The following is a 113,875-nucleotide window of genomic DNA, read 5'->3' as shown; positions in this document are numbered from 1 at the left end:
GGGCGAGCAGGAACACCTCGTCGGCCTGGCTGCCGAACGAGGCGAGCACCTCCCCCGGTGCGAACTCCCGCTGCTGGCAGCGCTGTGCGAGCTCGCCGAGCACCTCCTGATCCTCGTACGACCGCAGTACGGACAGCTCGCCGAGCTCCGCGGGGATGACCTGGACGCGGTCACCGGTCTTCACGAACGTCACGCGGCCGTCGCCCACGGAGTAGCTGAGCCGCCGGTTCACTCGGTACGTGCCACCCTGCACGTTCACCCATGGCAGCATGCGCAGCAGCCAGCGGGAGCTGATCTCCTGCATCTGGGGTGCGGACTTGGTGGTGGTGGCCAGGTTCCGCGCGGCGGATGTGCCGAGGCTCTGCTGCGGCCTGTTCTGCTGGGCGCGGACCTCTTCGCCTACCGACATGAAAATTGCCCTCCCAGTCGTGCACTGATCTGCGGGGACCACCCTTCCATCACGGAGCGTGCCGGTGCTATTACACGAATGAGGGGGAATGGATCAGCCGGGCGTGGGCACTTCGCGGGATTTTGTCGAGGCGTCACGTCGGGAACTCCAAGATCCGGCCAACCGTTTGGCTCTTCGACGGACAAGGACGGGAGACGGCAATGTCAGGCTTCCTGGACCGCGCCAAGGAACAGGCGCAGCGAGGGCTCACGCAGGGCAAGCAGAAGATCGACGAGGTGCAGGCACAGCGCGCCGGTGGTGACCTCCTCAAGAGACTGGGCGCCGCGTACTACGCGGAGCGGCGGGGCAGCGGCTCCCCCGAGGCCACCCAGCAGGCCCTTCAGGCCTTGGAGAGCCACATCGCCACGCACGGGGACGGGTTCCTCCGGTCCTGACTGTTTCCTCCGCTCCTGTCCGGATCGGCTCGCACGCTGTGCGAACGAGTAGGCCGGGCCGCTTCGTTGCGGGTACAAGCAGCGGTACGAGACGGCCTCGACGGGTGGCCGGCGCGCAGCGCGAAGGAGGCGGTCATGGCCCCACCCATGTCCGCGGGCACTTTCCTGGACCGGCTCAGGGAGGAAGGCGTCACCGTCGTCGAGGTCGGCGACTGGGAGCATCACAACCGCAATCACAAGGGTCCCTGGGGGCCGGTGCACGGCATGATGATCCATCACACGGTGACCTCGGGCAGCGAGCACACCGTCGAGATCTGTCGCAACGGTCGCACGAAGCTGCCCGGGCCGCTGTGCCACGGCGTCATCACCAAGGACGGCGTCCTCCACCTCGTGGGCTACGGCCGGGCCAACCACGCGGGCCTGGGCGACGACGACGTCCTGCGCGCCGTGATCGCCGAGAAGGCCCTGCCCCTGGACAACGAGGCGAACACCGACGGCAACCGCCATTTCTACGGCTTCGAGTGCGAGAACCTCGGCAACGGCAAGGACCCCTGGCCCGAGGCCCAGCTGGAAACCATCGAGAAGGTCTCCGCCGCGGTCTGCCGCCACCACGGCTGGTCGGAGCGCTCGGTCATCGGCCACCTGGAGTGGCAGCCGGGCAAGGTCGACCCGAGAGGATTCACGATGAACTCCCTGCGGGAGCGCATCCGCGACCGCCTGAAGTGACCATCGGCCACCGGTAGCCGCCCACCCCCCGGACACATGTCCGACAATGGTGGGGTGACCAGCCCTGACGTCCCTGACGTCCCTGAAGCGCTCGACCTGACCGGCCTGCGGCCGCGACTGCCGTCGCCGTTGCGTCCGGCCGTGGACGAGCGCTTCGCGCGTCACGGCGTCCGGCTGGTGCTCAAGCGGGACGATCTGATCCACCCGGAGCTGATCGGCAACAAGTGGCGCAAGCTGGCCCCGAACCTACGGGCGGCGGCGGGCCGCACGGTCCTCACCTTCGGCGGCGCCTACTCGAACCATCTGCGCGCCACCGCCGCCGCGGGCCGCCTCCTCGGCCTGCCCACCGTCGGCGTGGTCCGCGGCCAGGAACTGGCCGACCGTCCCCTCAACCCCTCCCTCGCCCGGTGCGCGGCCGACGGCATGCGGCTGCACTTCGTCGACAGATCGACGTACCGCCACAAGGCGGAGCCGGAGACACTGGCCGAAATCCTGCGCGCGGTGGGCGCGGAGGACGCGTACGTCGTCCCGGAAGGCGGCAGCAACTCCCTTGCCGTACGCGGCTGCCAAGGCCTCGGCGAGGAGCTGCGCGGCCACGGCGGTGTCGACGTAGCCGCCCTCGCCTGCGGCACCGGCGGCACCCTCGCGGGCCTGGCCGCCGGCCTCGCCCCCGACCAGCGCGCCCTGGGCATCCCCGTCCTCAAGGGCGGCTTCCTCAGCGCCGACATACGGGACCTCCAGCAAGCCGCCTTCGGCTCCCGCCGCGGCACCTGGTCCCTCGACGACCGCTTCCACTTCGGCGGCTACGCCCGCACCACCCCCGAACTCGACGCCTTCGCCGAGGACTTCGAAAACCGCCACGACCTGCCCGTCGAACGTCTCTATGTCGCCAAGATGCTGTACGGACTTGTCGCTCTGGCGGAGGAAGGCGCGTTCCCGCGGGGGACGACGGTGGCGGCGGTGATCACTGGAGCGCCGCTCTCCTGACCGTGCTCACGGCAGCGCTCACGCCGCCTCCCTGAACGCCGCCGCCTCCTCCAGGTCCAGCCGCCGCAGCAGCGTCCGCAGCATCTCGTCGTCGATGTAGCGGTGGTCGCGGAGCTTCACGAAGACCTCACGCTCGGTGCCGATCATTTCGCGGGACAGGCGTCGGTAGGTGTCGTCGGCAGTCTCGCCGGTCACCGGGTTGACCGAGCCGAGCCGCTCCCAGACGGCGTTGCGGCGCCGTTCCATGACCGTGCGCAGGCGGTCGGAGAGCGGCGGGGGCAGGGCGTTGCGCTCGTCGGCGAGGAGGTCGTCGAGGCGTTGTTCGGCGGCCCGGGAGGCCTGCGCCTGGGCGTTGGCCTCGGCGAGCGTCGCGGTCTGCTGGTCGCGCCCGGGCAGCTTCAGGAGGCGGATCAGCGGCGGCAGCGTCAGCCCCTGCACGACCAGGGTCCCGATGACCGTCGTGAAGGTCAGGAAGAGGATCAGGTTGCGATCGGGAAAGGCGCCGCCGCCGTGCACGGTGAGCGGGATGGAGAAGGCGATGGCGAGCGAGACCACGCCCCGCATCCCGGCCCAGCTGGTGACGAACGCCCCCTTCCAGGTGGGGTTCTCCTCACGCTCCCGGATCCGCGCCGAAAGAATGCGCGGCAGGAAGGCCGCCGGATACACCCACACGAACCGGGTCACGACCACGACGAGGAAGACGGCCACCGCGTACCAGGCGGCGCGGCCGCCCGCGTACTCCCCCAGCCCCTCGATGACGACCGGCAGTTGCAGTCCGATCAGGGCGAACACCGCCGACTCCAGGACGAACGCGACCATCTTCCACACCGCCTCCTCCTGGAGCCGGGTCGCGAAGTCCACCTCCCAGGAGCGGTGTCCGAGGTAGAGCGCGACGACGACCACCGCGAGCACCCCGGAGGCCTTGACCTGCTCGGCGATCCCGTAGGCGACGAACGGGATCAACAAGGAGAGGGTGTTCTGGAGAAGCGCCTCCTTCAGGTGCGTGCGCAGCCAGTGGATCGGGAGCATCAGGACCAGCCCGACGAGCACACCGCCGACCGCCGCGAGCAGGAACTCGCCGACGCCGCCCGCCCAGGTCGCGCCCTCGCCGACCGCGGCGGCGAGGGCCACCTTGTAGGCGGTGATCGCGGTCGCGTCGTTCACCAGGGACTCGCCCTGCAGGATGGTGGTGATCCGCGAGGGCAGCCCCACCCGGCGCGCGACGGCGGTCGCCGCGACCGCGTCAGGCGGCGCCACCACCGCCCCGAGCACCAGCGCTGCGGGCAGCGGCAGACTCGGCACGATCAGATAGGCGGCCCAGCCGACGACCAGCGTCGCGAAAAGGACGTAACCGACCGACAACAGCGCGACGGGCCGCAGTTGCGCCCGCAGATCGAGGTACGAGCTGTCGGTGGCCGCCGTGTACAGCAGCGGGGGCAGCACCAGTGGGAGCACGACCTCGGGGTTGAGTTCGTATGCGGGCACCCCGGGGACGTACGAGACCATCAGGCTGACCGCGACGATCAGCAGTGGCGCCGGGACCGGAGTACGGCGGGCGACCCCGGCGACCGCGGCGCTGCCCGCGACCAGCAACAGCAGTGGCAAAACGTGCATTGTCTTCCGCCCGCCCTCGTTTTCGCGCGGCTTCCCGCGTCCCCGACGTAACCTGGCAATCATGAAACAGTGCACGCACGCCGACGCGCTGCCGCACCCCGGACCCGATCCTCTGAGCGAGACCTGCCTGGAGTGCCTGGAGACCGGCACGCACCCGGTGCAGCTGCGGCTGTGTCTGGAGTGCGGGCACCTCGGCTGTTGCGACTCCTCCCCGCTTCGGCACGCGACGGAGCACTTCAAGGAGACCGGACATCCGGTGATGCAGACCTTCGAGCCGGGGGAGAGCTGGCGCTGGTGCTTCGTCGACCACGTTCTCGTATGACTCGTGGATCACGTACGGGTGTGGCCCGCGATCCGGACGGTTCGACCGTCTGACGCCTGGGTACGTCAACCCGGCGCGCGCTCTTCCTATTTGGGGCCGCAGACCCCTAGCCACTGTCCGTACTCATGGGCTTACTATGAGTGACAGCAAGGGGCGGGGTCCCCAGGACAGGAAACTTGGGAGCGCGGTAGCGTCACCGCTGAACCACGTAGCGCGTTACCCCGGGGGGCGACCCTCGGCCCCGAAAGAGCTTGAAAGAGCTTGTACCACCATGGAGGTGAGGGTGTCCCAGATCGCAGGCGAGCCCGCGACGAAGGACTTCGTAGAAGTCCGGCTGCCGGCCGCGGGTGCCTACCTGTCGGTGCTGCGCACGGCCACGGCCGGGCTCGCGGCCCGTTTGGACTTCACCCTCGACGAGATCGAGGACCTGCGCATCGCGGTGGACGAGGCCTGCGCGATCCTGCTGCAGCAGGCCGTCCCCGGCTCGGTGCTCAGCTGTGTCTTCCGGCTCATCGACGACTCGCTCGAGGTCACAGTCTCGGCCCCGACCACGGACGGTCACGCCCCCGCGCGCGACACGTTCGCCTGGACCGTCCTCTCGGCCCTCGCGGGCAAGGTCGACTCCACCGTCGCCGAGGACAAGACCGTTTCGATCAGCCTCTACAAACAGCGCGGCGCGGGACCCGGGCCGGCGTGAGGAACGGGGACGGGCCGGTGCGGGACGAAGAGCGCGGCACACGGGAGCTTCCCGCCGAGCGTGTCGACGGCCTCGGCGGGCCGCGGCGCACGGCGGAGGGCGTCGACGGCATCCCCGAGCAGGCCCGGCCGCACCCGGAGGACGGCGCGGCGTCCGCAGAGACACCGCAGACAGCGCCGGTCGACGAGGACGAACGGGAGAGGCTCTTCAGCCAGGGCGACGGGCAACGGGATCCGGAGGGTGCCGCGCGGAGCACGTCCTCGGAAGGGCGGCGGCTGGTGACGGGCGGGACTATGAGCGAGCACGAGCGAAACGCGGAGCAGAGCGTGCAGGGCACGCAGCACGGGCCGAGCGCCCAGCACACGCAGCACGACCCCCAGGACCGCAGTGGGGCACGGGCGATGTTCATCGAGCTGCGCAAGCTGAAGGACGGCAGCGCCGAGTACGCGGAGCTGCGCAACCAGCTGGTCCGCATGCATCTGCCGCTTGTCGAGCACCTCGCGCGCCGCTTCCGCAACCGCGGAGAGCCGCTGGACGACCTGACCCAGGTCGCCACCATCGGCCTGATCAAGTCGGTCGACCGCTTCGACCCGGAGCGCGGCGTCGAGTTCTCGACGTACGCGACCCCGACGGTCGTCGGCGAGATCAAGCGGCACTTCCGCGACAAGGGCTGGGCGGTGCGCGTACCGCGCCGTCTTCAGGAACTGCGGCTGGCGCTCACCACGGCCACGGCCGAGCTCTCACAGCAGCATGGCCGCTCCCCCACGGTCCACGAGCTGGCCGAGAAGCTGGCCATCTCGGAGGAGGAGGTCCTGGAGGGCCTGGAGTCCGCGAACGCGTACTCCACGCTGTCCCTGGACGTCCCCGACACGGACGACGAGTCCCCGGCCGTCGCGGACACCCTGGGCGCCGAGGACGAGGCCCTGGAGGGCGTCGAATACCGCGAGTCCCTCAAGCCGCTCCTCGAGGACCTCCCGCCCCGCGAGAAGCGCATCCTGCTCCTGCGCTTCTTCGGCAACATGACGCAGTCGCAGATCGCGCAGGAGGTCGGCATCTCGCAGATGCATGTCTCCCGGCTGCTGGCCAGGACCCTGGCACAGCTCCGCGAGAAGCTGCTGGTGGAGGAGTAACAGCGCGCCTCGCCCCGCGGCGCGGTGGCCACGGAGACCCGGGGACACGGCGCCGAACTCTCCGGGCAGACGGCGTCGACGGACGCGGCACGGACCGACGCGGCAGGGACGCACACGGCACGGACCGAGAGCCCGGGGCGGCAGGCCCGCCCCGGCTCTACTTCGGTTCCTGCGCGCCGCCCGGCCCGCGGATGCCCAGCGCACGCGTCGTCGCCGGGTTCACGAGCAGCACCAGCGCCGCGACCGCGACGACCGCGAGGGCGATGCCGCCGGGGATCGCGATGCTGTCGGCCTGGAGCAGGTTGTAGGCCACGGGCAGCGCCATGATCTGGGTGATGACGGCCGGGCCCCGGCTCCAGCTGCGCCGGAGCAGCAGTCCGCGGGCGGCCAGCAGGGGCAGCAGCGCGAGCACGATCAGCGTGACGCCCCCGGTGACGGCCTGCTGCCGGTCGTCGGGGTCGCCCGTGACGCCCAGTACGAGCATGTAGACGCCCCCCGCGGCCAGGGCGAGCCCCTCCAGCGCGGCCAGCGCCGCCGCGGCGGTCAGCCGCCCGGGGCGGGGTTCTGCGGTGGGGGCTTCGGCGGTGGGGTTCTGCTCAGGGCTCACCCCAGAAGAGTAGCCCTCGGCCACCGAGCGCCGACCGCACCGGGTGTGCGGACTCACACCTGGCTCACGCCTGACTCACACCCCGATCTCTTACCTGATCCCTACCTCGGTCTGGGCCGAGTACCACCCAGTAGGTACGCTGCTTCGCATGCGTGCACTTCTCGTGGTCAATCCGGCAGCAACCACCACAAGTGCGCGTACGCGTGACGTCTTGATCCACGCACTGGCGAGCGAGATGAAGCTCGAGGCGGTCACCACCGAGTACCGCGGGCACGCCCGGGACCTCGGCCGGCACGCCGCGGAGAGCAAGGACATCGAGCTGGTGGTCGCGCTCGGCGGCGACGGAACCGTCAACGAGGTCGTGAACGGGCTGCTGCACCACGGCCCCGATCCGGAGCGCCTCCCCCGCCTCGCCGTGGTCCCCGGCGGCTCCACCAACGTCTTCGCCCGCGCCCTGGGTCTGCCCAACGACGCCGTGGAAGCCACCGGCGCCCTGCTGGACGCACTGCGCGAGGAGCGGGAGCGGACGATCGGCCTCGGCCTCGCCGCGGGCACCCCCGGCACCGAGGACGAAGCGGTGCCCTCCCGCTGGTTCACCTTCTGCGCGGGCCTCGGCTTCGACGCGGGGGTCATAGGCCGGGTCGAACAGCAGCGCGAGCGCGGCAAGCGCTCCACGCACGCCCTCTATTTGCGCCAAGTGGTACGCCAATTTTTGGACGAACCTCACCGCCGGCACGGAACGATCACCCTGGAGCGGCCCGGCCAGGACCCGGTCACCGATCTGGTTCTGTCCATAATCTGCAACACCTCGCCCTGGACGTTTCTCGGCAATCGTCCGGTGTACGCGTCGCCTAAGGCATCGTTCGATACCGGGCTCGACGTACTCGCCCTCAGCCGCATGTCGACGGCCGCGGTTGCCCGGTATGCCACCCAGTTGCTCACTTCGTCCCCCGAGCGTGGACCCCATGGCAAGCACGCCGTGTCCCTGCACGACCTGACGGACTTCACCTTGCATTCGAAGGTGCCGCTGCCCCTTCAGATGGACGGCGACCACCTCGGACTGCGCACCAGCGTGACGTTCACAGGCGTACGCCGTGCACTGCGTGTGATTGTGTGAGCGGAAGGGCCCAAAGTCCTTTCACTCGAACGTTTAGACCAGGGTCCACCCCATAGAAGTACGGCTGTGACCTAGTCGACACCGAGGAATCAAAAAAAACTTTCCTGAAGGGGTTGTATCCGCCGCTGAGGTTTGCGAGTCTCTACGTGGCGCTCGGGACGGCCCGCAACATCGGCCCCACAGAGAGCCAGAACCCCTCCTCAAATCACAGGACCACGTCAGGTCACCTGACAGTCGGCCCTTCACTTGTTGAGGGATTCGTGAAAGCGTTCACATTCACAAGCAACTTGCATGTAATACCAAGGAGAGGTAGCAGCCATGGACTGGCGTCACAACGCCGTTTGCCGCGAGGAAGACCCCGAGCTCTTCTTCCCTATCGGCAACACCGGTCCTGCGCTGCTGCAGATCGAGGAAGCCAAGGCCGTCTGCCGTCGCTGCCCCGTCATGGAGCAGTGCCTGCAGTGGGCGCTCGAGTCCGGCCAGGACTCCGGCGTCTGGGGTGGCCTCAGCGAGGACGAGCGCCGTGCGATGAAGCGCCGCGCCGCCCGCAACCGGGCCCGTCAGGCCACCGCCTGATACCCCACCCCGCACGAGCCTGAGCTTGGCGGCGCGTACAGCGAGTACGCATCTCCCGCCCCCGAGCCGCAGCGCGCAGTACCCCCGATGCGCATAGCACGAGCTTTCAGCCCCGGACCACGAAGTGGCCCGGGGCTCATTGCTGTTTGCGGCTGTGCTGTTTGCGGCCGTTCTCGTTGCGGCTGCGCTGTTCGCGCCCGTTCGTTTCGCGGCTGTTCCTTTCGCGACCGCGCCGACTACTTGTGAGCGCGTACCGGGATGTCGAGGATCACCTGGGTGCCCCGCTCCGGAGCCGCGACCATGTCGAAGGAGCCGCCCAACTCGCCCTCCACCAGCGTCCGTACGATCTGCAGCCCGAGGTTGCCCGAGCGGTGCGGGTCGAAGCCCTCGGGCAGCCCGACCCCGTCGTCCTGGACGGTGACCAGGAGGCGGGACTCCTTGGTGGTGCCACCGCGGACCGCGGAGACCTCGACCGTGCCCCGGTCGCCCTCACGGAAGCCGTGCTCCAGGGCGTTCTGCAGAATTTCCGTGAGGACCATGGAGAGCGGGGTCGCGACCTCCGCGTCCAGAATGCCGAAGCGGCCGGTGCGCCGCCCGGTGACCTTGCCGGGCGAGATCTCGGCGACCATGGCGAGCACCCGGTCGGCGATCTCGTCGAACTCCACGCGCTCGTCCAGGTTCTGGGAGAGCGTCTCGTGCACGATCGCGATCGAACCGACCCGGCGTACGGCTTCCTCCAGGGCCTCGCGGCCCTTGTCCGAGTCGATGCGCCGGGCCTGCAGCCGGAGCAGCGCCGCCACCGTCTGAAGGTTGTTCTTCACCCGGTGATGGATCTCCCGGATGGTCGCGTCCTTGGTGATCAACTCGCGCTCGCGGCGCCGCAGTTCGGTGACGTCGCGCAGCAGGACGAGTGAACCGACTCGGGTGCCCTTGGGCTTGAGCGGGATCGCGCGCAGCTGGATCACTCCGTCGCCGCTCTCGATCTCGAACTCACGGGGCGCCCAGCCGCTGGCGACCTTGGCCAGCGCCTCGTCCACCGGGCCGCGGGACGGGGCGAGTTCGGCGGTGGTCACGCCGAGGTTGTGGCCCACCAGGTCGGCGGCCAGGCCGAGGCGGTGGTACGCCGACAGCGCGTTCGGAGAGGCGTACTGGACGATGCCGTCCGCGTCGAGCCGGATCAGACCGTCGCCCACCCGCGGGGAGGCGTCCATGTCGACCTGCTGATCGGGGAACGGGAAGGTGCCCGCGGCGATCATCTGGGCGAGGTCGGAGGCGCTCTGGAGGTACGTCAGCTCGAGGCGGCTCGGGGTGCGCACGGTGAGCAGGTTGGTGTTGCGCGCGATGACACCGAGGACGCGCCCCTCACGTCGTACGGGAATGGACTCGACCCGTACCGGAACCTCTTCCCGCCACTCCGGGTCGCCCTCGCGCACGATCCGGCCCTCGTCGAGCGCGGCGTCCAGCATGGGGCGGCGGCCGCGCGGCACGAGGTGGCCGACCATGTCGTCCTGATACGAGGTCGGGCCGGTGTTGGGCCGCATCTGGGCGACGGAGACATAGCGGGTGCCGTCGCGCGTGGGGACCCACAGCACGAGGTCGGCGAAGGAGAGGTCGGAGAGCAGCTGCCACTCCGAGACCAGCAGATGCAGCCACTCGAGATCGGAGTCACCGAGTGCGGTGTGCTGGCGTACGAGGTCGTTCATGGAGGGCACGTGTGCGAGCGTACCCGGCGCATGCGACAGGCCTCGAAATCAGCCACTCGCGCGGGCTCCGGGGGGCTTCGCACGGGCCCGGAAACACCCGCGGGCCGCGGCGCCTGGGAGGGACCCTCGACCCTCCCGGCACCGCAGCCCGGAGCAGCAACGGCCGCGGGGTGTGCGGTCCCGATCGGCCGAAGGAGAGGAGCCGGAGCAGTCAGGGCAGAGAGCGCCGGTTCCTCGATCCGCCTTCCTGTGCGGGGAAGACGGAGGCTTGTTCAGTTACCAAGCATTGTGGACTAGACCATGCTCCTGCTCCATGTGCCTTCTGTCCATGCGTCGGCGGATGTTTGCTGTTGTCTGTTTATCCAACATCCAACGGCATCCATCACGCAGACTAACCCGCTCAGCTCCGCGTCAGGGGCCGTATTCGCGTCATGACCGGGGCCAGTTTCGGGCCTGGGGCCCTGCTTTTTCGGCGCCAGTGACTTTGAGTGACTACGTGCGCAGCTGTCCGTCAGACATCACGGCCGCGCGTGGCACGTTCTTCGCGCTGGAGAACTGCGGGCACCTGCCGCTGGACACAGCCCGCCGCGCGCCTCGCGATGCGCGCGGCGGGCTACGCGCGGGGCCAGAGCACCATGGCGAGTTCGGCGAGGGCCTCCAGTTCCTCCTTGGTGGCGCCGTCGCGGGCCTGCTGGGACATGCCCTGGACCATCGCTCCGGTGTGCCGGGCGAGGGCCGCGGCGTCGGTGTCCGCGGGCAGCTCGCCCGCGGCGACATCCGCCTTGATACGGCTCTCGATGGCGGCGATGTTGGCGTTGCGCCGCTCGCGCAGGGACTCCTCGACCTCAGGTGACGTGCAGTTGGTTGCCGCGTGGATGACCAGGCAGCCGTGCGGGTGGCCCGGGGCGGTGTATTCGACTGCGGCCTCCCGCAGCGTCCGCTCGACCGCGGCGCGGGCCGTGGGTTCCTCGGCGAGTGCGCGCGCACCGAACGAGCCGTACTTCGTGCCGTATTCACGGACGACCTCGTCGAACAGTGACCGTTTGTCGCCGAACGCCGCGTACAGACTCGGTGCGCCGATGCCCATGACGCGGGTGAGGTCGGAGACGGAGGTCGCCTCGTACCCGTGCTCCCAGAAGGCGAGGATCGCCTTCTCCAGGGCGGTCTCGCGGTCGAAGGAGCGGGGGCGGCCGCGCGGCTTGGCCACCACCGCCTTGGTGTTCTTCGTCCTCGGCGTCACTGACGCCGTCGGCATCCCCGGCGTCGTCGGCGTCTCCGGCTCGGTCTGCTGCCTGCTCACCATGGGGTGGATTTTATAGCGGGTGCTAGAGAAATGTCGGTGGGCTGTTGTACGGTTTTTTCTGTAGCGACCACTAGCGAAATACGGAGGGGGCGTCGGGCATGGGCGTGTTCATGGGCAGGACGGCACTCGTCACGGGCGGCGGCAGGGGCATTGGGCGGGGCATCGCCGAGCGGCTGGGGCGGGACGGCGCACGGGTGGCCGTGCACTACGGCAGTAATGAGGCGGCGGCGAAGGAGACGGTCGCCGCGATCGAGGCGGCGGGGGGCTCGGCGTTCACGATCGGGGTGGAGCTGGGGCTGCCGGGCGACGCCGAAGCGCTGTGGGAGGAGTTCGACCGGCACGCGGACGGGCTGGACATCCTGGTGAACAACGCCGGGATCGGCACGTCCCGGAGCCTCGACGAGATCGACGAGGCGGAGTACGACAAGGTCTTCGCGGTGAATGTGAAGGCACCCCACTTCATCGTGAAGTACGGCCTCGACCGGCTGCGGGACGGCGGGCGCGTCATCAACATCTCCTCGGGGCTCGCACGCAACGCGGTGATGCCGGACAAGATGGCGTACGCGATGACGAAGGCCGCCCTGGACGTCTTCACCCGGGACCTGTCCAAGGTGCTGGGCCCCCGGGGCATCACGGTGAACTCGGTGGCGCCGGGGATCATCGATACCGACAACACCGCCGGGTTTCTGCGCGCGAGCGACGAGGCGTGGGCGCAGGCCGCGGCGATATCGGCGCTGGGCCGGGTGGGGATGCCGGCGGACGTGGCCGACGTGGTGGCCTTCCTGGCGTCGGACGGCGGGCGGTGGATCACGGGGAGCTGGGTGGACGCGACGGGGGGGTCTCTGACCTAGGCGGCTCAGTGGGTCACCCTGGAGTGCGCCCTGGGGGTCCGGAGGCGTGGCGGTCATGGGTACCTCCTCGTGAGCCGGACGGCGTGCGGCTTCCATTGCACTCCCTGGGCGGGGGCTCGCGCGTCCGGGGCGGGGCTCTCGCGGGTTCGGGTGTGCGTTTGGGGCGGGCTCCGCGGTGCGGTGTGCGTCCGGGGCGGGCTCGCGGGTGCGGTGCGCGCCTGGGTCGGGGCGCACGATGCGCGCGTGAGTACGGTCGGGCTCGCGGGGGCGGTGCGCACCCGGATCGGGGCGCGCGATGCGCGTGTATGTCCGGTGGGCTCGCGGTGCGCACGCGCGTCAGGTCGGGCTCGCGGTGCGCGTGTGCCCCGGGTCGGGGCGCACGGTGCGGGTACGTGTCCATGGCCGCCCCTCGGACGTCCAGGTGTGCGCCCCGGGCGGAGCTCGCGCACCCCTGCGCCCATGGCGTCGGAGGTCCCGAGCAGGTGGGGCGTTCGGGGCGACGGTAGGGTGGGGCTCTGCTAGATTGGTCTATACCACATGTGTCCCCCTTCGGGTTCCAGTTGAGTCCCCTCTCCAGATCGGCAGGCCCAGCGTGGAAGTTGTCATCGTCCCGGACGCCAAGGCGGGCGGCGAGCTGATCGCCGAGGCCATGGCGGAGCTGCTCCGACGCAAGCCCGACGCCCTGCTCGGCGTGGCCACCGGCTCGACCCCGCTGCCCATTTACCAGGCGCTGGCGGCCAAGGTGAGCTCCGGTGCCGTGGACGCCTCGGGTGCGCGGATCGCGCAGCTCGACGAGTACGTGGGGCTGCCGGCCGAGCATCCCGAGTCCTACCGGTCGGTGCTGCGGCGCGAGGTGCTCGAGCCGCTGGGGCTGGGCATGGACGCGTTCATGGGGCCGGACGGCACCGCCGAGGACGTGCAGGCCGCGTGCGAGACGTACGACAGGGCGCTGGCGGAGGCCGGCGGGGTCGATCTCCAGCTGCTCGGGATCGGGACGGACGGGCACATCGGGTTCAACGAGCCGTGCTCCTCGCTCGCCTCGCGGACCCGGATCAAGACGCTGACGCAGCAGACCCGGGTCGACAACGCGCGGTTCTTCGAGGGCGAGATCGAGCAGGTGCCCCATCACGTGATCACGCAGGGCATCGGGACGATTCTGGAAGCCCGGCATCTGGTGCTGCTCGCGACGGGCGAGGGCAAGGCGGACGCGGTGGCCGCCACCGTCGAGGGGCCGGTGGCAGCGGTCTGCCCGGCGTCCGCGTTGCAGCTCCACCCGCATGCCACGGTGGTCGTGGACGAGGCTGCGGCGTCCAAGCTGAAGCTTGCGGACTACTTCCGGCACACGTTCGCCAACAAGCCGGACTGGCAGGGGATTTAGCGTCACGGACGCGGATGCGTGCAGGACGCGGATGCGTGAAGGTGCCGGGTCTCCCATGGGAGGCCCGGCACCTGCGCGTTCACGCGACTACTTCCCCGCGATGACCTCCGCCGCCGCCCGCCCGCACACCCTCGCCGCGCCGTGCGTCGCGATGTGGAGGGCGCCCCGGGGCGGAGCCTGCGGTACGCCCATCTCGACCACGATCGTGTCGGGGCGGGCGGTGAGGAGGGTGTCGAGGGCCGTGGCCATCCAGGGGTGGCGGTGTTCGTCGCGGACGACGGCGACGATGCGGCGGGGGCCCGCGGCGGCGAGGGCCACGGCGCCCGCGTCCTCACCGGTGAAGCCCGCGGTCTCCGTGCCGGGGAGCAGACGGGCCAGTTCCGCGGCCACGCCCCAGGGGGTTTCGTCACCGACGGCGATGTTCGCGGCCGGGGTGAGGGCGACGACGTACGGGGGCTCGGTGATCGGAGTGTAGGTCTCGGCGTGCGTCACCGTGAGCGCTCGGCGGGCGGCGACAAGGCCGACCTCGGCGTCACCGTTCGGAGCCGCGGCATCAGCGGCTGCCGCCGCAGCCGCTGATGTCGCCAGTGCCGCCGATGCCGTCCACGCGGCCAGCGCCCGTACCCGGGAAGCCGCGTCCGCGAGGCGTTCCTCGGGGAGTTCGCCCGTGCGGACCGCCGAGACGAGGGCGTCGCGCAGGCGCCGTACCGTCTCGTCGTCCGCCAGTCCCCCGCCCACGCAGATCGCGTCGGCGCCGGCCGCGATGGCCAGCACGCTGCCCCGCTCGATGCCGTACGTCGCGGCGATGGCCTGCATCTCCATGCCGTCGGTGACGATGAGGCCGTCGTAGCCGAGTTCCTCGCGGAGCAGGCCCGTGAGGATGCGGCGGGAGAGGGTGGCCGGGCGGTCCGGGTCCAGGGCCGGGACGAGGATGTGCGCGCTCATCACCGCCCGGGTGCCCGCGGCGATCGCGGCCCGGAACGGGACGAGTTCGCGGGCCTCGATGACCGGGAGCTCCGCGTCGATGCGCGGCAGCGCGTGGTGCGAGTCGACCGCCGTGTCGCCGTGCCCGGGGAAGTGCTTGGTGCAGGCGGCGACGCCCGCCGCCTGGAGCCCGGTGACATAGGCGGCCGTGTGCCGGGCCACCAGGCCGGTGTCGGCGCCGAAGGAACGTACGCCGATCACGGGGTTGTCCGGATTCGAGTTCACGTCCGCCGACGGCGCCCAGTTGAGGTTCACCCCGCACGCGGCCAGGCGGCGGCCGAGCTCGAAGGCCACGTCCCGGGTGAGCGAGACGTCGTCCACCGCGCCCAGTGCGTGGTTGCCGGGGAAGGAGGAGCCGGTGCGGACCTCCAGGCGGGTGACGTCGCCGCCCTCCTCGTCGATGGCGACGAGCACGTCGTCACGTTCGGCGCGCAACTGGGCGGTCAGGGACGCCAGTTGCTCGGGGGAGGCGATGTTGCGGCCGAAGAGGCCGACGGAGGCCAGGCCTTCCCCGAGGCGGCGGAGCAGCCAGTCGGGGGCCGTGGTCCCGGTGAAGCCGGGCTGGAGAACGGTCAGGGCGTCTCGGGTCAGGGTGTCGGTACCACTGGCGAGTGTCGTCATCGGGTGGCGTTATCCCTTCACGGCGCCTGAGGTGAGGCCACTGACGGCCTTGCGCTGGAGGAAGACGAAGAGGATCAGGATCGGTACGGCGAAGAGCGAGGCCGCTGCCATGGTGGCGCCCCAGTCGTCGCCGAAGGTCGTCTGGAAGCTGGACAGCCACAGCGGGAGGGTCTGGGCCTCGGCGTTCTTGTTGAGGATGAGGACCATGGGGAACTCGTTCCAGGCGGTGATGAACCCGAAGAGCGAGGTGGCCATCAGGCCGGGCGCGAGCAGCGGGAAGATCACCTTGATGAAGGCCTGGGTACGGGTGCAGCCGTCGACCATGGCCGACTCCTCCAGCTCCTTCGGCACGGCGGCGACGTATCCGCGCAGCGTCAGGATGGTGAAGGGCAGCACCATGACCATGTAGAAGAAGGTCAGCGGGACCAGGCTGTTGAGCATCTCGGAGTCGCGCACGAGCATGTAGATCGCGATGACCATGACCTCCCAGGGGGCCATCTGCGCGATCATGAACGTGACGATGAAGCCGCGCCGCCCCTTGAACCGCATCCGCGCGAGCGCGAAGGACGCGAGCAGCGCGATGACGAGCGACAGGAGCACCGACAGCACGGTGACGGTCACGGAGTTGCCGACCAGCGGCCAGAAGTGGTCCGCGTCCACGGCCTTCTTGAAGTGCTCCAGCGTGACGTCGGTCGGGAAGAAGACGGGGGCCTCGGAGATGATGTCGCCGGTCGGCTTGAAGGCCGTGGCGAACATCCAGTAGACGGGGAACGCGAAGACCACGAAGAGGGCGATCGCTGTCGCGTTGGGCCACAGACGGCCGACAAGGGAGCGCTTCACAGCTCGTCCTCCTCCTGCTTGAGCACGGTGCGCAGGTAGTACGCGGTCAGGGCCAGCAGGATCAGGATGGTGAGGAACGAGATCGCCGCGCCCATGCCGAAGTGCTGGTTGCCGACGCCCTCGACGAAGGCGTAGATGGGCAGGGTCTCGGTGAGCCGGTCGGGGCCGCCCGCGTTCATCGCGAAGAGCTGTGTGAACGACTTGAAGACCCAGATGACCTCGAGGAACGTCGTGGCCCACAGGAACGGCCGCAGGAACGGGAAGGTCACCGAGGTGAAGGACTTCCAGGCGCCGGCGCCGTCCAGCGAGGCGGCCTCGTACAGCTCCTTGGGGATCGTGGTCGTCGCGGCGTAGAGGTTGATCGCCACGAAGGGGACGGACTGCCAGACGATCAACAGGGTGACCACGGAGAAGGTGGAGAACTGGGTGCCGAACCAGTTGTAGTCGGCCATGGAGTGCCAACCGAGCTTGTCCAGCATCCAGTTGACGACGCCGAAGCGCTGGGCGAACAGCCACTGGTAGACAGTGGTGGCCGCGATCATGGGCATCGCCCAGGCCAGCACCAGACCGAGCAGCAGCGTCAGCCGCATGCGTTTGCCGAGCCGGGCCAGGAGCAGGCCGACGAGGGTGCCGAGCACCATGATGAGGACGACGTTGGCGGCGGTGAAGACGACCGTCCGCGCGGCGACGTTCCAGAATTCGGAGCCGGACAGGACCTCTTGGTAGTTGTCGATCCCGTTCCACTCGGTGAGGTGGAGGATCAGCTGCCGCGGGTTGAGGTTCTGGAACGACAGCATGCCGTTCTTCACCAGCGGCCAGCCGAGGAGCACCGCGGTGGCCGCCAACGCGGGCAGCAGGAGCAGATAGGGGGCGGACGCGCCGCCTCGTCTCCTCGCCCGGTTCTCCCCGCCTCCCGGAGGGGATGCGTCACTCTTGCGGATCCCGGCCGCCGCGGCCGTGTCCGCGGGTTCGGTCTGCACTGACATGCTCGCCATCTCTCTGTGGCCCTACTGGTCGATGCACCACTGCTCGATGCACCACTGCGCCGGGGCACCCTCTTCGGGGGCGCCCCGGCGCGGGTGATCAGCTCGTCTGCGAGAGACGCTTGTTGATCTCGGCCTCGACCTGCTTGGCGGCGTCGGCGGGCGACTTACCGTTCAGCACCGCGGTCATGTAGGTCTTGATCGGGTTCGGGGCGTTCTCGACGGCGGCCCACTCGGGGATCAGCGGCGTGGTGCCACCGCCGGCCGCGGCCGGGGCGGCAGCCACCGCGGCGGGGTTGGCCGAGAGGTTGGACTGCAGCGACTCCTTGTTCGGGATGACGCCGTTCTCCTTGGCGAGCGCGCCCTCGAACTTGTCGGACAGGGCCAGCTTCAGGAACTCCTTGGCGAGGTCCTGCTTCTTGCTGCCCGCGGCCACGGCGAAGTTGGAGCCGCCCAGGAAGACACCCTCGGGCTTGTCGGCGGTCTCACCCGGGATGGTGAAGTAGCCGATGTTCTTCTCGATGCTCTTGTTGGCGGCGATGGCCGTGCCGGCCTCCCAGCCCATGCCGATGAAGGCGCCGGTCTTGCCCTTGGCGAAGACCTCGGCCTGCTGCGGGGTCGCCTCGTCCTTGTCCTTGGGGGCCTTGGAGTAGGACTGGTACTCCTTGTAGATCTCCATGGCCTTGGCGACCTTCGGGTCGGCGAGGTTGGAGACGTACTTGTCGCCGTCCTTCTTCACCAGGTCGGCACCCTGGCCGATGGTCAGGCCGTCGAAGAAGTACCAGTTCTGGCCGGGCAGGTAGATCGGCTCGGCGTCGGTCTTCTTGTCGATGGCCTGGAGGTCCTTGAAGAACTCGTCCCGGGTCTTCGGGGTGTCCTTGATGCCGGCGTCCGCCCAGACCTTCTTGTTGTAGATGACGACGCGGTTGGCGAAGTACCACGGGGCCGCGTACTGCTTGCCGTCATAGACGGAGGACCCGTTGAGGGCCTCGGTCCAGTCGGCGCCGATCTCCGCCTTGAGATCCGTCAGGTCGGCGAGGCCGCCGGTGGCCGCGTAGGCGGGCGTCTGAGTGTTGCCGACCTCGATGACGTCCGGCGGGGTGTCCTCGGAGAGCGCGGTGGTGATCTTCTGCTGGATGCCGTTCCACTGCTGGGTCTCGAACTTCAGCTTGGCGCCGGTCTTCTTCTCGAAGGCCGCCGTCAGGTCCTTGGTCCAGCCGGGAGGCGTCGAGCCGTCCATGGCCCAGACGGTCAGGGTCTGCCCCTTGTAACCGTCGGCCCCGGTCTTCTTGCTGCTGTCGCCGTTGTCGCCCCCGCACGCCGCGATGGAGACCATCATGCCCGCGATACCGATCGCGGCTATCAGCTTGCGCTTCACGCCACCCTCCTCAGGGATGCCACAAACCCCCCTGCCCACCGCGTGACATACGCCGAGTACTGCCCTTGGGGCCGGGACTGGACCAATGGTGTAGACCAGTACGGGGAGCTTGGCCTAGACCTAGAGGGGTGTCAAGGGTGTGTAAGCCCGTCCAGTCGTCCGTTATGGGACCTACATATGCAAGGACCTTTAAGTAGGTAAGTGACATAAAAGACAGGGCCGTTTGCGAAGCTCACGCGACCCGACTCCGCGCGGTGGACTAGACCAACAGGAACGCCGACGGTATATAGAGGGGATCACGGAGCGTGCGGGGACCACTCGCACATGAAGCCGTGCCACGATGTGAGCCGTGACCGATGGGGATGTCGGTCGCTTCGGCACCCGGAGCCGGGAAGGCAGAGCATGAGCACCGACGTCAGCAGTGCGGAGAACGAGGGTGGGGCCCCCATCCGTACCGCGCGCGTGCCCAAGTACTACCGCCTGAAGAAGCACCTGCTCGACATGACGGAGACGCAGTCGCCCGGCACGCCGGTACCCCCCGAGCGCACCCTCGCCGCCGAGTTCGACACCTCGCGCACCACCGTGCGCCAGGCCCTTCAGGAGCTGGTCGTCGAGGGCCGCCTCGAACGCATCCAGGGCAAGGGCACCTTCGTCGCCAAGCCCAAGGTCTCCCAGGCGCTCCAACTCACCTCGTACACCGAGGACATGCGCGCCCAGGGCCTGGAGCCCACCTCGCAGCTCCTGGACATCGGCTACATCACCGCCGACGAGACCCTCGCCGGGCTGCTCGACATCTCGGCCGGGGGGCGGGTGCTGCGGATCGAGCGCCTGCGCCTGGCGAGCGGTGAGCCGATGGCCATCGAGACCACCCACCTGTCCGCGAAGCGTTTCCCCGCCCTGCGCAGGTCACTCGTCAAGTACACGTCCCTCTACACCGCGCTCGCCGAGGTGTACGACGTCCATCTCGCCGAGGCCGAGGAGACCATCGAGACCTCGCTGGCCACCCCGCGCGAGGCCGGACTGCTCGGCACCGACGTCGGCCTGCCCATGCTGATGCTCTCCCGGCACTCGCTGGACAAGCAGGGCGAGCCGGTGGAGTGGGTGCGGTCGGTGTACCGGGGCGACCGGTACAAGTTCGTCGCACGGCTCAAGCGCCCGCAGGACTAGCGGTACTCAAGCGCCCGCAGGGCCGGCCGTACTCAAGCGCCCACAGGACGAGCCGTGCTCGAACGCCCGCAGGACCAGCCACCCTCGAACGCCTGCCGAAACAAGCCACTTGAGGTAGTGCACGTGGTGTAGCGCAGCTCCTCTTCCTGCTCTACGGTCCTCCCGTCACCCACGGACGGGAGGACGGCCCATGCGCACCGAAAGCCCTCGTACGGGATCACCCCGCAAGGCAACTCCCCGCACCATCGTCATCTGGACCCTCGTCGCGCTGGTCGGCGCCGCGGGCTGGTCCGTGCTCGCGCTCGCGCGGGGCGAGAACGTGTCGGCCGCCTGGATGGTCGCCGCCGCCCTCGGCTCGTACGCCCTCGCCTATCGCTTCTACGCGAAGTTCATCGCGTACAAGGTGCTCAAGGTCGACAAGACCCGGGCGACCCCGGCGGAGCGGCTGAACAACGGCATCGACTTCCACCCGACCGACCGGCGGGTGCTGCTCGGCCATCACTTCGCGGCGATCGCGGGCGCGGGCCCGCTGGTCGGGCCGGTACTGGCCGCGCAGATGGGCTACCTGCCCGGCACCATCTGGATCATCGTCGGCGTGATCTTCGCGGGCGCGGTCCAGGACATGGTGGTCCTGTTCTTCTCGACCCGGCGGGACGGGCGCTCCCTCGGGCAGATGGCCCGCGAGGAGATCGGCCCGTTCGGCGGGGCCGCCGCGCTGCTCGCCGCCTTCGCCATCATGATCATCCTGCTCGGGGTGCTCGCGCTGGTGATCGTGAACGCGCTCGCCGCCTCGCCCTGGGGCACCTTCTCCATCGGGATGACCATCCCCATCGCCCTGCTGATGGGCTTCTACCTGCGTGTACTGCGCCCTGGACGGGTCAGCGAGGTGTCATTGATCGGTGTCGCCCTCCTCCTGCTCGCACTCGTCGCGGGCCGCTGGGTCGCCGAGTCGTCCTGGGCCGACACCTTCACCCTCGCCCCCTCCACCCTGGTCATCTGGCTGGTGGCGTACGGCTTCATCGCCTCGATCCTGCCCGTGTGGATGCTCCTGGCGCCCCGCGACTACCTCTCCACCTTCATGAAGATCGGCACGATCGCGCTGCTCGCGCTCGGCGTCGTCATCGCGCTGCCGACGCTGAAGATGGACGCGGTCACGGACTTCGCCAAGCGGGGCGACGGCCCGGTCTTCGCGGGCTCGCTCTTCCCGTTCGTCTTCATCACCATCGCCTGCGGAGCGCTGTCCGGCTTCCACTCGCTCATATCGAGCGGTACGACGCCCAAGATGATCCAGAAGGAGACGCAGGTCCGGATGATCGGGTACGGCTCCATGCTGATGGAGTCGTCGGTCGCGATCATGGCGCTGGTGGCGGCATGCATCATCGACCCGGGGCTGTACTTCGCGATGAACGCGCCGGCCGGGGTCATCGGCACCACCGTGGAGTCGGCCTCCCACGCGGTCGCGAACTTCGGGTACACCATCTCGCCCGCGGACCTGGCGAAAGCGGCCCACCAGGTCGAGGAACAGACCCTGCTCTCCCGCACGGGCGGCGCCCCCACCCTCGCCATCGGCGTCTCGGAGATCTTCTCCAAGGTGACCGGCGGGAGCCTGCGGGCGTTCTGGTACCACTTCGCGATCATGTTTGAGGCGCTGTTCATCCTGACCGCGCTGGACGCGGGCACGCGCGTGGGCCGGTTCATGCTCCAGGACATGCTGGGCAACGTCTACCGGCCCTTCAAGAACGTGAGCTGGAAGCCGGGCCTGGTCATCACGAGCGCCGTCGTGACCGGCCTGTGGGGCTACTTCCTCTGGGTCGGTGTCCACGAACCGCTCGGTGGCATCAACCAGCTGTTCCCGATCTTCGGCATCTCCAACCAGCTGCTCGCCGCGGTCGCCCTCGCCGTCTGCACGACCCTGCTGGTCAAGTCCGGGCGCCTCAAGTGGGCCTGGATCACCGGGATTCCGCTCGTCTGGGACGCCACGGTGACGCTCACGGCCAGCTATCAGAAGGTCTTCTCCAGCGATCCGCGCGTGGGCTTCTTCAAGCAGCGCTCGGTCTACCAGGACGGCATCGACGCCGGAAAGGTCCTGCCGCCCGCCAAGAGCATGGACGACATGCACACCGTGGTCACCAACTCCACGGTGGACGGCGTCCTTTCGGCGGTGCTCGCTGTCCTCATCGTCGTCGTGATCGCGGACGCGGCCCGGGTCTGCGTCCGGCACGTACGCCGCCCCGCGCTCTCCACGCTCAGCGAGGCGCCGTACGTGGAGTCGAAGATCGTCGCCCCGGCCGGGCTGATCCCGACCCAGGAGGAGAAGGCGGAGGAGCTCGATGCGGTCGGCGCTGCGCAGCGCGATTAGCGGACTGCGGTGGTACGTCCGGGAGTTGACCGACGAATCCGGGTACGACCGCTTTGTCGCCCACGTCCGCAAGGACCATCCGGACGCGTCCGTGCCGTCACGCCGTGAGTTCGAGCGGGCGCGCACGGACCGCCAGGAGAAGGATCCCCGACAAGGATTCCGCTGCTGTTGAGAGCGGATATGCGGATATGCGCAGGTCGTTGCGGACCGATATACGGACGGGGGGTTCCGCTTGCGCGACGCCGTCCCCTAGATTGCCTGCGCGTTACACAGGTGATCAGTGATCACGTAAGTGATCAGCGAGGGGACGGAGCCGCCGTATGTCAGATGTGCCTGAAGTGAAGCCACCGGTGGTGACACCGGTCCGCGTCGTGATCGCCCTCTGCCTGCTCGCCCCGTTCGTGGCGATGCTGTGGGTCGGCTCGTACGCGAAGACCGATCCGGCCTTCATCGGTATCCCGTTCTTCTACTGGTACCAGATGCTGTGGGTGCTCATCTCCACGGCGCTCACGATGACCGCGTACAAGCTGTGGCAGCGTGACCAGCGCGCCCGCGTTTCCGCGAGGGGCGGTGCCGCATCATGAAGGACGGCGTGAACGGCGTCGCGCTCGCCGTCTTCATCTTCTTCTTCCTGGCCGTCACGGTCATGGGCTTCCTGGCCGCGCGCTGGCGCAGGGCCGACGACGAGCAGAGCCTCGACGAATGGGGCCTGGGCGGACGGTCGTTCGGCACCTGGATCACCTGGTTCCTGCTCGGCGGCGACCTCTACACGGCGTACACCTTCGTCGCCGTGCCGGCCGCCGTCTACGCGGCGGGCGCGGCGGGCTTCTTCGCGGTGCCGTACACGATCCTGGTCTACCCGCTGATCTTCACGTTCCTCCCCCGCCTGTGGTCGGTCTCGCACAAGCACGGGTACGTGACGACGTCGGACTTCGTGCGCGGCCGCTTCGGCTCCAAGGGCCTGTCCCTCGCCGTGGCCGTCACCGGCATCCTGGCCACCATGCCCTACATCGCGCTCCAACTGGTCGGCATCCAGGCCGTCCTGGACGTGATGGGCGTCGGCGGCGGCGAGAACACCAACTGGTTCGTCAAGGACCTCCCCCTCCTCATCGCCTTCGGCGTACTGGCCGCGTACACCTACTCCTCGGGTCTCCGCGCCCCCGCCCTGATCGCGTTCGTGAAGGACACCCTGATCTACATCGTGATCGCGGTGGCCATCATCTACATCCCGATCAAGCTGGGCGGCTTCGACGAGATCTTCAAGGCGGCGAGCGACAAGTACACGGCGGCCGGCGTGGGCGGAGTCGTCCCCCCCGAGGCGGGCCAATGGACGTACGCCACCCTCGCACTCGGCTCGGCGCTCGCACTGTTCATGTACCCGCACTCGATCACGGCGACGCTGTCCAGCCGCAGCCGTGACGTCATCCGCCGCAACACCACGATTCTCCCCCTGTACTCGCTCATGCTGGGCCTGCTCGCCCTGCTCGGGTTCATGGCGATCGCGGCCGGAGTGAAGGTCACCAACGGCCAGCTCGCCATCCCCCAGCTCTTCGAGACCATGTTCCCGGACTGGTTCGCGGGCGTGGCCTTCGCCGCCATCGGTATCGGCGCACTCGTCCCCGCGGCCATCATGTCCATCGCAGCCGCGAACCTCTTCACCCGCAACATCTACAAGGACTTCATCAAGCCGGACGCCACGCCCGCCCAGGAGACCAAGGTCTCCAAGCTGGTCTCGCTCCTGGTGAAGGTCGGCGCGCTGATCTTCGTCCTCACCATGGACAAGACGGTCGCCATCAACTTCCAGCTCCTGGGCGGCATCTGGATCCTGCAGACCTTCCCGGCCCTGGTCGGCGGCCTGTTCACCCGCTGGTTCCACCGCTGGGCCCTCCTCGCCGGCTGGGCCGTCGGCATGCTCTACGGCACGCTCGCCGCGTACGGGGTCGCCTCCCCGACCCAGAAGCACTTCGGCGGCAGCTCGAAGGAGATCCCCGGCATCGGGGAGATCGGCTACATCGGCCTCACGGCGTTCGTCCTGAACGTGGTCGTGACCGTCGTCCTCACCTTCGCCTTCCGCGCGTTCAAGGCCCCGGAGGGCGTCGACGAGACGTCTCCGGAGGACTACACGGCGGACGCGGGCGACCCTGGCGTCGAGGTGGAGCTCCCGCCGGCCACGGCCGGGGCGACCCACTAGGCGGGCACCACCGCCCCGCCCCGCCCCCTCAAACGCCGGAGGAGCTGATTTTCAGCCCCTCCGGCGTTTGAGGAGCGGGGTCTGGGGCGGAGCCCCAGGACGGGACGGGCAGGGGCGGAGGGGGCGAAAATCCGGCGGCCCGCCACCGCTCCCCTGATGCACACTCCCCGGATGGACATCCTCATCCGACGGGCGCAGCCCGAGGAATACCCCACCCTCGGTGAGATCACCGCCCAGGCCTACCTCGATGACGGCCTGCTCGACTTCGGGGAGAGCGACGAGTACCTGGGCGAACTGCGGGACGTTGCGAAGCGGGCCGCCGCGGCCGACGTACTCGTCGCCGTCGACGGGAACCGCGTACTCGGCGGCGTCACCTTCGTACCCCAAGGCGGCCCCATGGCCGACATAGCCCGCCCCGGCGAAGCCGAGATCCGCATGCTCGCGGTAGCGCGCGAGGCCCGCGGCAGAGGCACCGGCGAGGCCCTCGTCCGCGCCTGCGTGGACCGCGCACGGGCCACGGACGGCTGCGTACGCGTCGTGCTGTCCACCCAGCGCACCATGCACACCGCCCACCGCATCTACGAGCGCCTCGGCTTCACCCGCGCCCCCGAGCGCGACTGGAACCCGATCCCGCACCTGGACGACATCCTGCTGCTCACCTATGGGTTGACACTCTGACACCCTCCGAAGCCGACACGACACAACATGTGGGGGTGCCACCGCAGCCCGGCACAAGATGTATGCTCATGCTCGCTGTCGCCGCAGGGGAATCCGGTGCGAATCCGGAACTGTCCCGCAACGGTGTACTTGTGCGTATCCGCCCCCAGGGCGAGCCGCGTACGAGAGTCAGTCCGAGGACCTGCCGACAGCGCGCCCCGGCCATCCGGCCCGGGTGACATGACGTCCGGGCCTCGCGGAATGGGCCGGTGGACGCGGCGCACCGCTGCCAAAAGCGTGCGCTCGTGTGCCCCGCCGCCCCCGCAAGGCCCCGTGCCGAGCGAGGGAGAGCCCCACGTGACCATCGCGCCAGCCGATCCGGCCTCAGCTTCAGCGACGCAGGCCCCGGTGGAGACGGACGGTCCCGGTACCGCGCTGCTGCGGACCCTGACCGACCTCACCGCCGACCTCCCCGACGCCGACCCCGGCCGGGTCGCCGCCGCCGCGCTGCGCGGCCGGTCCGCGCGCGCGGACGAGACGGAGCTGCGCGAGCTGGCCACCGAGGCGGCCGCGGGCCTGATCTCCGAGGACCCCGCCTACTCCCGGCTGGCAGCCAGGCTGCTGACGATCAGCATCGCGGCGGAGGCCGCCTCACAGGGCGTCACGTCCTTCTCCGAGTCGGTCGCCGTCGGCCACCGCGAGGGCCTCATCGCGGACCGCACGGCCGAGTTCGTACGCCTGCACACGGCCCGCCTGGACGCGCTCATCGCCGCCTCCTTCGCTGAGGGTGCCGACGACCGCTTCGGCTACTTCGGTCTGCGCACTCTGCACAGCCGCTATCTGCTGCGGCACCCGATCACCCGGCACGTGATCGAGACGCCCCAGCACTTCATACTGCGGGTGGCGTCCGGTCTCGCCGAGGACGACACGGCCCATTCCGTGGACGAAGTCGCGGCCCTCTACGGGCTCATGAGCCGCCTCGACTACCTCCCCTCCTCCCCCACACTCTTCAACTCCGGTACGCGGCACCCCCAGATGTCGTCCTGCTACCTCCTCGACTCCCCGCTGGACGAGCTGGACTCCATCTACGACCGCTACCACCAGGTCGCGCGCCTCTCGAAGCACGCGGGCGGCATCGGACTCTCGTACTCCCGGATCCGGTCGCGCGGTTCGCTGATCCGCGGCACCAACGGGCACTCCAACGGCATCGTCCCGTTCCTGAAGACCCTCGACGCCTCGGTCGCCGCGGTGAACCAGGGTGGCCGGCGCAAGGGCGCGGCCGCGGTCTACCTGGAGACCTGGCACTCCGACATCGAGGAGTTCCTGGAGCTGCGCGACAACACCGGCGAGGACGCCCGGCGTACGCACAACCTGAACCTCGCGCACTGGATCCCGGACGAGTTCATGCGCCGGGTGAACGAGAACGGCGTCTGGTCCCTCTTCTCCCCGGCCGATGTGCCCGAGCTGGTCGACCTGTGGGGCGACGAGTTCGACGCGGCGTACCGCAAGGCGGAAGAGGCGGGCCTCGCCAAGAAGACCATCCCGGCCCGCGACCTGTACGGCCGCATGATGCGCACCCTCGCGCAGACCGGCAACGGCTGGATGACCTTCAAGGACGCCGCCAACCGCACCGCCAATCAGACGGCGGAGCCCGGCCACACCGTCCACTCCTCGAACCTGTGCACCGAGATCCTGGAGGTCACGGACGACGGGGAGACGGCGGTCTGCAACCTGGGCTCGGTGAACCTGGGCGCGTTCGTCGACACGACGACCGGGGACATCGACTGGGAGCGGCTGGACGAGACGGTCCGCACCGCCGTCACCTTCCTCGACCGCGTCGTCGACATCAACTTCTACCCGACCGAGCAGGCGGGCCGCTCCAACGCCAAGTGGCGCCCGGTGGGCCTCGGCGCGATGGGTCTCCAGGACGTCTTCTTCAAGCTGCGTCTGCCCTTCGACTCACCGCAGGCCAGGGCGCTCTCCACCCGCATCGCCGAGCGCATCATGCTCGCCGCGTACGAGGCCTCCACCGACCTCGCCGAACGCAACGGCCCGCTCCCGGCCTGGGAGAAGACCCGTACGGCCCGCGGCGTGCTGCACCCCGACCACTTCGACGTCGAGCTCACCTGGCCGGAGCGCTGGACGGCCCTGCGGGCACGTATCGCCGCGGTGGGCATGCGCAACTCGCTGCTCCTGGCGATCGCCCCCACCGCCACCATCGCCTCGATCGCGGGCGTGTACGAGTGCATCGAGCCGCAGGTGTCGAACCTGTTCAAGCGCGAGACGCTCTCCGGCGAGTTCCTCCAGGTCAACTCCTACCTGGTGGCCGAGCTGAAGAAGCTCGGCGTCTGGGACACGCAGACCCGGGAGGCGCTGCGCGAGTCCAACGGATCGGTGCAGGGCTTCACTTGGGTGCCGCAGGACGTCCGTGACCTGTACCGCACGGCGTGGGAGATCCCGCAGCGCGGCCTCATCGACATGGCCGCCGCGCGCACCCCGTACCTCGACCAGGCGCAGTCCCTGAACCTGTTCCTGGAGACGCCGACCATCGGCAAGCTCTCCTCGATGTACGCGTACGCCTGGAAGTCGGGCCTGAAGACGACGTACTACCTGCGCTCCCGCCCGGCGACGCGCATCGCCCGCGCGGCCCAGGCCCAGGCGCAGCCCGAGAAGACCATCCCCGTCCAGCAGGTCGCCGACCCCGACGCCGTCGCCTGCTCCCTTGAGAACCCCGAGTCCTGCGAGGCCTGCCAGTAATGACCAGCGAGAACAAGAACCTGCTCGACCCGGGCTTCGAACTCACCCTCCGCCCCATGCGCTACCCCGACTTCTACGAGCGCTACCGGGACGCCATCAAGAACACCTGGACCGTCGAGGAGGTCGACCTCCACTCGGACGTCGCCGACCTCGCGAAGCTGTCGCCGGGCGAGCAGCACATGATCGGCCGCCTGGTCGCGTTCTTCGCGACGGGCGACTCGATCGTGTCGAACAACCTGGTCCTGACGCTGTACAAGCACATCAACTCCCCCGAGGCGCGGCTGTATCTCTCCCGCCAGCTCTTCGAGGAGGCCGTGCACGTCCAGTTCTACCTGACGCTGCTGGACACCTATCTCCCCGACCCGGACGACCGCGCGGCCGCCTTCGACGCCGTCGAGAACATCCCCTCCATCCGCGAGAAGGCCGAGTTCTGCTTCAAGTGGATGGACTCGGTCGAGAAGCTGGACCGACTGGAGACCAAGGCGGACCGCCGCCGTTTCCTGCTCAACCTGATCTGCTTCGCCGCGTGCATCGAGGGCCTGTTCTTCTACGGCGCCTTCGCGTACGTCTACTGGTTCCGCAGCCGGGGTCTGCTGCACGGTCTCGCCACCGGCACCAACTGGGTGTTCCGCGACGAGACGATGCACATGTCTTTCGCCTTCGAGGTGGTCGACACCGTCCGCAAGGAGGAGCCGGAGCTCTTCGACGACCTGCTCCAGCAGCAGGTCACCGACATGATCCGCGAGGCCGTCGAAGCCGAGCTGCAGTTCGGCCGCGACCTGTGCGGTGACGGCCTGCCGGGCATGAACACCGACTCGATGCGCCAATATCTGGAGTGCGTCGCCGACCAGCGCCTCCAGCGACTGGGCTTCGCCCCTGTGTACGGCTCCGAGAACCCCTTCTCCTTCATGGAGCTCCAGGGCGTCCAGGAGCTGACCAACTTCTTCGAGCGCCGCCCGTCGGCGTACCAGGTCGCGGTGGAGGGCACGGTCGACCTCGACGAGGACTTCTGACGAAGCCGTCCGAGGAAGACTTCTGACGGTTCATCACCGATGACGCCGGGCCGCCTGTGCGGCCCGGCGTCGTCGCGTCTCGCCCATGGAGCGGCTATGCGCCGTCCATGGAGCAGCCATGGAGCGGCAAAGTTCTTCGGGCGCGGCTATCCGCGCGTCCTCGGCCCCGGTTACGTTCTGCCCGTCCCGACATGTCCCGCACAAGGACATGACAGGACGACTGATTTGGCATGCCCATGACGCGACCTCCCTTTGTTCACGCTACGCGCGTCACTGGCCCGCCACTCAGCGCCGAGAACCCCCACTTCCGGCTGTGGAGCCGCGTACTGCCCTACCCCGGTCCGCGCGGCACCCGCCTCGAACCGATGGAGGCAGCACCCCCATGCGTGAGACACGCTCCGGCAGACCCGCCGGGAACCTGCGAAGACTTCTGACCGCCGCCATACCCGCCCTCGCCCTCACCGTCGCCGGTCTGATGGCGGCCCCGAGCGCCGGCGCCCAGACCGCGCCGACCACCGGGCACACCTCCCGCGTCACCCAGAACGCGAAGGCCCTGACGGCCCCCGACGCACAGGCCGTCCACTCCACCGGCAAGGCCGGACAGAAGGTGCCGACCACGCACCTGTGCGGCGCCCCGACCCCCGGTCACGCGTCCTGCTTCGCCCAGCGGCGTACCGACATCAGGCAGAAGCTGGCCGCCGCGATCTCCCCGAACGCCGCCGCCGCGGTGTCCGGCCTCAGCCCGGCCAACCTGCACAGCGCCTACAACCTGCCCTCGACGGGCGGCTCCGGCCTGACTGTCGCGGTGGTCGACGCGTACAACGACCCCAACGCGGCCTCCGACCTGGCCACTTACCGTTCGCAGTTCGGCCTGTCGGCCTGCACGGTCGCCAACGGCTGCTTCAAGCAGGTCAGCCAGACCGGCTCGACCACCTCGCTGCCGACGAACGACACCGGCTGGGCGGGCGAGGAAGCGCTCGACATCGACATGGTCAGCGCGGTCTGCCCGAACTGCAACATCATCCTCGTCGAGGCCAACTCGGCCACGGACTCCGACCTCGGCACCGCCGAGAACGAGGCCGTGACCCTGGGCGCGAAGTTCGTCTCCAACAGCTGGGGCGGCGACGAGTCCTCCTCCCAGACCAGCGAGGACACCCAGTACTTCAAGCACCCGGGCGTCGCCATCACCGTCTCCGCGGGTGACTCCGGCTACGGCGCCGAGTACCCGGCCACGTCCCAGTACGTGACCGCCGTCGGCGGCACCGCGCTGTCCACCAGCTCCAACACCCGCGGCTGGACCGAGTCCGTGTGGAAGACCAGCAGCACCGAGGGCACCGGCTCCGGCTGCTCCGCGTACGACGCCAAGCCGAGCTGGCAGACCGACACCGGCTGCACCAAGCGCATGGAGTCCGACGTCTCCGCGGTCGCCGACCCCGCCACCGGCGTGGCCGTCTACGACACCTACGGCGGCTCCGGCTGGGCGGTCTACGGCGGTACGAGCGCCTCGGCGCCGATCATCGCGGGTGTGTACGCCCTCGCGGGCACCCCGGGCTCCAGCGACTACCCGGCGAAGTATCCGTACTCCCACACCTCGAACCTGTACGACGTCACCAGCGGCAACAACGGCTCCTGCTCGACCTCGTACTTCTGCACCGCGGCCACCGGCTTCGACGGCCCGACCGGTTGGGGCACCCCCAACGGCACCACCGCCTTCGCGTCCGGCACCAGCACCGGCAACACGGTGACCGTCACCAACCCGGGCAGCCAGTCCACCGCCACCGGCCGCTCGGTCAGCCTCCAGATCTCGGCCAGTGACAGCGCGGGCGCCGCTCTCACGTACAGCGCGAGCGGCCTGCCCACCGGGCTGTCCATCAGCAGCTCGACCGGCCTGATCTCGGGCACCGCGAGCACCGCGGGGACCTACAGCACCACCGTCACCGCGACCGACAGCACCGGCGCCTCCGGCTCGGCCTCCTTCACCTGGACCGTCAGCACCTCCGGCGGCGGCACCTGCACCTCGGCGCAGCTGCTCGGCAACCCGGGCTTCGAGTCGGGCAACACCACGTGGACCGCCAGCAGTGGCGTCATCACCAACTCCAGCAGTGAGGCGGCACACGCCGGCTCGTACAAGGCCTGGATGGACGGCTACGGGTCGACCCACACCGACACGCTCTCCCAGTCGGTGACGATCCCGTCCGGCTGCAAGGCCTCGTTCACCTTCTACCTCCACATCGACACGGCGGAGACGACCACCAGCAGCCAGTACGACAAGCTGACGGTCACCGCCGGATCGACCACCCTGGCGACGTACTCGAACCTCAACGCCGCCTCCGGCTACGCCCAGAAGACCTTCGACCTGTCCTCCCTCGCCGGTACCACCGTCACGCTGAAGTTCAGCGGCGTCGAGGACTCCTCGCTCCAGACCAGCTTCGTCGTCGACGACACCGCCGTGACGACCAGCTGATGTGCCGGGGCCCCGGCCGGCATCGCGGCCGGGGCCCCGTCCCGTCCCGGTGTGGATCCTGATGCGCGGGTGGCACGTCCAAGCTGCAAGGAGGCCATCCCATGCACCGAACGATCCACCACCGCCGGACCCTCGCCCTCGCGGCGCTGACGCTTCTCCTCGCGGGCTGCGGCACGCAGGGCGGAAGCGACGCGGGCGGCAGCGGCACCGTGTCACCGTCCCCCACCACGACCAGGACGGGCTGTACGGCGCAAGCCACGCTCGGCGCCGCCGACAGCGGCCGCACGTTCTGCCTGACGACGGGTGAGGTGATCCGCATCAGCCTGGACGGCACCACCAGCCGGCCGTGGGCGCCGGTCACCGTCAGCGGCAGCGGCCTGGAGGCCACCAACAGCGGCATCGTCCTGCAGGCGGGCGACGCCTCCTCCGCCTTCAAGGCGGTCTCGGCCGGGACGGCGAAACTCACCTCGTCCCGCCCGCTGTGCCCCAGCGATCCGGCCCGGATCTCGTGCAAGGGCCTTCAGGACTGGACGGTCACGGTGGTGGTGACGAAGCCGTGAGCCCGAACCCGGCTGTCGGGTTGCGGGCGGGAGCGGTCGGCCGCCCTGAGCTGGCGGTCGATGCGCCGCTCGTGGGCGAGCCCGATCAGTGAGGGGAGGGCCACGACCGCGAAGACCCCAAGGACGGTCAGGATTCCGATGAGGTTGTCCATGAGTGTGTTCATGAACACCACTGTCGCGCCGATGGCTCCGCACCGTCAGTGGCAGGACTGCCGTAGACCCTCGAATTACTGCCACTGACGAGGCACACTGGACAGCATGCTGAAGAACGTGGCCGCCGTCCTGCTCGACGGCGTGCATCCCTTCGAACTCGGCGTCGCCTGCGAGGTGTTCGGCCTCGACCGCAGCGACGAGGGACTGCCCGTGTACGACTTCGCGATCGCCTCGGCCGAGGGCCCGACGCTCGGCACCCACATCCCCGGGTTCACGGTCTCCACTCCGTACGGCCTCGACCGGCTGGACGAGGCCGACCTGGTCGTCGTACCCGCCGGGACCACCTATGCCGTACGCGGCTATCCGCCCGAGCTGCTCGACGCGCTGCGCCGGGCGGCGGGCCGCGGCGCCCGGGTACTCAGCGTCTGCTCCGGTGTCTTCGTGCTGGGTGCGGCCGGGCTGCTGGACGGGCGGCGCTGTGCGGTGCACTGGCGCCACGCCCAGGCGCTCGCCCGGCAGTATCCGGGCGCGATCGTCGAGCCGGACGTGCTGTACGTCGACGAGGACCCGGTGATCACCTCGGCGGGCACCGCCGCCGGTATCGACGCCTGCCTCCACCTCGTGCGCAAGGAGCACGGCCCGGAGGTCGCCAACGCCATCGCCCGGCGCATGGTCGTCCCGCCGCACCGCGACGGCGGGCAGGCCCAGTACATCGAGCGCCCGCTGCCCCGCTCGCAGTGCGACACGGTCGGCGAGGTGCTCGCCTGGATGGAGCGGCACCTCGACGAGGAGGTGACCGTCGAGCAGCTCGCGGCCCGCGCCCACATGTCCCCGCGCACCTTCGCGCGCCGCTTCCAGCAGGAGACGGGCACCACGCCCTATCGCTGGATCCTGCGGCAACGGGTGCTGCTGGCCCAGGAGTTGCTGGAGGCGTCCGACGAGACGATGGACGCGATCGCGGGCCGCACCGGGTTCGGGAACGCGGCCGCGCTGCGCCACCAGTTCGTACGGAGCCTGGGGACGACCCCGCAGGCGTACCGGCGCACGTTCAGGGGCCCGCAGGCTGCCTGAACGCGCGCCGGTAGGCACGCGGGGTCAGGGCCTCTCCGGCGAGATCCGCCGGACAGCCCCTAGCGCGGCCGGGCCTTCAGCAGCAGCTTGTGCGGCCGCAGTGTGATGCCGACGCGGGTCGCGTCGTTGGACCCGGGCACCTGCTCGAAGCGCCACCTGGACGCGACGGTCGCCGTGATCAGGCTGAGCTGGGCCATCGAGAAGTGGTCACTGGGGCACTTCCGGTTGCCCACGCTGAACGGGCGCATCGCGTACTTCGGTATGTCCTTGGACCGTTCCGGAAGCCAGCGGTCGGGGTCGAAATCCAGATGCCGCTCGTACGACCTCGGGTCCCGCTGGATCGCGTACGGGCTGTACACGATGTCGGCACCGGCCGGAATGCGATAGCCGCCCAGCTCGGTTTCGGTCACCACCCGCCGTGTCAAAATCCATACGGCGGGGCGCAAACGCATCGTCTCGACGACGACATTCTTCGTGTGCGACAGCTTCCGGACGTCCTCGAATGCGACGGGCCGGTCCCCCGCGACGGATTTGGCCTCCTCGCTCACCTTGGCCGCCTGTTCCGGGTGTTCGGTGAGGACCTGCAGGAGCGACATGATCGAGGACGCGATGGTTTCGCTGCCGGGGGTGAGTATCGCGACGACTTGGTCGTGGATCTCCTGTTCGTCGATGGGGTCGCCGTTGTCGTCCTTCGCTTCCAGCAATGCCGTCAGCAGATCGTCCGGCTTTTGACCGGATGACCGCCGCTCGTCGATGATCTCGTCGACGAGGTCGTGCAAATCGGCCAATGCGCGGTTGAATTTGCGCATGGCCGGAAGCGGCAGCCGATAGAGCGGCCCCGCCGGGATCACCATGCGCTGGTACATACCGCGGAACACCGTGGCGAGCGCGATACTCAGCCGCTCTGCCCGCTCGTCCATGAACTGGCCGCGCAGCAGACAGCGGGCCGCGATGCGGACGGCGACGCGGAACGACTCCGACGTGCAGTCGACCGCGGTCCCCGGCTCCCAGCGGGCCGCGAACGCGCGCGCCTCCTCCTCCATCACGGAGGCGTACTCGGCGATGATGTCGGCCCGGAACGCGGGCTGGATCGTGCGTCGCTGACGCCGGTGCTGCGGCCCGTTGGCGGTGGCGACCCCCTTGTTGCCGAGGAGCCCTTCGAGGGACTCCCACAGCGGGCCGCCGATCTCGTAGTCGGGGGTCAGAGCGAGTGCCCCGGTGAGTTCCGGCGTAGTGACCGCGTACACCGTCTTGGGGCCCAGCTTGAGCCGGACGACGTCGCCGTGGTCGCGCAGCTGGGCGAGGAAGCCCAGCGGATCGCGGACCAGTTTCCAGCCATGGCCCAGACCCGGTACACCACCTCCGGCGAGGGGCGGGGTGGACAGCGGCTCCAGCGCCTGAGCAACCTCAGGCCGCACGGACTCGACGGTCATTTCTCACCTGCCGCTTCATTGTTGACGTACGGGGGTGTGGAGCGGTCGTCCCAGCTGTCGACCATGTACCGGCCCGACTCGTGATGGAACCAGTACACGGAACTGAACCAGTTCCGCATATTGCTCAGGCACGCCTTCACGGCGACGCTGGATTCCTTGCCGCGCACCGTCCCGTCCGCGAGGGTGTCGGCGAGTCGTAATACGCCTTGTTCGGCGATCAGGAATTCACTGATGCATTCCTCGACCCGCCGCCGGACTTCCGTTACCGCATCTTCGAGAGTCAGCCCCTCGTGGTGAATGAGACTGATTCCGAGATTGTGTACTTCGTCGCCCGCGATTTCCTTGGGGAGCGAACACAGATCGTTGTACCAGGCGGCGAATTCCTGGCTGAGCAGCGCCGCCCGGTGATACGCGGGGTGTTTCCGTACCGCGGTGGGGAGTTCGTACCCCGCGCTGGGCTCCAGAAGGTCGGTCCAGATCCAGTGCGCAAAGGTCAGTCGACGGAGTTCAAGATATTCGTCGACCGTGGGGACGGTGCCCGACGTACGGTTCCGGAACTCCCGGTCGTACGCTTCGATCACCGCGTGGAAGTGGAGTGCGAACCGCTCGTTCCACTTCTTGCTGAGGAACGAGTAAAGGCGCACCATGCTGTCCGCGAACGCCGCTACCAGGGGATCCGGGTGGTGCAGGTGATCCCTGGGGGAGTCGAGGGCCGCGTGCAGCTGGAACCTGAGCCTCCGCCAGGCGTCCGCCCGGCCGTGGATGACATCGCGGTCATGGCGGTCGTCCCAGACGAAGAACCACGCGCTGTAGTCCGCTATCGCCTGCATGACCTCGTCGGGGGCGCCAATGTAGTAGCCCGCCATGAGGTCCGTGTAGCACAGGCCGTCGGCATATTCCTCGACCTTGTCCGCGGGCATGAGCCGTTTTTCGAGGAGCCAGGTCCTGGTCTTCTCCTGGAGCCTGGGCCAATACGGGTGCAGTTGACGGGGAAACACGGCCTCGATCACCGGGAGAGAGAGCGCCGGTGGAACCGCGACCACTGTCGGTGTCGATGAAGTGCTCTGTGAGAAAGCATGCACGAACAAACCCCTCTCAGCCGCCTGTTGGCGCTACACCCCTCCCGCTGTGCCGGGCGTGCGCCGTTGCGTATCCCCGCACTTCCCATTCAGCACCACAACTGACCGTTCTGGGAACGGATTTGCTCCACTCATTACCCCACGATGCCGAGAATCTCCCCTTGTGTGACTGAATCTGGATCGCTAGAGGAGCACATGGGATCGAACGTGCGACGCACATACGAACGGCGCCTGGTCGGGAGGGTTCCCCGACCAGGCGCCGTTCGAGCGGACTCACAAGAGATGGCGAGTCCCACCTGTCATTTTCTGTCTCAGTCGTTCGCCACGACGTGTCGGTCGTTCGCCACGACGACTCAGTCGTTCGCCAACACGTCTCAGTCGTTCACGACGAGGTCTCAGCCGTTCGCCACGATCGGGTAGCGGGGCTCGTTCTCGGCCATCTGCCGCAGCGCGTCCTTGCGCTCGCGCTTGGAGAGCCGGTCGATGTACAGGTACCCGTAGAGGTGGTCCGTCTCGTGCTGGAGGCAGCGCGCGAAGTAACCGGTGCCGCGCACCTTCACCGGGTTGCCCTTCTCGTCCTGCCCGGTGACCTCGGCGTAGTCGGGGCGGGCGAGCGGCGCGTAGGCGGTCGGCACCGAGAGGCAGCCCTCGTTGCTGTCGTCCAGGCGGCGCAGCTCGGCGGGCAGCTCGACGAGGACGGGGTTGCAGACGACACCTACGTGCCGCTTGCCCTCGTCGTCCATGCAGTCGTAGACGAAGACCTTCAGATCGACACCGATCTGGTTGGCGGCCAGGCCTACGCCCTCGGCGGTGCGCTGGCTGGCGAACATGTCGGCGACCAGCTGGTCGAGCTCGTCCCCGAACTCGGTGACGTCCTTGCACTCCTTGTGCAGCACCGGGTTCCCGACGACCGTGATCGGCCGCGAGGTGCCGCGCTCGCGGTAGGCCGCCTCGCGCTCCTCCGTCTCCTCGGTGTCGATGACGAAGCCCTCGTCGTCCACGGGGAGCACGCCCGCGTGCTGCTGATCGGTGTCCTGCTGCGCCATGACCGACGTACGCCTTCCTCGAAACCAGGGGTGTGGTGCTCATACAGGGTACGGGGGTCGGCGCCCCGACAGAGGCCGGGACTGTGTCGATATGCGGCTCCGCCGCGTGGGCGCGACCAGCCACGACGAACCCGCAGCGCAGCACGACCTACGCGGCCCCTAGCAAACCTCTTCCAGATCCCGCCAGTCCCTGGAATCCGGGCTGTCCGCAACCCACCCGTCCAACAACCCCCGTACCAGCCCAGCCGGCGCAGCCACCCCGCACTCCCGCTCGGGCACCCACAGCTGCCCGTCGGTGCGGTGGCCGAGCGGCCCCGGGTGGCCCGGCTCGCTGTGGTCGTGCGGGTCGAGGTGCTCGCCGTCGCCCTCGTCGGAAGGCATCCGGGACTCGGAGCACATCCTGCACAGCAGCCGTACGGACGACGACCAGTCCTCGGCGGCGAAGCCGGCGTCGGCGGCCAGCTGCTCCAGGGCGTCCCGGTCGTCCTCGGTGGCCGCTTCCAGCAGCACCACCCAGGTGGGAACGGGCGAGGGCGCCCACAGCTCGATCTCGTCGAAGACGGGGTAGGCGTGCCCGGCGGCGGTGGTCCGCTCACCGTGCGGCACACCGTCGTGCAGCACGACCTCGCCCCAGCGCCGCCCGGAGGACGGCAGCGGAATGGACAGCACCTCGATGCGGGCGGGGTCGAGCCTGCGCCCCCACACCACCTCGGCCTCGCCCTCCGGCGACAGCCGTACGGCCGCACTGCCCAGGTCCATGCCCACCGGTTCCCCGGAGACGGCGGCGCCGCCGGGCACCCGCAGCCCGTACGCCTGCCAGGCACGCCGGGCGAGTGGCCAGTCCTGCAGGGCGGTGGCCGCGATGCCCACGTTCCACCAGTCGGGCGCCCCGGTCTCGCGGTCGAGGAGCGCGACGGCCCGCAGCCCGGCCGCCCGTGCCTGCTCCCAGTCGTGCCGGAACTTGTGCAGCAGGGCCAGGTTGAACCAGGACTCGGACAGCCACGGCTCCAGGTCCGCGGCGCGTGTCAACAGCGCTCCCGCGTCCTCGTACCGGCCGTCGCCGATCAGCGTGAACGCACGGTCGGTGGCCTGCCGCCATGAGGCGGAGGGCCGGTGTCGTCCCTTGCCGAAGATCCTCACGATTCCCGCCTGCCAGTTCCTTGCGATTCCCGCCTGCCGGTCCCTTGAAGAGTCCCTTGAAGACAGCGCAGCCCCGGGCTGGCCCGTGCCCCCGAACACCCTCTTCCTCGCATCCAACCACGTACCGTCGGACGGGCGCTCATTACCCATGGGTTACCCAGCCTGGGGCAGGGTCAGACTGCCCCTCGAAAGTACCCTGGCCAGGGACTCCACGACTTCCGGCTGATAGTCGCGGGCGGTGCCCAGGCGCAGCTTCTCCAGGGCGGTCAGCGGCCCTCCCGGCCCTGCTTCCCTGGCCATCTCCTCGTATGCGTTCACGGCCCGTACGATCCGCGCGGTGAGCGGCTGCTCCCGGTACGGATCGGCCTGCCGCTCGACCACCACCGCGACCTCGGCGTCCACCCCGGTCTGGCGGACGACGGCGCCGCCGAGCAGCGCGATACGCCGCTGTTCGTCCGCGGAGAGCACCGCGGTGGCCCCGGCGGGCACGGGATCGACCAGACTCAGCTGCCCGATGTCGTGCATCAGCGCCGCGTACTCCAGCACGGTCAGATCGGACTCGGAGAGCCCCAGCTCCCGCCCCACCGCCCGGCTGAGCGCCGCCACCCGCCGGGCGTGCCCGGCAGGCGTGTACCCCGCGATCTCGGTCGCCCGGGCAAGTGAGGCGATGGTCTGCCGGTAGGTGATCCGCACGGCCGAGTACCGCCGGAAGGACAGCTGGGTCAGCAGCAGGGGAAGCGAGAAGACGGGCAGGGCCCAGAGCCCGGCCACCGCGACGGCCAGCGACATCACGGCCCCCGTCGCGCACACGGCCGACCCGATACCGAGCATCGCCCGCAGCTCGTCCCGCAGCAGCGGCCCGAACGGCCACCGGGTGCGCGAGTGTGCCATCGCCGCGGTGAGTACGGCGTCGCACAGCGCGGTGAGCACCAGCAGCGCGACCAGAAGCAGCGCGTAGGACGGGCCGCCCCACTCGTCCAGCCTCCCGTGGTTGTAGAGGGGTTGACAGCACACGGCGGCGAACCCGACGGTCAGCACCCGCCGGGTGAGGTGATCGAGGGTCGGCCCCCGCCCCCTGGCCACATGCGGCACGCACCCCAGCAGCGCGGCGGCTACGACCACGGCGACGACCTGGAGAACACCGTGGTACGTGGGGTGCCCGGCCTGCTCCCCGAGCAGCGCGTACGACAACGCCCCCGCGGCCCCGAGCGGAGCCGACTCCCGCTCCCCTGCGCCGCTCCAACGAGTGAGCTCACCGACGGCTATGAGAATCCCGAAGGCCAGGGCGGTACCGCGTTCGTCGAGACCTACCCAGAGGGTGCAGGCCAGAGCGAGAACACCGAGGACCGCGGCACTCCCGTGCGCCAGCACAGTGAACGAACCGGCGGTTCTGCGCGCACGGGGGACACCGAGCGGGGCGTGGGGCGGGCTCATGGGGCGACCCTCCGGTGGACGGGGGTCGAGAAGCGTTTCTGGCTGAGGGTGCTCGAGGAGCGATTCTGCCTGGGGGAGCTCGGGGAGCGTTTCCGGCTGGGGGAGCTCGGGGAGCGTTTCCGGCTGGGGGAGCTCGGGGAGCGTTTCCGGCAGGGGGTGCTCGGCGAGCGTTCCGGCCTGAGGACGCCCGAGAAGCGTTTCCGCCCCAGCGCGCTCAGGGAGCGTTTCTGCCCGAGGGCGCCCATGTCCCCTTCCGGTCGGTGGTGCCCGGGGAGCCCCGTGCGGGCGGGGCTCATGTCCCCCTCCGGCCGGTGATGTCGGTCGGGTGACTTTCCAACTGACTGGAAACGGGTGGCGGAGCGGGTGGATAAACACCGCCGCGGAGCGGCGTGCTGTCCGCCGTGACAGCCGGATGCCACCCGTGCCGGGACAGCGCCCGCACCAGCGCCCGCACCATCCCGGGGTCGAACTGAGCCCCGGCACACCGCTCGAGCTCCTCCAGCGCGGCCGCCACCGGCCGAGCCCGCCGATAGGACCGCGTGGACGTCATCGCGTCGAACGCATCGGCGACGGCCACCACCCGAGCGAACTCCGGAATCTGCGACCCCATCAGCCCGTACGGATACCCGCTCCCGTCAAGCCGCTCATGGTGATGCAGAATCGCCGACCGGGCCTCCCCGAGGAACCCGATCCCCCTGACCATCTCGTGCCCGTACTCGGGATGCAGCTCGATGACCCGCCGCTCCTCCGGCGTCAGCGGGCCGTCCTTGCGCAACAACCGCGTGGGAACACCGAGTTTGCCCACGTCGTGCAGGATCCCGGCGAACCGCAGCACCTCGACGCGTTCATCGTCCATGCCCAGTTCACGCGCGATCATCATGGACGCCTGCCCGACCCGCTCACTGTGCCCCCGCGTGTACCCGTCCTTGATGTCGACGGCCTGCACGAGCGCCCGGATGGTGGCCTGGTGGGCGGCCCGTTCCCGGTGGTACTGGGCGAACACCCAGCAGGACACGTACATCGGCAACAGCACGAGCAGCGCGGCGACAGGACCGTACGGACTGCGCCACAGCACCGCCATCATCAGCCCGGCGAGCCCGTGCACGGCGACGGGCGCGAGGGAGCGCGGAAACAGCCCGCGCCAGGCACCGCGCACGGGCACCCGCTCGGCGAGCGCGAGGATCCCCCCGTCGAGGACGGTCAGGACGAGGCAGAACGTCAGCACCGCGCCCCCGGCGGGCAGGAGCGCGTACGGAAAGTGGGGCGCGACCACCGCGTCCCGGCCGCCCAGCGCCCAGTGCACCCGGGAGGCCGCCCAGATCGCGACGGCGAGCTGGGCCGCGCGCCAGACCCGGCGCAGCCACCGCGGCCGCTGCTCGACCCGGGCGAGCAACGCCCCCGGCAGCGCGACGAGCGCGGCGGCCGGGGGCGGCAGCAGAAAAGCCCCGGCCAGCAGCACGGGGAGGAAGGTGCCCATCCCTTGGGGAGCGTCCCGGCCTGAGCCACCCGCGGCCCTGGGTCCGCGCGGGAGTGTGATCCGCTCGCACCCTGCGTACAGCACGGCGAGCAGCGCGACGACCCACCACGGAGCGTGGACGTTCGGCAGGGGAGCCAGACAGGCCAGGGCGGCGAGGACGACACAGGCCACGTACACACGGGCCCACGCCGGAACCGACCCCATACTCGTCCCCTCCCCGTCCTCAGGTCCCGGAGCCTAGAACGGCGGGGGCGGTACGGGGACACCAACGGCCGAATCCGCGGGTTCAGAGCCCGCGGATTAGCACGTTCGGGTGATAAGCGGACGATCCGCTTCGGGGCTCAGGACTCCTGCGGAGTCACGGTCACGTCATGCTCGGGCACGACCTGCCCGGAGCGGATGAGGTCGATGCGCCCCATGACCTTGGCACGCAGATCGGTCGGCACGTCGTCATGGCCGCAGCACCGCTTGACCAGCTTCTTCACGGCCTGCTCGAGCCCGTACTTCTCGAGGCACGGAGAGCACTCCTCGAAGTGCACTTCGAATTTGGTGCAGTCCGAGTCCGGCATCTCATGATCGAGGAACTCGTACAGGTGGTCGAGTACCTCACTGCAATCCGTCTCGTGCGGCTCTCCGCAGCTCATGAGCCCGAGCCTTTCGCTTCGTTCGACTCTCCGGCGCCGGCCGGAACCAGCCCGCGGTCACGGGCGTAGTCCTCGAGCATGCCGCGCAGTTGGCGACGGCCCCGGTGCAGCCGGGACATCACCGTTCCGATGGGTGTCCCCATGATGTCCGCGATCTCCTTGTACGCAAAGCCCTCTACGTCCGCGAGATAGACAGCGATCCGGAATTCCTCGGGGATGGCCTGCAGCGCCGACTTGACGTCCGAGTCGGGCAGGTGGTCGAGCGCCTGCGACTCCGCGGAGCGCAGTCCGGTCGACATGTGCGACTCGGCGCGCGCCAGCTGCCAGTCCTCGATCTCCTCGGCCGCGCTGCGCTGGGGTTCGCGCTGCTTCTTGCGGTACGAGTTGATGAAGGTGTTGGTGAGAATGCGGTACAGCCACGCCTTGAGGTTGGTGCCCTCGCGGAACTGGTGGAAGGACGCGTACGCCTTCGCGTACGTCTCCTGCACCAGGTCCTCGGCGTCGGCCGGGTTGCGCGTCATGCGCAGGGCGGCCGAGTACATCTGGTCGAGGAATTCGAGCGCGTCCCGCTCGAAGCGCGCGGTGCGCTCGGCGGACGACTCCGTGCCCGTGCCCTGGCCCTCGGGCTGCTCCGCCTGGCCGTGATCGGTCCCTGCGTCGGTCCCAGTGACCGGACCCACCTCCTCCAGAGTGTTGGCAGGACCGAAACCGGTCCCACTGGAATCGGAGGATAGACGACGATCCGTACCCGCCGCCGCCCGAATAGGCGCGATCTTCCCCGCGTGCAGCACCGTCCAGTCCAGGTCAGCGCTGCTGCTGCGGCTCGGGCAGATGGTCGAACCCATGCGGCGGACTTCCTCTCGTACGAACGGTTCAGCACGGCTGTGCTGTCTGCTTCCCACAACAGAGGTACGCCGCTCAACATTCCCGGGCGTTACCCGAGTGACCCGGTCCACTTCGCCACGGCATCGGTGATGATCGTCACTGCCTCGTCCTGCCCGAGGGGCGCCCGTTTCGGGACCGCGAAGCCATGATCGCCGTACGGCACCTCGACGATCTCGTACGAACCCTCCGGGAACTCCTCCGGCTTCCCGAACGGATCGTTGCCGCCCTGTACGACGAGGGTGGGCACCCCGGAGCCGAGCAGCTCGTCGGCGCGGGACTTCTCGGGCTTGCCCGGCGGGTGCAGGGGGAAGCTGAGCGCGAGGACGGCGCGGGCGCCCAGTTCGGTGGCCGTCCGGCAGGCGACCCGTGCCCCGGCGCTCCGCCCGCCCGCGACCACGGGAACCCCGGACCCGGCGAGCGCGGGCCACACGCCCCGCCATCCCACGTCCAGCGTCTTCGGCGCGGGCGCCACCTTCTTCCCGGCCACCCGCCAGGGCTGCTCGACGAGCGCGACGCTCACTCCGTGGCCGGGGAGCGCGGCCGCCAGGGCCCGGAGGTCGCGGGCTTCGATGCCGCCGCCGGCGCCATGGCTGACGGCGAGCAGCAACCTGGGCTTCCTCGCCTTGAGCCAGGTGATGCGGGCGGCGCCCGCGTCCGTCTCAATGATCTCTGTCACGCCGGAAGTCACATCAGAAGTCACGTCAGAAGAGTGTGCCCTCTTCGGGCCCCTCCAGCTCCTTCAGCAGCTCCGGCCCGTTGTTGCGGACGTTGCTGACCGCCGTGGAGACGGGGTACGCACGCATCAGCCCGGCGGGCGGCGGCGCGAGCAGCTCGCGGAGTTCGTCGGGGTCGGTGCGGGACGGGTCGAGCCAGCTGTCCCAGCGGTCCGGGGTGAGCATCAGGGGCATGCGGGGGTGGATGTCGGCGAGGGCGTGCGGGCCCTCTGCGGGGGCCACGGCGAGCGGCGTCGTCTCCGCCTCCGTCGTGATCACCGAGCACGTCACCCACCAGGCGAGCGGGTGCTCGTCCGGGAGCGTCCTGTCGCGCCAGAACTCGTACAGCCCGGCCATCGCGAAGACCGAACCGTCGGCGGGGAGCACGAAGTACGGCTGCTTGCGGGGCCGCTTCTTCTTGCCCTCGACCTCCAGATCGCGCTCGGCGGACGCGGTGACCCACTCGTAGTAGCCGTCGGCGGGGATGATGCAGCGCCGGGCGGCGAAGGCGCGGCGGTACGAGGGCTTCTCGTGGACGGTCTCGGCGCGGGCGTTGATCATCCGGGCGCCGCCCTCGGGCGTCTTGGCCCAGGACGGGACGAGCCCCCACTTGAGTTTGCGCAGCTGGCGAACCGGCTTCGGGCTGTCGGCGTCCTTAACGGGACGGTCCAGGACGGCGTAGACCTCTTTGGTCGGGGCCACGTTGAAATCGGGGGCCAGAGTTTCCTCGGGCTCCCACTTCTCGATTTCAAAGATTCCTGCGAGATCCTCGGGCCTGCGACTCGCTGCATACCGTCCGCACATACGTGCCACACTGCCAGGCCCACCCGTCGCCCGGCCACCACCCCCGCAACGACGGCGCTCCGCGCCGAGCCCTGTTTCCGACACCAGAGGGAGCCCCAGCAGACATATGGACAGCACCGCATCCACCTCGCTGGCCTCGCTCTGGGACCAGGTGTTCGGCAGCCAGCCGGACCCCGACCTGTGGGTGGTGATAGCCACCATGGTCGCGGCCCTCGCCGTGATCGTCCCGCACAACGTCTGGCGGCTCGCCCGCAACGCCATCACCATCGCCCACGAGGGCGGCCACGGCCTGATCGCGCTGCTGACCGGGCGCAGCCTCAGCGGCATCCGGCTGCACTCCGACACCAGCGGCCTCACCGTCAGCCGCGGCAAGCCCACCGGGCTCGGCATGATCCTCACCGCCGCCGCGGGCTACACCGCTCCCCCGCTGCTGGGCCTCGGCGGCGCCGCGCTGCTCGCCGCGGGCCACATCACCGCACTGCTGTGGCTGGCCACGGCCCTGCTGGTGGCGATGCTGGTGATGATCCGCAACGCGTACGGCGCGCTCACGGTGGTCCTGACCGGCGGCACGTTCCTCGTCGTGTCCTGGCTGGCAGGACCTCAGGTCCAGGCGGCGTTCGCGTACGCCGTGGTGTGGTTCCTGCTGCTCGGCGGCGTCCGCCCGGCCTTCGAACTGCAGGCCAAGCGCAGCCGCGGCGGAGCGGGCGACTCGGACGCGGACCAGCTGTCGCGGCTCACGCACGTCCCGGCGGGCATGTGGCTCTTCCTGTTCCACACGGTGTCCCTGTGCTCATTGATGGGCGGGGGCAGGTGGCTGCTGGAGGTCTGAAGCGCCCCAAAGGGGCGCGGGGAACTGCGCGACCAGCCCCAACGGACCCGCAGCTGAGAGACGACCCCATTCCCCGGCCAAACCAGCGGAGCGAGCCGCGGAGCGAACCCCCACTAAAGTGGGGCCCATGACCGCGAACCCCGCCCACACCGCTCTCTGGCCCGCCCCGCACGCGAGCGGAGCCGTCGATGCGACGGTCCACGTGCCGGGGTCGAAGTCGGTCACCAACCGTGCCCTGGTCCTCGCGGCCCTCGCCTCGGAGCCCGGCTGGCTGCGCCGCCCGCTGCGCTCCCGCGACACGCTGCTGATGGCAGGTGCCCTGCGCGCGATGGGCGTCGGTATCGAGGAGACCGTGTCGTCCAGCTCCACGGTCGCCGCGGGGCCGGACGCCTCCGGCGAGGCCTGGCGGGTCATCCCCTCGGGCCTGCACGGCCCGACCACCGTCGATGTCGGCAACGCCGGCACCGTGATGCGCTTCCTGCCCCCGGTCGCCGCGCTGGCCGACGGCCCCATCCGCTTCGACGGCGACCCGCGTTCCTACGAGCGCCCGCTGCACGGTGTGATCGACGGGCTGCGCCTGCTCGGCGCGCGTATCGACGACGACGGGCGCGGCGCGCTGCCGCTGACCGTGCACGGCTCGGGCGCCCTGGACGGTGGCCCGGTGGAGATCGACGCGTCGTCGTCCTCCCAGTTCGTGAGCGCCCTCCTGCTCTCCGGCCCGCGCTTCAACCAGGGGGTGGAGGTCCGGCACATCGGCTCCACCCTCCCCTCCATGCCCCACATCCGGATGACCGTCGACATGCTGCGCGCGATCGGCGCCCAGGTGGACACCCCGGAGTCGGGCGGCGAGCCGAACGTCTGGCGGGTCACGCCGGGCGCCCTGCTCGGCCGCGACCTGACCGTCGAGCCGGACCTCTCGAACGCACAGCCGTTCCTGGCGGCGGCCCTGGTGACCGGCGGCACGGTCTTCATCCCCGACTGGCCCACGCGCACCACCCAGCCCGGTGACAAGCTGCGGGAGATCTTCACCGAGATGGGCGGTTCCTGCGAACTGACCGACAGCGGCCTGGAGTTCACCGGTTCCGGCGCGATCCACGGCATCGACGTGGACCTGAGCGAGGTCGGCGAGCTGACCCCGGGCATCGCGGCGGTCGCGGCCCTCGCGGACTCCCCGTCCACCCTGCGCGGCGTGGCCCACCTGCGCCTGCACGAGACGGACCGGCTGGCCGCGCTCACCAAGGAGATCAACGAGCTCGGCGGCGACGTCACCGAGACCGCCGACGGCCTGCACATCCGCCCGCGCCGACTGCACGGCGGCATCTTCCACACCTACGACGACCACCGCATGGCCACCGCCGGCGCGATCATCGGCCTGGCGGTGGAGGGCGTACAGATCGAGAACGTGGCGACGACGGCGAAGACCCTGCCGGACTTCCCCGAATTGTGGACCGGAATGCTCGGGAACTGACGGGCGGACCGGGATCATGCGCCGCTACGGCAAGCACACCGACGAGGACGACATTCGCCAGCGCCCCAACCGCAAGGGCAACCGGCCTCGTACGAACATCCGCCCCAAGCACGAGGAGGCGGTCGAGGGCATGGTCCTCACCGTCGACCGGGGCCGCCTGACCTGCCTGGTCGAGGACCGCGTCGTGATGGCGATGAAGGCCCGCGAACTGGGCCGCAAGGCCGCGATCGTCGGCGACCGTGTCGCCATCGTCGGCGACCTGTCCGGCGAGAAGGACACCCTCGCCCGCATCGTCCGCATCGAGCCGCGCACCTCCGTGCTGCGCCGCACGGCCGACGACGACGATCCCTACGAGCGCGTGGTCGTCGCCAACGCCGACCAGCTCGCCATCGTCACCGCTCTCGCCGACCCCGAGCCCCGCCCACGTCTGATCGACCGCTGTCTGGTCGCGGCGTACGACGGCGGCCTCACCCCACTCCTGGTCCTCACCAAGTCCGATCTGGCCTCGCCCGACGAACTCCTGGAGCTGTACGGGGCGTTGGGCGTCCCCTACGTCGTGACCAGCCGCGAGGAGCTGGAGAGCGGCGAAGCGGTGGAGCGCGTCCGCAAGCAGCTGGACGGCAAGATCACGGCGTTCGTCGGCCACTCGGGCGTCGGCAAGACGACCCTGGTCAACGCGCTGGTCTCGCTGGAGCGGCGGCGCAGTACCGGCCATGTCAACGTCGTGACGGGCCGCGGCCGGCACACCACGACATCGGCGCGCGCGATCCCGCTGCCGGAAGCGGCCGGCTGGGTCATCGACACCCCGGGCGTCCGCTCCTTCGGCCTGCACCACGTGGACCCGTCCCGTGTCATCAAGGCCTTCCCCGACCTCGAACCCGGCACCGAGGGCTGTCCGCGCGCGTGCAGCCACGACGAGCCGGACTGCGCCCTCGACCAGTGGGTGGCCGACGGCCACGCGGACCCGGCCCGCCTCTACTCCCTGCGCAGGCTGCTGTCGACGCGTGAGCGCACGGAAGGCGACTGATCCCGCGCGCAGGGGGCGAGTGTCCGCGGCGCGCAGGGGGCGAGTGTCCGCGGCGCGCAGGGGGCGAGTGTCCGCCGCGCGCAGGGGGCGAGTGTCCGCCGCGCAAAGGGGAGCGACGGTTCACCGCGTGACCTCCGCGTTGTTTGCGTCCACGGTCCACCGGTAAATGCATAATCGCACCAAGCCGGACCCAAGCCAGACGAAGCAGTCGACGAGCGGACGCGGGAGGACAAGACATGGCGTGGCTGCTGGTCGTTGTGGCGGGGCTGCTCGAGACCGGCTTCGCCGTCTGCCTGAAACTCTCGCACGGCTTCACCAGATTCTGGCCGACGGTCGCCTTCTGCGTCTTCGCGCTCGGCAGCTTCGGTCTGCTGACGCTCTCCCTGAAGAAGCTCGACGTCGGTCCCGCGTACGCGGTGTGGACCGGCATCGGCGCGGCGGGCACCGCGATCTACGGCATGATCTTCCTCGGCGACCTGGTGTCGACGCTCAAAATCGTCTCGATCAGCTTCGTGATCATGGGGGTCATCGGGCTGCAGCTGTCGGGGTCCGCCCACTGACCCCGCTTCAGATCACCTCCCGCACGCGCGGCGACTCGACGGTATGGCCGAGGTAGACCACGCTCACCCGGTCCGCGAATGCCGGACGACGGAAAGATCGTGCGAGACGAAGAGATAGGCGAGTCCCAGTTCGGCCTTGAGCCGGTCCAGCAGTTCGAGCACCCCCGCCTGGACGGAGACGTCGAGCGCCGACACCGGCTCGTCGAGCACGAGCAGCTCCGGCTCGACCCTCAGCGCCCGCGCGATGCCGATGCTCCCCCAGTGCCTCAAGGGCCTGGGGGTACCCCCAGCCGCTGGCCGCCGGAGAACTCGTGCGGGAACGCCCGCGCCCGGGAGGCGGGAACGCCGTCGAGGTCGAGCAGTTCGGCCGCGCGGTGCAGGGCGCGCTCCCGGGACACGTCCTGATGCGCCCGTACGGCCTCCGCGATCTGGTCGCCGATCCGGTAGACCGGCGTGAACGCGGAGAGCGGGTCCTGGAAGACCATGGCGACGCGGCTCCCCGGACCCGGTTCAGCTCCCTTTCCGTGGCCCCGGCCAGCTCCTGCCCGTCGAGCCGTACGAACCCGCTTACTCTCGCGTTGTCGGGAAGCAGCCCGAGCACGGCGAGCGCGGTGGCGGACTTCCCCGACCCCGACTCGCCCACCAGGCCGAGGACTTCACCTCGGGCCGGCGAGAAGCTCACGTCGCGGACGGCGGGCCGCCCGTCGAAGTCGACGTCCAGATGGGCCACTTCGAGCACAGGGATCACCGGGACGCTCCTCTCCGGGAGGTCGGATCCAGCGCGTCCCGCAACCCGTCCCCCACCAGATTCACCGCCAGCACGAACACGACAAGAAGCCCGGCCGCGTAGAAGAACATCCAGGGGTACGTCACCGCCGCACCGGTGCCCGAGGCGATGAGCGTGCCGAGCGACGCGTCGGGCGCCTGCACCCCGATCCCGAAGTACGACAGCGCGGTCTCGCTCATCACGGCCCCACCGACGGCGATGGTCGCGTCGATGATGGTGGGCTCGCCGACGACGACTTCACGAAAGCCGGCTGGCTCAAGAAGTAGCCCCGAGCGCCCGGTGCGGCGGGGTCAGCACGGCCTTCACCAGGTCGGTGACCCCGCCCTCACCAGGCGGCGCCGTCACACAGGACAGGGAAAGGCGCACCACGAGCTCGCACGAGCGGGCCAGCTCGGACGCTTCCGACGTGGCGGCGCCGAGCCCGGACAGCGCGGCGACGGCCCGATCCCGCACCAGCGCCACGAAGTCGGCGGGCGAGGGCAACGGCCCGTCGGCCCGCCGCTGCGCGGGCACCGCGGTCGACGAGGGCACCGCCGAGAGCGTCGGCGACGGCAGCCGCTCGCTCCAGCACCCGGTCAGCATCGCCCGTACCAGCGCATTGCTCCGCGCGGCCGACGCGGTCCACTCGGCGGTCGCGACCAGCCGCTCCCGCGCGTCCGTGTGAGCGGCCAGCGCCCGCTCGACCCCCGCGAGATAGGCATCCGCCTCCCGCCGCACAAGGGCACGCGCAAGCCCCTCTTTACTCCCGAACTCGTTGTAGAGCGTCTGGCGTGACACTCCGGCCACGGCGGCCACATCGACCATCCGCACCGCAGACCACGCACGACGCGCCAACGCCGTATAGGCGGCGTCCAAGAGGGATTCCCGCGCTGCAGGCATCATCGCCTCCCTGGGGCGAGCGACTCTGCAGCTCAGATTTGACGCGCGCAGGGGCACTGTCAAGGGTTCGCGGCGGTGCCGGGGGGCGTGCGCCGGTGATTGTGCGCGGTGTCCGACCCGTCGTCAGCCCGTCCGGCGTTTGAGGACGAGCGCGCGGCGCGACACGGGGGTCTGGGGGCGGAGCCCCCAGGAACGGGACGGGTAGGGGCGGAGGGGGCGAAAACACCCCCGGCCGACACCCGCACCGGCTGCCGCGGCCTCCAGGCCCGCCGAGCCCCAGACCCGCCGAGCCCAAGAGCCGCCGAGCCCAAGATCCGCCAAGGAGGTCCGACAGTGCTGCCCGGGGCCGTGTGGCCCTTCCCCCACGGGGGCAGATACGGTTCGGTCATGCCCGACTATCGCGATGACCTGCGCCTCGCCCATGTCCTGGCGGATGCCGCCGACGCCGCGACGATGGACCGGTTCAAGGCGCTCGACCTGAAGGTCGAGACCAAGCCGGACATGACACCGGTGAGCGAGGCGGACAAGGCCGCCGAGGAGCTCATCCGCGGCCAGCTCCAGCGGGCGCGCCCGCGCGACGCGATCCTCGGTGAGGAGTACGGCATCGAGGGCACGGGCCCGCGCCGCTGGGTCATCGACCCGATCGACGGCACCAAGAACTACGTACGCGGCGTGCCCGTCTGGGCCACGCTGATCTCCCTGACGGAGGCGGGCGAGGGCGGCTACCAGCCCGTCGTCGGCGTGGTCTCCGCGCCCGCACTGGGCCGCCGCTGGTGGGCCGCGAAGGGCCACGGCGCGTTCACCGGCCGCAGCCTCTCCTCGGCGTCCCGGCTCCAGGTCTCCCGCGTCTCACGGATGGCCGACGCCTCCTTCGCGTACTCCTCGCTGAGCGGCTGGGAGGACCAGGGCCGCCTCGACGGCTTCCTCGACCTCACCAAGGCCGTCTGGCGCACCCGCGGATACGGCGACTTCTGGCCTTACATGATGGTCGCCGAGGGCTCCGTCGACATCTGCGCCGAACCCGAGCTGTCGCTGTGGGACATGGCGGCGACGGCGATCGTCGTGACCGAGGCGGGCGGCTCCTTCACCGGCCTCGACGGCCGCCCGGGCCCGCACAGCGGCAACGCGGCCGCGTCGAACGGCATCCTCCACGACGAGATGCTGGGGTATCTGAACCAGCGGTACTGAGGAGCCGTGGGGCGCTTGTGTGATCCATGGGCGCCCCCGAACTCACCGCACGCGCCCTCTTGTTGACCCTCCCTTTAACTGCGACCCTGAGAGTCCCCCCACTTGTGAACTTGTGAATCGCTTCTCTTGGCGCTTTCGCCGGACGGCGCTTCACCAAGGAGGTGGCTCCAGCCCATGCTCGTACGCGACGCCATGAGCACGGTGGTCCTCACCATCGGCCCGGCACACACCCTCCGTCAGGCGGCCCGCCTGATGTCCGCCCGCCGCGTCGGCGCGGCTGTCGTCCTCGACGAGGACGCCAGCGGACTCGGGATCCTCACCGAGCGCGACATCCTCAACTCCCTGGCCCTCGACCAGAACCCGGACACCGAGACCGCAAGCGCCCACACCACCACCGACGTCGTCTTCGCCGCCCCCGCCTGGACCCTGGAGGAGGCCGCGACGGCGATGTCGCACGGCGGCTTCCGCCATCTGGTCGTGCTCGACGGAACCGGCCCGGTCGGCATCGTCTCGGTCCGCGACATCATCCGCTGCTGGGCACCGGCACGGCAGCAGGTACCGGCCTGAGCACCGCCGCCGCGTACGCCGGCGGGCCGGACCCCCTTGAGAGGAGATCCGGCCCGCTGCCCACGACAAGCGTTCCAGCTGCTGTCAGCCGCGCAGGGCCTGGACCGCGGCCTCCAGCCGCTTGCCGAAGTCACCGTCCGCCTGGCGGAAGTTGTCGATCGCGCGCTCGGCGATGTCGTCACGGGACACCTTGGCGATGAAGCCCGCCAGGTTCTCGATCAGACGGACCTTCTCGTCCTCGGAGAACAGCCGGTAGAGGTTGCCTGCCTGCACGAAGTCGCTGTCCTGGGAGTGGACCGGGGCTTCGTGGTTGCCGGTGCCCGCAGTGAAGTCGGCGGTCGACTGCCACAGCGGCCGGTCCGTCTGGAACGGCCCGCCGAAACTGTTCGGCTCGTAGTTCTTCTTCGCACCCTTGTGGCGGCCGTCGTACAGGGAGCCGTCACGGGAGTGGGTGCGCGCCTCGGTGGCGTGCGGACGGTTCACCGGCAGGTGGTCGGCGTTGATGCCGACGCGGTAGCGGTGCGCGTCTCCGTACGCGAAGAGGCGGCCCTGGAGCATTTTGTCGGGCGCGGGTCCGATACCCGGCACGAAGTGAGCCGGGGAGAAAGTGCTCTGCTCGACCTCGGCGAAGATGTTCTCCGGGTTGCGGTTGAGCTCCAGCTTGCCGATCTCGATCGGCGGGTAGTCCTCGTGCGGCCACACCTTGGTGAGGTCGAACGGGTTGAAGCGGTAGGTGGCTGCCTCGGCCGCCGGCATGATCTGCACCTGCACGGTCCAGGACGGGAACTCGCCGCGCTCGATGGCCTCGCGCAGGTCGCGCTGGTGGGAGTCGGGGTCCTCACCGGCGAGCTTCGCGGCCTCTTGCGATGTCAGGTTCTTGATGCCCTGGTCGGTCTTGAAGTGGTACTTGACCCAGAAGACCTCGCCGGCCTCGTTGTTCCACTGGTACGTGTGCGAGCCGTACCCGTTGAGGTGCCGGTAGGAGGCCGGGATGCCGCGGTCACCGAAGAGCCAGGTCACCTGGTGGGTGGACTCGGGGGACAGCCCCCAGAAGTCCCACACGTTGTCGGCTTCCTGCGAGCCCGTGTACGGGTCGCGCTTCTGCGTGTGGATGAAGTCGGGGAACTTGATGGCGTCCTTGATGAAGAACACCGGGGTGTTGTTGCCGACGAGGTCATAGTTGCCCTCTTCGGTGTAGAACTTCAGCGCGAAGCCGCGCGGGTCGCGCACGGCGTCGGCGGAGCCGAGGTTGCCGGCGACCGTGGAGAAGCGCAGGAAGGTCTCGGTCTGCTTGCCGACCTCGGAGAGGAACTTCGCGCGCGTCCACCGCGAGACGTCACGGGTCAGCGTGAAGGTGCCGTAGGCGGCGGCACCGCGGGCGTGCACGATGCGCTCCGGGATGCGCTCACGGTTGAAGTGCGCGAGCTTCTCGAGCAGCAGCTGGTCCTGAACGAGGACGGGCCCGCCGACGCCCGCGGTCTCGCTGTTCTGGTTGTCGGCCACCGGCGCGCCGGCCTCCGTCGTAAGCGGTCCCTGCGTCACGTGCGCCTCCTGCGTCATTCCAGGCCAGTCCTGCCCCTTGGCCAATACCGAAATCGATCCTACAATAGACATTGTCTAAATCAAGTCTACTTCCAAAGTCACACCTGTTCGGGATCTGGTCTCCCTGCTGTTAGGCTGGTCTGTATGAGTGACCTGCTAGAACGACTGCGCGGACGCGGCTGGCGAATGACCGCGCAGCGGCGTGTCGTGGCCGAGGTCCTCGACGGCGATCACGTCCATCTGACGGCCGACGAGGTACATGCGCGCGCTGTCGCCAAGCTGCCCGAGATCTCCCGGGCGACCGTCTACAACACGCTGGGTGAGCTCGTCTCACTCGGCGAGGTGCTGGAAGTCGCCACGGACAAGCGCGCCAAGCGCTACGACCCGAACGCGCACCGTCCGCATCAGCACCTGGTCTGCGCCCAGTGCGGCGCGATCCGCGACGTCCACCCGAGCGGCAACCCGCTCGCCGACCTCCCCGACTCGGAGCGCTTCGGCTTCACGGTCTCGGACGTAGAGGTCACCTACCGCGGCGTCTGCCCGAACTGCGCGGCGGCGTAAGAACTCCTACGAAAGGCCCCGGCACCTTCAGGTGCCGGGGCCTTTCGCCGCCGTCCGAACGCCGACAAGCCGAAGGCCCGGATCCATGATCTGGATCCGGGCCTTCGGTTTCAGTAGCGGGGACAGGATTTGAACCTGCGACCTCTGGGTTATGAGCCCAGCGAGCTACCGAGCTGCTCCACCCCGCGTCGTTGAACTGAACATTACGTCAACCATGTGGAGCAGTGCAAATCGCTTTGTTTGTGGCCCGTCCGGCGCTCTTCTGGCCCGGCCGGCACCCCCCGGCCCGTCCGGCGTTTGAGGACGAGGCCGTCCAGGCCCGATAGCGGGGCCTGGGGCGGCAGCCGCCAGGGACGGGAAGGGTAGGGGCGGAGGGGGCGAAAGCCCCTGCCGGCCCACACCGACCCCGCCCCACCGTCAAGCAGTCAGCTCCTGCCGCAAGGCATCCCGCAGCCGAGCGGCCCGCTCGGAGACCTCAGCCGGCCCAAGAGTGACCGCCCGGTCGGCCCACCGCTGCCCTTCCGCCAGCTCCCCCTGACGCGCGTAGACGAGGGCAAGCCGCAACGCCGCCCGCCCATGCCCCGCATCCGCCGCCCGGGCCCACCACAGCGCGGCCTCCGGCTCGCTCCCCTCCCGGGCGAGCAGCAGCCCGAGATTGAAGGCGCCGTTCCGGGACCCGGCCTCCGCGGCCTCGCGGTACCACCGGGCCGCCTGCACCACATCGCCCCGCGCGGCGGCCAGCATCCCGACCCGCACCTGCGCCCGCCGATGCCCCTGCGACGCCGCCCGCTCGTACCACTCCTCGCACTCACTCTTCTCGTGCGCGGGCTCCCCCAGCTCATGGGCGGGCGCCGGCGGCCGCCGCGCGTCGAGCACGGCGGCAAGCCGGTACGCGGCCTCGGCACTGCCACCCCCCGCGGCGCACCGCAGATGCCGCTCGGCGGCCCGCTCGTCCCCCTCCCGCAGCCGCGCGATGGCAACCTGCAGCGCCGCTTCGGTGTGCCCGGCGGCAGCCGCACGCTCGTACCACCGCAGCGCGGCCACGTCATCGTCCTCGCTGCCCCGCCCGGCATGCAGGATGCCGAGGTTGAAGGCGGCGTCCACACTCCCCGCCTCCGCGGCCTTGGAGAACCACGGCTCGGCCCCGGCCGCGTCGCCGACCTGCAGCAGCAGGATGGCGAGCGCGTTCGCCGCCTCGCGGTGACCGGCGTACGCGGCACGCCGGTACCACTGCTCGGCCTGTGCGGTCCGCCCCTGCTCGGCGCAGAGCAGCCCGAGGTTGTACGCGCCGTTGATGTCACCCGCGTCCATCGCGGCGCGGTACCACCGCTCGGCGGTCTGCGTCTCACCGCGCTCGGCGTGCAGCGCGCCCAGCGCGTTCGCGGCGTTGCCGTCCCCGTCCTGCGCGGCCCGCAGCCACCACACGGCGGCGCTCTCGGTGTCGCCGGCGTCCCGCAGCAGGAACCCGAGCGCACAGGCGGCCCGCGCCTCCCCGTCCTTGGCGGACGTGAGATACCAGCGCCCGGCCTCCTTCAGCTCGCCCCGCTTCTCCAGGATCGCCCCGAGATGCAGCGCGGCCCGCCGGTGTCCGCGCGCGGACGCCTGCCGGTACCACTGTTCGGCCTCTTCACCGGCGGCACCGATGACCCCGATGACACCGTTGTCAGCACCGGCCTCGCTCGAGTCCGCGGCCTTGCGATCAAGCGTGCGCGCCAGCCGGTACGCGGCCTCGCGGTGCCCGCGCTCGGCGGCGACCCGCATCCACTGCTCCGCGCCGACGTCACTGCGGTGCTCCAGCAGATCCGCGAGCGCGTACGCCCCGAGGACGTGCCCCTGCTCGGCGGACTGGCGCAGCCAGTACTCGGCGGCGGGTTCGTCGCCGCGCTCGCGGTGGTACCGCCCGAGCGCATGCGCGGCGGCCACGGAGCCCGCGACGGCGGCGATCCGCCACCATCCGGCGGCCTCGTCGGCGTACCCGCGCTGGTGCAGGAGGACACCCAGGTTGTTGGCGGCGGCGCGGTCACCTTCGGCGGTGGCAGCGCGCAGTTGAGGCTCGGCTCCGTCGAGATCACCGCGGCGCAGCAGCATGGCTCCGAGGACGCTCATCGCCTCGACGTCGCCTTCTTCGGCGGCGAGCCGCTGGCGCGCTTCCTCGACAGCCTCGCCGGTTTCGTCCCGGTCGGAAGGCTGCGTGAGATCCGCAGGCCGCACAAAGTCGGCAGGCTGCGCAAACCGCCCTGTATCCAACAGAGTTGCCTTGTCCCCCATAACGTCCATCGTCGCACCACCTGCAACCTGGGTACACCTGGTATACCGCAGCCAGTGAGGTCACTTCAGCGTTTTGTCGACATGCCCACAGAGAGACAAGTCAAACACAGATTTCCCAACTCCCCCCGCATGGAGCAGTACTTCACACGAGTCGCCAGGTCACCGCGGGCGGCTCGGCGCGTCGCCGCCCACGTCCTCGGCGTATCCCCGCGTATGTCATCGGCACATCGCCGCACACGCCCTCGGCGCGTCGCCACACACGTCGAAGGCCCGGATCCTTGATCAGGATCCGGGCCTTCGCCTTGAGTAGCGGGGACAGGATTTGAACCTGCGACCTCTGGGTTATGAGCCCAGCGAGCTACCGAGCTGCTCCACCCCGCGCCGTTGTGTTGCAACCGTACCACGGCGCGGGGCGGCCCCTGACTCAGCCGCTGCCGGAGCTCTTGTCGCTGCTCGGACTGCTGCTGGCACTGCTGCTCGGGCTGCTGCTCGGGCTGCTGTTCTTGCTGCTACCGCTGCCACTGGTCTTGTCGGCCTTGGCCTGCGCCGCCTCGGCCCGCTTCAGCGCGTCCTCAAGATCCTTCTGTGCCACGCCGTAGGCCTTCCAGTCGCCCTTCTTGAGAGCTTCCTGACCTTGGTCGAAGGCCTTCTGGGCGTCGCTGAGTGCCTCTTGGACCGTTGGATTGCTCGATGTGGGTGGACTGGTCCCCTCGTCGGACGGCGGACTGACCGAACCGTCCGCTCCGAAGACCTTGTTGAGCGCCGCGTCGAGCGTGTCCTCGAAGGCGGTGCTGCCTCCGTAGGTCACCAATACCTTGCGCAGCAGTGGGTACTTGATTCCACCACCGCGTACGTAGACGGGCTCCACATAGAGCAGTCCTCCGTCGAGCGGAACCGTCAGCAGGTTGCCGTACTCGACTTGTGAATCACCGCCGCTCAGGAGTCTGATCGACTCCGCGATGGCCGGCTCGGAGTTGAACTGGCTCTGCACCCGTTTAGGTCCGTCGATGGTTTTGCCCGTCGGCAGTTTCAGGATGTTGATCTTGCCGTAGTCGGGCGTGCCCGCGTCGGCGTTGACCGACATGAAGGCGCTCAGGTTGTCGCGGCCGTTCGGCGTCAGTGTCGTCGTCAGCGAGAACTCCTGCGACGTGTCGCCGGGCAGCTTCATGCTCAGGTAGTACGGCGGCACGGCGCTGCCCGACTTGTTCGTCGGGTCGTCCGGGACCTGCCACACCTCGCTGCCGCTCAGGAACGTCTGGGCGTCCTTCACGTGGTAGCGGGTCAGCAGCTCGCGCTGGACCTTGAACAGGTCCTGCGGGTACCGCAGATGGTCCATGAGCGACTGCGAGATCTCGCTCTTCTTCTTGACCGTGTTCGGGAACGCCTTCATCCAGGTCTTCAGGACCGGGTCCTCGGTGTCCCACTGGTAGAGCTTGACCTCACCGGTGTACGCGTCGACGGTCGCCTTCACCGAGTTGCGGATGTAGTTGACCTGGTTCTGCTGGGCCACCACCGCGCGCTGGTTGTTGCTCGCGGTCAGCGAGTCGGCCGTCGTGTCGCCGAGGGTGGTGCGGGAGGCGTACGGATAGCCGTTGGTGGTGGTGTACGCGTCGACGATCCACTGGATCTTCCCGCCGACGACGGCCGGGTAGGCGTCACCGTCGATGGTCAGCCAGGGGGCCACCGCTTCGACGCGCTCCTTGGGGGTGCGGTTGTAGAGGATCCGGGAACCGTCCCCGATCGCGCCCGAGTAGAGAATCTGCGGCTCGCTGAACGCCACCGCGTACGCTGCCCGGTTGATCGGGCTGGAGAGGCTGACCCCGCTCTTGCCCTTGTAACTGGTGGTCTTCTCGCCGCTGTCGTCGGAGTAGTCGATCTCCTTCTGGGGACCGCCGACGATGGAGTACTGGGTGGTCTTCTCGCCGTAGTAGATCTGCTGCTGATACTCGCCCAGGTTGCCCTTGGACGGCAGGTCGTATTCGGTGAAGACCGGGCGGCCCTCGCTGTCGGCCGTGGTGCCCTTGGCCGCGACCACGCCGTACCCGTGCGTGTAACGGAAGTGGTCGTTGATCCAGTTGTTCTTCGGAATGCCCTGGAGGTTCAGCTCGCGCAGACCGATGACCGTGTCCTGGTCCTTGCCGTCCTTGCTGTACCGGTCGACGTCCAGGTTCGACGGGAAGCCGTAGTAGTTCCGCACCTGCTGGAGCTGCTGGAACGTCGGCGACACGATGTTCGGGTCCATCAGGCGGATGCTGGCGGCGGTGTTGGCGTCATCGCGCAGCTTGGTCTTGTCACTGGTGTTGCTCTTGCCCGCGTAGTCGGTGACCTTGGCGCCGTCGATGCCGTACGCCTCGCGGGTCGCCTTGAGGTTCTTCTCTACGTACGGGGCTTCCTTGGCCTGCTCGTTCGGCTGGACCTGGAACTTCTGGACGATCGCGGGGTACAGGCCGCCGATCAGGATCGCCGAGAGCACCATCAGGCCGAAGCCGATGACGGGCAGCTGCCAGGTGCGCCGCCACAGGGTGGCGAAGAACAGCAGGGCGCAGATGACGGCGATGCAGAACAGGATCGTCTTGGCGGGCAGATACGCGTTGGCGTCGACGTACCTGAGGCCCGTCCAGTTTCCGGTCGCCTTGAAGTCGCTGGACTTCACCGCGAGTCCGTACCGGTCGAGCCAGTAGGCGACCGCCTTCAGCGCGACGAAGATGCCGAGGAGCACGGAGAGATGACCGGTGGCCGCGCCCGTGGCGCGCGCCCCCGGGCTGGTGATCCGCAGCCCGCCGTACAGGTAGTGGGTGAGCGCGGCGGCGATCAGCGAGAGCACGGCGGCCGCGAAGCCGAAGCCGAGCAGGAAGCGGTACCAGGGCAGGTCGAAGGCGTAGAAGGAGACGTCGAGGTGGAACTGGGGGTCCTTCTGGTGGAAGGGCACCCCGTTCACCCACATCAGCCACGTACGCCACTGGCCGGAGGCGGACGCGCCGGCGATCAGCCCGACCAGGGAGGTGATGGCGAGCAGCAGCCACCTCTTGTAGGGCGCGATGCCCATCCGGTACCGGTCGAGGCTCTGCTGCTCCATCGACATGGCGCTGAGCGGCGGGCGCAGCCGGTGCGCCAGCCAGATGTTCACGCCGACCGCGGCCGCCATCAGCAGACCGAAGACGAAGAAGAGCCCGATCTTGGTCCACAGGGTGGTGGTGAAGACGGACGAGTAGTGAACCGACCGGTACCAGAGCCAGTCCGTCCAGAACCCCGCGAACATGACGAAGGCCATGGCCAGCACGGCCAGCACGCCCAGCGTCATGAGCAGGGTCCGGACACGCCGGGAGGGTCGGCCCACTCTGATCCGTGGCCCCGTCGGGCCTCCGCCGCGGTCCGGCATCTGGAAAGCCAAGGTGCGCACCTCGAAGTCGCTGTTGATCCGTCAGGTCCCCGTGATGGTGGACCGTCCGTAAGGCTCCGTGATCGTGGAGCCTCATCTATGCAACTTACTCACGCTTTACTCGGTTCCCGGTTCCGGGTATTAACGAGGCAGGATTGTGACCATGTCCAACACTCCCATGGCAGCGAGCCCGCTCACCCGGGCCGTACTCGAGATCGACGAGTACGCCTCCGGCCTCGGCTGGGACCAGCCCGCTCGCCTCTTCGCCCTCGTAGACACCGCGCGACTGCGGGCCCAGGAACCCGGCCTCGCGGCCCAGCTCGGCCTGCAGGACGAGCCGGAGACCACCGGTCTCACCCCCATCGAGCAGGACGAGATCCCTGCCGGCAAGCCGCTGGACGAGTTCCTCGGCACCATCGCCTGGCCGGACGCCGTGGTCGGCTGCGCCCTCACCGTGGAGCGGCTGATGCTGCCGCCGTCCGCGGAGGCGTCCGTCCCGGAGGGCCTCAGCCAGAAGAAGCTCACGAAGTGGGTCGCCGAGCACCCGGACCGTCAGGAGGTACGCATGACGGTCGGCGTGCTGCGCGACGGCACCCGCGACTCCGCGCTGCGGCTGCGCGAGAAGGACGCGCCGACGGAGGTGCTCACGGGCTCGGAGCTGGTGCCGGGCCTGGCGGAGGCCCTGTCGGCGACGTTCGCGGACTGATTTCTCGTACGAGGCTTGCGGCCTCGCACGAGGCTTCAGGCCTCTTCTCAGGCTTTCAGTTACGTCGATGGGGGCGCACCCGGTGTCGGGTGCGCCCCCATCGACGTACGAGCTCTGAGCCGGTGCGGTCAGCCCTTGGCGGTGCACTTCGGCAGGTCGGCGGTCTTGCCGGAGCTGATGTCCTTGAGGGCGCCCATCGCGTCGTCGATGGTGTTCACCTTGACGAGGGTGAGCCCCTTGGGGGTGTCCTTGGCGGCGGCCGCGCAGTTGTCCTTGGGCGTCAGGAAGTACTGGGCGCCCTTCTCCCGCGCGCCGACCGTCTTCATTTCGATGCCGCCGATCGGACCGACCTTGCCGTCGTCGTCGATGGTGCCGGTGCCGGCCACGAACTTGCCGCCGGTGAGGTTCCCCGGGGTGATCTTGTCCACGATGCCGAGCGCGAACATCAGGCCCGCGCTCGGTCCGCCGACGTCGGCGAGCTTGATGTCGATGGTGAACGGGAACGTGTGGTCGGTGCCTGCCGAGATGCCGACGATGGCCCGGGAGGCGCCGTCGTCCGCGGACTTCGCGGTGGTGATCGTGATGTCCTTGGTCTCGGTCGCCGTCTTGTTCGCCTTCTCGGCGGCGGCCTGCTCCTTGGCGGGCACGATCGTGAAGACGACCTTCTCGCCCGGCTTGTGCTTGGTGACCAGCTTCGCGACGTCCTCGGGCGCCTTCACCGTCGTACCGTCGACAGCCTTGATCACGTCTCCGGCGTGCAGCTTGCCCTCGGCCGGTGTGGCCTTGACGACCGTCGAGACGATCACCCAGGACTTCACCGGGATGTTCAGCTCCTTGAGGGCGGCGACCTTGGCGCTCTCCTGGGACTGGCTGAACTCCTCGGCGTTCTCCTGCGTCGACTGCTCCTCCGTCTTGCCGTCGGGGTAGAGCGTGTCGTGCGGGACCACCTTGCTGTCGTGCGCGAGCCACCCGTAGACGGCCTCGACAAGGTTCATCTTGTAGTTGGCGCTGGTGACCCGGACGGTGGTCATGTTCAGATGCCCGGTCGTCGGATAGGTCTTGCGCCCGGAGATCCGCAGCACCGGCTCGCCGTCGTGCTCGCCCAGCGTGTTCACCGTCGGTCCCGGTGACATCTCCGCGTACGGGACTTTGATGAACACTCCCGCGCACAGGAGCGCGATCAGGATCAGGGTGGAGGCGAGCATCGTCGCGGTGCGGCGTGGCATGGAACGACAGTACGGGACGGTGCTGTCAGCGCACCGTCCGGGCCGTCCGTACGGGGTCGGAGCGCGGGGGTCTCAGACGGCGTCGGAGTGGGACTTCTCCCTGGTCTCGGACCTCTCCATGGCCTCACGAAAGCGCGTGTATCCCGCGAGCTCGTTGCCGTCTCCCGCCGTCTTGCGATTCCGGCCGGCCCAACTACCCCACAGTCCGGCACCGATCGCAGCCACAAGCGGAATCAGCAACCAGGCGAGCGACGCCATGCCGACCTCCCAACCCCATGAGCGACCGCAACTGACTGATCAGCAGATTAACCATCCACAGTGTTAACGCTCACGGCAGGGTGAGGGTTACGCAACCGGAGGGCGGGCGAGAGGTTGGTGAGGCCTGTCTGTGGCATCGGGCCGGCTCTCTCAGCAGGCGCCGACCCATTCCTCCGAACCGTCGGAGAACTTCTGGTGCTTCCAGATCGGCACTTCGTGCTTCAGGTCGTCGATGAGCTTGCGGCACGCTTCGAAGGCCTCGCCCCGATGCGGACACGAGACGGCGACGACGACCGCGAGATCCCCGACGGCCAGATCACCGACGCGGTGCACGGCGGCCAGCGCCCGCACCGGATACTCGGCGATCACCTTCTCGGCGATCCGCCGCATCTCCGCCTCGGCACTGGGATGACACGAATACCCCAGCTCATCGACGTCGGCACCCCCGTCATGATTGCGCACGGTCCCCACGAACAGCGCGGTCCCTCCGGCGGCGTCGTCCCCGACGGCCTGGAACACCTCGTCCAGCGAGAGCGGCTCGTCACGAATCGCCAGCAGCCGGATCGGATCCTGCGCGCCCTGCTCACCGGGATGGTCATAGGTAGGTGCCATACGTCCATCGTGCCGCACCCCACTGACACCGCGAAATACCGTTTTCACCCGGCACACGCGGGTGGAGCTTTGGAGCCTCCTACAGACCAACCAGCCCGTCCGGCGTTTGAGGACGAGGCCGGTCCAGGCCGAAGCGGGGATCTGGGGGCGGCAGCCCCCAGGTACGGGACGGTAGGGGCGGAGGGGGCGAAACAACCCGACGCCGACGCCAACGCCGGGTACCCCGGAACCGCAGGGCGCGGCCTGATACTCAGATCCGCCGCCGAGCCTTGCGAGCCCGCCGGACCACGGCAGCCGCACCCAACAGAGCCACCGTCGCCCCCGCGGCCCCCGCCGCGGTCGCGTCCTTCCGCCCGAGCCGCCGCCCAGCCACCGTATGCCGCCCGGCAACCTCCTCCAGCAGCTCCGCGAGAACCTCCTCATTGGTCCACTGCGGCCGCCACCCGGCGTCATGCAGCCGGCTCCCGCTCACCACCCAGGGATACATCGTGTACGCCAGATCCCCGGCAGGCGAAGGAGTGAGCCCGATCCGGTGAAGCCGAGCGGCGGCCCCGAGGGCGACGGCGGACGGCAGCTCCATCCGCCGGATCCCGCTCAGCTCCTCGACCTCCTCCTGCTCCAGCCACCCGTCGCACCCGACGGCCAGCTCCCCCTCCACCTTCTCCACGACGGCGTACTCCAGGGCGCTGCACAGATCCTCGACATGGCAGAACTGCCACGCGGGCCGGGACCCCGCCACCACCAGCAGCCGCGGCGACTCGAAGTACCTGGTCAGAGCGGTGTCGGTACCGCCGACGAGCACGGCGGGCCGCACAACGGTGACATTAAGTCCCGGATGCGCCCGCGGCGCCCGCCGCGCGAGCCGCTCGATCTCCAGCAGGTCACCGACCCCGGTGGCCTCGGCCGTCGCCCGCAATTCGGCGTCTTCGGAGAGGGGCAGTTCGTTGTCGGGCAGCGCCCCGTAGACCATCGCGGAGGTGCACAGCACCACCCGGTGGACCCCGGCCGCCGCGGCGGCCGTGAGCACGGTCTGCGTCCCCCGGACGTTGTACGCCGTCCGGGCCGCCGCGTCCGTCTCCAGATCGAGGTCGAGCGCGAGGTGCACGACGACGTCGGCGCCGCGCAGCTTCTCGGCGATCGCCGGGTCCCGGACGTCCAGGATGTGCCACTGGGCGGCCGCGCACTCGCCGCGCCGCTCGTCGATGGCGATGACCTGCTTGATCGCCTCGGATGCGGCAAGCCGCTCGGTGAGCAGCGCGCCCACGCCGGACGCGGCGCCGGTGACCGCGACGACGGGCCCGCGCAGGGGCGGGCTGGTTGAGTGGTTTCGCGCTGCGCGAACCTGCGGATCTGGGGAACTCACCGGGCGTCTCCAGCGGTTGTCTTCAGTAACGGACGCGCGTGACGCGTCCGTACCAGGTGGCATCCATCCTGCCGCAGGCCGACAGTCGGCGAAGCACCGAGGCCCGATCGGGTTCGGGTGTCTACGCTGGGTGGTGTTGTGGGCAGCCGCCGTCGGAACGAACCGGCGGCCTTACCAGCCGAGGAATCCCGTGAGTGACACCCCATTCGGATTCGGCCTTCCGCCGGAGGAGCCGGAGAACGGCGACGAGGGCAAGAAGAAGGACCAGGAGAGCGGCGGTGGTCAGGGACCGTTCGGTTTCGGGCTGCCCGGAGCCGGCGGCCCCGGCGCCGACAATCCGCTCGCAGCGATGTTCGGTTCCATGAACCCCAATGACCTGGGTGCCGCGTTCCAGCAGCTGGGCCAGATGCTCTCGTACGAGGGCGGCCCGGTGAATTGGGACATGGCCAAGCAGATCGCCCGCCAGACGGTCTCCCAGGGCACTCCTGACGGCACCAAGGACGCGAGCGTCGGCCCCACCGAGCGCTCCGCGGTCGAGGAGGCCGTACGCCTGGCCGATCTGTGGCTGGACGACGCGACGTCCCTGCCGTCCGGCGCGGGCTCCGCGGTGGCGTGGAGCCGCGCGGAGTGGGTCGAGGCGACCCTTCCCGTGTGGAAGGAGCTCGTCGACCCGGTAGCCGAGCGTGTCGGCGCGGCCATGGGCGACGTCCTGCCGGAGGAGATGCAGGCCATGGCGGGCCCGCTCATCGGAATGATGCGCTCGATGGGCGGCGCCATGTTCGGTACGCAGATCGGGCAGGCCGTGGGCGTGCTCGCGGGCGAGGTCGTCGGCTCGACCGACATCGGCCTGCCGCTCGGCCCGGCCGGCAAGGCCGCGCTGCTGCCGCTGAACATCGAGTCGTTCGGCAAGGACCTGGGCATCCCCCAGGAGGAGGTGCGGCTCTACCTCGCCCTGCGCGAGGCCGCCCACCAGCGTCTCTTCGCGCACGTGCCGTGGCTGCGCTCGCACCTGTTCGGCGCGGTCGAGGGCTACGCGCGCGGGATCAAGGTCGACACGGCCAAGCTGGAGGACGTGGTCGGCCAGTTCGACCCGCAGAACCCGGAGGAGCTGCAGCAGGCACTCCAGCAGGGCATGTTCCAGCCGGAGGACACGCCGGAGCAGAAGGCCGCGCTGGCCCGCCTGGAGACGGCGCTCGCGCTCGTCGAGGGCTGGGTGGACGCGGTCGTGCACTCGGCCGCCAAGCCGCGTCTTGCGTCCGCGGACGCGCTGCGCGAGACGCTGCGCCGCCGCCGTGCCACGGGCGGCCCCGCCGAGCAGACGTTCGCCACGCTGATCGGCCTGGAGCTGCGTCCGCGCCGGCTGCGGGACGCCTCGCGCCTGTGGGCCTCGCTCACCGACGCGCGCGGTGTCGACGGCCGTGACGGCCTGTGGGCCCACCCGGACATGCTGCCGACCGCGTCCGACCTGGACGACCCGGACGGCTTCGTGCACCGCGAGCAGCTGGACTTCTCCGAGATCGACAAGATGCTCGGCGAGGCGGCGAGCGGTTCGGGCTCCGGCGAGAAGCCGAACCTGAAGAAGGACGACGGCCCCAAGGACGCCCCCAGGAACGACGACAAGGGCGACGACACCGAGTGAGCCTTCACGACGACGCGGTCCTCGTACTGAAGAGCTACGAGGACCAGGAAGAGCTGCGCCAGGCGTATCTGGACCACCTCTCCGAGCACCCCGACGGGACCTGGAAGTCCTGCTCGTCCGGGCATGTCACGGCGAGCGCGCTGGTGATCGACCCGACGCGCGGCCGCGTTCTGCTGACGCTGCACCGCAAACTCCAGATGTGGCTGCAGATGGGCGGCCACTGCGAGCCGGGTGACGCGACGCTGTCGGCGGCCGCGCTGCGCGAGGCGACCGAGGAGTCGGGCATCGCGGGGCTGACCCTGCTGCCGGGCGGCCCTGTGACCCTGGACCGGCACGCCATCCCGGCTCCGTGCAACTGGCACCTGGACGTCCAGTACGCCGCGCTCGCCCCGGCCGACGCCGTGGAGGCCATCAGCGACGAGTCCCTCGACCTGCGCTGGTTCGGCTACGACGAGGTCGCGGCGGTGGCGGACGCGTCGGTCGTACGGCTGCTGGAGGCCACCCGCGCCAGGCTCTGAACGCGTGTAAGGGGTGACCGCAATGGCGGTCACCCCTTACCTGTCACAGCCGGCCCGCAGCCTTGTACGGCGGCGCTTCCCGCGGCGGGGTCAGCTCCAGACGTTGCCCTGGTTCTGTGCGTGCGCACCGTGCTGGCCCATGCCGTACTGGGCGCGCAGCCCCTGGCCGATCACCGCGTTCTGCGGCGGCAGCATTTCACTGGGCTGGACGAGCGCGTAGCCGTTGCCCATGAAGCTCAGCTCCCAGCCCTCACCGGTGTTGCCCCGGCGCCGCCACACCCCGGAGGAGTGCGTCTGGGCCTGCATCTGCACGCGCAGGCTGGTGGACCATGCGACGATCGCGTCGGCGTCGCAGTTGACGTACCGGTCCGGCGTGACCTGCATCATCAGCGGCATTCCGGAGGTCATCAGCGCGACCTTGCCGCGCCCGGTGATGTTGAGCTGGTACTTGCCTGAGCCGGCGATACCGTACTGGCTGTCCACGGCGATGACCTCGTAGTGCAGCGCGGAGTCCATCGCCAGGACGTAGCTGCTGTCGACGGTGAGGCCGTCCTGGTCCACGTCGACCACGTGCACGTGCTGGCCCAGGTTCGCGAGGTAGACCGTGCCCTGCCCATGGCAGCGCATCAGGTCGAGGCCCTCGCCGGTGTACGCACGCGCCCGGTGCTGGCTGTTGTTCTGGTACTCGGCGTCGAACTCGACGAGCCCCTGGTACGCGACCATGGTGCCCTTGCGGGCGAGCATGTCGTCGTGGCCCTCCAGGACGACGCGCAGCATCTGCGAGTTCTGCAGGCTGTAGCGCTCCTGGGTCTGCTGTTCGTTGTAGCCGAAAAGCGGGCTCTGCATGGTGTGTCGCTCCCCCTCAGCCCCGGACTCGGAGGCGGTCGGTGCTGTCCTCGCTGGGCTGGACGACGACGATGCCCTGCCCGGAGAACGCCATCTGGTACGCCTCGCCGCTGCCGCGCCCGATCAGCGACTGCGCCTTGAAGCTGCGCTTGCCCTTCACCTTGAGGTTCGGGGACCAGGCGACGAGCGCGTCCGGGTCGACGTACGTCTCGTCCTCACCGCCACCGCAGTCGACGACGATCGGCTTGCCCCGGGAGGTCAGCGCGACCCACCCCTGGCCGGAGATCTTGGTGTTCCACAGGCCCTGCCCGGCGAACTTGGCGAGCCCCTTCACCCGCTCGACGCCCCAGGTGAGGTGCGCGTCGAAGGCGAGCAGGTTGGTGGCGTTGACGGAGATCGCGTCCCCGTTGAGGTTGATGACGACGACGTTCGCCCCGTAGTCGGCGAGGTAGAGCAGGCCGTCGCCGGAGCACTTCATGAGGGGCGCGCCCTCACCGGTGATCCAGTCGCGCGCGATCTGCCGTACGGCCGGCGGGTTGGGCTCGTACTGGACGAAACCTTCGTAGGCGACCATCGATCCCACGCGCGCGAGGAGGTCGTTTCCGGTCTGCATGGCGACCTTCAGCATGTGATTGCCGTGGTTCTCCATGCGGGCGGTGACGGGTGCCGGGGCGAAGCCCGCGAGTGGCTGGTTCATGACGGGCTCCCTCAGACCTCGTACGGCTGGACGACGATGAAATTGCCGGGCGCGCCGCGGAACTGGAGGTTCACGCTCTCTCCGGTGTCGCCGGGGTAGGCGTTCCGGCGCATCCGCACCTGGCTGGAGACGATCACCTGGGAGGCTGCGGACCACGCGACGACGGCGTTGCAGTCGGCGAACGTCGTGGGTGTGACAGGCAGCACGACTGGCGCGCCATGGGTCTTCACGACGATCGTGCCGGTCCCCTGGAACTGCATCGTGAACAGGGCCCCGCCGGGGATCCCGTGTCCCTCGATGCGGCGGACCTCGTACTGGAGGGACTCGTCGAAGGCGAGGACGCTCTCCGCGGAGACACAGATCGCGTCGCCCTGGAGCTCGATGGGGTGCACCTGGGTGGAGTTCTCCGCGAGGAACACCTGGCCCTGGCCCGTACAGCGCATCAGCTGCATCTCCTGGCCGGTCGCGTTGCCCACGATCCGCCCGGCGAAGCCCGCACCCTTGTAGCTGAAGTCGACCTTGCCCTGGTAGAGCACCATGCTGCCCTGGCGGGCCAGCACGGGCTGACCGCCGATGCCGAGGTCGACGCGGATCAGCTTCTTGTTCTGCTGCGTCCACCGCTGGCCGGTGGGCGTCTCCTTGAAGGCCCCCAGCGCAGCAGCGACACCGGCACCGCCCTGCGGGGCGCCCTGGGGAGCGCCGTACGGGGAAGGTGCGCCGGCCTGGCCGGGCAGCTGGCCCGGGACCTGACCGTACGGCGGCTGCTGACCGTAGCCAGGGGGTGCGGTCGGGGCCTGCTGGCCATAACCGGGAGGCGCGGGCGGAGCCTGCTGACCGTAACCGGGAGGCGCGGCCGGAGCCTGCTGGCCGTAACCGGGCGGCATCGGAGCCGTCTGGCCGGGCGGCTGCTGACCGTAGCCGGGGGGCGGGCCGGGCTGCCCGGGAGGCTGTGCGTAAGGCGCGGGGCCCGGCGGCGCCACGGTGCCACCCGGCGGAGTGTGCAGGGGCGCGATGATGGTCGGCGCGGCGTGCACCGAGGGCGCGGGCGCCGGCGCGGGAGGCGCTGCGCCCCCCGGGGGCGGCGCGAAACCCTGCGCGGCGGGCTGGGGCGCCGGGGCTGGAGCCGGTGCGGGCGCCGGTGCGGCCGGGGCGCCGAACGCGGGCGGAGCGAAGGACGGTGCGGCGCCGGCCTGCTGCTGCGGCGCGGCGGGCTGCTCGTCGGCGACCTCGCCGCCGAAGTTCTTCAGCAGCGCATCGAGGCCGCCGTCGAAGCCCTGTCCCACGGCCGCGAACCGCCAGACGTCCTTCAAGTAGAAGTCGCCCAGCATCACGGCGCGTTCCGTGGAGAACTCCGCGCCGCTGAACGAATACCGGGCCACCTCCTCGCCACCCGCGACGATACGGAGATACCCGGGGGCGATCTGCGACATCTGCCCGGCACCGTCGATCGTCGCCGTGAACGACAACTTCTGGATCTGCGCCGGGATCCGGCCGAGCGTGACGCGGAAGGACTCCGAGTCACCCGACTGGGCACCCAGAAGCTGAATGGACTCCTCAGGGGTCTTCGGCTGGTTGAAGAAGATGAAGTACCGGTCGTCCGAAAGCCGTTCACCGGCGTCCAGACCGAAGCAACTGATGTCGAAGGTCAGTCCGGGGCCGGTGATCTGCACACCTACGTACAGATCGGTGCCCGCGGTGAGGTCACTGATCCTGGCCTTGTGGCCGCGTTGGAATTCCCTGGCCATGCGTAACGACCGTCCCCCATCCGGAATGCGAGTGCGTCGCGCCAGGCTAACGGCAAACACTGGGAGTGGACGAAGCCGGTACAGACCCGGTACACAATCACCCCTCGCGACGCGCGCGGACCACCCCTACTCGTCGCGCGCGGCGGGCAGATGGGGCAGCCGGTCCGCCGCGACCACCCCTTCGAGGTAGCCGCGAGCACGCTCGGTACGCGGATACGCCTCCAGGAGCCGCCAGAAGCGGGGCCCGTGTCCGGGCACGAGCAGATGCGCGAGTTCGTGGACGAGGACGTAGTCGACGACGTACTCGGGCATGCCCTGCAACCGGTGCGACAGACGGATACTGCCCTCGGACGGCGTGCACGAGCCCCAGCGCGTGTTCTGGTTGGTGACCCAGCGAACCGACGCGGGCCGGGCACGGCCGTCGAAGTACTGGTCCGACAGACGCGCCGCCCGCTCGGCCAGCTCGGTGTCGCCGAGCACCCTTTTGTTCTCCTGGGCGGCCAGCTTGTCGAGCATGACGGTCACCCAGCGCTGTTCCTCCGCCTCGGACATCCGGGCGGGGATGAGCACAACGGTGCGATCGCCCTCGCGGTACGCGGAGACCGTTCTGCGCCGTCGCGCGCTCCTGCGGACCTCGATCGCGCTCGCCCCCGAGCCGCTTGGCGGCGGGCTCGTCGTACTGCGCTGTGGTTTTCCGGCGCGGTGCAGTGGGTCGGCGGGCACGCCCTGACGTTACCCGCTGCACACGGGGGAAGTCCCGCCCCCGGGACGGTTCGATGCCGATCCGCACTCCGAGCGCTTGATTTGTACGACGAACGCCCCCACCTGTGGACAACTTTCGGCACCGTTCGGCCGCGACGGGCATGCTGGCATTCGATCGGCGGCGCGCAACTCGCACCCGCCGACACACGGGGACGCTCTACGGACCACGGGGGTCGGTCATGCATCCGATGGTGAAACCCGCGCTGCGGCGCGGCTGGCGGGATCTCAACACCGTGCAGTTCGGGATGGCACCCGCGCACGCGATGGTGCTGGGCCCGATGGACACGGCGACGGGCAGCTTCCTCGACCTGCTCGACGGAACACGCGGGCTGCCACTCCTGCGCGACGAGGGACGCAAGATGGGTCTGCCCGACGGCCATGTCGACGGGCTGGTGGAGCGGCTGGCCCACTCCGGTCTGCTCGACGACGCGACGGGAGGCGGCCCGGCCGCGGACACCTTGCGCCAGAAGAAGCCGGTCCTGGACCGGCTGCGCCCCGACCTCGCGTCCCTCTCCCTCGTCGCCCCCGAGCCGGGCGACGCCATCAAACGCCTTGCCGCCCGCCGCTCTTTGCGCGTACAGGTACGGGGCGCCGGCCGGGTCGGAGTGGTCATGGCCTCGCTGATCGCCGGTGCGGGCGTGGGCGAGGTCGATGTCTGCGACGTCGGCTGCGTCGAACCGTGGGACGTGGCGCCGGGCGGGCTGCCCGCGGACTCCATCGGCGAGCGCCGGGGGGAAGCCGCCCGCCGGGCGGTGCGCCGAGCGGCACCGGACCGCCCACCGCGAACACCCTCCGATGAGGAGGAGGAGCGTGGACTGTCGCTGGTGATCCTCACCCCCCGTGACGGCCTCGCCGTCCACGCGCCCGACCCGGTCGCCGCCGAGCCCCTGATCACTTCAGGGACACCACATCTCTACGCCGGAGTTGTGGAGGGCACAGGTGTCGTCGGCCCGCTGGTCCTGCCCGGCGACACGGGCTGCGCGGGCTGCCTGGACCAGGGGCGCGTCGACCGGGATCCGACCTGGCCGCGCCTGGTCGCACAGTGGCGCTCCGGGCAGCGGCGCCAGGTCCCGGCGTGCGACCTCGCGCTGGCGGCCGGCGTCGCCGGACTCGCGGCGGGTCACGCACTGGCCTTCCTGGACGGGGAGTTGCCGTCGAGCGCGGGAGCCCGCTGGGAGACGTCCGTACCGGGCTTCGACTGGCACGCGAGACCGGTCTGGTCGCATCCGGCATGCCCCTGCGGCGCGGCGGAGAAAGGTAAGGGGGAGCGCGCCTCCGAGGACGGCGAGCCGCACGACACAATGGCCGAGTAACAGCCGTACGCGGCACGGCTGTCTGGGACTTGGAGGGCGCATGTCTGATCTTCCCCGGAAGGCGGTCACCCGTACTGCCAAACTCGCCGCGCTACCGCTCGGCTTCGCCGGGCGGGCGACCTGGGGACTCGGCAAACGGATCGGCGGGAAGTCGGCGGAGATCGTGGGCCGCGAGCTGCAGCAGCGCACGGCGGAGCAGCTGTTCAAGGTGCTCGGTGAGCTGAAGGGCGGCGCGATGAAGTTCGGGCAGGCGCTGTCCGTCTTCGAGTCGGCCCTGCCCGAGGAGGTCGCGGGGCCGTATCGCGCGGCGCTGACGAAGCTCCAGGAAGCGGCACCTCCCATGCCGACGCGCACGGTGCACTCCGTGCTGGAGGAGCAGCTCGGCGAGGACTGGTCCGAGCTGTTCCTGGCGTTCGAGGACAAACCGTCCGCGGCGGCCTCGATCGGCCAGGTGCACCACGCGGTATGGCACGACGGGCGCGAGGTCGCGGTCAAGGTGCAGTACCCCGGGGCGGGCGAGGCCCTGCTGTCCGATCTGACCCAGCTCAGCCGATTCGCCAGACTCCTGGGCCCCCTGATCCCCGGCATGGACATCAAGCCGCTCATCGCGGAGTTGCGCGACCGGGTGTCCGAGGAACTCGACTACGGACTGGAGGCGCAGGCCCAGGAGGCACACGCGCAGGAGTTCGCGGGCGACCCGGATGTCCTCGTACCGGCGGTGGTCCACCAGTGCGACCAGATCCTGGTGACCGAATGGGTCGACGGGATACCCCTGTCGGAGGTGATCGCCGACGGCACCCAGGAGCAGCGGGACCGCGCCGGCCAGCTGCTGGCCCGCTTCCTCTTCTCGGGCCCCGCCCGCACCGGACTGCTGCACGCCGATCCGCACCCCGGCAACTTCCGTCTGCTGCCCGATGAGAAGAGCGGCTGGCGTCTGGGCGTCCTGGACTTCGGCACGGTCGATCGTCTCCCCGGCGGCCTGCCCTCGCCGATCGGCGACTCCCTGCGCATGACCCTCGACGGCGAGGCGGAGGCGGTCTACGAACTGCTCTGCGAGGAGGGCTTCGTCAAGGAGTCCATAGAGCTCGAACCCGACGCGGTCGTGGACTACCTCCTGCCGATCATCGAACCGGCCCAGGCCGACGAGTTCACCTTCACCCGGGGCTGGATGCGCAGCCAGGCCGCCCGGGTGGCCGACCCCCGCTCCCCCGCCTACCAGCTCGGCAAGCGACTCAACCTGCCCCCGTCCTACCTCCTGATACACCGCGTGACCCTGAGCACCATCGGCGTCCTGTGCCAACTGGGCGCCACGGTCCGCCTCCGCGACGAACTGGAGGAGTGGCTGCCGGGGTTCATGCCGGACGAGGAAATGACGGACGAGCTGCTGGACGGGGAGGAGTCGGCGGCGGAGGCGTGAGTTTGGGCTGCCTTTGAGCGGCTGAGGGGAGGGCGGGGGGAGGGGTGGGGCGGGGCGGGAGGGAGGCCCCCCGGAGGAGAGCGTGACTTACCACCACGCCGAGTCGAGCCGCCCCTCGATCGCCCTGAGGTTGGTGCGAGCGCAGCTGTCGCAGAAGTAGTGGCGGGTCCCGTTCTCCACGGAGCAGGTCCAGGTCGGCTGGGGGCCCTCTGCCGGCGTGCCACAACGGGCGCACGCGATGCGCTGGGCCTCGGCCGTGTCGGGCCGCTGCGCGGTGCCGCGGTTGTCACTGTCCCCGGGAAGACTCGTCACTCGGCGACGATATCGCCGTGGTCGGCGGTTCGCCTGGCACAACGCACCGCGGGGGCCGGTCCCTTCGGACCGACCCCCGCGAGGAGTTACTGCCTGCGACTGCCGTCGGCTACTGCATGACCGCCATGGCCAGCGCGCGCCGGGCTCGCATCGAGGCGCGCTCGGCCCGACGCTGCATCCGGCGGGCGGTCGCCAGGCGCACGGCCCGGCGTTCCCGCTCGGCGTCGTGCAGTCGCTCGTGCATATGCGCACGAGCCAGGGCTTCTGGGATGAGTTGCATCTCTCGGGTCCTGTTCTGACGCGAGTCGTTCGCGCCGGTGGTGGTGAAGTCTGGGATGGCGGAGCCGGCGGGCTCGCTGGTGGACGGCTTCATCGGGGCCTGCTTCTTGGGGTCGTGCGTCAGGGGGCGGTCGATCGTTCCTCGGGTGTTCATGCCGCAACCGGGTTCTTGCGCGGGCGGCCGCGGGGCCGCTTGCGGGCCACGACGACACCCTGGACGAAGAGCTCGCCACCCCAGACGCCCCAGGGCTCACGCCGCTCCTTGGCGCCGGCGAGGCAGGCCTCGATCAGCGGGCAGGTGCGGCAGAGGGACTTGGCGTACTCGACATCGGCCGGCGACTCGGCGAAGAAGACCTCCGGGTCGTAGGAGCGGCAGGGGACGGGTACGCCGAGGCTCTCGATGGCGTCGTCGAGCGCGGTGAGCGCAGTGAGCGGGATCAAGGTGGAGTCCTCCGTGAGGCCGGGCGGGGGGATCGTTTCGGAAGGCGGTACGGACGGGGCGTGCGCTTCGAGTTGCACGGTTCGTCTTCCTCGTCTGGTCGTGCCGGCCGGTTGGCCGGTTGGCGGCTGGTACCGGGTTCTTTTCTTGTCCCGAGGCCCCTTCGCTCTGTCGTCCCTGGTTGGGGACAAACAGAAGGGCCGCGGATCCCGGGTGGGGTTCCGCGGCCCTGAAGGCGCCGACCTGATCGAAGATCAGGCTGGATCACTCCAGGGTTCAGGCCCACGGAAGGCCCACATCGTGTGGTGCTGCGTCGTCTGCTTCAGGGATCCGGCACCGGCTGCCGCAAAGGCATAGGCATGTGCCTCTGCCACTACTGCTGCTTCCAGTGCCTGGGTCGGTCGCTCATTGCGCTCACGGATGGGAAGACCCGCGAGAGGCAGGGAGGACGCCGGACGGACGGCGGAGATGCCGGACAGACCGGTGCCGAGGTTCGAGACGCCGAGCATGCACAGGGAGACGACCGAGCGATCGGTCATTTTGACGGTGCTGATGGAGCTGGTGTTGATGCTGATCACTGGAATCGCCTCCTCTCGGCGTCTATGGGGACTGGGGTGAGCCGGTCCGACGGTTATTAAGTACAGCACGGAACCAGGGCCTTGGAGAAGGCCGCCGTTTCCGTGTTAAGAACCTATGGGGATTGCTGGGGCATGCGCAAACTATTTTTTCGACGAGTTTGTATCAGTCACCTTCGTCGTCTCCTCCAGGGTCTTGACCTGCGCAGATGGCCAGAACATCGGCTCCGAACCGGTTGAGCTTGCGTGCTCCGACCCCGGGGATCCGCGCCAGCTCGCCCTCGTCGTCCGGCACGGTCTCGGCGATCGCCATCAGTGTCTTGTCGGTGAAGACGCAGAACGCGGGTTGCCCACTGCGCTGCGCCTGCACCGCCCGCCACTCGCGCAGTCGCTCGTAGAGGCCCTCGTCCATGTCGGAGGGACAGTCCTCGCAGCGCATCAGCTTCATCTCGCCGGCGTCGGTGAGGGTGCGGCCGCAGACCCGGCAGCGGGCCGGGGTCCTGTTTCTTCGCCGTACGGCGGTTCCGCCGCTGCTTCCGGCACCGCGCTCGATGCCTCCGGAGGCGCCGCCGCCGCTTCGGCCGGCGGTGGCGACGGAGCCGGGGCGCAGCCCGTCCAGGAAGCGGCTGGGCCGGCGGTTGGGTCTGCCGCCGGGTGAGCGGGACAGGGACCAGGAGAGGTGGAGGTGTTCTCTGGCGCGGGTGACGCCGACGTAGAGGAGGCGGCGTTCTTCCTCGATCTGTTCGTCGGTCTTTGCGTAGGTGATCGGCATCATGCCCTCGGCGACGCCAACCAGGAAGACGACGTCCCACTCCAGTCCCTTGGCGGAGTGCAGGGAGGCGAGGGTGACGCCTTGGACGGTTGGGGCGTGCTGGGCGCTCGCTCGCTCGTCGAGCTCCGCCACCAGGTCGCTGAGTGTGGCGCCGGGTTTGGCCGTGGCGAAGTCCTGGGCGAGGTGCACGAGGGCGGCGAGTGACTCCCAGCGTTCTCTGACCGCGCCGGATCCGGCGGGAGGCTGGCTGGTCCAGCCTTCGCCCGACAGCACGGCACGGACCTGTGAGGGCAGGTCGATGGCGTCGTCGAGGAGGGAGTCGTTGGCTCCGAAGCGGGCTGCGGCGCGCAGGGCGGAGCCCGCTTTGCGCACTTCGGGGCGGTCGAAGAACCGCTCGGCGCCGCGCAGCTGGTAGGGCACTCCGGCGTCGGCGAGGGCCTGTTCGTAGATCTCGGACTGGGAGTTGGCGCGGAAGAGAATCGCGATTTCGCCTGCGGGGACGCCGGAGGTGATGAGGTCGCGGATGCGGCGGGCGGCGCCCTCGGCTTCGGCGGGTTCGTCCGTGTACTCGGCGTAGACGGGCTCGGGGCCCGGCTGGCGCTGGGAGATCAGTTCCAGGCGGTGGTCGGCGGCTCGGCCGCGGGCCTGGGCGAGCAGGCCGTTGGCGAGGTGGACGACCTGGGGCGAGGAGCGGTAGTCGCGGACGAGCTTGACGACGGTGGCTCCGGGGTGGCGGGTGCGGAAGTCGAGAAGGTGGTCGGGAGTTGCACCGGTGAACGAATAGATCGTCTGGCTGGCGTCGCCGACGACGCAGAGGCTGTCGCGGTCACCGAGCCACAGTTCCAGGAGGCGTTGCTGGAGGGGGCTGACGTCCTGGTACTCGTCGACCACGAAGTGCTGGTATTGGGAGCGGACCTGCTGGGCGATGTCGTGCCGGTCCTGGAGGATGGCGACCGTCAGCAGCAGGACGTCTTCGAAGTCGATGACCGCGCGGTCGCGCTTGAGGTCCTCGTAGGTTCCGTAGAGCTGGGCGATCTCGGAGGGGTTGCGGGGGGCCTCGCGGCCGGCTTTGGCGGCGGCGGCCGCGTAGTCGGCGGGGATGGTCTGGGTGACCTTGGACCATTCGATTTCGGCGGTGACGTCGCGCAGTTCGCCGCGGTCGAGGCGGATGCGGCAGGCCGCGGCCGCGTCGGCGACGAGTTGGATCTTGCGGTCGACGAGCCGGGGCAGGCCGCCGCCGACTGCTTTCGGCCAGAAGTACTGGAGCTGGCGCAGCGCGGCGGAGTGGAAGGTGCGGGCTTGGACGCCTCCGGCGCCGAGCTGGCGGAGGCGGCCGCGCATCTCGCCCGCGGCCCGGTTGGTGAACGTGACGGCCAGCACGCTGGAGGGCTGGAGGATTCCGGCGCGCACCCCGTACGCGATGCGGTGGGTGATCGCCCGCGTCTTGCCGGTGCCGGCGCCCGCCAGTACGCACACCGGACCGTGCAGGGCGGTGGCGACCTCGCGCTGCTCGGGGTCGAGCCCGTCGAGCACCGCGTCGGCCGTGTCCGGAACCTGCGGGAAGAGGGTGGAGTGCGTTGCTGCTGTCACCCCGCCATGCTGCCAGGTCGCCGGAGACGGATGAGCCGGTTGTCCACAGGGAGGCACCTGCAGTCGTACTAATGCGGCAGGCGTCACGTCCTGCCGGGGAATCCCGGGATACCCCCCGCGGGAATGGCGGCCGGTTCACATACGTTCCACTGGCAGCGACCACGCACCCCGAAGCCGTGAAGGAGCGCAAACGACATGCAGGGCACTGTGACGATGTACAGCACCACGTGGTGTGGCTACTGCCGTCGGCTGAAGAGCCAGATGGACCGCGAGGGCATCACGTACAACGAGATCAACATCGAGCAGGACCCGCATTCCGCGGCCTTCGTGGAGAAGGCGAACGGCGGAAACCAGACGGTTCCCACCGTTCTCTTCCCGGACGGTTCGACGCTTACGAACCCTTCGCTGGCACAGGTCAAGCAGAAGATCGGCGTCTGAGCGACGTCAGGCGACTGCCCGCGTCGGCAGGGGCTTGCCGTACCAGAGCTCGATCAGGCGGGCCGCAATCGAGATTCCGTAGGGAGGCAGCACCTCCCCGGACTCGAAGGCGGCCCGCAGGTCTTCGCGGGAGAACCATCGGGCCTCGTGGATTTCCTCGCCGTCGACGTTGATCTCCGACGAGGTGGCGCGGGCCATGAAGCCCAGCATGAGGCTGGAGGGGAACGGCCAGGGCTGGCTGGCGACGTACTCGACCTCGCCGACCGTGACTCCCGCCTCTTCGAAGACCTCGCGGCGTACGGACTGCTCGATGGACTCGCCGGGCTCGACGAAGCCGGCGAGCGTGGAGAAGCGGCCTTCGGGCCAGTGGACCTGGCGGCCGAGCAGGATGCGGTCCTCGTCGTCGGTGACCGCCATGATCACGGCCGGGTCGGTGCGCGGGTAGTGCTCGGCGCCGCAGGCGGGGCAGCGGCGGATGTGGCCGGCGGCCGCGATGACCGTGCGTTCGCCGCAGCGCGAGCAGAAGCGGTGCAGTCGCTGCCAGTTCTCCAGGGCGACCGCGTGCACCATCAGGCCCGCGTCGCGGGGGGAAAGCAGGAGTCCCGCTTCGCGCAGGCCCGCCGGGCGTGCGGACTGGTCGATGCGGCCGGGAAGCGCGTCCTTCTGGAGTGCGAAATAGCTCACACCGTCGTCGTCGGTGCCCAGGAAGTAGCGGTGCGCCTCGGTGAGCGGGGCCTCGAAGGAGGGGGTCATCACGAGTTCGGTGGTGCCGTCCGCCGTCTCGTCGATGAGTACCTGGCCGCCGGAGACCACGAAGACGCGGGTCGTGGGGTGGCTCCATGCCGCCGCGAGCCAGGCCTCGTCGAGCCGGTGGTGGGCGGCCCTGTCGATGCCGCTCGGGGCGGTGAGCGAGATGGGACGGTCGGCGGTGCGGTCGGTCCAGGTGGTCACGGGTGCTTCCAACTCCCCCGGTGGAACGGTTATTTCGGCGGGCGGTTCAGCAGGACGTACGGCGGTGCGGGTGTGGTGGGTGCTCTTCAGGGCGTGGATGGCCTTCCTCAGTGTGCCTCGCGCCAGTTTTCGGCCAGGTCGCCCCACAGGTAGGCGGTGGTTTCGACGCCCTTCATGAGGAGATCGAGTTCGACCTTCTCGTTGGGGGCGTGCCAGCCGTCTGAGGGGACGGAGATGCCCAGGAAGAGCACGGGGGCGCCGAGGACTTCCTGGAGGTCGGCCGCGGGGCCTGAGCCGCCCTCGCGGGTGAAGCGGACCGGCTGCTCGAAGGCGCGGCCCATGGCGCGTACGACGGACTGCAGGGCGGGGTGGTCCAGGGGGGTGAGGCACGGGCGGGTGGCCGCGCCGAACGTGATCTCGTGCCGGATGCCCGCGGGCAGCTGCTCGGCGGCCCAGGCGCGTACGGCCTTCTCGATGTGGTCCGGGTCCTGTCCCGCGACGAGGCGGAAGGAGAGCTTCACCATGGCCGAGGACGGGATGATCGTCTTGCTGCCGGGGCCTTGGTAGCCGCCGCCGATGCCGTTGACCTCGGCGGTCGGGCGGGCCCAGATGCGCTCCAGGGTGGTGTGTCCGGCTTCTCCGTGGGTGGCCGTCGACTTGGCGGTGCGCAGCCAGCGCTCCTCGTCGAAGGGCAGTTCGGCGAAGAGTTCGCGCTCGCGGTCGGTGAGTTCGGTGATGCCTTCGTAGAAGCCGGGGACGGCCACGCGCGCGTGCTCGTCGTGCAGTGCTGCGACGAGGCGGGCTGCGGCGGTGGCCGGGTTGGGCACGGCGCCGCCGAAGGAGCCGGAGTGGATGTCCTGTTCCGGCCCGTACAGCTCGATCTCGCATTCGGCGAGGCCGCGCATGCCGGTGCACACCGTGGGGGTGTCCTCGGACCACATGCCGGTGTCGGAGACGATCACGGCGTCGGCGGCGAGCCGGTCGGTGTGCGCTTCGACGAGGTCACGGAAGTGCGGGGAGCCGGACTCCTCCTCGCCCTCGATCAGGAGCTTGAGGTGGACGGCCGGGGCGGTGTGCCCGGTGGCGGCGAGGTGGGCACGGACGCCGAGTGTGTGAAAGAACACCTGGCCCTTGTCGTCGGCGGCCCCGCGCGCGTGGAGGCGGTTTTGGCGGATCACCGGCTCGAAGGGCTCGGTGTCCCAGCCGTCCTCGCGGGCGGCGGGCTGCACGTCGTGGTGTCCGTAGACGAGGACCGTGGGGGCCTGGGGGTTCTCGGAGGGCCACTCGGCGAAGACGGCCGGGGCGCCTGCGGTCGCCCAGACCTCGGCGGTCGGGAAGCCGGTCTCCCGGAGCTTGGCGGCGAGCCAGTCGGCGCTGCGCCGTACGTCCGCGGCGTGGTCGGGCTGGGCCGATACCGAAGGGATGCGCAGCCACTCGGCGAGGTCGTCGAGGAAGGCGGCGCGGTGGTCCTGGATGTACGTGCGGACGGTGCTGACGGCGCTGTCAACGGGCTTGCTCATGCTCACGAGCCTATCCGCCCACGGAGGCGTGTTCGTCCGGCGGTTCTCCGGAAGCCTCTTCCTGTGGGTCCGCTGGGTCTTCGATGAGCAGTCGCTCCAGTGCGGCCCGGTCCGGCAGGTCGTCCGGTCGGACGACCTCGCCACCGCGCACGTAGAGGAAGGCGGCCTTGACGGACTCCAGGGGCACGCCTTGCTGCTCGGCCCAGGCGAGGCGGTAGAGCGCTAGCTGGAGGGGGTCGGCGGTGCGGCTGCGGTTGGTCTTCCAGTCGACGATCTCGTACGTCGTCCCGTCGCCGTCGCCTTCTTTGTAGACGGCGTCGATACGGCCTCGTACGACGCGTCCCGCGATGGCGAGCTGGAAGGGCGCCTCGACGCGGTAGGGCGTGCGGTGGGCGTACGGGGTGCGTTCGAAGGCGTCCTTGAGGGCCTCCAGGTCCCGCTCGTCGGCGATCTCGGCCTCGCTGCCGGGCAGCTCCTGCGGCTCCAGCATCGGCAGCCGCAGCTCTTCGAAGCGGGACTCCACCCAGGCGTGGAAGCGGGTGCCCCGGCGCGCGGCGGGCTGCGGGGGGCGCGGCATGGGACGGGCCAGTTCCTGTGCGAAGCCGTCCGGGTCGGCGGCCAGACGCAGCAGCTGCGACGCGGTGAGCGAGTGCGGCAGGGGTACGTCGGTGACGCTCGCGCGGGTGCGCAGGAGCTCTCCGGTCAGCGCGTCCAGGTCACGGTCCCAGGAGGCGAGAGTGCGGGCCTCTTCGGGTGTGAGGTGTGCCGGGTCCTCGGGATGGGGGCGAGCCTCCGGGGCCGGTGCTTGGTGCGGGACGGTCGGGCGCTCCCTCGGGCCCGTCGGACGGTCCGACGTCCAGGATTCCCAGTCGGAGTCGTCCCCTTCGGGGAAGTCGTCCTCCCCGTAAGGGGATGCGTCGTAAGGGGATGCGTCGTATGGCGGCGCGTCGTCCTCCGGTGGCGGCGGCCAGTCCGGGTCGTCGTACGAGGACGGGTCGTGGGCGGCGATGGGACGGCGGCCCTCCTGAGCCCCGGGGTGGGCCTCCTCGTGCGACGCGACACGCTCCAGGTGGGCGAGTACGGTCTCCGCGGCCGCGCGGCGGCGGGCGAGTGCCGCGTCGTCGAGCGGGAGCGGCCAGGCATGGTCGGCGGACGCCTCGCGCAGGGCGGGGTTCTCCTCGTCCTGCGCGGGCTCGTCGGCCCAGACCTCGATCTCGCCGTGTCCGGCCGCGCAGTGCTCGTACAGGGCGTGCAGGAAGTCCGAGGGGCCGCGCGGCTTCTTCTGGGAGGGGCCCCACCAGTGGCCTGAGCCGAGCAGGAGCGAGCGGGGGCGGGTGAAGGTGACGTAGCCGAGGCGGAGTTCCTCGGTGTGCTGGTGGGACTTCATGGCCTCGTGGAAGGCCTTGATGCCCTTGGCGTCCCAGGCGTCGATGTCGGGCAGTGTGTCGGCGTCGCCGCGCAGCTCGTGCGGCAGGACCTTGCCCTGGGCGGTCCATTTCTCGCGGCCCTGGGTGCTGGGGAAGGTGCCGGTAACGAGGCCGGGGACCGCGACGACGTCCCACTCCAGGCCCTTGGACTTGTGGGCGGTGAGCACTTTGACGGTGTTCTCTCCGCCCGGGAGCGCGTTGTCGAGGCCCTTCTCGTACTGCGCGGCGGTGCGCAGGAAGCCGAGGAAGGCCAGCAGGGTCGCCTCGCCGTCACCGGCGGCGAAGGACGCGGCGGTGTCCAGGAAGTTCGACAGGGTCTCGCGGCGCCGGGCGGCCAGCGCGTGCGGGGACGCGGAGAGCTCGACCTCCAGGCCGGTGACGGCGAGCACCCGGTGCAGGACGTCCATCAGCGGGTCGGCGAGCGAGCGGCGCAGGTCGCGCAGCTCGGCGGCGAGCCGCGCGAAACGCACCCGCGCGTCCGGTGAGAAGGGCAGGCCGTCGTCGTCCCCCTCGGCCTCGATGGGCATCTCCAGGAACGTGTCGAGCGCGTCCGCGAGCGATATCACCTCGGACGGGTCGACCCCCTCGACGGCCGCGGCGAGCCGGCGGTCCGGGTCGTCGTCGGCCCCCACGCGCGCGTGGGACACGAGGAGGCGGGCGCGCCGCCCCAGGAGGGCGAGGTCACGCGGGCCGATCCGCCAGCGCGGGCCGGTGAGGAGGCGTACGAGGGAGGCGTTGGCGCCGGGGTCCTGGAGCACCTCGCAGACGGCGACGAGGTCGGCGACCTCGGGGAGGTGCAGCAGTCCGGAGAGGCCCACCACCTCGACGGGGATGTCGCGGGCGACGAGCGCCCCTTGGATCTCGGCGAAGTCGGTGGCCGTACGGCACAGCACGGCGATCTCGCCGGGGGCCTTCCCGGTGCGTACGAGGTGGGCGATGGAGTCGGCGAGCCAGTCGATCTCCTCGGCGTGGGTGCGCAGCAGCGCGCAGCGGACGACGCCGTCGCGCTCGGCTCCGGGGGCAGGGCGGAGGGCCTCCACGCCCGCGTGCATGGCGCGCAGGGGTTCCGCGAGGCCGTTGGCGAGGTCCAGGAGGCGGCCGCCGCTGCGGCGGTTCTCGCTGAGCGCCTGGCGGGTCGCGGGGTGGCCGCCGGGGTGTGCGAAGTGCTCGGGAAAGTCGTCGAGGTTGGCGACGGAGGCGCCGCGCCAGCCGTAGATGGCCTGGCAGGGGTCGCCGACCGCGGTCACGGGATGGCCCGTGCCGCCGCCGAAGAGACCGGCGAGCAGGACGCGTTGGGCGACCGACGTGTCCTGGTACTCGTCGAGCAGGACCACGCGGAACTCGTCGCGCAGGATCTCTCCGACCTCGGGGCGGGTGCGGGCCAGGGTGGCCGAGAGGGCGATCTGGTCGCCGAAGTCGAGGAGGTCACGCTCGCGCTTGGCCGCGCGGTAGCGGCCCACCAGCTCGGCGAGTTCGCGTCGGGCAGCGGCCGCCTCGGGGACCTTGCGGAGGTCGCCGTTGGTGAGTTTGGCGCCCTCCAGGGAGCGCAGCAGTTCGGCGTCGTACGCGCGCAGCCCCTCGGGGCGTACGAGGTGTTCGGCGAGCTCGGAGTCGAGGGTGAGGAGGTCGCCGACCAGGTCGGGGAAGGAGCGGGTCAGCGCCGGGTACGGCCCTGGTGCCTCGCGCAGCACGCGGGCCGCGAGCTGGTAGCGGGTGGCGTCGGCGAGCAGGCGGGCGGTGGGTTCGAGTCCGATGCGCAGGCCGTGGTCGGTCAGGAGGCGGCCCGCGAAGGCGTGGTAGGTGGAGATGACGGGCTCGCCCGGCGGGTTGTCCGGGTCGATCACGTCCGGGTCGGTGACGCCTGCCTTGATCAGTGCCTTGCGGACGCGCTCGGCGAGTTCGCCCGCCGCCTTGTTGGTGAACGTCAGGCCGAGGACCTGCTCGGGGGCGACCTGTCCTGTGCCGACCAGCCACACCACGCGTGCCGCCATCACCGTGGTCTTGCCCGAACCGGCTCCGGCCACGATCACCTGCGGGGCGGGCGGTGCGATGATGCAGGCCGTCTGCTCGGGGGTGAAGGGGATGCCGAGGAGCTCCTTGAGCTGATCGGGATCGGTGATACGGGCGGGCATGTCGGAGAGGCTAGCGGCGCCCACTGACAGCGGGTGCCACATCGACCATCGGGGCGGAAGAACCGCTGGTCAGCACGTGTGGTGCTGTACGTCACTCGACTACGTGGTGTCCCTCTGGCCGAGCACTGCACGAGGCGCGGAACGCGCAGTGGGTGCAGTGCTGCCCGGTGGTCGGTGAGAACCGTTCGTCGAGGACCTTGCCCGCGGCGGTGGCCAGGAGATCGCCGATCCACTCCCCGGAGAGGGGTTCTTGGGCCTGCACCTTGGGGAGGGTCTCGCCGCCGTTCTTCTTGGCGGCGCCCTGGCGCAGCTGGACGAGTTCGGCGCCGCCCGGCTCGGGGCGTACGCCGTCGAAGGCGTCGTCGACGGCGCCCTCGCGGACGGCGAGCTGGTAGACGGCGAGCTGCGGGTGCTGGGTCACCTCGGCGGCGGTCGGCGCGTGCTTGCCGGTCTTGAAGTCGACCACGTAGGCGCGGCCCTCGGCGTCCGCCTCGACGCGGTCCATGGAGCCGCGGATGCGCACTTCGTAGGAGCCCGCGTCGAGGGTCACGTCGAAGTCGTGCTCACTGGCCACCGGCGTTCGGCCGGCGCGGGCCCCATTGGAATCGACGTGCCACTTCAGGAAGCGTTCGAGCGCCACGCGCGCGTGCTCCTTCTCCTGGGCGGACTTCCACGGCGCGTCGAAGGCGAGCGCGTTCCACACGGAGTCGAGGCGCTCCATGAGGACGGCGAGGTCGGCGGGGGTGCGTCCGGAGGCGACCTCGTCGGCGAGGACGTGCACCACGTTGCCGAAGCCCTGGGCGGCGGTCGCGGGCGCGTCGGCCTTCACCTCGCGGCCCAGGAACCACTGCAGGGCGCAGGTGTTGGCGAGCTGGTCGAGGGCGCTTCCGGAGAGGACGACGGGCTGGTCGCGGTTGCGCAGCGGGACCTTGCTCTCGGTCGGCTCGTACATGCCCCACCAGCGGTAGGGATGCGCGGACGGCACCAGGGGGCGGCCGTCCTCGTCGGCGAGCGCGGCGAGCCGCGCCAGACGGCGCGCGGCGGCCTCCCTCAGGGCGTCCGAGACGCGCGGGTCGACCGTGGTGGCGCGCAGTTCGGCGACGAGGGCGGCGACGGACAGCGGGCGGCGCGGGCGGCCCGTCACGTCCTTGGGTTCGACGCCGAGTTCTGTCAGGAAGCGGGAGGGCTGGTCTCCGTCGTCGGCGGGGGCCTTCACGGCGGTGACGACGAGGCGTTCACGCGCGCGCGTGGCGGCCACGTAGAACAGACGGCGCTCTTCGGAGAGGAGCGCTCCGGGCGTGAGGGGTTCGGCGAGCCCGTCGCGCCCGATGCGGTCCGCCTCCAGCAGGGAGCCGCGGCGGCGCAGATCCGGCCACAGCCCTTCCTGGACGCCCGCCACGACGACGAGACGCCACTCCAGGCCCTTGGAGCGGTGCGCGGTCATCAGGCGTACGGCGTCGGGGCGTACGGCTCGTCGAGTCAGCGTGTCGGCGGCGATGTCCTCGGCCTCGATCTCCTCCAGGAAGTTGAGGGCGCCGCGTCCGCCGGTGCGCTCCTCGGCGCGGGCCGCGGTCGCGAACAGCGCGCACACCGCGTCGAGGTCCCGGTCGGCGTTGCGCCCCGCCGCGCCGCCGCGCCGGGCGGCCCGCTCAAGGCGCTGTGGCCACGGTGTGCCCTCCCACAGGTCCCAGAGCGCCTCCTCGGCCGTCCCACCGCCCGCGAGGCGCTCCCGTGCCTTGCGCAGCAGCGCACCGAGGCGCTGGGCTCCTCGGGCGTACGCCGGGTCGTGCGCGATGAGCCGCTCCGGCTCGGCCAGCGCGCGGGCCAGCAGCTCGTCGGACGGCGGTGGTAGGTGGTTGCCGGCGGCGCGCTCCTCGTCGCGCAGGGCGCGGCCAAGGCGGCGCAGATCGGCGGCGTCCATGCTCGCCAGCGGCGAGGCGAGCAGGGTGAGCGCGGTTTCGGTGTCGAGCCAGGGCGGCTGCGGCGCGGGCTCTTCGGGGTCGGCCTGGACTGACTGGTCGGCGTCGGCTTCGACCGACTCCTCGGCGTCGGCTTGGACGGCCTCTTCGGAGTCGACGTCTCCAGCTTCTTCGGAGTCGACGTCTCCAGCTTCTTCGGAGTCGACGTCTCCAGCTTCTTCGGAGTCGACGTCTTCGACTTCTTCGGAGTCGGCGCCTTCAACTTCCCGAGCGGATGCGTGAACTTCCTGAGCGGGTGCGGCGGCTTCGTGACCGAGTGCGTCAACCTCTTGAGCGGGTGCGTCCACTTCGTGCGCGGGTACGTCGCTGTCGGCCGCGGAGGCCTCCTCTCGCGCCTCCGCCCGCGCCACCGCCCGCAACGCCGCCAGCAGTGGCGCGACCGCCGGCTCGTGCCGCAGTGGCAGATCGTCGCCGTCGATGTCGAGTGGTACTCCCGCCGCGGTGAGTGCCCGCCGGATCGTCGGAATCGTGCGGGAACCGGCGCGCACGAGGACTGCCATCTCGCCCCAGGGGACGCCGTCCTCCAGGTGGGCCCGGCGCAGGATGTCCGCGATGTTGTCCAGCTCCGTGCCGGACGTCGGGTACGTGTAGACCTCGGCGCGGCCCCCGTCCCGTACCGGGGACAGTTCGCGGTGGGCGCGGACCTTCTCCGCCGGAAGGCGGGTCAACGGCATGCGCTGGGTGAGCAGGCGGGTGGAGGTGAGCAGGGCGGCGCCCGAGCGGCGGGACGTCCGCAGGACCTCGACCGGGGCCGGGCGGCCGTCCGGGCGCGGGAAGGCGTCGGGGAAGTCCAGGATGCCGTTCACGTCGGCGCCCCGGAAGGCGTAGATCGACTGGTCGGGGTCGCCGAAGGCGACGAGGGTGCGGCCGCCGCCCGCGAGGGTGCGCAGCAGCCGCACCTGGGCCGGGTCGGTGTCCTGGTACTCGTCCACGTAGACGCCGTCGTACTGGGCGGCGAGCCGTTCGGCGACCTCGGGGCGCCGGGCGAGCAGCACCGCGCGGTGGACGAGTTCCGCGTAGTCGAGCACTCCTTGCATGTCGAGAACGTCGAGGTACTCGGCGAGGAAGGCTGCGGCCGCGCCCCAGTCGGGGCGGCCGATGCGCTTGGCGAAGGCGTCCAGGGCGTCGGGGCTCAGGCCCAGCTCGCGGCTGCGGGCGAGGACCGCGCGGACCTCGTCGGCGAAGCCGCGGGTGGTAAGACAGGCGCGCAGTTCGTCCGGCCAGCGCACATGCGCGAGGCCGAGCCGCTCCAGGTCGGGCTGGCCCGCGAGCAGCTCGCGCACCGCCACGTCCTGTTCGGGTCCGGACAGCAGCCGCAGGGGTTCCACGAACAGGTCGCTGTCCTGGTGGGCGCGGACCAGGGCGTAGCAGAAGGAGTGGAACGTGGTGGCCTGAGGGGCCCGCGCGGCTCCTATGCGCAGCGCCATGCGGTCGCGCAGTTCGACGGCCGCCTTCCGGCTGAACGTCAGCACCAGGACGCGCTCCGGGTCGCCGTCCCGGGCGATCCGGGCGGCCACGGACTCGACGAGGGTGGTCGTCTTGCCGGTGCCCGGACCGGCGAGAACGAGCAGCGGACCGCTGCCGTGGTCAACCACCGCGCGCTGCCCTGCGTCCAGACGAGGGGGATCCACCCGGACCGGCGGGGTACGCACCAGTCGGTACGCGCCGCGGCTCCCCTGGCGCACCTGGGGGTGCGCCAGGCGCCTGGTGGAAGAAGAGGAGCTCACGTGGTTCGCCGGTCCTGGTGGTTGTGCCATTTGTCACTGCCGGCGCGGAGCGCCGTCGTTGAGGGGTGGTCGTCGGGCGACGGGTGGGAGGACTGCCGCGTGCGGAGGGCGGTGGCCGCGGGGTGAGGGGGATGCGCGTCGTCGACGCTACGCCGGTGAGCACCGTGGAAGGAGGGCTTCCCCCTCTTCCCGCACGCCACGTGCGTCCCTCGCTCCACGAACGTACGGCATGTCACGGATGTGCCTCGTTTCGCCCGTACGGGCCACAGGTTCCCCCTGAGCCCGTGCGATGCCGGAAGCTGTCAGATGTGACCTTCCGCGCGTTCGCCGCCGTCCCATCGAGCCCGTCTCATGTCGACGCGCGGCAGATGCCCCTCGGAGGCTCTGCCCGCGTTCTTCAGGGGCGTGCTCTCGTCACGGTAGTGGGCCAGCGCCTCCAGTTCGTGGCCCGGGAGCAGCACGCCGTCCGCGCGTATGACACGCCACCACGGGACCGCTCCTCCGTAGAGGGCCATCACGCGGCCCACCTGGCGGGGCCCGCCCTCCTCCAGCCATTCGGCGACATCGCCGTACGTCATGACGCGCCCGGACGGGATCAACTCGGCGACCTCAAGGACCCGCTCCGCGTACTCCGGCAGGGCGTCCGCCGGAAGGCTCTCCTCGCTCATCCGCCCCATCCTGCCCCACCCCACCGACAACGCGATGCGGTCACGACTGTGGGGATCCCTCGCCCGGAAGCGTCGCTTCGGGCAGACTGTGCGCCCCCGCATTTGCACCCTGATGCCCCCGTGTGTCGGTCGGGCATGCCACCATCGTGCGGGCGGTGACCGGTGATACGAGATCAAGAAGAGACCATGAGGCAGCAGGGCGTGCACCCCGAAGACGCGGAGGGCACCTCCGCGGCCTCGTCACGCCCTGACACCGACGGCGTCGGCGAGAAGGACTCGGGCGAGACGACGCGCGAGTCCACCTCCAAGGCAGCCGAAGAGGCCGCCCCTAAGCCGCACGAAAACGATAAGCAGCAGGTCAAGCGGGGTTCCGACTGCGCCGACGAAGCCCACGCGGACGAGGTCGAGGGCGACGAACCGCTCCTCCCCGCGCGCGTGCACCGTCCGTCCGACCTGATGCGGCTCCTGGTCGGCTTCCTCGCGATCGTCGTGCTGCTGGCCATCGCCGCGTTCGCGCACGGGACCACTTCGGGGCTCGAACAGGACATCAACAAGGGCACGGGCCAGGCACCCGATCTGCTGATCAAGATCGCGGGGCTGGCGTCGAGCATCGCGATCCTGCTCGTGCCGGTCGCGTTCGCGATCGAGCGGCTCATCAAGCGGGACGGGCTGCGCATCGCCGACGGCGTCCTGGCCGCCGTCCTCGCGCACGGAGTGACGCTCGCCACTGACCTGTGGGTCGCGAAGGCCGCCCCGGACTCGATCCAGGAAGCGCTCACCCAGCCCTCGCCGGGGGACATCCACGCCCTGACCGACCCGGTGCACGGTTATCTCGCACCCGTCATCGCATATATGACGGCGGTCGGCATGTCCCGCCGGCCGCGCTGGCGCGCGGTGCTGTGGGTGGTGCTGCTCCTCGACGCCTTCTCGATGCTGGTCACCGGCTATACGACACCGTTCTCGATCATCCTGACGGTGCTGATCGGCTGGACCGTCGCGTACGGAACGCTGTATGCGGTCGGCTCCCCGAACGTGCGGCCCACCGGACGGACGCTGATGGCGGGCCTCCGCCACGTCGGCTTCCACCCGGTGACCGCGGCCCGCGAGGAGGCGCCGGACGCCACGGAGAACGGCGACCGCGGCCGGCGCTACTTCGTCACCCTGGAGGACGGCCAGCCCCTGGATGTCACGGTGGTGGACCGTGAGCAGCAGGCTCAGGGCTTCTTCTACCGCGTATGGCGCCGGCTGACGCTGCGCGGCATCACTACGCGCCGCAGCCTCCAGTCACTGCGCCAGGCCCTGGAGCAGGAGGCGCTTCTCGCATACGCCGCCATCGCCGCCGGGGCCAACGCGCCCAAGCTGATCGCCACCTCCGAACTCGGCCCGGACGCCGTGATGCTCGTCTACGAGCACACCGGTGGCCGCACCCTCGACTCGCTGCCCGACGAGCTCATCACCGACGACCTCCTGCGCGACACCTGGCACCAGGTGCAGGCGCTGCAGTCGCGGCGCATCGCGCACCGCAGGCTCGCGGGTGACGCGATTTTGGTGGATCGTTCCGGCACGGTGATCCTCACCGATCTGCGCGGCGGCGAGATCGCGGCCGGTGACCTGCTGCTGCGCATGGACGTCGCCCAGCTGGTGACCACGATCGGACTGCGGGTGGGCGCGCAGCGCGCGGTGGCGTCGGCGGTCGGTGTGCTCGGCCCGGACGCGGTCGCCAACTGCCTGCCGATGCTGCAGCCGATCGCGCTGACGCGCTCCACGCGCGCGACGCTGCGGAAACTGGCCCGGGAGCGCGCGCAACGCGAGCGCGATGCCGTACTGGAGGCGTCCCGGCAGGACAAGCTCGCCCGCGCCGAGGAAGCCAGGGAAGACACCACGTCCGTACTGGAAAAGCCCGGCAAGAAGGCCGTACGTGCCGAGCAGCGGGCCGAGAAGCGGGCGATCGACGAGGCTCTGGACGAGGCGCGCGAGGAGGATCTGCTCACTCAGATCCGCCACCAGGTGCTGCTGATCAGGCCCCAGGCACCGGTCGAACCGGCCCGCCTGGAGCGGGTCCGGCCGCGCACGCTGATCAGTTTCATCGCCGGCGCCATCGGCGCGTACTTCCTGCTGACGCAGCTCACGCACATCGAGTTCGGGACTCTCTTCGACAACGCCGAGTGGGGCTGGGTCGCCGCGGCGGTGCTGTTCTCGGCGCTGAGCTACTTCGCGGCGGCGATGAGTCTGCTGGGCTTCGTGCCCGAGCGGGTGCCGTTCCTGCGGGCCGTGGCCGCGCAGGTCGCCGGGTCGTTCGTGAAGATCGTGGCGCCCGCCGCGGTCGGCGGTGTCGCCCTCAACACGCGCTTCCTGCAGCGCGCCGGGGTGCGGCCGGGGCTCGCGGTGGCGAGCGTCGGCGCGTCGCAGCTGTTCGGGCTCGGCTGCCACATCCTGATGCTGCTGTCCTTCGGCTATCTGACCGGCACCGAGAAGACACCGTCCCTGTCGCCGTCCCGCACGGTCATCGCGGGTCTGCTCACCGTCGCCGTGCTGGTCCTCGTGGTCACATCGGTGCCGTTCCTGCGCAAATTCGTCGTCACGCGCGTGAGGTCGCTGTTCGCGGGCGTCGTGCCGCGCATGCTCGACGTGCTGCAGCGGCCGCAGAAGCTGGTCACCGGCATCGGCGGAATGCTGCTGCTCACCGCCTGCTTCGTGATGTGCCTGGACGCGTCGATCCGCGCGTTCGGCCACGAGGAAACCACCACGCTCAGCCTCGCCAGTGTCGCCGTCGTCTTCCTCGCGGGTAACGCGCTGGGCTCGGCGGCACCAACCCCAGGAGGCGTCGGCGCGGTCGAGGCGACCCTCACGGTCGGCCTGATCGCCGTCGGCCTCCCCAAGGAGGTCGCGGCGCCCGCGGTGCTGCTGTACCGGCTGCTGACACTGTGGATTCCGGTCCTGCCGGGGTGGCTGTTCTTCAACCACCTGACCCGCAAGGGCGCGCTCTGAGTCCCCGTACGGGTGATCTCGTACGACCCACGGCGCGCCCTGTACGGAACATCCCGTACGCCCCAGGGCGCGCCCTCACCCGCACGGCTCGCGCCCCGAGCGTGCCGCCCTGTACGACCGCAGGATGGGGAGCATGCCGAACCCTCCCCAGCTGCGCGCCGCTGCCCTGACCGCCACCGCCGTTTTGTTGTCCTCCTGGATGACGGGGTGCGGCGACGGCAAGGGCGAGGATCTGACGGCCCAGAAGCTGAGCTGGAAGGACTGCCCGGCGCCGTCCGAGTCCGAAGGCGGCGGCAACGCGCCCTCACCCCTGCCGGGCGGTACGCAGTGGCAGTGCGCCACCCTGAAAGCACCTCTCGACTGGGCCAAGCCCAAGGGCGACACGATCGGTCTCGCGCTGATCCGGGCGAAGACGAGCGGCGACCAGAGCAAGCGCATCGGCTCGCTCCTGTTCAACTTCGGCGGCCCCGGCGGCTCGGGCGTCACCACGCTGCCCGCCTTCGGCGCGGACTACGCCGCACTGCGCACCCGCTACGACCTGGTGAGCTTCGACCCGCGCGGGGTCGGCCGCAGCGACGGCGTGAAGTGCGAGGACGACCAGCAGCTCGACGCGTTCTTCCAGCAGGACTCCACCCCTGACGACACCGCCGAGCAGAAGAAGCTCCTGGACAACACCAGGACGTTCAATTCGGCCTGCGAGAAGCACTCCGGCAAGATCCTCCCGCACGTACGCACCACCGACGCGGCCCGCGACATGGACCTGATGCGCCAGGTACTGGGCGACGACAAGCTGCACTACTTCGGCATCTCGTACGGCACCGAACTGGGCGGTGTCTACGCCCACTTGTTCCCCAAGCACGTGGGGCGCGCCGTCTTCGACGCGGTCGTCGACCCGACGCAGAACCCGGAGCAGAGCTCGCTCGCGCAGGCCAAGGGCTTCCAGCTCGCGCTCGACAATTTCGCCGACGACTGCACCTCGAAACCCGACCCCTGTCCGATCGGCGACACCGCGCAGGACGTCAAGGACCGCATCGCCAAACTGCTGAAGGATCTCGACAGCAAGCCGATCCCCGGTGTCTTCCCGCGCGAACTCACCCAGACCGCCGCGACCAACGGCATCGCGCAGGCGCTGTACTCCAAGGACTTCTGGGAGTACCTGACCGAGGGGCTCAGTCAGGCGTACGACGGTGACGGCAGGGTGCTGATGCTGCTGTCGGACTCGATGAACGGACGCGACCAGGACGGCCAGTACAGCAACATCACCGCGGCCAACATCTCCATCAACTGCGCCGACGAAAAACCGCGTTACTCATCCACCTACGTGGAGTCGAAGCTGCCGGAGTTCCGGGCGGCCTCGTCGCTGTTCGGCGACTATCTGGCCTGGGGCATGATCGGCTGCACCGACTGGGCCGTGGCGGGCGCCGCCGACCACCCGGACGTCGGCGCCGCCGGTTCGGCGCCGATCCTCGTGGTCGGAAACACCGGCGACCCGGCCACACCGTACGAGGGCGCGAAGAAGATGGTGGACGCGCTGGGCAAGGGAGTCGCGGTCGAACTGACGTACAAGGGTCAGGGGCACGGCGCGTACGACAGCAAGAACAAGTGCGTGCAAGGTGCCGTGAACAGCTATCTGCTGGAAGGGACCGTGCCCTCGGCCGGGACCGTCTGCTCATAGAAAATCGCAGGTCAAAAGGTTATCCACAGGCCGCGACGGCCGCTGCCCGCGGGCGCCTAATATGGCGTGCAGGTGATCCGCGACTTCCGGCGGATCACGGGCGAGGGGGAAGCTCATGACGCGTTTCGCACGGTGGACGGCCGCGGCCGCCGCCACGTTGCTGGTGGCGGGCTGTAGCAGCGGCTCGTCCGGGGACGGCAAGGCCGAGGGGAAGAACAGCGACAAGTCGTCGGCCGCCGTGCCTTCCTCCACCGCGGCATCGGATCTGCCCGCCTCGCTCGCCGCGCAGAAGCTCGACTGGGGCCGTTGCAAGGCCACTTCGGACTCCCCCACACCGGGCAACGGCTGGCAGTGCGCGACGCTCAAGGTGCCGCTGGACTACGCGAAGCCGGACGGCGAGACGATCGGCCTGGCGCTGATCCGCTCGAAGGCGACCGGCGGCCAGAGCAAGCGCATCGGCTCGCTCCTGTTCAACTTCGGCGGCCCCGGCGGCTCGGGTGTCGCCACGATGCCGTCGTACGAGAGCATCGTCGGCCCGCTCCACCAGCGGTACGACCTGGTGAGCTGGGACCCGCGCGGGGTCGCCGCCAGTGAGGGCGTGCGCTGCCGCAGCGACAAGGCGATCCAGGCCGCCGAGTCGGTGGACGCGACGCCGGACGACGCGGCCGAGGAAGCCGCGTACTTCAAGGACGCCGCCGGCTTCGGCAAGGGCTGCGAAAAGGCCGCCGGGAAGCTGCTGGCGCACGTCTCGACGACCGACACGGCCCGCGACATGGACCTGATGCGCCAGGTCCTCGGCGACCGGAAGATGCACTACGTCGGCTTCTCGTACGGCACCGAACTCGGCGGGGTGTACGCCCATCTGTTCCCCAAGAACGTGGGGCGCCTGGCGCTGGACGCCGTCGTCGACCCAAGCGCCGACACGGTGGGCCACGCCAAGAACCAGACGCTTGGTTTCCAGCGCGCCCTGGACGACTACCTCAAGTCGACGGGCCAGGACCCGAAGCACGGCTCCCAGAAGATCGTGGACCTGCTGAAGCGGATCGACGCGAAGCCGCTGCCGACCTCGAGCGGCCGCAAGCTCACCCAGACGCTGGCGCTCACCGGCATCGTCCTGCCGCTGTACAGCAAGGAGGGCTGGCCCAGCCTGACCAGCGCCCTGAAGGCGGCCGAGGACGGCGACGGCTCGGATCTGCTGTCGCTCGCCGACGGTTACAACGACCGTGACGCTTCGGGGCACTACGGCACGACGACCCATGCGCAACGGGTCATATCGTGCTTGGACGAAAAGCAGCGGCCGACGCCCGAGGAGACGAAGAAGCTGCTGCCCGAGTTCGAGAAGATCTCGCCCGTCTTCGGCGACTTCATGGGCTGGGACACGGCGGGCTGGTGCCACGACTGGCCGGTGGCCGGTCAGTACGACACCCCGGAGGTCAGCGCGCCCGGCGCCGAGCCCGTCCTGGTCGTCGGCAACACCGGGGACCCGGCGACGCCGTACGAGGGCGCCCGCAAGATGGCGGACGAGCTGGGCAAGGGCGTCGGCGTGGAGCTCACCTGGAAGGGCGAGGGCCATGGGGCGTACGGGAGTGGCAGCGACTGCGTCGACTCCACGGTGAACAGCTATCTGCTGGACGGGACGGTGCCGAAGGACGGCAAGGTCTGTTCATGACGATGGCGGGGGTTGCGCACACCGTGAGTGCGCGCAACCCCCGCCATCGGAAGAGCGGGACGAGCAGCTACTCAGTACACCGGCTTCTCCGGCTCGATCTGGTTGACCCAGCCGATCACGCCGCCGCCGACGTGGACCGCGTCCGAGAAGCCCGCGGACTTCAGGACGGCGAGGACCTCCGCGCTGCGGACACCCGTCTTGCAGTGCAGGACGATCTTCTTGTCCTGCGGCAGGGTCTCCAGGGCGGTGCCCATGAGGAACTCGTTCTTCGGGATCAACTTGGCGCCGGGGATCGAGACGATCTCGTACTCGTTGATCTCGCGGACGTCGATGATCTCAATGTTCTCGCCGTCGTCGATCCACTCCTTGAGCTGCTTGGGAGTGATCGTCGAACCGGCGGCCGCCTCCTGGGCCTCCTCGGACACGACGCCGCAGAAGGCCTCGTAGTCGATGAGCTCGGTGACGGTGGGGTTCTCGCCGCAGACGGCGCAGTTCGGGTCCTTGCGGACCTTGACCTGGCGGTACTGCATCTCCAGGGCGTCGTAGATCATCAGGCGGCCGACGAGCGGCTCACCGATGCCCGCGAGGAGCTTGATCGCCTCGTTGACCTGGATGGAGCCGATGGACGCGCAGAGCACGCCCAGGACGCCGCCCTCGGCGCAGGAGGGGACCATGCCCGGCGGCGGGGGCTCCGGGTAGAGGCAGCGGTAGCAGGGGCCGTGCTCGGACCAGAAGACGGAGGCCTGGCCGTCGAAGCGGTAGATCGAGCCCCAGACGTAGGGCTTGTTCAGCAGCACGGCCGCGTCGTTGACGAGGTAACGGGTCGCGAAGTTGTCCGTGCCGTCGACGATCAGGTCGTACTGGCTGAAGATGTCCATCACGTTCTCGGCTTCGAGCCGCTCTTCGTGAAGGATCACGTTCACGTACGGGTTGATGCCCAGCACGGAGTCGCGCGCCGACTCGGCCTTGGAGCGGCCGATGTCCGCCTGGCTGTGGATGATCTGGCGCTGCAGGTTCGACTCGTCGACCTCGTCGAACTCCACAATGCCGAGCGTGCCCACGCCCGCGGCGGCCAGGTACATCAGCGCCGGCGATCCGAGGCCGCCGGCGCCCACACAGAGCACCTTGGCGTTCTTCAGCCGCTTCTGCCCGTCCATGCCCACATCGGGGATGATCAGGTGGCGGGAGTACCTGCGGACCTCGTCTACGGTGAGCTCAGAAGCTGGCTCGACCAGGGGTGGCAGCGACACGGGGACTCCGTTGGTCGGTCAATCACTACAGTTGTTCTCCCCGTAACACTGCCACGCCCTTCTTCATTCCGAGACACCCGTTCCGATCCGCGAGACGATTTCGTCCCAGTAGCCGGGCATCGCCTCCCAGGGGTCGGCCCGCCCGCCGTGATCCGTGCGGTCGGTGAAGTAGATCGTCGAGGCACCCTGCCAGCGGGCGATGCGCAGCGCCTCGTCGAGGTGGCCGCGCGGGACGCCGTGCACGAAGTGGCAGAAGCGCTCGGGCGGATAGTCGGCGGTCCACTCGGCCACCTGCGACCAGCGGTAGTCGCTCCAGGGGCCGGAAAAGGTCACCAACTGGTCGGCGTTCTCGATGTACCCGGGATACGGGTGGCTGCCGTGGCCCAGCACGATGTGCGCGTCGTCGAGGAGCGCGCGGAGCGTGGTGACCGTGCGGCGGACCTCGGGGAGCGCGGTGCGTTCGGTGGGGCAGCGGTCCAGGAGGAAGCCGTCGACCCGGTACCAGTCGAGATAGCGGTGCGCGTCGGAGATCAGCTCGCCGAAGATGCGCGCGCCGAAGGTCGTGTCCAGGTGGCCGAGGACGCGGACGCCCGCGTTGCGCAGCCGGCCGGCCGCTTCCAGGCAGTGCGGGTCGGGTCGTGTGCCGGGGCCGCCGGCCACATTCAGGACGACCCAGTGCAAGGGGGTGCCGGGGCGGGTGAGTTCGCCCCATTCCACGGGAGCGACGAGGGGGTGCGCATAGCCGGGGATGCCGAAGCCGATCCTTAAGTCCGTGCTCGCGGTGCCCGCTGCGGTGCTGGTCAGATACGGCATGCCGCCTCCATCCAGATGTCGGCGAGAGATTCCTCGAGGCTGATCCGGGGCCGCCAGCCGAGCCGGTCGCGTGCGGTGCGCACATCGGCCTGCTGCCAGCTGCCGCAACCGTCCGGGTAGGGGTAGGCGACCGGGCCCGCGTGGTCTGGTTCGCTGCGGGGGTGGCCGATGGATGCCCTGAGGGGGCCGGGCGGGCCGTCGAGTTCGTGCAGGGCGCCGCCGTAGCCGGCCACCCGGGCGAGGACGGCGGCGGCGTCGCGGAGGCGGACGGCACGGCCCGAGCCGATATTGATCACGCCCTGGGCCGCGGAGAGGGAGGCCGCGTGGACGGCGCGGGCGACATCGCGTACGTCGATGAAGTCGCGTTGGACGCCGAGGCCGCCGAGTTTGAGTTCGCCGTCGCCGGACTGCATGGCGCGGCGCAGGGCCTCGGCGAGGCGGCCGAGCGGTGATCCGGCCGGGGTGCTGGGCCCGGCGGGCGAGAATACGCGGAGCACGACGGCGTCCAGGCCGGAGCCGAGGACCAGTTCGGTGGCGGCGAGCTTGCTCACTCCATACGGGCCGCCCGGTCGCGGCACGGCGTCCTCGGCGGTGGAGGACCCGGGCTGGCTGGGCCCGTACTCGGCGCCGCAGCCGATCTGCACCAACCGTGCGCCGCAGCCGCTGCGGCGCAGGGCCTCGCAGACGGTGGCGACGGCGACGGTGTTGTGCCGGGTCAGTTCGCGGGCGCCGCCGCGGGTGGCGCCCGCGCAGTTGATGACGACTCCGGGGTGCACCGCGTCGAGGAAGCGGGTGAGCGCGCCGGGGCTGCCCGAGGCGAGGTCGAACCGTACGTCGGCGTCGTCGCCCCGGCCGAGCGCGGTGAGCTGCACGGCCGGGTCGGCGAGCAGCCGGTCGGCGACGAAACGGCCGAGGTATCCGTTGGCTCCGATCAGCAGGACCCTCATCGGGCGGCTCCCGGGGCGGATTCTCCGGTTCGGGAGGTGATCATCTGGCGTTCTCCTTCGAGGTGATGCCATGGGTCAGGGAGAGGGCCCGCGGTGTCGGCCCCGCGGGAGAAGGGGTGCTCGGCACGGGGGACGGGCCCCGGGCGCCGGGCGCGGCTCACGGCGGTGGGGGACGCCGTGGGCCGGGTTTCGGGTCGCGGCCCACAGCACCTGGGGCCGCGGGCCGGAGCTCGGACCTGTGGGCAAGCCGCGGCTCGGACCCGTGGGTGGGCCGGGGCTCGGTCCTGTGCGCAAGCCAGAGCTGGGAGCGGTGGCGAGCCGCGGCTCGGACCGGTCCGTGAGCCGGGGCCGGGATCGCGGCTCACGACGCCCCGCAGGGCAGGGCGTGGGCCGAGGCCCGGGTCAGGGTGCGGGTCGAGTGGATCAGGAGGACGAGAGCGGCCGCGCCGCACACCAGGGCCGGTACGGCGCCCGGTCCCCACGCGCCGACGAGGGCCTCGACGGGCGTGGCCAGGAACGAGAAGCCCGGAAGGCGGCCCGCGAAGACCGTGGCCAGAGCGGTCGCCTCGGCCGCGCCCGCGGCGGCGAGGACGACGGCCGGGGCGTGAGTGAAGCCGCGCGCCGTCAGCAGCCTGGCGAGCAGGAGCAGCGCGCCGAGGGCACCGGCGCCGGTGTACGCCGCGGGCTCCGCGAGGACGGCGCCGCACAGCGCGAGCAGCGCGCCGAGGGCGCAAAGGAAGAGCGCGAACACCCCGAGGAGCAGGGGCTGTACGGAGGCGGCGAACTCCTCGAGGCCACGGGTGGCGGTCAGCCTGCGGCGGGCGCGTACGGAGAAGAGGTGGGCGCACCAGGCCGCCGGGGCGCAGGCCAGGGCGAGGGCCAGAACGGGGGCGGTGGCCAGGGGCCAGGGGCCGTCGGGGCCGCCGTCGAGGCCGGCGCTCAGCAGTCCGTCGCCAAGAAGGGCGTACGCGATCAGCCAGCACGTCCACGCGCGCGTGCCGCTCGTGACACGATGGCCGGCGCTCAGGGGGCCACGGCGGAGGGCGACGCGCAGGGCGAGCGCCACGGCGAGGGCGCCTACCGCTGCGACCGCGAGGCGCTGCTGGCCGTCGGTGAGCCGCAGCCCCGTCACAGCTGCCGCGCACAGGACGCCCGGCAGCAGGGCGAGCGCCGCCCAGTCGGCGCGCGCGCCGGGGTGCCCCGGGGACACCGGGCGCGGCGTGGGCTCCCCGTCGCGCGGCACGCGCGCGTACATCTCCTCGGCGAGCGAGAACACGTCCCGGTGCCGGAACCGTGCGGCGGTCCGGTCGGTCACCCCGTGCGCCTCCAGGCCCGCCGCGATCTCCAACGGGTCCACGGCACGTTCGCAGAGCTCGCGGTGCCGGTGCATCAGGGCTTTCACAGGGTCCACGGCGCCGCGCCGGCCGGTGGACCTGCGGGCGGTACCCGAGCCGTCGCGCGCGTCACCCGAGCCATCACGCGCGGCACCCGAACCGTCGAGCCCCGCACCGGTACTGTCGTCGTTTCCCTCACGAGGCGGCGTCCCGGCCTTGCGTGGACCGGCGGAACCCTCGGATGCCTCGGACAGCCCCGCACCACATACGTCCATCTCACCCACCCCCACAAGCCACTCCTCCGACCGCGCGTCCCAGGCACCGGGGCTGCTCGGTCTCCCCGGCCGGTCCAGCTCTCCGAGTTCGCTCATCACGCCCCCTCTCCCGCGGGCATGGGAACCGTGGCGCGCACCGGTGCCCCCGCCGCCCAGCGCGGCCGTCCCCCGGTCATGAGGCGGACCTCGGTCCAGCGGCCGGGCACATGGGCCTCCGCGGGGACGCCGAAGGGCAGTGGCTCCCCCGCGTCGTCCACGACGACGCGCCGTACCGGAGAGTGCGAGACGATATCCAGGTAAATGCTGTGAAATGCCGTGATGTTCTGCTCCACGGTGAACAGTTCGAGGGCGCGTGCGCGGGCGGCCGCGCCCAGGCGCTCGCGGCGCTCGGGGTCGCGCAGCAGCGCCACGCACGCCTCGGCGAGCGCCCGTGGATTGCGGGGCGGCACCACCAGGCCCGTACCGCCGATGACTTCGACGACCGCGCCCACGTCCGTGGAGACCGTGGCGCGACCGCAGAACATGGCCTCGACGAGACTGATCGGGAAGCCCTCGACGACGCTCGACAGGACGATCACGGCCCCCGAGGCGTATGCCTCCGCGAGGCTGGGGACCTCGGGGCCGCCGATCTCCTCGAAGGACACCGGGTTGTCGCCGACCGCGTGCACGCCTTCCGCCTCGTCGGGGAAGAGCTGGGCGGCCAGCGCTTTGCAGTGGGCCAGATAGGTCGCTCCGTCCGGCCCGTCGGCGGGCGCCCCGATGATCCGCAGCAGGGTCTTCGGTTCCTCTTTGCGGATCTCCGCGAAGGAGTGCAGCAGCGAGATCAGGTCCTTGGCAGGTTCGATGCGGCCGACCCACACCAGCGTGTCCGGGGCCGCACGCCTGGCGCCCTCCGTGCCCTCGCCCACCTCCGCGAAGCGGGACGCCTCCATGCCGGGATAGACGGTGCGCAGCTTGGCGCGATCGGCGCCGCAGCGCTCCTGCCAGCGGCGGGCGTGCGTGTTGCCGGGTGTGATGAGCGCGGCCGCGCGGTAGACCTCGGCGGTCAGCCTGCCGTGGAACGCGGCGAGCAGCGCCCGCACGGCGGGCGACTCCCCGTCGGAGGCGGAGGCCAGGTAGTGCGCCCGCAGCTGCACGCCGTACTCCGTGACCAGCAGGGGTACTCCGGAGAAGTGCCGGGCGAGGAGGCCCGGCAGCGCCGCCGCGCCGCCGGCCGCCGCGTGGCACAGGTCGACCGAGTCGAGCCCGTCGTCCTCGTACCAGTCCAGCGAGAGGGGGCGCAGCGCGCGCTCGACATGGGCGGCGACGGAGAGCAGATCGGGTACACGTGCCGTGCGCGCCGCGCGGAGTGCGCCGGGCGCGCGACAGGCGCGTTCCAGGGCGCGTACGGCACCCTCGGAGCGCAGCGCCCCGACCAGACCGCCCTCGTCCCGGGCGAGTTCGGCGAGTGCGTACAGCGCACTGCCGAAACGGTCCGCCTCAACGCCGTCGAAAGCCGCCGAGCCACCGAAAACCCCGGGGCCATCCAAATCCCCAGCCCCGCCGGAAGCCCCAGCGCCACCTGAAGCCCCACCACCGCCGGAAGCCCCACGACCACCCAAACCCTCAGCGCCACCGGAGCCCCCCAAGCCACTGGAAACCTCCGAACCACCAAGAGCCCCCGGCCCCTCGCACATCGCCGCGGCCAGCTCCCCGTACGCGTCCGCGAACCGTCGCCGCGCCCGCCGCCCGTACACCACCCCGTCGTCCTCGGCCGTCCACAGCGGTGCCGTGCGCACGCGGCTGACCTGGGAGGGCAGCTGGATCCAGCCCTCGTCCTCCTGCCGCTCGCTGCGGCTGAGCGCGTAGATGTCGAACTCATGCTGCCCGAGCCCGCGCACGAGCCGGTCGCACCAGAGCCTGGCGTCACCGCTCACATACGGATAGCCACCCTCCGTAAGCAGTCCGATGCGCACGAGTGCACCCCCGATCTCCCTCATGGGGAGCCACCGTTGACCCGGCGGCTCACAGCGGGACGAACGTATGCGGACATGACGGTGGCGCGACGGACGGTTGTCCATCGCGCCACCAAAAGGGGTGAACGGCCGTAACTTTCCCGTGCGGGTCGCGTTCCGTCGCGCTAAGGGATCAAGCAGTTACGTTTCGTTAGGTCACGGCCGGTCTCCCCCTCACACCGCGGCCAACTCCCTGCGGGCGGTGCGACGCTGTGCCGCGACCTCCGGATCGAGCGCCGGTACGGCGGCCAACAGCTGCTTCGTGTACGGGTCCCGCGGGGATTCGTACACCTCGTCGGCGGGCCCGTACTCGACGATCCGTCCGCGCCGCATCACGGCCACGCGGTCGCTGACCTGGCGTACGACCGCGAGATCGTGCGCCACGAAGACCAGCGCGAGCCCGAGCTCTCGCTGCAATTCGGCCAGCAGGGCCACCACCTGGGCCTGTGTGGTGACGTCGAGCGCGGAGACCGGCTCGTCGCAGACGATGGCACGCGGTTCGGCCGCGAGCGCCCGCGCGATACCCACGCGCTGGCGCTGTCCGCCGCTGAACTCGTGCGGGTAGCGGTCGTAGTGGGCCGCTTCGAGCCCCACACGCTCCAGCAATTCCCGCACGCGCACCCGTATCCGCCCCTCGTCCCGCTCCCCGCGCGCCCGCAGCGGGTCGGCGATCGACTCACCCACGCTGCGCCGGGGGTTGAGGGAGGAGACGGGGTCCTGGAAGACCATCTGCACGGAGGGGCTCACACCGGACTGCTCACGCCCCTCGTAGCGGACCGCGCCGGACGTGGGCTCCAGGAGCCCCACGAGCATCCGTCCCAGGGTGCTCTTCCCGCTGCCGCTCTCGCCCACGATGCCGAGGGTCTCGCCCCGGTGAATCGCCAGAGACACGTCGTCCACGGCCGCGAACCGCCGCTTCCCGCGGCCGAATTCGCGCCGCAGGCCCACCGCCTCGAGGACGACCTCCTCCGACACGACTGCGTCCGACACGGCCTCGTCCAACACGGCCTCGTCGGCCTCGTCCGACACCGCCTCGTTCAACACGGCCTCGTTCGACATGCCCCCGCCCGTCGTACGCGCCACGCTCCCGCCCGTCGTACGCGCCACGTCCACGCGCGGTACGGCGCCGAGCAGTTCTTGGGTGTATGTCTCACGCGGCGCGCCGAGGACCGCGCCGACCGCTCCGTGCTCCACCGCACTCCCGTGCCGCATGACGAGAACCTCGTCGACGCTCTCGGCGGCGACGCCCACGTCGTGCGTGACCAGGAGCAGCCCCATCCCGGTCTCCTCGCGCAGCGTGTGCAGGAGGTCGAGGATCTGGGCCTGGACGGTCACGTCGAGGGCGGTGGTCGGCTCGTCGGCGATCAGGAGGTCGGGTTCGCAGGCCAAGGCCATGGCGATCAGGGCGCGTTGGCGCATGCCGCCGCTGAACTCGTGCGGGCGCGAACGTGCACGGCGGGCCGCGTCCGGGATGCCGACGCGGTCGAGCACCTCGACGGCACGCGCGCGTGCCGCTCGCCGGGACGCCTTCATGTGGACCCGGTACACCTCGGCGATCTGGTCGCCGACCGCGTAGTACGGGTCGAGGGACGACAGCGGGTCCTGGAAGACCATGGCGGCCTTCCCGCCGCGCAGCCGCCGCAGTTCGTCGTCGGACGCCTCCTGTACGTCCACGCCGGCCACGCGCACCGTACCGCCGACGCGCGCCCCCGTGCCCCGGTGCAGCGCCAGCAGGGCGGACGCCACCGTGGACTTGCCGGAGCCGGACTCGCCGACCAGACCGAGCGCGGCGCCCTTCTCCAGCCGGAAGGAGAGCCCGTCGACGGCACGCAGGCTGCCGAACTCGACCGAGAGGTCGCTGACTTCCACAAGGGTGCCGTCACGATTGCCGTCATGGCTACCGTCATGACTGCCGCCACGATTGCTGTCACGACCGCCGTCACGACCACCGTTGGCTTCCACAGGAATCACGACAGCACCACCCGTCGGTCGGCCACCGCGAACAGCACGTCCGCGACGGCGTTGGCCAGGACCACGAAGAAGCCGGTGACCAGGACCATGCCGACGACCACCGGAAGGTCGACGACGTTCACCGCGTGCACGAGTTCGCGCCCGATCCCGGGCAGCCCGAACATCGTCTCGGTGAGCACGGCGCCGCCGATCGCCGACCCGAAGTCGTTGGCGGTCAGCGCGATGACCGGCGCGACCGCGCCCCGCAGGGCGTGCCGCCCGATGATCGAGCGCTCCCCCACGCCGTACGCGCGGAAGGTGCGCACATGGTCCTCGGCGAGCGTCTCCAGCATCGAGGCCCGGGTCAGCCGGGCGTACTTGGCGGACTCGATCAGCGCGAGGGCCAGCCAGGGCAGCAGCAGGTTCCACGCCCACTGCTCGGGGTCCTCGGTGAAGGGCACGTACTGCGGGAAGGGCAGCCACTGGAGCTGCCCGCACACGACGATCATCAGTACCAGGCCGATGACGAAGACGGGCGTGGCCGTGCCGGCGAGCGTGAGGCCGGTCAGCACCCGCTCGGTGATCCGGCCGCGCCGCCAGGCGGACAGCACGCCGGTGCCGACACCGATGATCAGCCACAGCACCATCGCGCCCAGCACCAGCGAGAAGGTGACCGGCAGCTTCGCCCAGATCAGCTGGGTGACCTGCTCGTCGCCCTGGTACGAGATCCCGAGGCAGGGCGCCCCGCAGTGCTGCACGGACGTACCCGTCGAGTAGTCCTGCCCCGCGAAGATGCCCTCGAGGAAGTGCCAGTAGCGCAGGTACAGCGGATCGCCGAGCTTCAGCTGCTCGGCGACCTGGTGCACTTGGGCGGGCGAGCAGCGCGGACCGCAGGTGATCTGGGCGACGTTGCCGGGGGCGACGTAGAAGACCAGATAGATGATCACGGAGATCGCGAGCAGGGTGACGACGGCGCCGACCAGGCGCCGTACGACGAAGCCGAGGAATCCACCGAAGCCGAGGAATCCAAGGGACCCCAGGGAACCGCTCAACCCCTTGAAACCGCCCGCCCCCTTGAAGCCGCGCAACCCCTTAAAGACGCCCAACCCCTTGAAGCCGCTCAGTTCCTTGAAGCCGCTCATGCCTTGGCCTCCCGCTTGCGTCCCGTGCCGACGCGCAGTCGCGAGGAGGCGCGCGGGTCGAGGGCCGTGCGCACGCCGTCCCCGAGGACAGTCAGCGCCAGCACGGTGATGAACAGCGAACCCGCCGGCAGCAGCAGATACTGCGGCGCCGCCTGGTACCAGACGTCGGCCGCGGTGAGCATCTGTCCCCACGACGGGGTCGGCGGCTTCACGCCGACGCCGAGGAAGCTGAGCGCCGCCTCGACGGTGATGTTGATGGGGACGAGGAGGGCGGCGTACGTGATGACGGGCGCGGCCAGCGCGGGCAGCAGTTCGCGGCGGGCGACCCGCCAGGAACCCCAGCCGCTGAGCCGGGCGGCGGCCACGTAGTCGAGCTCCTTGAGCGTCAGCGTATGCGCGCGCACGATCTTCGCGGTCGAGCCCCAGGCCACCAGGCCGATGATGAGCGCGACCAGGACGGGCCGCGGAAAGTCGCTGGGCACGATCGCGAGCAGCGCGAGGGACACGATCATCAACGGCATCGCGACGATGATGTCGGTGGCACGGCTCAACAGTTGATCAACCCATCGATTGCCGAGGCCGGCCGCGACACCCACGACGACCCCGATGAAGATCTGCACCAGCGTCGCCGCGAGCGCGACACCGAGGGAGACCCGGGCGCCGTACACGAGCCGGGCGAAGAGATCACGGCCGGTCTGCGGTTCGATGCCGAGCCAGTGGTCGCCGCTGATGCCGCCGAGGGACCCCGTGGGGACGCCACCGCGCGCGGAGTCCACCAGGCTCGGATGGTAGGTGGTCGGGTCCTGGCCCTCGATCGCCGTGAGCAGCGGTGCGGCGAGCGCGACCAGGACGAGCAGCGCGACGACGGCCGCCGCGACGAGGGCGGCGCGCTGCGTACGCAGTCGCCGCCAGAACTGACGAGCCCCCGAGGCCCCCGGGACGGACGTGTCCGTCCCGGGGGCCTGAGAGGCGACAAGTGCCTCGCTCACTGTGCTACTTCACCGCGACCTGTGACGGGTCCAGGACGCCGTCCCAGTCGCTGATGACGATGTTCTTGATGTCCTTGCCGTACAGCCGCTTGTAGACCGGGTGGAACAGCGGCACGGTCAGTGCCTGCTCGCCGATCTTCTTGTCCAGTGCACCCCAGCGCTTGGCGGCCTCGTCAAGATCGGTCAACTTGTTGATCGCGTCAATCTCGGCATTGACGGACTTGTCATTGAGGAAGCCGGTGTTGAAGTTCGCGCCGTCCGTGACGATCTGGCGGCCGTCGAAGATCGGAGCCAGGAAGGGACCGCCCGAGGGCCAGTCGGCTCCCCAGTGGGCGAGGAAGAAGCCGGGCTCGGTCTTGACGCTGTGGATCTTGTCCGAGTAGTCGTTCTCCTCCAGGCCCTGGAGCTTGACGGTGATTCCGGCCTTCTTCAGGGCGTCCTGGATGGCGGTCGCGATCTCCGGGCTGGTCTCGAAGTCCTTGGAGTTGGAGTGGGTGAGCGTGATGGTGAGCCCGTCCTTGTAACCGGCCTCCTTCAGCAGCTCCTTGGCCTTGGCCGGGTTGCCGGACTTGCCCGCCGGGAAGGCGTCGTACGGCGTGTAGCCGAAGGACTTCTGGTTCGGCAGGTAGGTGGTCGCGGCCTCGGCCAGCGACGAACCACCGGCCGCGTTGACCACCGACGTACGGTCGATGGCGTACGAGATCGCCTGCCGCACCTTCGGGTCGTTGAACGGCTTCGCCTTCGGGTTGAAGGCGATGTAGTTGGTGTAGCCGAAGTGCCCGGTGCCCACGCGCGCGGCGAGTTCCTTGTCGCCGGAGACCTTGGCGAGCTCGGCCGGGCCGAGGTTGGTGTCCGTGGTGATGGCGGTGGCGTCCGCACCCTGGGACGCGGACAGCCGCTGGTTGATCACGGACGAGTCCAGACCCGACCGTACGTCGATCTTGTCCGGGTAGGACTTGCGCTCGGCATCGGTCGACGCGGACCAGTACTTGTTGCGCTCCAGGATCAGCCGCTCACCGTCGTTCTCGTTCGAGACGACCTTGTACGGGCCGGACGAGACCGGGTGCTCCTCGTACTTCGTGCCCTTGTCCTTGGCCTTCGGGACGGGCGCGAACTGCGTCTGCGTGGCCAGGTAGGGGAACTCGCCCTCGGGCTTGTTGAGGCGGAAGACGATGGTGGAGGCGTCCGGCGTCTCGATCGAGGCGAGGCCCTTCTTGTCCTTGTACGGGCCCTGGTAGTCGGCGCCGCCGATCAGCCAGTCCCTCAAGTAGGGGGCGCCGCCGGAGAGTTCGGCGGCGAAGGAGCGCTCGATGCCGTACTTGATGTCGGCGGACGTGATCGCGGTGCCGTCCTCGTACTTGAGGCCCTTCTTCAGGGTGTACGTCCACACGGTCGCGTTCTTGCTGGGGCGGCCGGTGTCGGTGGCGAGGTCCGGGACGACCTTGGCACCGGCGGCACCGTTCTCACGGTTGCGCGTGGTGAGCGTACGGAAGACGAGGGAGGGGATCTTTCCGCCGCCGGAGGTGTAGAGGCGCGCCGGGTCGAAGTCCTGCTGCGGGTTGGAGTTCAGGACCGTCAGCGTGCCCCCCTTCTGCGGCTTGGAGTCGCCACCGGCGCCGTTGGCATCGTTGTCCTTCGGCCCGCAGGCGGCGGCACCCGCTGCCACGACGAGGCTGACGGATGCCGCGGCCACGCGGCGCGCTATGACGGACGGTTGACGCATCGGAAGACGACCTCTCGAATGATGAGACGGATTGACGCAGAGTGAGACGGAAAAGAGCAGAGTTCGCCCCGGGCGTCATACGTCAGGTGTCTCAGATATCTCCGGTGTCTCCGGTGTCGAAGTCCGACGGAGAGGGATCCGCGCATCGACGATCCGCACATCGGCAAGGGATGCACGCGGACCATGCGGGAGAGAGCGACGCACTCGCCAGGGGCGGGCGTCAGCGACAGTGAATATCGGCCACGCAGAGCGCGGTCACGCCGATCAGCGCCAGCTCAATGGCGGCGCATGCGGAGGCGTGACGAGGCGACATGCGGAGAAATATGAACGAACTTTCGGCGCATGTCAACGTGACCTGTGAGGCCCCTGTCAACTCCCCGGATACGGCCAGGGGTTGGCCAGGCAGTGGATTCCGTCGTGATCGAGGAACTTCGTCTGCTGCTGCATGACGGGGGCGAGTTCGCCGTCCTTGTCGCAGGTGACGTGGCCGTATCCGAGCCGGTGACCGACCTCGTGATTGATGAGCATCTGCCGGTACGCGTGAATTTTGTCACCGTAGGTCTTGGAGCCCTGGGCCCACCGGTAGGCATTGATCATGACGCGCTCGGTGGACGCCGAGTCGCACGACACGTTGTCCTCGGTCGTGTCGAGCCCGGACTTGGCGCACCACTTGGCGGTGGTGCCGGGGCTCGCCAGCGTGATCACGAAGTCGGGCTTCCCGGAGGAGATCCGCTCGAAGGTACGGCCGCCGTTGTGGGCCCAACTCCGGTCGTCGTTCAGGGTCTTCTGCACGGCCTGCGCGAAGAGCTCCGCGTCGAGACCGAGTCCCTGCTCCACGTCGACGCGGTAGGTGTACTTGCGCCCCGTGCCGGGCGCCTTGTCGAACCCGAGGACCGCGTCGAACTTCCCGGACCCCTGGAGCGTGGCGCCGAGCGCGTACGTCTTGCCCATCTTCTGGCCGTACGTCAGTGTCGTCGCGCTCGGTGTCCCGGACGGGGTCGGCTGGTCGTCCCCGCGCGAGGCGGAGTCCTGGGTCTCCCGGTCGCCGCCGGCGGCGGACTGCGTACTCGCTGCGGAGTCCTCGCGCCCGATGGCGACCTGTCCGGCCACGACGACGGCCAGCACGGTGGTGACGGCGGCCGCCGCGATCCCGGTGAACGCCCGGCCCTTGCCGCCCTTGCCCTTCTCCGGCTCCCCGGCCTCCGGCAGCGGCCGCTCGTCCACCTCCGCGTCCCAGTCGGTGACGGAGTCGTACGGATCAGTGCCGTGTGTCGCGCCGTCGCGGGGCGCGAAGACGTCGTCGTCCTCGTCGAGGTCGAAGGCGTCGACGTACGCCTGCCGCGGACCCGGCGCGGACCCCTGACGCTGCCGGGGGATCCGGGGTCCGGGATAGCCGGGCGGCATGCCTTGCGGGGCACCTTGGGGCACACCCGGAGCGCCTTGCGGAGCGCCTTGTGGCATGCCACCTCTGAACTGCCCCCAGCCACCGCCCGGTTCACGCTGCTCGGGGTGACCACCGCGCACTTGGGGGACGCCGTGCGCGGGGGTCCCGTCGGGGAAGCGCGGCACACCGTGCGCCGGAGTCCCGTCGGCCATCCGCGGGATACCGTGCGCGGGCGTCCCGTCAGAGAAGCGCGGCACGCCATGCGCCGGAGTCCCATCAGGGAAGCGCGGCACCCCCCGAGGCGGAGTCCCGCCCGGAGGATGCGGTCCCAGGGCACCCGGAGGCGGAGCCGCCGCACGGCGAGCGGAACCGGGGCCGGAGCCCGGAGCAGGGGCCGGTCCCGGAACCGCACCCGGCACCGGAACCGCAGTTATCTCCGAGGTATCGCTCTTGTCGGCCTGGTCGGCCTTGTCGGCCCGCCCCCGACGACTGTGACGTCCCACGCCCCGCCTCAGCTCCCCACGCCGGCAGCAGTCTCGGAGGTCAACTCGCCCGTGTCCGCGAGGAGTTCACGAAATGCCGTGGCGACCGTCTCCGGGTATTCCATCATCGCGACATGCCCCGCCTCCGGCAGCGTCAGCAGCCGTGAGTCGCGGAAGGTGCGGGCAGCGCGCTGGGCCATGCGGTACGCGACGAGCTGGTCGCGGCCGCCGTAGACGAGGAGCGTCGGCGCGAGGACGCGCTCGGCCTGGCGCCACAGCCCGTGCTGGCCACCCAGCGTGTACGCGTTCACGACCCCGCGCGCCGACCGCACCATGGCGTCCCAGAAGTAGGGGAGGGCGAGCCGCCGCTCCATCTCCTCGACCGCCTCGCGGAACCCCTCGGGCGTCACCATGCCGGGATCCCCGTAACAGAGCGCCATGACCCCATGGACACGCTGCTCGGCGCTCCAGTCCTTGGTGAGCTTCGTGAACAGGCCCGCCACCCCGGGGACCGCGAGCAGCGCGGTCGGCCACGCGGTGCGCTGCGCCCGGATCTCCGGCAGCGCGGGCGAGACCAGCGTGAGGGTGCGGACGAGATCGGGCCGTACGGCCGCGACGCGCGTGGTGACGGCCCCGCCGAGCGAGTTGCCGAAGAGGTGCACGGGACCGCGCGCGGCCGCGTCGAGGTAACGGATGACCGCGCGCGCGTGCCCGGTGACCGAGTAATTCCCGTCGTCCGGGGGCGGCGAGTCGCCGAAGCCGGGCAGATCGAGGGCCTCGCTGTCCACGAGCCCGTCGAGCAGCGGCATCAGCGCCGACCAGTTCTGCGAGGAACCGCCCAGGCCATGCACGTACAACGCGGGCGGCAGCCCCTCACGCGTCGGCGGTCTCGACCGCACCGTCAGCGTGATCCCCGGCAGACCGACCGATCGCAGCCGTTCCCCCGCCGCGACCCTGACGGTACCGACCTTCGGCGTGACAGTGGTGGCCAGCACGGGCGGCAGCTCGGTCGAAGACATGCGGCAATGTTACGAGACGATCACGCAGTGGTTCATGTGTTCGCCGTCACAGATCGTGCGCGGATCGCATAGCGCCCCGATCGGGTGTCTCCTAGGCTTCAGACGAGGGCACTCGTACTCGTACAGGAGCGCGCTCGCACCGCTCGGGAAGAGGAACCATGACAATCGACCCGACAGACCCCGCGACCTTCGACGACCGGTTCCGGGAGATCCTCGACGCGGAAACCCCAGAAGCCGACGCCGCCGAGCAGCTCACCGATCTGAACCCACCCGACGACGAGAACCCAGAGCCCGTCGGCGACCCCGACAACGCCAATGAGGCGGATCTCGCCGAGCAGGCCAGAGTCGTAGAACTCAACGAAGACGATTACCGGTGAGGCGGCGGCGCGACGGCACTGATCAGAGGCCGGCGGGGTGCTGATCGGACGTCGGCAGGGTGCCGATCGGACGGCCGGCCGAGTTTCGGCCGGGGCGAAGCATCCGCCTCGCCCCCATTCGGCACCCTCTGCGCCGCTATCGCCCGCGTCCGGTCCGTGAAATTCTGCGCTCGCACCGCGCACACCGGGGTTACCGAAAAGTACGATGGCGGCGCGGCGCACACCGCATGTGGACAATTTTGGGAGGCGGCGTGACAGCCATCGAGCAGACAGAGGCAGCACGCCCGCGGGGCACTCGCCTGCCGCGCCGTGCCCGACGCAACCAGCTCCTCGGCGCCGCCCAGGAAGTGTTCGTTGCACAGGGGTACCACTCGGCCGCCATGGACGACATCGCCGAGCGCGCGGGCGTCAGCAAGCCGGTTCTCTACCAGCACTTTCCGGGCAAGCTCGACCTGTATCTCGCCCTGCTGGACCAGCACTGCGAGTCGCTGCTCCAGGCGGTACGAGCCGCACTCGCGTCCACCACGGACAACAAGCTGCGCGTCCGCGCCACGATGGACGCCTACTTCGCGTACGTCGAGGACGACGGCGGCGCCTTCCGGCTGGTCTTCGAGTCCGACCTGACGAACGAGCCCGCGGTCCGCGAGCGCGTAGACAAGGTCACGCACCAGTGCGCGGAGGCGATCTGCGACGTCATCGCGGAGGACACCGGTCTCTCGCGCGCCGAGTCGATGCTCCTCGCCTCGGGCCTGGGCGGCCTCGCCCAGGTGGTGGCCCGCTCCTGGCTGCACAGCGACCGCAGCATCCCGCGCGACCAGGCGGTCCAGCTGCTGACCTCGCTGGCCTGGCGCGGCATCGCCGGCTTCCCGCTGCACGGCACCGATCACCACTGACCGGTCGTTTGTTCCCACCCACTGTTCGCTCCTGGCGTTCTTGGGCGGAGCGTGTACGTCCCCTCACCGGGCTAATGTGTGCTGCGTACGGCGCGGACGAACGCGCACATCACTGACCGTCGGAGGGACAAAGCCGTGGAGGTCAAGATCGGCGTGCAGCACGCGCCCCGCGAGATCGTTCTGGAGAGCGGTCAGACCCCGGAAGAGGTCGAGCACGCGGTGTCCGAGGCGCTGGCCGGCAAGTCGCAGCTGCTGAGCCTCGTGGACGACCACGGCCGCAAGGTCCTGGTTCCGGCCGACCGCCTCGCGTACGTGGAGCTCGGTGAGCCCACGCAGCGCAAGGTGGGATTCAGCGCGCTGTAGTTCGAGCGAGCGGAAAGGGGCCCGGTGACACTGTCACCGGGCCCCTTCGCTTGCTCACCAGCGCGTTCGCCTGCCCGCCGGCCCGATCGCCGGCTCAGACCCCGGACGGGGCACAGACGGAGCGCAGACGGATGCCCGGACGGATGCGACGGAGCACAGACAGCCCACAGGGGAGGATTGCATTCCGCACGTCAGGGGTAAGACCGGCTACGACCGATTTGCACCGGCCGTGCGGGAGGGACCCCCACCATGTTCTTGGAAGCGCTCGGCTCCGCGATGCTCGGTCTCGCGCTGGCGTGGGGGGCGGCATACCGCCTGCCCCACCGGCTCCCGGACCGCCGCCTGGTCCTGTCGACCGGCGTGGCCGGAGCCCTGTTCGGTGCCTTCCTGACGCACACCGCGCTGGGCGCCGGTCACTTCCTGGTGATCCTCCTCGGCGCGGTGGCGGTCTCCGCGGCGCTGCTGTCCCTGCTGCTCCGCCCGGCGGAACGATTTCGGCGCCGCTCAGCAACGGCATAACCCGTTCCCCAGGCCTCGTTTCCGCAGGCCCCGCTTCCGCAGGCCCCGCCTTCGCAAGCCGCCCGGTTAGGCCGCGAGCCCCAGCGCGGCCATCCGCTTCGTGTGCGCCTCGGTGATCCGCGAGAACATCCGGCCGACCTCCGCGAGGTCGAAGCCGTCCGCGACGCCGCCCACGAGCATGGTCGACAGGGCGTCACGGTCGGCGACCACGCGCTGCGACTGGGACAGGGCCTCGCCCATCAGCCGTCGCGCCCACAGCGCGAGTCGGCCGCCCACGCGCGGGTCCGCGTCGATCGCGGCGCGCACCTTCTCGATGGCGAAGCCGGCGTGCCCGGTGTCGTCGAGGACGGCGAGGACGAGGCCGCGCGTGTCCCCGTCGAGCCGTGCCGCGACCTCACGGTAGAAGTCGCTGGCGATCGAGTCGCCGACGTACGCCTTGACGAGACCCTCCAGCCAGTCCGAGGGTGCCGTCTGCTTGTGGAAGCCGTCGAGCGCGGCGACGAAGGGCTCCATGGCCTGCGTCGGCTCCGCGCCGATCGCCGCGAGCCGGTCCCGAAGCTGCTCGAAGTGGTGGAACTCGGCCGACGCCATCTTCGCCAGCTCCGCCTTGTCGCTGAGCGTCGGCGCCAGCTTGGCGTCCTCCGCGAGCCGCTCGAACGCCGCGAGCTCGCCGTAGGCGAGCGCTCCGAGCAGGTCCACGACCGCGGCGCGGTACTGGGGGTCCGCGGAGGCCGTGTCCCAGTCCTGGGCGGCGACTCCGGTGGCCGCGGGAGCGGTGTCGTCAGTGGCCTCGGCGGGTGTGGCAGCGGCGTTGTCAGGCGTCGTCATGAAGCGCACAATAGCCCGCTCACCGCAACAGGGAAGTCCCTGGTCAATCAGTGTGACGACCACTACGTGACCAAATCGGCCATCGCATATGCGCGATTCCAGGGTATGGTGGTAATGCGCCCGGCGAGTATTCGACGGGCCGCACGAATGAGGATGCCCGGTCGGTGGCCCGATCGGCTCCGACCCGACAGCCCTCCTCGTCCGTACGGCACATTGCGTACGGACGATACGGAGGGACCCTCAGCGGTACGAGCGCTCGAGCGTCGGCAGTGGTCCCATGCCACCCGGCCCGCTGGTCAAGAGCGGCCGACGTCCCCCCGGCACGGTCCCGACACGACCCCCGCGCTCGCCTCGCACCGCGTACACAGAAGAGGCAGCACCCTGACTACGACTTTCCGCGATCTCGGCATCCTTCCCGAGACGGCCGAGGCCCTTGAGGCCGTCGGCATCATCAGTCCCTTCCCCATCCAGGAGATGACGCTCCCCGTTGCCCTGTCGGGCACCGACGTCATCGGCCAGGCCAAGACCGGCACCGGCAAGACGCTGGGCTTCGGCCTTCCGCTCCTCGAGCGCGTCACCGTCCCCGCGGACGTCGAGGCGGGCCGGGCCCAGCCCGAGCAGCTCACCGACGCCCCGCAGGCCCTCGTCGTCGTCCCGACGCGCGAGCTGTGCACCCAGGTGACCAACGACCTGCTGACCGCGGGCAAGGTCCGCAACGTACGCGTTCTCGCCATTTACGGCGGCCGGGCGTACGAGCCGCAGGTCGAGGCCCTCAAGAAGGGCGTCGACGTCATCGTCGGCACCCCGGGCCGGCTGCTGGACCTCGCGGGCCAGAAGAAGCTCAACCTCAAGCACATCAAGGCACTCGTCCTCGACGAGGCCGACGAGATGCTCGACCTGGGCTTCCTGCCCGACGTCGAGAAGATCATGAACATGCTGCCGGCCCGCCGTCAGACGATGCTGTTCTCGGCCACCATGCCGGGCGCCGTCATCGGCCTCGCGCGCCGCTACATGTCGCAGCCCACGCACATCCGCGCCGCCGCGCCGGACGACTCGGGCGCGACGGTCGCGAACACCAAGCAGTTCATCTACCGCGCGCACAACATGGACAAGCCCGAGCTGGTCGCCCGCATACTGCAGGCCGACGGCCGGGGTCTGGCCATGGTCTTCTGCCGCACCAAGCGCACGGCGGCCGACCTCGCCGACCAGCTCCAGCAGCGCGGTTTCGCCTCCGGCGCCGTCCACGGCGACCTCGGCCAGGGCGCCCGCGAGCAGGCGCTGCGCGCCTTCCGCAACGGCAAGGTCGACGTCCTCGTCTGCACCGACGTCGCGGCCCGCGGCATCGACGTCGAGGGTGTCACGCACGTCATCAACTACCAGTCCCCCGAGGACGAGAAGACGTACCTGCACCGCATCGGCCGCACCGGCCGCGCGGGCGCCAAGGGCATCGCGATCACCCTCGTCGACTGGGACGACATCCCGCGCTGGCAGCTGATCAACAAGGCGCTGGACCTCGGCTTCAACGACCCGCCGGAGACGTACTCCACCTCCCCGCACCTCTTCGAGGAGCTGAGCATCCCGGCCGGCACCAAGGGTGTCCTGCCGCGTTCCGAGCGCACCCGCGCCGGGCTCGCGGCCGAGGCGGTCGAGGACCTCGGCGAGACCGGTGGGCGTGGCGGTCCGCGCGGCCGTGGTGGCCGTTCGTCGGCGCCGTCGACCGCCGAGCGCGAGCGTGAGCGCCCGGCGCGTACGCCGCGTAGCCGCCGTCGTACGCGCAACGGTGCGCCGCTGGCGGAGACGTCCACGTCTCCCGAGACGACGACCGAGTCCGCCGCCACGGAGGCCAATGAGCCCCGCACCCCGCGCCGCCGTCGTCGTACGCGCGGCGGGGCGTCGGAGCAGGTCGCGGCCACGACAGCCGTCGAGCCGTCGGTCACCGAGGCTCCCGAGGCCGCCCAGGCCGCCGTGGTGACGGCGGAGGGCGTCGTCGACGAACCCGCCAAGCCGCGTCGCCGCCGCACCCGCAAGGCTGTCACCGAGGCCGCCGTGGCCGAGGCCACCGCTGTGGTCGTCGAGGACTCCGCCGAGGAGCCCGAGGTCAAGCCGCGCCGTCGCACCCGCAAGGCTGCCGAGGCCGTGGTCGACACGGCCGAGGGCGTCACGGAGGCTCCGGCGAAGGCACGCCGCACCCGCAAGACCGCCGCGGCCCCGGCCGACGCGGTCGAGGCCGCACCGGAAGCCGCCGAGGCCAAGCCGCGACGGACTCGAGCCAAGGCCGCGACCGCTGAGGCTGCGGAAGCCGCCGTGGACACCGCCGAGGCCGCGGAGACCAAGCCCGTGCGTCGCCGCACCCGCAAGGCCGCCGTCGCCACCGTCGAAGCCGAGATCCCGGCCCAGGCCGCCGAGGAGCCCGAGGTCAAGCCGCGCCGTCGCACCCGTAAGGCTGCCGAGGCCGTGGTCGACACGGCCGAGGGCGTCACGGAGGCTCCGGCGAAGGCACGCCGCACCCGCAAGACCGCCGCGGCCCCGGCCGACGCGGTCGAGGCCGCACCGGAAGCCGCCGAGGCCAAGCCGCGACGGACTCGGAC

General features: G+C 70.2%; 99 protein-coding genes, 2 tRNA genes, 2 pseudogenes and 1 riboswitch (1 of these 104 cut by a window edge). Of the genes and pseudogenes, 42 read left to right on the top strand and 61 right to left on the bottom strand.

From position 1 onward, the window contains the following. Window positions 1–409, bottom strand: partial view of a family 2B encapsulin nanocompartment shell protein gene (locus ACZ4WS_RS07810; protein ID WP_467978147.1) — the start only. 998 nt of this gene lie to the left of the window's left edge; only the first 409 of its 1,407 coding nucleotides appear in the window; its start codon is at window positions 407–409; the stop codon falls past the left edge of the window. Window positions 410–609: 200 nt separating this feature from the next. Here ACZ4WS_RS07810 and ACZ4WS_RS07805 point away from each other — a divergent pair, with 200 nt between their 5' ends. The 3 genes from ACZ4WS_RS07805 to ACZ4WS_RS07795 all read left to right on the top strand — a co-directional run bounded on the left by ACZ4WS_RS07805 (window position 610) and on the right by ACZ4WS_RS07795 (window position 2,556). Beyond that, window positions 610–843 carry a hypothetical protein gene (locus ACZ4WS_RS07805; protein WP_467978145.1) on the top strand — a complete coding sequence of 78 codons (234 nt, stop codon included), beginning with the start codon at window positions 610–612 and terminating at the stop codon, window positions 841–843. Between the two features lie 135 nt (window positions 844–978). Then, window positions 979–1,569, top strand: a complete 591-nt coding sequence (locus ACZ4WS_RS07800) for an N-acetylmuramoyl-L-alanine amidase (protein WP_467978143.1) — start codon at window positions 979–981, stop codon at window positions 1,567–1,569. A gap of 36 nt (window positions 1,570–1,605) precedes the next feature. After that, window positions 1,606–2,556 (top strand): 1-aminocyclopropane-1-carboxylate deaminase/D-cysteine desulfhydrase, encoded by a 951-nt coding sequence (locus ACZ4WS_RS07795; protein WP_467978141.1) that lies wholly within the window; start codon window positions 1,606–1,608, stop codon window positions 2,554–2,556. Window positions 2,557–2,574: 18 nt separating this feature from the next. Here the strand turns inward: ACZ4WS_RS07795 and ACZ4WS_RS07790 are convergent, their stop codons facing one another. Next, entirely contained in the window at window positions 2,575–4,170 is a 1,596-nt protein-coding gene (locus ACZ4WS_RS07790) for a Na+/H+ antiporter (RefSeq protein ID WP_467978139.1), read from the bottom strand. A 61-nt stretch (window positions 4,171–4,231) separates the two neighbouring features. On the opposite strand from ACZ4WS_RS07790, the gene ACZ4WS_RS07785 reads away from it, so the two are divergent. The 3 genes from ACZ4WS_RS07785 (at window position 4,232) to ACZ4WS_RS07775 (ending at window position 6,319) form a co-directional block, all read left to right on the top strand. Then, window positions 4,232–4,492, top strand: coding sequence for a UBP-type zinc finger domain-containing protein (locus ACZ4WS_RS07785; protein ID WP_467978137.1), 261 nt, complete (start codon window positions 4,232–4,234; stop codon window positions 4,490–4,492). Between the two features lie 283 nt (window positions 4,493–4,775). Beyond that, on the top strand, window positions 4,776–5,189 hold the full coding sequence (locus ACZ4WS_RS07780) for an ATP-binding protein (RefSeq protein ID WP_467978136.1): 414 nt from the start codon (window positions 4,776–4,778) through the stop codon (window positions 5,187–5,189). Continuing rightward, a complete protein-coding gene (locus ACZ4WS_RS07775) occupies window positions 5,186–6,319 on the top strand; it encodes an RNA polymerase sigma factor SigF (RefSeq protein WP_467978134.1) in 1,134 nt (377 codons plus the stop codon). The genes ACZ4WS_RS07780 and ACZ4WS_RS07775 overlap by 4 nt, the downstream gene beginning before the upstream one ends. A 157-nt stretch (window positions 6,320–6,476) precedes the next feature. Here ACZ4WS_RS07775 and ACZ4WS_RS07770 read toward each other — a convergent pair whose 3' ends face one another. Further along, complete coding sequence (locus ACZ4WS_RS07770) at window positions 6,477–6,926, bottom strand: hypothetical protein (RefSeq protein WP_467978132.1); 450 nt, start codon at window positions 6,924–6,926, stop codon at window positions 6,477–6,479. A 148-nt stretch (window positions 6,927–7,074) separates the two neighbouring features. On the opposite strand from ACZ4WS_RS07770, the gene ACZ4WS_RS07765 reads away from it, so the two are divergent. Continuing rightward, window positions 7,075–8,043 carry a diacylglycerol/lipid kinase family protein gene (locus tag ACZ4WS_RS07765; protein ID WP_467978130.1) on the top strand — a complete coding sequence of 323 codons (969 nt, stop codon included), beginning with the start codon at window positions 7,075–7,077 and terminating at the stop codon, window positions 8,041–8,043. Between the two features lie 318 nt (window positions 8,044–8,361). Further along, window positions 8,362–8,619 carry a WhiB family transcriptional regulator gene (locus ACZ4WS_RS07760; protein WP_006380970.1) on the top strand — a complete coding sequence of 86 codons (258 nt, stop codon included), beginning with the start codon at window positions 8,362–8,364 and terminating at the stop codon, window positions 8,617–8,619. A gap of 236 nt (window positions 8,620–8,855) precedes the next feature. On the opposite strand, the gene ACZ4WS_RS07755 is transcribed toward ACZ4WS_RS07760, so the two are convergent. Both ACZ4WS_RS07755 and ACZ4WS_RS07750 read right to left on the bottom strand, forming a co-directional pair. Then, the gene (locus tag ACZ4WS_RS07755) at window positions 8,856–10,322 is read right to left on the bottom strand and encodes a sensor histidine kinase (protein WP_467978350.1); all 1,467 of its coding nucleotides are present in this window, start codon (window positions 10,320–10,322) and stop codon (window positions 8,856–8,858) included. A 613-nt stretch (window positions 10,323–10,935) separates the two neighbouring features. Then, on the bottom strand, window positions 10,936–11,577 hold the full coding sequence (locus tag ACZ4WS_RS07750) for a TetR/AcrR family transcriptional regulator (protein ID WP_467978348.1): 642 nt from the start codon (window positions 11,575–11,577) through the stop codon (window positions 10,936–10,938). Between the two features lie 146 nt (window positions 11,578–11,723). Here ACZ4WS_RS07750 and ACZ4WS_RS07745 point away from each other — a divergent pair, with 146 nt between their 5' ends. Together ACZ4WS_RS07745 and nagB are read left to right on the top strand one after the other, a co-directional pair. Then, the gene (locus tag ACZ4WS_RS07745) at window positions 11,724–12,476 is read left to right on the top strand and encodes an SDR family oxidoreductase (protein WP_467978129.1); all 753 of its coding nucleotides are present in this window, start codon (window positions 11,724–11,726) and stop codon (window positions 12,474–12,476) included. Window positions 12,477–13,068: 592 nt separating this feature from the next. Further along, window positions 13,069–13,854: a glucosamine-6-phosphate deaminase gene (gene nagB, locus ACZ4WS_RS07740; protein ID WP_467978127.1), complete on the top strand. Its 786-nt coding sequence runs from the start codon at window positions 13,069–13,071 to the stop codon at window positions 13,852–13,854. A gap of 87 nt (window positions 13,855–13,941) precedes the next feature. Here the strand turns inward: nagB and ACZ4WS_RS07735 are convergent, their stop codons facing one another. From ACZ4WS_RS07735 to ACZ4WS_RS07720, 4 genes are all read right to left on the bottom strand, one after another. Next, window positions 13,942–15,459 carry a glycoside hydrolase family 3 protein gene (locus ACZ4WS_RS07735; protein ID WP_467978125.1) on the bottom strand — a complete coding sequence of 506 codons (1,518 nt, stop codon included), beginning with the start codon at window positions 15,457–15,459 and terminating at the stop codon, window positions 13,942–13,944. Window positions 15,460–15,468: 9 nt separating this feature from the next. Further along, window positions 15,469–16,299 carry a carbohydrate ABC transporter permease gene (locus ACZ4WS_RS07730; RefSeq protein WP_467978124.1) on the bottom strand — a complete coding sequence of 277 codons (831 nt, stop codon included), beginning with the start codon at window positions 16,297–16,299 and terminating at the stop codon, window positions 15,469–15,471. After that, window positions 16,296–17,285, bottom strand: coding sequence for a carbohydrate ABC transporter permease (locus ACZ4WS_RS07725; RefSeq protein WP_467978122.1), 990 nt, complete (start codon window positions 17,283–17,285; stop codon window positions 16,296–16,298). The genes ACZ4WS_RS07730 and ACZ4WS_RS07725 overlap by 4 nt, the downstream gene beginning before the upstream one ends. A 97-nt stretch (window positions 17,286–17,382) precedes the next feature. Beyond that, entirely contained in the window at window positions 17,383–18,660 is a 1,278-nt protein-coding gene (locus tag ACZ4WS_RS07720) for an extracellular solute-binding protein (RefSeq protein ID WP_467978120.1), read from the bottom strand. Between the two features lie 402 nt (window positions 18,661–19,062). On the opposite strand from ACZ4WS_RS07720, the gene ACZ4WS_RS07715 reads away from it, so the two are divergent. From ACZ4WS_RS07715 to ACZ4WS_RS07670, 10 genes are all read left to right on the top strand, one after another. Continuing rightward, the gene (locus ACZ4WS_RS07715; protein ID WP_467978118.1) at window positions 19,063–19,827 is read left to right on the top strand and encodes a GntR family transcriptional regulator; all 765 of its coding nucleotides are present in this window, start codon (window positions 19,063–19,065) and stop codon (window positions 19,825–19,827) included. Window positions 19,828–20,017: 190 nt separating this feature from the next. Continuing rightward, a complete protein-coding gene (locus ACZ4WS_RS07710) occupies window positions 20,018–22,186 on the top strand; it encodes a carbon starvation CstA family protein (protein WP_467978116.1) in 2,169 nt (722 codons plus the stop codon). After that, window positions 22,158–22,358 (top strand): CstA-like transporter-associated (seleno)protein, encoded by a 201-nt coding sequence (locus ACZ4WS_RS07705; RefSeq protein ID WP_467978115.1) that lies wholly within the window; start codon window positions 22,158–22,160, stop codon window positions 22,356–22,358. Before ACZ4WS_RS07710 ends, ACZ4WS_RS07705 begins: the two co-directional genes overlap by 29 nt. 148 nt (window positions 22,359–22,506) lie before the next feature. Further along, on the top strand, window positions 22,507–22,770 hold the full coding sequence (locus tag ACZ4WS_RS07700) for a DUF3311 domain-containing protein (RefSeq protein WP_467978113.1): 264 nt from the start codon (window positions 22,507–22,509) through the stop codon (window positions 22,768–22,770). Then, the gene (gene mctP / locus ACZ4WS_RS07695; RefSeq protein WP_467978112.1) at window positions 22,767–24,377 is read left to right on the top strand and encodes a monocarboxylate uptake permease MctP; all 1,611 of its coding nucleotides are present in this window, start codon (window positions 22,767–22,769) and stop codon (window positions 24,375–24,377) included. Before ACZ4WS_RS07700 ends, mctP begins: the two co-directional genes overlap by 4 nt. 171 nt (window positions 24,378–24,548) lie before the next feature. Continuing rightward, entirely contained in the window at window positions 24,549–25,055 is a 507-nt protein-coding gene (locus ACZ4WS_RS07690) for a GNAT family N-acetyltransferase (RefSeq protein WP_467978110.1), read from the top strand. A 62-nt stretch (window positions 25,056–25,117) separates the two neighbouring features. Next, a riboswitch (cobalamin riboswitch) is annotated at window positions 25,118–25,258 on the top strand. 133 nt (window positions 25,259–25,391) lie between these two features. Next, window positions 25,392–27,791, top strand: a complete 2,400-nt coding sequence (locus ACZ4WS_RS07685; RefSeq protein ID WP_467978108.1) for a ribonucleoside-diphosphate reductase subunit alpha — start codon at window positions 25,392–25,394, stop codon at window positions 27,789–27,791. Then, window positions 27,791–28,804 (top strand): ribonucleotide-diphosphate reductase subunit beta, encoded by a 1,014-nt coding sequence (locus ACZ4WS_RS07680; RefSeq protein WP_467978106.1) that lies wholly within the window; start codon window positions 27,791–27,793, stop codon window positions 28,802–28,804. The genes ACZ4WS_RS07685 and ACZ4WS_RS07680 overlap by 1 nt, the downstream gene beginning before the upstream one ends. 382 nt (window positions 28,805–29,186) lie before the next feature. Further along, window positions 29,187–31,268, top strand: coding sequence for a putative Ig domain-containing protein (locus ACZ4WS_RS07675; protein WP_467978104.1), 2,082 nt, complete (start codon window positions 29,187–29,189; stop codon window positions 31,266–31,268). Window positions 31,269–31,369: 101 nt separating this feature from the next. Then, window positions 31,370–31,828 carry a hypothetical protein gene (locus tag ACZ4WS_RS07670; protein ID WP_467978103.1) on the top strand — a complete coding sequence of 153 codons (459 nt, stop codon included), beginning with the start codon at window positions 31,370–31,372 and terminating at the stop codon, window positions 31,826–31,828. Here the strand turns inward: ACZ4WS_RS07670 and ACZ4WS_RS07665 are convergent. Then, window positions 31,789–31,992, bottom strand: coding sequence for a hypothetical protein (locus ACZ4WS_RS07665; protein WP_467978101.1), 204 nt, complete (start codon window positions 31,990–31,992; stop codon window positions 31,789–31,791). The genes ACZ4WS_RS07670 and ACZ4WS_RS07665 overlap by 40 nt on opposite strands. A 94-nt stretch (window positions 31,993–32,086) precedes the next feature. Between ACZ4WS_RS07665 and ACZ4WS_RS07660 the strand changes: the two genes are divergently transcribed. Beyond that, a complete protein-coding gene (locus tag ACZ4WS_RS07660) occupies window positions 32,087–33,052 on the top strand; it encodes a GlxA family transcriptional regulator (RefSeq protein WP_467978100.1) in 966 nt (321 codons plus the stop codon). 59 nt (window positions 33,053–33,111) lie between these two features. On the opposite strand, the gene ACZ4WS_RS07655 is transcribed toward ACZ4WS_RS07660, so the two are convergent. From ACZ4WS_RS07655 to ACZ4WS_RS07610, 10 genes are all read right to left on the bottom strand, one after another. Next, window positions 33,112–34,485: a bifunctional albaflavenone monooxygenase/terpene synthase gene (locus ACZ4WS_RS07655; protein ID WP_467978098.1), complete on the bottom strand. Its 1,374-nt coding sequence runs from the start codon at window positions 34,483–34,485 to the stop codon at window positions 33,112–33,114. Continuing rightward, on the bottom strand, window positions 34,482–35,567 hold the full coding sequence (gene cyc1, locus ACZ4WS_RS07650) for an epi-isozizaene synthase (protein ID WP_467978096.1): 1,086 nt from the start codon (window positions 35,565–35,567) through the stop codon (window positions 34,482–34,484). The genes ACZ4WS_RS07655 and cyc1 overlap by 4 nt, the downstream gene beginning before the upstream one ends. 392 nt (window positions 35,568–35,959) lie before the next feature. Continuing rightward, window positions 35,960–36,610 (bottom strand): peptide deformylase, encoded by a 651-nt coding sequence (def, locus tag ACZ4WS_RS07645; protein WP_467978094.1) that lies wholly within the window; start codon window positions 36,608–36,610, stop codon window positions 35,960–35,962. Window positions 36,611–36,769: 159 nt separating this feature from the next. After that, window positions 36,770–37,750, bottom strand: coding sequence for a tetratricopeptide repeat protein (locus ACZ4WS_RS07640; RefSeq protein WP_467978092.1), 981 nt, complete (start codon window positions 37,748–37,750; stop codon window positions 36,770–36,772). A 153-nt stretch (window positions 37,751–37,903) separates the two neighbouring features. Beyond that, on the bottom strand, window positions 37,904–39,184 hold the full coding sequence (locus tag ACZ4WS_RS07635; protein WP_467978090.1) for an HD-GYP domain-containing protein: 1,281 nt from the start codon (window positions 39,182–39,184) through the stop codon (window positions 37,904–37,906). Between the two features lie 292 nt (window positions 39,185–39,476). Next, the gene (locus tag ACZ4WS_RS07630) at window positions 39,477–40,865 is read right to left on the bottom strand and encodes an HD-GYP domain-containing protein (protein ID WP_467978088.1); all 1,389 of its coding nucleotides are present in this window, start codon (window positions 40,863–40,865) and stop codon (window positions 39,477–39,479) included. A 137-nt stretch (window positions 40,866–41,002) separates the two neighbouring features. Next, window positions 41,003–41,305 (bottom strand): mycothiol system anti-sigma-R factor, encoded by a 303-nt coding sequence (gene rsrA / locus ACZ4WS_RS07625; RefSeq protein WP_467978087.1) that lies wholly within the window; start codon window positions 41,303–41,305, stop codon window positions 41,003–41,005. Further along, the gene (sigR, locus tag ACZ4WS_RS07620; RefSeq protein ID WP_467978085.1) at window positions 41,302–41,985 is read right to left on the bottom strand and encodes an RNA polymerase sigma factor SigR; all 684 of its coding nucleotides are present in this window, start codon (window positions 41,983–41,985) and stop codon (window positions 41,302–41,304) included. Before sigR ends, rsrA begins: the two co-directional genes overlap by 4 nt. 254 nt (window positions 41,986–42,239) lie before the next feature. Beyond that, window positions 42,240–42,866 (bottom strand): alpha/beta hydrolase family protein, encoded by a 627-nt coding sequence (locus tag ACZ4WS_RS07615; protein WP_467978083.1) that lies wholly within the window; start codon window positions 42,864–42,866, stop codon window positions 42,240–42,242. 25 nt (window positions 42,867–42,891) lie between these two features. Then, the gene (locus ACZ4WS_RS07610; protein ID WP_467978081.1) at window positions 42,892–43,707 is read right to left on the bottom strand and encodes an SOS response-associated peptidase; all 816 of its coding nucleotides are present in this window, start codon (window positions 43,705–43,707) and stop codon (window positions 42,892–42,894) included. Between the two features lie 106 nt (window positions 43,708–43,813). On the opposite strand from ACZ4WS_RS07610, the gene ACZ4WS_RS07605 reads away from it, so the two are divergent. From ACZ4WS_RS07605 to ACZ4WS_RS07590, 4 genes are all read left to right on the top strand, one after another. Next, complete coding sequence (locus tag ACZ4WS_RS07605) at window positions 43,814–44,536, top strand: M50 family metallopeptidase (protein ID WP_467978079.1); 723 nt, start codon at window positions 43,814–43,816, stop codon at window positions 44,534–44,536. A 127-nt stretch (window positions 44,537–44,663) separates the two neighbouring features. Continuing rightward, a complete protein-coding gene (gene aroA / locus ACZ4WS_RS07600) occupies window positions 44,664–46,004 on the top strand; it encodes a 3-phosphoshikimate 1-carboxyvinyltransferase (RefSeq protein ID WP_467978078.1) in 1,341 nt (446 codons plus the stop codon). A 16-nt stretch (window positions 46,005–46,020) separates the two neighbouring features. Further along, a complete protein-coding gene (gene rsgA, locus ACZ4WS_RS07595) occupies window positions 46,021–47,031 on the top strand; it encodes a ribosome small subunit-dependent GTPase A (protein WP_467978076.1) in 1,011 nt (336 codons plus the stop codon). A 236-nt stretch (window positions 47,032–47,267) separates the two neighbouring features. After that, complete coding sequence (locus tag ACZ4WS_RS07590; protein WP_467978074.1) at window positions 47,268–47,591, top strand: DMT family transporter; 324 nt, start codon at window positions 47,268–47,270, stop codon at window positions 47,589–47,591. Window positions 47,592–47,654: 63 nt separating this feature from the next. Here ACZ4WS_RS07590 and ACZ4WS_RS07585 read toward each other — a convergent pair whose 3' ends face one another. The 5 genes and pseudogenes from ACZ4WS_RS07585 to ACZ4WS_RS07565 all read right to left on the bottom strand — a co-directional run bounded on the left by ACZ4WS_RS07585 (window position 47,655) and on the right by ACZ4WS_RS07565 (window position 49,260). Then, window positions 47,655–47,861, bottom strand: coding sequence for a hypothetical protein (locus tag ACZ4WS_RS07585; RefSeq protein WP_467978365.1), 207 nt, complete (start codon window positions 47,859–47,861; stop codon window positions 47,655–47,657). After that, the gene (locus ACZ4WS_RS07580; RefSeq protein WP_467978363.1) at window positions 47,858–48,076 is read right to left on the bottom strand and encodes a hypothetical protein; all 219 of its coding nucleotides are present in this window, start codon (window positions 48,074–48,076) and stop codon (window positions 47,858–47,860) included. The genes ACZ4WS_RS07585 and ACZ4WS_RS07580 overlap by 4 nt, the downstream gene beginning before the upstream one ends. 83 nt (window positions 48,077–48,159) lie before the next feature. Continuing rightward, a pseudogene (locus tag ACZ4WS_RS07575) lies at window positions 48,160–48,234 on the bottom strand (hypothetical protein); the annotation flags it as partial. Window positions 48,235–48,335: 101 nt separating this feature from the next. Then, window positions 48,336–48,593: pseudogene (locus tag ACZ4WS_RS07570) on the bottom strand (ABC transporter permease); the annotation flags it as partial. Between the two features lie 40 nt (window positions 48,594–48,633). Continuing rightward, on the bottom strand, window positions 48,634–49,260 hold the full coding sequence (locus tag ACZ4WS_RS07565) for a TetR/AcrR family transcriptional regulator (RefSeq protein ID WP_467978073.1): 627 nt from the start codon (window positions 49,258–49,260) through the stop codon (window positions 48,634–48,636). Window positions 49,261–49,644: 384 nt separating this feature from the next. Here ACZ4WS_RS07565 and hisN point away from each other — a divergent pair, with 384 nt between their 5' ends. Together hisN and ACZ4WS_RS07555 are read left to right on the top strand one after the other, a co-directional pair. Then, the gene (hisN, locus tag ACZ4WS_RS07560; protein WP_467978071.1) at window positions 49,645–50,445 is read left to right on the top strand and encodes a histidinol-phosphatase; all 801 of its coding nucleotides are present in this window, start codon (window positions 49,645–49,647) and stop codon (window positions 50,443–50,445) included. A 174-nt stretch (window positions 50,446–50,619) separates the two neighbouring features. After that, window positions 50,620–51,012 carry a CBS domain-containing protein gene (locus ACZ4WS_RS07555; protein ID WP_467978070.1) on the top strand — a complete coding sequence of 131 codons (393 nt, stop codon included), beginning with the start codon at window positions 50,620–50,622 and terminating at the stop codon, window positions 51,010–51,012. Between the two features lie 84 nt (window positions 51,013–51,096). Here ACZ4WS_RS07555 and ACZ4WS_RS07550 read toward each other — a convergent pair whose 3' ends face one another. Further along, a complete protein-coding gene (locus tag ACZ4WS_RS07550) occupies window positions 51,097–52,572 on the bottom strand; it encodes a catalase (RefSeq protein ID WP_467978068.1) in 1,476 nt (491 codons plus the stop codon). Between the two features lie 126 nt (window positions 52,573–52,698). Between ACZ4WS_RS07550 and ACZ4WS_RS07545 the strand changes: the two genes are divergently transcribed. Further along, complete coding sequence (locus ACZ4WS_RS07545; RefSeq protein ID WP_381259027.1) at window positions 52,699–53,115, top strand: Fur family transcriptional regulator; 417 nt, start codon at window positions 52,699–52,701, stop codon at window positions 53,113–53,115. A 114-nt stretch (window positions 53,116–53,229) separates the two neighbouring features. Here ACZ4WS_RS07545 and ACZ4WS_RS07540 read toward each other — a convergent pair. The 4 genes from ACZ4WS_RS07540 to ACZ4WS_RS07525 all read right to left on the bottom strand — a co-directional run bounded on the left by ACZ4WS_RS07540 (window position 53,230) and on the right by ACZ4WS_RS07525 (window position 58,762). After that, window positions 53,230–53,303 (bottom strand) — tRNA-Met (locus ACZ4WS_RS07540). Between the two features lie 229 nt (window positions 53,304–53,532). Then, complete coding sequence (locus ACZ4WS_RS07535) at window positions 53,533–55,392, bottom strand: sel1 repeat family protein (RefSeq protein WP_467978066.1); 1,860 nt, start codon at window positions 55,390–55,392, stop codon at window positions 53,533–53,535. Between the two features lie 298 nt (window positions 55,393–55,690). Then, window positions 55,691–55,764: transfer RNA gene (locus ACZ4WS_RS07530), tRNA-Met, on the bottom strand. 43 nt (window positions 55,765–55,807) lie between these two features. Beyond that, window positions 55,808–58,762 carry a UPF0182 family membrane protein gene (locus ACZ4WS_RS07525; RefSeq protein WP_467978346.1) on the bottom strand — a complete coding sequence of 985 codons (2,955 nt, stop codon included), beginning with the start codon at window positions 58,760–58,762 and terminating at the stop codon, window positions 55,808–55,810. 163 nt (window positions 58,763–58,925) lie between these two features. Between ACZ4WS_RS07525 and ACZ4WS_RS07520 the strand changes: the two genes are divergently transcribed. Beyond that, on the top strand, window positions 58,926–59,468 hold the full coding sequence (locus ACZ4WS_RS07520; protein ID WP_467978064.1) for a PPA1309 family protein: 543 nt from the start codon (window positions 58,926–58,928) through the stop codon (window positions 59,466–59,468). A 128-nt stretch (window positions 59,469–59,596) separates the two neighbouring features. Here the strand turns inward: ACZ4WS_RS07520 and ACZ4WS_RS07515 are convergent, their stop codons facing one another. From ACZ4WS_RS07515 to ACZ4WS_RS07500, 4 genes are all read right to left on the bottom strand, one after another. Continuing rightward, window positions 59,597–60,694, bottom strand: coding sequence for a YlbL family protein (locus ACZ4WS_RS07515; RefSeq protein ID WP_467978062.1), 1,098 nt, complete (start codon window positions 60,692–60,694; stop codon window positions 59,597–59,599). 72 nt (window positions 60,695–60,766) lie between these two features. Then, on the bottom strand, window positions 60,767–60,952 hold the full coding sequence (locus ACZ4WS_RS07510; RefSeq protein WP_467978060.1) for a hypothetical protein: 186 nt from the start codon (window positions 60,950–60,952) through the stop codon (window positions 60,767–60,769). Between the two features lie 150 nt (window positions 60,953–61,102). Continuing rightward, window positions 61,103–61,564 carry a molybdenum cofactor biosynthesis protein MoaE gene (locus ACZ4WS_RS07505; protein WP_467978058.1) on the bottom strand — a complete coding sequence of 154 codons (462 nt, stop codon included), beginning with the start codon at window positions 61,562–61,564 and terminating at the stop codon, window positions 61,103–61,105. Window positions 61,565–61,814: 250 nt separating this feature from the next. Beyond that, window positions 61,815–62,927: an SDR family oxidoreductase gene (locus ACZ4WS_RS07500; RefSeq protein WP_467978056.1), complete on the bottom strand. Its 1,113-nt coding sequence runs from the start codon at window positions 62,925–62,927 to the stop codon at window positions 61,815–61,817. 190 nt (window positions 62,928–63,117) lie between these two features. On the opposite strand from ACZ4WS_RS07500, the gene ACZ4WS_RS07495 reads away from it, so the two are divergent. Both ACZ4WS_RS07495 and ACZ4WS_RS07490 read left to right on the top strand, forming a co-directional pair. Then, on the top strand, window positions 63,118–64,566 hold the full coding sequence (locus tag ACZ4WS_RS07495) for a zinc-dependent metalloprotease (protein WP_467978054.1): 1,449 nt from the start codon (window positions 63,118–63,120) through the stop codon (window positions 64,564–64,566). Then, entirely contained in the window at window positions 64,563–65,084 is a 522-nt protein-coding gene (locus ACZ4WS_RS07490; protein WP_467978053.1) for an NUDIX hydrolase, read from the top strand. Before ACZ4WS_RS07495 ends, ACZ4WS_RS07490 begins: the two co-directional genes overlap by 4 nt. Before the next feature lie 90 nt (window positions 65,085–65,174). On the opposite strand, the gene ACZ4WS_RS07485 is transcribed toward ACZ4WS_RS07490, so the two are convergent. From ACZ4WS_RS07485 to ACZ4WS_RS07470, 4 genes are all read right to left on the bottom strand, one after another. Further along, entirely contained in the window at window positions 65,175–65,930 is a 756-nt protein-coding gene (locus ACZ4WS_RS07485; protein WP_467978051.1) for an AIM24 family protein, read from the bottom strand. A 16-nt stretch (window positions 65,931–65,946) separates the two neighbouring features. Next, window positions 65,947–66,627 (bottom strand): AIM24 family protein, encoded by a 681-nt coding sequence (locus ACZ4WS_RS07480; protein ID WP_467978049.1) that lies wholly within the window; start codon window positions 66,625–66,627, stop codon window positions 65,947–65,949. Window positions 66,628–66,638: 11 nt separating this feature from the next. Further along, window positions 66,639–68,372: a TerD family protein gene (locus ACZ4WS_RS07475; RefSeq protein WP_467978048.1), complete on the bottom strand. Its 1,734-nt coding sequence runs from the start codon at window positions 68,370–68,372 to the stop codon at window positions 66,639–66,641. Window positions 68,373–68,498: 126 nt separating this feature from the next. Further along, window positions 68,499–69,095 carry a M48 metallopeptidase family protein gene (locus ACZ4WS_RS07470; protein ID WP_467978046.1) on the bottom strand — a complete coding sequence of 199 codons (597 nt, stop codon included), beginning with the start codon at window positions 69,093–69,095 and terminating at the stop codon, window positions 68,499–68,501. Window positions 69,096–69,313: 218 nt separating this feature from the next. Between ACZ4WS_RS07470 and ACZ4WS_RS07465 the strand changes: the two genes are divergently transcribed. Continuing rightward, window positions 69,314–70,447, top strand: a complete 1,134-nt coding sequence (locus ACZ4WS_RS07465) for a TOMM precursor leader peptide-binding protein (RefSeq protein WP_467978044.1) — start codon at window positions 69,314–69,316, stop codon at window positions 70,445–70,447. A gap of 40 nt (window positions 70,448–70,487) precedes the next feature. Continuing rightward, window positions 70,488–71,864: an ABC1 kinase family protein gene (locus ACZ4WS_RS07460; protein WP_467978042.1), complete on the top strand. Its 1,377-nt coding sequence runs from the start codon at window positions 70,488–70,490 to the stop codon at window positions 71,862–71,864. Between the two features lie 87 nt (window positions 71,865–71,951). Here ACZ4WS_RS07460 and ACZ4WS_RS07455 read toward each other — a convergent pair whose 3' ends face one another. The 5 genes from ACZ4WS_RS07455 to ACZ4WS_RS07435 form a co-directional block, all read right to left on the bottom strand. Further along, the gene (locus ACZ4WS_RS07455; RefSeq protein ID WP_467978041.1) at window positions 71,952–72,176 is read right to left on the bottom strand and encodes a hypothetical protein; all 225 of its coding nucleotides are present in this window, start codon (window positions 72,174–72,176) and stop codon (window positions 71,952–71,954) included. 109 nt (window positions 72,177–72,285) lie between these two features. Further along, complete coding sequence (locus tag ACZ4WS_RS07450) at window positions 72,286–72,609, bottom strand: hypothetical protein (RefSeq protein ID WP_467978039.1); 324 nt, start codon at window positions 72,607–72,609, stop codon at window positions 72,286–72,288. Next, window positions 72,606–72,974, bottom strand: a complete 369-nt coding sequence (locus tag ACZ4WS_RS07445) for a WhiB family transcriptional regulator (protein WP_467978037.1) — start codon at window positions 72,972–72,974, stop codon at window positions 72,606–72,608. The genes ACZ4WS_RS07450 and ACZ4WS_RS07445 overlap by 4 nt, the downstream gene beginning before the upstream one ends. 174 nt (window positions 72,975–73,148) lie before the next feature. Beyond that, entirely contained in the window at window positions 73,149–73,472 is a 324-nt protein-coding gene (locus ACZ4WS_RS07440; protein ID WP_467978035.1) for a hypothetical protein, read from the bottom strand. A gap of 163 nt (window positions 73,473–73,635) precedes the next feature. Next, on the bottom strand, window positions 73,636–75,888 hold the full coding sequence (locus ACZ4WS_RS07435) for an ATP-dependent DNA helicase UvrD2 (protein WP_467978033.1): 2,253 nt from the start codon (window positions 75,886–75,888) through the stop codon (window positions 73,636–73,638). Between the two features lie 138 nt (window positions 75,889–76,026). On the opposite strand from ACZ4WS_RS07435, the gene ACZ4WS_RS07430 reads away from it, so the two are divergent. Beyond that, on the top strand, window positions 76,027–76,269 hold the full coding sequence (locus tag ACZ4WS_RS07430; RefSeq protein WP_351551467.1) for a mycoredoxin: 243 nt from the start codon (window positions 76,027–76,029) through the stop codon (window positions 76,267–76,269). Window positions 76,270–76,275: 6 nt separating this feature from the next. On the opposite strand, the gene nudC is transcribed toward ACZ4WS_RS07430, so the two are convergent. The 5 genes from nudC to ACZ4WS_RS07405 form a co-directional block, all read right to left on the bottom strand. Beyond that, complete coding sequence (gene nudC, locus ACZ4WS_RS07425) at window positions 76,276–77,220, bottom strand: NAD(+) diphosphatase (protein ID WP_467978031.1); 945 nt, start codon at window positions 77,218–77,220, stop codon at window positions 76,276–76,278. A 107-nt stretch (window positions 77,221–77,327) separates the two neighbouring features. Next, on the bottom strand, window positions 77,328–78,740 hold the full coding sequence (locus tag ACZ4WS_RS07420; protein WP_467978030.1) for a dipeptidase: 1,413 nt from the start codon (window positions 78,738–78,740) through the stop codon (window positions 77,328–77,330). 10 nt (window positions 78,741–78,750) lie between these two features. Next, window positions 78,751–82,299: a UvrD-helicase domain-containing protein gene (locus ACZ4WS_RS07415; RefSeq protein WP_467978029.1), complete on the bottom strand. Its 3,549-nt coding sequence runs from the start codon at window positions 82,297–82,299 to the stop codon at window positions 78,751–78,753. 91 nt (window positions 82,300–82,390) lie between these two features. Beyond that, window positions 82,391–86,005, bottom strand: coding sequence for an ATP-dependent helicase (locus ACZ4WS_RS07410; protein ID WP_467978027.1), 3,615 nt, complete (start codon window positions 86,003–86,005; stop codon window positions 82,391–82,393). Between the two features lie 302 nt (window positions 86,006–86,307). Further along, window positions 86,308–86,673, bottom strand: coding sequence for an MGMT family protein (locus tag ACZ4WS_RS07405; RefSeq protein WP_467978025.1), 366 nt, complete (start codon window positions 86,671–86,673; stop codon window positions 86,308–86,310). Window positions 86,674–86,859: 186 nt separating this feature from the next. Between ACZ4WS_RS07405 and ACZ4WS_RS07400 the strand changes: the two genes are divergently transcribed. The 3 genes from ACZ4WS_RS07400 (at window position 86,860) to ACZ4WS_RS07390 (ending at window position 93,005) form a co-directional block, all read left to right on the top strand. Further along, window positions 86,860–89,661 carry a lysylphosphatidylglycerol synthase transmembrane domain-containing protein gene (locus ACZ4WS_RS07400; RefSeq protein ID WP_467978024.1) on the top strand — a complete coding sequence of 934 codons (2,802 nt, stop codon included), beginning with the start codon at window positions 86,860–86,862 and terminating at the stop codon, window positions 89,659–89,661. A 133-nt stretch (window positions 89,662–89,794) separates the two neighbouring features. Further along, complete coding sequence (locus ACZ4WS_RS07395) at window positions 89,795–91,336, top strand: alpha/beta hydrolase (protein WP_467978022.1); 1,542 nt, start codon at window positions 89,795–89,797, stop codon at window positions 91,334–91,336. 115 nt (window positions 91,337–91,451) lie between these two features. After that, window positions 91,452–93,005, top strand: coding sequence for an alpha/beta fold hydrolase (locus ACZ4WS_RS07390; RefSeq protein ID WP_467978020.1), 1,554 nt, complete (start codon window positions 91,452–91,454; stop codon window positions 93,003–93,005). A gap of 71 nt (window positions 93,006–93,076) precedes the next feature. Here ACZ4WS_RS07390 and moeZ read toward each other — a convergent pair whose 3' ends face one another. The 12 genes from moeZ to ACZ4WS_RS07330 form a co-directional block, all read right to left on the bottom strand. Next, a complete protein-coding gene (gene moeZ / locus ACZ4WS_RS07385; protein WP_467978018.1) occupies window positions 93,077–94,255 on the bottom strand; it encodes an adenylyltransferase/sulfurtransferase MoeZ in 1,179 nt (392 codons plus the stop codon). 63 nt (window positions 94,256–94,318) lie between these two features. Further along, window positions 94,319–95,068, bottom strand: coding sequence for a spherulation-specific family 4 protein (locus ACZ4WS_RS07380; RefSeq protein WP_467978016.1), 750 nt, complete (start codon window positions 95,066–95,068; stop codon window positions 94,319–94,321). Then, complete coding sequence (locus ACZ4WS_RS07375) at window positions 95,056–96,015, bottom strand: NAD-dependent epimerase/dehydratase family protein (RefSeq protein WP_467978014.1); 960 nt, start codon at window positions 96,013–96,015, stop codon at window positions 95,056–95,058. Before ACZ4WS_RS07375 ends, ACZ4WS_RS07380 begins: the two co-directional genes overlap by 13 nt. A 361-nt stretch (window positions 96,016–96,376) precedes the next feature. After that, window positions 96,377–97,720, bottom strand: a complete 1,344-nt coding sequence (locus ACZ4WS_RS07370) for a hypothetical protein (protein WP_467978013.1) — start codon at window positions 97,718–97,720, stop codon at window positions 96,377–96,379. Further along, the gene (locus ACZ4WS_RS07365; RefSeq protein WP_467978011.1) at window positions 97,720–99,603 is read right to left on the bottom strand and encodes a DUF3492 domain-containing protein; all 1,884 of its coding nucleotides are present in this window, start codon (window positions 99,601–99,603) and stop codon (window positions 97,720–97,722) included. Before ACZ4WS_RS07365 ends, ACZ4WS_RS07370 begins: the two co-directional genes overlap by 1 nt. A 189-nt stretch (window positions 99,604–99,792) precedes the next feature. Further along, on the bottom strand, window positions 99,793–101,487 hold the full coding sequence (locus ACZ4WS_RS07360) for a dipeptide ABC transporter ATP-binding protein (RefSeq protein WP_467978345.1): 1,695 nt from the start codon (window positions 101,485–101,487) through the stop codon (window positions 99,793–99,795). 98 nt (window positions 101,488–101,585) lie between these two features. Then, window positions 101,586–102,710, bottom strand: coding sequence for an ABC transporter permease (locus ACZ4WS_RS07355; protein WP_467978009.1), 1,125 nt, complete (start codon window positions 102,708–102,710; stop codon window positions 101,586–101,588). Then, the gene (locus tag ACZ4WS_RS07350; RefSeq protein WP_467978007.1) at window positions 102,707–103,699 is read right to left on the bottom strand and encodes an ABC transporter permease; all 993 of its coding nucleotides are present in this window, start codon (window positions 103,697–103,699) and stop codon (window positions 102,707–102,709) included. The genes ACZ4WS_RS07355 and ACZ4WS_RS07350 overlap by 4 nt, the downstream gene beginning before the upstream one ends. Before the next feature lie 4 nt (window positions 103,700–103,703). After that, window positions 103,704–105,422: an ABC transporter substrate-binding protein gene (locus ACZ4WS_RS07345; RefSeq protein ID WP_467978005.1), complete on the bottom strand. Its 1,719-nt coding sequence runs from the start codon at window positions 105,420–105,422 to the stop codon at window positions 103,704–103,706. Window positions 105,423–105,642: 220 nt separating this feature from the next. Beyond that, the gene (locus ACZ4WS_RS07340) at window positions 105,643–105,735 is read right to left on the bottom strand and encodes an Ms4533A family Cys-rich leader peptide (protein ID WP_467978003.1); all 93 of its coding nucleotides are present in this window, start codon (window positions 105,733–105,735) and stop codon (window positions 105,643–105,645) included. A gap of 56 nt (window positions 105,736–105,791) precedes the next feature. Continuing rightward, the gene (locus ACZ4WS_RS07335) at window positions 105,792–107,309 is read right to left on the bottom strand and encodes a DUF3152 domain-containing protein (protein WP_467978001.1); all 1,518 of its coding nucleotides are present in this window, start codon (window positions 107,307–107,309) and stop codon (window positions 105,792–105,794) included. Between the two features lie 8 nt (window positions 107,310–107,317). Further along, entirely contained in the window at window positions 107,318–108,307 is a 990-nt protein-coding gene (locus ACZ4WS_RS07330; protein WP_467978000.1) for an alpha/beta fold hydrolase, read from the bottom strand. A gap of 158 nt (window positions 108,308–108,465) precedes the next feature. Between ACZ4WS_RS07330 and ACZ4WS_RS07325 the strand changes: the two genes are divergently transcribed. The 4 genes from ACZ4WS_RS07325 to ACZ4WS_RS07310 all read left to right on the top strand — a co-directional run bounded on the left by ACZ4WS_RS07325 (window position 108,466) and on the right by ACZ4WS_RS07310 (window position 110,459). Then, complete coding sequence (locus tag ACZ4WS_RS07325; RefSeq protein ID WP_467977998.1) at window positions 108,466–108,684, top strand: hypothetical protein; 219 nt, start codon at window positions 108,466–108,468, stop codon at window positions 108,682–108,684. A 251-nt stretch (window positions 108,685–108,935) separates the two neighbouring features. Further along, complete coding sequence (locus ACZ4WS_RS07320) at window positions 108,936–109,577, top strand: TetR/AcrR family transcriptional regulator (protein WP_467977996.1); 642 nt, start codon at window positions 108,936–108,938, stop codon at window positions 109,575–109,577. Window positions 109,578–109,712: 135 nt separating this feature from the next. Continuing rightward, entirely contained in the window at window positions 109,713–109,940 is a 228-nt protein-coding gene (locus ACZ4WS_RS07315; RefSeq protein WP_391352148.1) for a DUF3107 domain-containing protein, read from the top strand. 249 nt (window positions 109,941–110,189) lie between these two features. Next, window positions 110,190–110,459 (top strand): hypothetical protein, encoded by a 270-nt coding sequence (locus ACZ4WS_RS07310; RefSeq protein ID WP_467977994.1) that lies wholly within the window; start codon window positions 110,190–110,192, stop codon window positions 110,457–110,459. 66 nt (window positions 110,460–110,525) lie between these two features. On the opposite strand, the gene ACZ4WS_RS07305 is transcribed toward ACZ4WS_RS07310, so the two are convergent. Beyond that, a complete protein-coding gene (locus tag ACZ4WS_RS07305; protein ID WP_467977992.1) occupies window positions 110,526–111,296 on the bottom strand; it encodes a ferritin-like fold-containing protein in 771 nt (256 codons plus the stop codon). A 465-nt stretch (window positions 111,297–111,761) separates the two neighbouring features. On the opposite strand from ACZ4WS_RS07305, the gene ACZ4WS_RS07300 reads away from it, so the two are divergent. Continuing rightward, window positions 111,762–113,875, top strand: a 2,114-nt coding sequence (locus ACZ4WS_RS07300; RefSeq protein ID WP_467977991.1) for a DEAD/DEAH box helicase, incomplete at its 3' end; no start/stop codon positions are given.

This window comes from Streptomyces sp. NPDC029292 (genome assembly GCF_055569295.1).
This window is presented reverse-complemented; position numbering and strand designations above follow the sequence as displayed.

What these genes read in the sequence shown, in the direction of transcription:
- ACZ4WS_RS07805 (WP_467978145.1), top strand. Translation starts at nt 610, where the DNA reads ATGTCAGGCTTCCTGGACCGCGCCAAGGAACAGGCGCAGCGAGGGCTC.
- ACZ4WS_RS07800 (WP_467978143.1), top strand. Translation starts at nt 979, where the DNA reads ATGGCCCCACCCATGTCCGCGGGCACTTTCCTGGACCGGCTCAGGGAG.
- ACZ4WS_RS07795 (WP_467978141.1), top strand. Translation starts at nt 1,606, where the DNA reads ATGTCCGACAATGGTGGGGTGACCAGCCCTGACGTCCCTGACGTCCCT.
- ACZ4WS_RS07790 (WP_467978139.1), bottom strand. Translation starts at nt 4,170, where the DNA reads ATGCACGTTTTGCCACTGCTGTTGCTGGTCGCGGGCAGCGCCGCGGTC.
- ACZ4WS_RS07785 (WP_467978137.1), top strand. Translation starts at nt 4,232, where the DNA reads ATGAAACAGTGCACGCACGCCGACGCGCTGCCGCACCCCGGACCCGAT.
- ACZ4WS_RS07765 (WP_467978130.1), top strand. Translation starts at nt 7,075, where the DNA reads ATGCGTGCACTTCTCGTGGTCAATCCGGCAGCAACCACCACAAGTGCG.
- ACZ4WS_RS07760 (WP_006380970.1), top strand. Translation starts at nt 8,362, where the DNA reads ATGGACTGGCGTCACAACGCCGTTTGCCGCGAGGAAGACCCCGAGCTC.
- ACZ4WS_RS07755 (WP_467978350.1), bottom strand. Translation starts at nt 10,322, where the DNA reads ATGAACGACCTCGTACGCCAGCACACCGCACTCGGTGACTCCGATCTC.
- ACZ4WS_RS07750 (WP_467978348.1), bottom strand. Translation starts at nt 11,577, where the DNA reads ATGCCGACGGCGTCAGTGACGCCGAGGACGAAGAACACCAAGGCGGTG.
- ACZ4WS_RS07745 (WP_467978129.1), top strand. Translation starts at nt 11,724, where the DNA reads ATGGGCGTGTTCATGGGCAGGACGGCACTCGTCACGGGCGGCGGCAGG.
- ACZ4WS_RS07735 (WP_467978125.1), bottom strand. Translation starts at nt 15,459, where the DNA reads ATGACGACACTCGCCAGTGGTACCGACACCCTGACCCGAGACGCCCTG.
- ACZ4WS_RS07725 (WP_467978122.1), bottom strand. Translation starts at nt 17,285, where the DNA reads ATGTCAGTGCAGACCGAACCCGCGGACACGGCCGCGGCGGCCGGGATC.
- ACZ4WS_RS07715 (WP_467978118.1), top strand. Translation starts at nt 19,063, where the DNA reads ATGAGCACCGACGTCAGCAGTGCGGAGAACGAGGGTGGGGCCCCCATC.
- ACZ4WS_RS07710 (WP_467978116.1), top strand. Translation starts at nt 20,018, where the DNA reads ATGCGCACCGAAAGCCCTCGTACGGGATCACCCCGCAAGGCAACTCCC.
- ACZ4WS_RS07705 (WP_467978115.1), top strand. Translation starts at nt 22,158, where the DNA reads ATGCGGTCGGCGCTGCGCAGCGCGATTAGCGGACTGCGGTGGTACGTC.
- ACZ4WS_RS07700 (WP_467978113.1), top strand. Translation starts at nt 22,507, where the DNA reads ATGTCAGATGTGCCTGAAGTGAAGCCACCGGTGGTGACACCGGTCCGC.
- mctP (WP_467978112.1), top strand. Translation starts at nt 22,767, where the DNA reads ATGAAGGACGGCGTGAACGGCGTCGCGCTCGCCGTCTTCATCTTCTTC.
- ACZ4WS_RS07690 (WP_467978110.1), top strand. Translation starts at nt 24,549, where the DNA reads ATGGACATCCTCATCCGACGGGCGCAGCCCGAGGAATACCCCACCCTC.
- ACZ4WS_RS07680 (WP_467978106.1), top strand. Translation starts at nt 27,791, where the DNA reads ATGACCAGCGAGAACAAGAACCTGCTCGACCCGGGCTTCGAACTCACC.
- ACZ4WS_RS07675 (WP_467978104.1), top strand. Translation starts at nt 29,187, where the DNA reads ATGCGTGAGACACGCTCCGGCAGACCCGCCGGGAACCTGCGAAGACTT.
- ACZ4WS_RS07670 (WP_467978103.1), top strand. Translation starts at nt 31,370, where the DNA reads ATGCACCGAACGATCCACCACCGCCGGACCCTCGCCCTCGCGGCGCTG.
- ACZ4WS_RS07665 (WP_467978101.1), bottom strand. Translation starts at nt 31,992, where the DNA reads ATGAACACACTCATGGACAACCTCATCGGAATCCTGACCGTCCTTGGG.
- ACZ4WS_RS07660 (WP_467978100.1), top strand. Translation starts at nt 32,087, where the DNA reads ATGCTGAAGAACGTGGCCGCCGTCCTGCTCGACGGCGTGCATCCCTTC.
- ACZ4WS_RS07655 (WP_467978098.1), bottom strand. Translation starts at nt 34,485, where the DNA reads ATGACCGTCGAGTCCGTGCGGCCTGAGGTTGCTCAGGCGCTGGAGCCG.
- def (WP_467978094.1), bottom strand. Translation starts at nt 36,610, where the DNA reads ATGGCGCAGCAGGACACCGATCAGCAGCACGCGGGCGTGCTCCCCGTG.
- ACZ4WS_RS07635 (WP_467978090.1), bottom strand. Translation starts at nt 39,184, where the DNA reads ATGAGCCCGCCCCACGCCCCGCTCGGTGTCCCCCGTGCGCGCAGAACC.
- ACZ4WS_RS07630 (WP_467978088.1), bottom strand. Translation starts at nt 40,865, where the DNA reads ATGGGGTCGGTTCCGGCGTGGGCCCGTGTGTACGTGGCCTGTGTCGTC.
- rsrA (WP_467978087.1), bottom strand. Translation starts at nt 41,305, where the DNA reads ATGAGCTGCGGAGAGCCGCACGAGACGGATTGCAGTGAGGTACTCGAC.
- ACZ4WS_RS07610 (WP_467978081.1), bottom strand. Translation starts at nt 43,707, where the DNA reads ATGTGCGGACGGTATGCAGCGAGTCGCAGGCCCGAGGATCTCGCAGGA.
- ACZ4WS_RS07605 (WP_467978079.1), top strand. Translation starts at nt 43,814, where the DNA reads ATGGACAGCACCGCATCCACCTCGCTGGCCTCGCTCTGGGACCAGGTG.
- aroA (WP_467978078.1), top strand. Translation starts at nt 44,664, where the DNA reads ATGACCGCGAACCCCGCCCACACCGCTCTCTGGCCCGCCCCGCACGCG.
- rsgA (WP_467978076.1), top strand. Translation starts at nt 46,021, where the DNA reads ATGCGCCGCTACGGCAAGCACACCGACGAGGACGACATTCGCCAGCGC.
- ACZ4WS_RS07590 (WP_467978074.1), top strand. Translation starts at nt 47,268, where the DNA reads ATGGCGTGGCTGCTGGTCGTTGTGGCGGGGCTGCTCGAGACCGGCTTC.
- ACZ4WS_RS07580 (WP_467978363.1), bottom strand. Translation starts at nt 48,076, where the DNA reads ATGGTCTTCCAGGACCCGCTCTCCGCGTTCACGCCGGTCTACCGGATC.
- ACZ4WS_RS07565 (WP_467978073.1), bottom strand. Translation starts at nt 49,260, where the DNA reads ATGATGCCTGCAGCGCGGGAATCCCTCTTGGACGCCGCCTATACGGCG.
- hisN (WP_467978071.1), top strand. Translation starts at nt 49,645, where the DNA reads ATGCCCGACTATCGCGATGACCTGCGCCTCGCCCATGTCCTGGCGGAT.
- ACZ4WS_RS07555 (WP_467978070.1), top strand. Translation starts at nt 50,620, where the DNA reads ATGCTCGTACGCGACGCCATGAGCACGGTGGTCCTCACCATCGGCCCG.
- ACZ4WS_RS07550 (WP_467978068.1), bottom strand. Translation starts at nt 52,572, where the DNA reads ATGACGCAGGAGGCGCACGTGACGCAGGGACCGCTTACGACGGAGGCC.
- ACZ4WS_RS07545 (WP_381259027.1), top strand. Translation starts at nt 52,699, where the DNA reads ATGAGTGACCTGCTAGAACGACTGCGCGGACGCGGCTGGCGAATGACC.
- ACZ4WS_RS07535 (WP_467978066.1), bottom strand. Translation starts at nt 55,392, where the DNA reads ATGGACGTTATGGGGGACAAGGCAACTCTGTTGGATACAGGGCGGTTT.
- ACZ4WS_RS07525 (WP_467978346.1), bottom strand. Translation starts at nt 58,762, where the DNA reads ATGCCGGACCGCGGCGGAGGCCCGACGGGGCCACGGATCAGAGTGGGC.
- ACZ4WS_RS07520 (WP_467978064.1), top strand. Translation starts at nt 58,926, where the DNA reads ATGTCCAACACTCCCATGGCAGCGAGCCCGCTCACCCGGGCCGTACTC.
- ACZ4WS_RS07515 (WP_467978062.1), bottom strand. Translation starts at nt 60,694, where the DNA reads ATGCCACGCCGCACCGCGACGATGCTCGCCTCCACCCTGATCCTGATC.
- ACZ4WS_RS07510 (WP_467978060.1), bottom strand. Translation starts at nt 60,952, where the DNA reads ATGGCGTCGCTCGCCTGGTTGCTGATTCCGCTTGTGGCTGCGATCGGT.
- ACZ4WS_RS07505 (WP_467978058.1), bottom strand. Translation starts at nt 61,564, where the DNA reads ATGGCACCTACCTATGACCATCCCGGTGAGCAGGGCGCGCAGGATCCG.
- ACZ4WS_RS07485 (WP_467978051.1), bottom strand. Translation starts at nt 65,930, where the DNA reads ATGCAGAGCCCGCTTTTCGGCTACAACGAACAGCAGACCCAGGAGCGC.
- ACZ4WS_RS07480 (WP_467978049.1), bottom strand. Translation starts at nt 66,627, where the DNA reads ATGAACCAGCCACTCGCGGGCTTCGCCCCGGCACCCGTCACCGCCCGC.
- ACZ4WS_RS07475 (WP_467978048.1), bottom strand. Translation starts at nt 68,372, where the DNA reads ATGGCCAGGGAATTCCAACGCGGCCACAAGGCCAGGATCAGTGACCTC.
- ACZ4WS_RS07465 (WP_467978044.1), top strand. Translation starts at nt 69,314, where the DNA reads ATGCATCCGATGGTGAAACCCGCGCTGCGGCGCGGCTGGCGGGATCTC.
- ACZ4WS_RS07460 (WP_467978042.1), top strand. Translation starts at nt 70,488, where the DNA reads ATGTCTGATCTTCCCCGGAAGGCGGTCACCCGTACTGCCAAACTCGCC.
- ACZ4WS_RS07450 (WP_467978039.1), bottom strand. Translation starts at nt 72,609, where the DNA reads ATGAACACCCGAGGAACGATCGACCGCCCCCTGACGCACGACCCCAAG.
- ACZ4WS_RS07430 (WP_351551467.1), top strand. Translation starts at nt 76,027, where the DNA reads ATGCAGGGCACTGTGACGATGTACAGCACCACGTGGTGTGGCTACTGC.
- ACZ4WS_RS07420 (WP_467978030.1), bottom strand. Translation starts at nt 78,740, where the DNA reads ATGAGCAAGCCCGTTGACAGCGCCGTCAGCACCGTCCGCACGTACATC.
- ACZ4WS_RS07415 (WP_467978029.1), bottom strand. Translation starts at nt 82,299, where the DNA reads ATGCCCGCCCGTATCACCGATCCCGATCAGCTCAAGGAGCTCCTCGGC.
- ACZ4WS_RS07405 (WP_467978025.1), bottom strand. Translation starts at nt 86,673, where the DNA reads ATGAGCGAGGAGAGCCTTCCGGCGGACGCCCTGCCGGAGTACGCGGAG.
- ACZ4WS_RS07400 (WP_467978024.1), top strand. Translation starts at nt 86,860, where the DNA reads ATGAGGCAGCAGGGCGTGCACCCCGAAGACGCGGAGGGCACCTCCGCG.
- ACZ4WS_RS07395 (WP_467978022.1), top strand. Translation starts at nt 89,795, where the DNA reads ATGCCGAACCCTCCCCAGCTGCGCGCCGCTGCCCTGACCGCCACCGCC.
- ACZ4WS_RS07390 (WP_467978020.1), top strand. Translation starts at nt 91,452, where the DNA reads ATGACGCGTTTCGCACGGTGGACGGCCGCGGCCGCCGCCACGTTGCTG.
- ACZ4WS_RS07380 (WP_467978016.1), bottom strand. Translation starts at nt 95,068, where the DNA reads ATGCCGTATCTGACCAGCACCGCAGCGGGCACCGCGAGCACGGACTTA.
- ACZ4WS_RS07375 (WP_467978014.1), bottom strand. Translation starts at nt 96,015, where the DNA reads ATGAGGGTCCTGCTGATCGGAGCCAACGGATACCTCGGCCGTTTCGTC.
- ACZ4WS_RS07370 (WP_467978013.1), bottom strand. Translation starts at nt 97,720, where the DNA reads ATGAGCGAACTCGGAGAGCTGGACCGGCCGGGGAGACCGAGCAGCCCC.
- ACZ4WS_RS07365 (WP_467978011.1), bottom strand. Translation starts at nt 99,603, where the DNA reads ATGAGGGAGATCGGGGGTGCACTCGTGCGCATCGGACTGCTTACGGAG.
- ACZ4WS_RS07355 (WP_467978009.1), bottom strand. Translation starts at nt 102,710, where the DNA reads ATGAGCGGCTTCAAGGAACTGAGCGGCTTCAAGGGGTTGGGCGTCTTT.
- ACZ4WS_RS07345 (WP_467978005.1), bottom strand. Translation starts at nt 105,422, where the DNA reads ATGCGTCAACCGTCCGTCATAGCGCGCCGCGTGGCCGCGGCATCCGTC.
- ACZ4WS_RS07340 (WP_467978003.1), bottom strand. Translation starts at nt 105,735, where the DNA reads ATGTCGCCTCGTCACGCCTCCGCATGCGCCGCCATTGAGCTGGCGCTG.
- ACZ4WS_RS07330 (WP_467978000.1), bottom strand. Translation starts at nt 108,307, where the DNA reads ATGTCTTCGACCGAGCTGCCGCCCGTGCTGGCCACCACTGTCACGCCG.
- ACZ4WS_RS07325 (WP_467977998.1), top strand. Translation starts at nt 108,466, where the DNA reads ATGACAATCGACCCGACAGACCCCGCGACCTTCGACGACCGGTTCCGG.
- ACZ4WS_RS07310 (WP_467977994.1), top strand. Translation starts at nt 110,190, where the DNA reads ATGTTCTTGGAAGCGCTCGGCTCCGCGATGCTCGGTCTCGCGCTGGCG.